Here is a 115343-nt window from a genome sequence, read left to right as displayed (position 1 = left end):
CTCTGTTGCCTCACCTATCGACTTCACCGTTCCGATCGCTGGAATGTTTTATCCCGGCTTTCGCATTTTCGTTGCACTCGTGGCGGTGCTGGTGCTCGTCGGGTTGTGGATATTCCTTCAAAAGACTCAATACGGCCTGTGGACCCGCGCAGTTAAATTCAGCCCGTCAATCGCGAGCGCATTTGGGGTTCCTACAGATCGGGTCATCGCTCTCACATTCGGAATAGGAGCGGGGCTTGCCGCGCTCGGAGGTGTGCTTGCATCGCCGATCGTCAACGTTCGACCTGACATGGGTCTGGACGTGCTTATTACAGTCTTCATCATTGTCATCGTTGGTGGACTTGGCAATCTGCTCGGTTCCGTTGTCGCGGCAGTACTAATGACGACCAGCGAGGGACTTGCCGGTATTTTCACGAGCCCGACTAACGCGCGGATGATCTCGCTTATCGCACTTACCCTTATCGTACTTCGCTGGCCTGATGGCATCGGAGCCAAAGGAGATAAACGATGAGCCGCCCCTTGTTGATCCTCAACGGACTGATCTGCCTCGCCGGAATCGTACTGGCCATATTGCCTCCCGAGTCAGCGTACCTGCAGCTCTATCTTTGCGACCTCGCGTTGTTCGGTTTGCTCGCTGTGTCTTTCGACGTGACCTTTGGCTTTGGAGGGATGCTTAATCTCGGGCAGGCGATGTTCTTTGGTCTCGCCGCCTATGTTATTGGCTGGCTTCTTCTATGGAACGGAGTCGATCTGGTCTATGCGGTCCCCGCAGCTATTCTGGCCGCGACTTTGTTTGCTACAGTCGTTGGCTTTGTGGCTGTGCGCGGAAGCAATCATAGCCTCCTCATTCTCACGTTGATCTTTGTGACGGTGAGCTACACGTGGGCCCAGAACCAGCGAGATCTCACGGGCGGTGACGACGGCTTGGTCTTGGCCGGTGCATCGTTTCGATTGTTCGGTCACGATATTCTGGCAATCGGCCGTTATCGTCTTTCCATGCTTTCGTTTTCGTTCGCATTTGCTCTCACGCTATATTTGATGTGGTCTCCATTCGGTCGAGTTCTGCGAGCCATCAAGGAAAATACGCTGCGCGCAGATTTTCTTGGCTACGATACCGTCCTGGTTCGCGTGGCTGCTTTCAGTCTTGGTGGGTTTATCTCCGGAACTGCCGGCGTCATCTACGCCATCAGTTTTCAGCATGTGCACACGGGCCAGCTGCATTGGACGATTTCCGCTAGCGCTCTTGTCTGGGCATTTTTTGGCGGTCTGGGAACTTTGGCCGGACCGATCCTGGGGGTTCTGATTATCAGGCCTTTTGAAGATCTAACGGCGATGTGGGTGGGGCATCCGAAATTCTTCACCGGTCTGCTTCTTGTCGTGATGGTTTTGGTGAATCGCTTCGGTGTTCTCGGGCTGATGTTGTCGGGAGCGGATCGCTTCCTCGCGGGTCTCGGCGGAAAAGGTCGGGGACGTTGAACATGCTTCTTGAAACGAAAAATGTATCAGTGACCTTCGGTGGAGTGCGCGCAGTCGATTCGGTTAATTTCAGTGTTTCGAATGGTGAAGTGCGTGCTCTGATTGGCCCCAACGGTGCTGGAAAAACAACCTTCTTCAATATTCTGTCGGGGAGATTTTCACCATCCGCGGGTTCGATTGTGTTCGATGGTGTCGACATTACTGGAATGCCGCCGCGGAAAATCGTGCGCCTGGGTTTGGTCCGAACCTTTCAAATCAGTTCGATCTTTCCAGGGTTGACTGTATTCGAGAACGTTTGGGCGGCATGTAACACATCCCATAGTTTGTTCGAGACGATTCTTTCGCCGGCGACCCGGCGTTCAATTTCGATGAAAGTAGACGAGATCCTGGAGACCTTGCAGATTCAGTCTCTGGCGGGGCGCACAGCAAGCGAGTTGTCATATGGCGACCAGCGGGTGGCTGAAATTGCAATCGCGCTGGGCTTGCGACCCAAGCTTCTTCTTCTGGACGAGCCAACAGCAGGTATGAGCCCAACCGAAACGGGACGAGTCGTCGATCTGATCAACAAGCTTCGAGACGATCTTACGATTGTGATCGTCGAGCACGATATGGAGTTGATCATGAATCTGGCCGACAGGATTTCGGTCTTTGAACGAGGTCGCCTCCTTGTTGAAGGTTCGCCTGCGGAGATCAAGGCGAACGAGGAAGTCAGAAACATCTATCTTGGAACAGTGACATGCTGACGGTCGGTGGTCTGAATGCCTGGTATGGCAAGAGTCAGGTCGTCAATAACGTTGCGTTTGAAGTCGGGCGCGGGAAAACGCTAGGGCTGCTTGGGCGGAACGGAGTTGGGAAGACGACGACCATTCGTGCGTTGATGGGACTGGTGGATCGCGCCGGGCGAATTACCCTTAATGGCAGACAATTGGATAATTTGCCTGTCTATAAAATCGCCCGATCAGGCTTGGCTTATGTTCCTCAAGGCCGGCACCTTTTCCCGCATCTTACGGTGGAAGAGAACCTGCGCCTCGCATGGCACGGTGCAAAATTCGACAACGACGTTTTGGAACGAGGAATTGGACACTTTCCTCCTCTCTCGGAGCTGTTGAATCGTCTTGCTGGAAACTTGAGTGGCGGTGAGCAGCAGATGGTCGCTATTGGGCGCGCCCTTCTCAATCAACCTACGGCAATCTTGATGGATGAGCCGACCGAAGGATTGTCTCCGCTTTTCCAGGAGAAGGTCGGAGCAGTGATTGAGAACATTAAGGCATCCAACATTGCTATAGTTCTTGTAGAGCAGAATTTAAATCTCGCGCTGAATACGTGTGACGAAGTTTGCTTCATCGAAAGAGGCAGTGTCGTCCATAAGTGTTCGGCTGCTGACGCTAAATCACCAGCGCTTCTCGAGACATTTCTCGGAGTGGGTGGGTCACTGCGGAAATAAACAGTCAACCAAGATAAAGGGAGTTCAGAATGTCAAACTACTTTCGTAGGTCGTCGATAAATCGCCGAGAGATCCTGAAGCTCGCGGCAGCGGGTGCTGCTAGCTCGATGGCGGCTCCCTATATTGCGAATGCTCAGGCTAGTGTAATTCGCATCGGTCATCAGCAGGATATGACCGGCTTCCTGTCATTTTACGGTTTTGCGTTCGACAAGGGTGCGCGCGGTGCAATCGAGCGGATAAATGCTCAAGGCGGAATTGCTGGTCGCAAGCTTGAGTACATTCTCGAGGACACGGAATCGGATGTTGCCAATGGCATTCGTAAGTTTCGTAAGCTCGTTGAGAGTGACAAGTCTGACTTCGTACTCGGTGCAACTCACAGCGGCACAAATTTGGCTACAAACCCAATTGCCAAGGAATTGAAAACGATCGTTTTTCCTCAAGGCGAAGCGAGCGCCACCACGGATTCAAAAGGCAATCGGTACGTTTTTAGGATCCGGGCACATTCTGCCATTCAGGGCAGGGCGGCCGTAACCTACGCGGTTCAGAATTTGGGTAAGAAGTGGACGTTCATTGTGACCGATTACGCTTACGGTCACTCGTTCTACGACGAGCTTGCACCCATGGTTAAAGCCGCAGGTGGTACGGTGGTTGAGAAAATTGCCGTGCCGGTCCAGTCGCAGGATATGATGCCGTTCCTCGCGCGTGTATCACGCGACACGGACGTGGTTTTTTCCGTCTTTACGAGCTCAGATGGCGTCCGTTTCCTGCGGCAGGGCCACGAAATCGGTCTATCAAAGCGGGTCGCGAGACTTGGGCCTTGGGGGATGATCGACGGGATGTCGATGAAGGGCATCGAAGCCGCGGTCGAGAACGCATACTTCCTTTCTCATGGACCTCGTTGGTTGGACCAGGTGCCAACTGAAAGTCGGGGCTTCATCGCTGAAGCCCGGAAGATAATGGGCATCGGCGACGATGGGGCAGTATTGGGCGTCAGTGATCGCATCATGGCGACATCCTACTATTTGGCACCCTGGCACGCGATCCATTTGCTGAAACATGCAATTGAGAAATCTAACTGGGAGTCCAAGCAAGACAATCCAAAACTGATCCAGGCGATGGAGGGTTTTTCGGGTAAGGTCAGCTTGGATTTTCCGATGAGCGACTTTGTAACTCGCGGGGAAGATCATCAGTCCTTCCAGACGCTATGGATCGAACAGGCGAAGAGCGGAAAGCTCAACGTGGTCGCTAGCGTGAACAAAGATCAGCTTTTGTATCCGCCCAAGATAGACGTCAGAAAAGAGAGCTTCTGATTCAGTCGACGTCTGTGCTTGTCATCGAAATCCAAGGAGCTTGATAGTGTACCTTATTTACTGCGTCGACCGCCCAAATAGCGAGCAGCTACGGGCGAAAATACGTCCAGACCACCTCGCCTATCTAAAGGGATTCGAAGAGAAGATTGCCATCGGCGGTCCGACCCTCGGAGAGGAGAAAAATCCGACCGGTACTGTTCTTATAATGAATTTCAACGATCAAAAGAGTGTGGACGATTTTTTGGCAAACGAGCCTTATCACAAATGTGGGCTTTTTGAATCCATGATCGTTCGGCCTTGGCGAGGTGTAACAGGAGCATGGATACCACGCTCGCCAGTCTGACAATTTAGGAATCTCAGCCCTGCCAAGATCAGTCTACGTTTGATCAGAAGGTTGGCGGAGAGGCGGAGTCGTCGGGCAATTCTGCCGGCAAAAAAGTTGTTTTTTTGCCTATTCCCGGATCGCCAAAGCAGGATTTTTACAATCCTGAAAATTCGTCGCTGCACGATGCAATCGCATTTCGTCGCTTTTGCATCGTGAGAGCCATCATCCCAAAGCCACTAATGCAGAGTCCACTCATGTCCCCGAACGTTGTACTGAAAGATCCGTCTTTGTTGCGCGACGCATGTTATGTGGGTGGGGAGTGGGTTGCGGCGGACGGCGCCGGCACCATCAAGGTGGACAATCCGTCGACCGGTGAACTTGTCGGTACCGTTCCCAACATGGGGGCGKCYGAGACGCGGCGCGCGATCGAGCAGGCCAATGCGGCGCTGCCGGCATGGCGCGCCAGGATCGCCAAGGAGCGTTCGGCGATCCTGCGCAAATGGTTCGANGAGACGCGGCGCGCGATCGAGCAGGCCAATGCGGCGCTGCCGGCATGGCGCGCCAGGATCGCCAAGGAGCGTTCGGCGATCCTGCGCAAATGGTTCGAACTGATCATGGCCAACCAGGAGGATCTTGCCGCGCTGATGACGGCGGAGCAGGGCAAGCCGCTGACCGARAGCCGKGGCGAGATCGCCTATGCGGCGAGTTTCATCGAGTGGTTTGCCGAAGAGGGCAAGCGCATCTACGGCGACACCATACCGCCGTTCAGCGCCGACCGGCGCATCGTCGTGATCAAGCAGCCGATCGGTGTCTGCGCCGCCATCACGCCGTGGAATTTCCCCGCCGCGATGATTACCCGCAAGGCRGGWCCGGCGCTGGTCGCGGGTTGCACCATGGTGGTGAAGCCCGCAAGCCAGACGCCGCTGTCGGCGCTGGCGCTGGCGGTGCTCGGCGAGCGCGCCGGYCTGCCGAAAGGCGTGTTCTCGGTGGTGACTGGATCTGCATCGGCCATCGGCGGCGAGATGACGTCGAACCCGATCGTGCGCAAGCTGACTTTCACCGGCTCGACCGAGATCGGCAAGAAGCTGATGGAGCAGTGCGCCGGCACTGTGAAGCGCACCTCGATGGAACTGGGCGGCAACGCGCCATTCATCGTGTTCGACGACGCTGACCTGGATGCGGCTGTGAAGGGCGCGATCGCCTCGAAGTATCGCAACGCCGGGCAAACCTGTGTCTGCGCCAACCGCGTGTTCGCGCATGAAAAGATCTACGATGCCTTCGTCGAAAAGCTCGGCAAGGCGGTGCGCGATTTGAAAGTGGGCGACGGTTTCGAAAATGGCGTTACCGTCGGCCCGCTGATCAACATGGCGGCGATCGAGAAGGTGGAAGAACACGTCGCCGATGCCACCAGGAAGGGTGCCAAGGTTATCGTCGGCGGCAAGCGCCACGCCAAGGGCGGTACCTTCTATGAACCGACCATTCTCACCGGCACCACGCCGGACATGATCATCTTCCGCGAGGAGACSTTCGGCCCGGTGGCGCCGGTGTTCCGGTTCAAGACCGAGAACGAGGTGATCAAGCTCGCCAACGACACCGAGTTCGGTCTCGCCGCCTACTTCTATGGCCGCGACATCGGCCGGATCTGGCGCGTCGCCGAGGCGCTCGAATACGGCATGGTCGGCGTCAACGAGGGCATCATCTCCACCGAGGTCGCGCCGTTCGGCGGGGTCAAGGAAAGCGGCAACGGTCGCGAGGGCTCCAAATACGGCATCGAGGATTATCTCGAGGTNGGGCATCATCTCCACCGAGGTCGCGCCGTTCGGCGGGGTCAAGGAAAGCGGCAACGGTCGCGAGGGCTCCAAATACGGCATCGAGGATTATCTCGAGGTTAAATACCTCTGCATGGGCGGCATATAGGCACTGAAAACTCGAATGCATTGCGTTGATCGCATCGTTCACGCGACGATCTCAAGCCAGGATGCATCCCAGGTTCCCGGTCAGTTGCTACAAAGTAGGCTGCGTTTAAAACATCGCGGAATCTTGCATGAAAGACTGAGTGACGTATGCTGCATGACGCTCGCAAGGGCTATCGGCGCGTTCACATCCTGTTGGTTCGTGATGGCTGGGTGGTCAATGCCAAGCGGGTCTACCGTCTCTATCGCGAGTTAGGCCTGCAATTACGCACCAAAACGCCGAAGCGTCGGGTCAAGGCCAAGCTGCGCGAAGGCCGAACCGAAGCGCGACAGGTCAACGAGATCTGGGCGATGGACTTCGTTCACGACCAGCTCGCAACAGATCGTAAGATCCGCGTGCTGACGATCGTCGACACCTTCAGCGCTGGTCCAGTTCGAGATCGATCAACCGCTTGTCGAACTTAGCCGGAGGATCGGACGACCGCCGCCGAACAGGTGGGGAAACGATTGCGCTTGGCCGTGACCAATCTGCGGGGGCGCATCCATGAACTCAGTATCGCCCGCGGCATGACCGAAGCTCAATCCCTTTATCTCGCAGGAAATTTCTCAATCCCTGCTAGCCAACCTTCGCGGCTATTCCAATTGTTGAAGGGGCCGCACTGGACGTTGCTGGTTCATCAGCTCTGTGAGTATGTCACCGCGCCACGCACGGGATTGCATGTCCATGGTCTAGGCGATCGGGACGATGTCATCGACATAGGAGGACATGTTCGCGACGCTTACGGTTTGTCGCCGGGCGACTGCGTGTTGATTCGGCCTGACGGATATGTGAGCGCAATCCCTCGACGCGGCGCAAGCCCCACAGCCCAACGCTTGGCTGGACCGCCATTTAACGTAGTTGGAGCCCTCGAAATAAATGAGCGTCAATGCTTTGTTTGGCACTGATGCCAGGCGCGCTGCCGCATCTGAATCGGAACGGCGGCGGCCTCGCCTGTTCAGGCGCTCTCGTCGCGGCGACCTGTCTTCCGCGCTGGCGTGACATCGCGGTGTGACGATGAACGCGCACCGGCGTCATCGGAATTGGGTTGCCCGCCGCGACGCTCAGCATTCGGCAACACGAAAAGGCCGGACGATCGGATCAGTTCCGAAGCGCTCGCGAGACGAGGGCCGAGATCGGTTTCGAAATAGTTGGCGTCGGCCCGGTATCGCGGGACGCCGCAGGCGATGGCCACACACAGTCCATCCGCCGTTCGGCCCAAGGGAGCCGCCGCGGCCACGAGGTTCGGCCGCCAGTCGCCGTAGGATACGCAAAACCCTTCCTGGCGGCATCGCGCCACGCCGGCATTCACTTTGGCTGAATAGGCTGCGAATTCTTCTGGATAAAGACTTTTGAGTTCATCGATCTTGATCGCAAACTCGGCATCGCGTTGCATGGATAGCAGCGACCATCCCAAGGCTGACCTGTGGAGCGGTCCGGTTTGGCCGATGTCTGGAACGTGTGGCCAGCCCGGAGGATTCCCTGCCGTCTCGATATGTACGAAGAGGTCGCCGGACATGACGCCCAGCGAGCAATTGCCGGAACACATTTGTGCCAGTTCCCGCATCGGATGCAGGACCTCGTGACGCCATGGCATCGCCGACAGCACTGGATAGTTGAGCGCCAGCAATCGCGGGGCCAGGCGAAACGCGTCTTTGTCGTCGCGACGCAGGTAGCCGAGGTGCATGAGAGTTTTGCACAACCGGGAGACGGTTGGCCGGTTGAGGTTGAGACGCCGTGCGATCTCGGAATTGCTCAGCGAAAGGTCGCTTGAGTTGAAGCACCGTAGAATTTCGATGCCGCGGATCAGCGTGGACGAAAGCGATGGGTCAATGGAAGCGCCAAGCTCGGAAAGATTCTCACCGCCCGAGAGGCGTTGCGCACCGCTCTTTCCCGTCTTCATCGGATTTTCCTGTCGTCCTCTTGTTCGCGTGACTCGGTGGGCCACACCATATCGCCGCACCCGGCACACTGCTTGTAGATAAATTCATTGCCGGCCGCCAACTGGCTGTATTTGCCGACAACGACGTCCGCGGTCCAAGCCCGCAGGACCGCCGCAACTTCAAAAATGGCTCGTTCGAGCGGTGGGAATTCAAGGCACCGCCCTCAACCAAGCTGATGTCGCGACTTCTGTGTGGTGGTCATTCCGCCGAGCCCGATCGAGATGGCTTGTGAGGGATGGAGTTGCGGAGCCAACGCGTTGGATTCTCAACCGAAGACCACTGACATACCCTAGTGTTCGATTATATGAAACGAAAATCAATATCCTTATAATATTTGTTGATACGCTGGATATTTGTTGATAGTGGACAGATACGCGGACGGGAAAATCCGGCGCACGGGAGCGAAATTGCCAGCGGTCCAGCTGCCTGGATTCGTTCCTCCTTCGGCAATGGCCGAGCGTGTGGAGGCGCAAGGGATGGGTGCAAGTCCAGAGTTCACGACGGCTGTTGACGTGGAACGGCGCGGAGCTGTTCTGTTGCTCACGCTCAATGGACCATCAAGCCGCAACGCGATCGGACCTTCCGTCTATCCGCAAATTCAGGCGCAAATCATTTCAGCCGCCTCAGATCCCTTCATTCGGGTCGTGGTTTTAAGCGGCGCTGGTGGCTTCTTCTCCTCGGGTGGCAACGTTCGCGCGCTGCAAGATAGCGCAAAAGGCACGCTGGCCGATGCCACGATCAATACCGACAAACTGAATGCGATGGTGAAAGCCATCCTCGAAAGTTCTGTGCCGGTAATTGCGGCCGTCGAAGGGGGCGCAGCCGGGGCCGCCGTCTCCGCCGTTCTTGCTTGTGACATGATCGTTGCTTCTCGAAACGCCAGGTTCACGGTTGCGCACGTTCGCGTGGGCCTCAGTCCTGACGGCGGGGTGACGCATTTCCTGCGTTCGAGTCTGCCACGCCAAATGGTCATGCAGGCGTGTCTGCTCGGCGAGCCGTTGTCTGCAGAAAAACTCGCCGCCGCGGGAATCGTCAATGTGTTGGCGTCCGATGGCGATGCGCTGCGCGAGGCTCTCGCGCTCGCTGAAAAAATCGCCAGCGGGCCACCGCAAGCTATCGGCAACATCAAGCAACTCGTCAACGCCGCTGCCGAATCCGACATCGCAACCCATCTGGATCGAGAGGCGCGCGCCATCAACTTGGCACGCTTCGGTCAGGAAGCGGCCGAAGGGCTATCGGCCTTTCTTGCAAAACGACGTCCGGATTTTGGCCAGGCGCAGCGAAATGGCGAGATGCAAGAAAAGGTCGACCCATAATCTAAGAGGGGATCTGCTCGCGCGAACTCATGCATCGCGGGCAAATAACAAATCATAAAGGGAGGAAGCCACGATGATCACACGTCGGACTCTACTGGGTAGCATGGCGGTAGCGGCCTCATTTGGCCCTGCATTTGCAGCTTCGTCGGGTGAAGAATGGCCGGTTCGTCCGGTGAAGATGATCTCGCCTTATGGTCCCGGTGGGGCAAATGACATTTCCTTGCGCATTCTCACCGATCAATTCGAACAACGGGCGGGAAAGAAGTTTTTCGTCGAGAACAAGCCCGGTGCGGGCACCAGGATCGCCAATGAGACCGTGGCTCGAGCTCAGCCCGACGGTTACACGTTCCTCTATGCCGCCGCGCCGTATGCGACGGCCGAGACACTGTTTGGCAAACTCAGTTACGATCCACACAAGGATTTGCACCCGGTCGCGATGGCGGTTCTTGCGCCGATCTTCCTGATCGTCAATGCAAAAGGGCCCTACAAAACCCTTAGCGACTTCATCGCGTACGGAAAATCAAAGACGGAGGGTTTGACCTTCGCATCTCCTGGAGCCGGTTCGCAACCGCATCTCGCGGCGGAACTCCTGTTCAAGGTGGCGGGCGTCAAAGGCATCAACATCCAGTTCCGGGGTGACGCGACGGCTTACACCGAACTTCTGGCAGGGCGTGTCGATGCCACGCTCACCGCGATCAGCGCGGCGCTCCCGCACATCAAAAACGGCACCTTGCGCGTGCTCGGATGCGCATCGGCGAAGCGCAGCGCCATTTATCCGGATGCACCGACGCTGCTCGAGCAAGGACAGGATGTCGTCGCAGGCGGCTGGTACGGATTTCTTTCGCCGGCGGCTACCCCGGCTGCAATCATCGACAAGATGCAGACCGAAATCAGCCACGCGCTTTCGGAAGACAGCGTGAAGAAGAAGCTGATCGTTCAGGGGCTCGAGGCTCACTACTTACCCGGCATCGAGTTTGGCAAGTTCATCGACGGTGAGAGCGCAAAATGGGGAAACATCATTCGCGAGGCCGGTCTCGATCAGCATTGATCGCGCTCACTTTGCGACATCCGATCGCAGGCTAGTCCACAAACATCCCGTACGCGTGAACGGAGGACACTCATTGAGCGATCACCAGCAGACCGTACTCAGGGGAATTAGACGCCTCCCCTACAAGAAGGACTTCTATGCTGGCGTCCTGACGGCTTCCCTTGGCCTCGCCATTGCGCTCAAAGGAATGACCTACGGCTTCGGAACGCTGATGCGTGTGGGGTCGGGATTCCTACCCTGTATCATCGGCATCGCGCTGGTCTTTGTGGGTATTGCGATTGTTCTGGGGGCGCTTGCTACGGCGCCTGGCGAGGATGAGAGCATTCTTCCCGAACAGAAGGAATGGCTGGCGTGGGGATGCATTCTAGCGTCTCCGATCATGTTCATTTTCTTTGGAAACTGGTTCGGTCTGGCGCCGGCGAGTTTTGCCTGTGTGTTCGTCGCGGCGATGGGTGATCGCGAAGCCACTTTGAAATCCGCGATCGGTCTCGCCGCGACGATTACGGCAGTCGGCGTTGTGTTGTTTTGGTATCTGCTTCAGATCCCGATGCCGCTTGCCATGTGGAGGGGCTCTTGATCGCAACCGCCCTCGCAGATCTTTGGCATGGCTTCGGCGTCGCGCTTGAGCCCCAGAACATTGTCTGGTGCTTCCTCGGCGTGCTCATCGGCAACATGGTTGGCGTTCTGCCGGGCATGGGGCCGCTTGCGACCATCTCGATCCTCCTGCCTCTGACTTTCGGAATGAAGCCGGTCGGCGCGATTCTGATGCTCGCCGGCGTGATGTACGGCGCGCAGTATGGCGGCGCCATATGCTCGATTTTACTGAATCTGCCATGCCACCCACCTCACGCCGTGACATGTCTCGACGGGTTTCCGATGACGAAGGCGGGGCGCGGCGGGGCTGCGCTCGGTGCGACCATGATTGCCTCCTTTTTCGGAGCATCCTGGGGCATTACCGAGATGATTTTCCTGGCGCCGGTTCTTGTGAAGGTGGCGCTCGAATTCGGTCCGGCCGAAATCTGCTCGCTGATGCTGCTCGGCCTGCTGGCGGGCTCGACGCTGGCGCGCGGTTCTCCGCTCAAGGGCGTCGCGATGACCCTTCTCGGCCTGATGCTCGGCATTGTCGGGACCGACGTCCAAACGGGAGCGGAGCGGTTCACGTTCGGCTTCACCCATCTCTATGATGGCATCGAGATCATCGCGCTCGCGCTGGGCCTGTTCGGCATCGGCGAGTTCATGAACAGCGTCAACCAGCTTTCGGTCGGCAACACGCAATATGCGAAGGTCTCCCTCAAGGACATGCGTCCTTCGCGGGAGGAGATGCGGCGTACGATAGCGCCGATGTTTCGCGGAACGCTGATAGGAAGCCTTTGCTCGCTGATTCCCGGTACGGGTCCGACGATCGCATCCTTCGTCGCTTATGCGACGGAAAAGAAAGTGTCGAAGACTCCCGAGAAATTTGGCACCGGCATGATCGAGGGGGTTGTCGCCCCCGAAGCGTCCACCCATTCGTCCGTGCAAGGCGATTTCATCCCAACAATGAGTCTGGGAATACCCGGTGACGCCGTCATGGCGCTCCTGCTCGGTGCGCTGATGATTCAGGGTATCGTTCCAGGACCGCAACTCATCAACGAGCATCCTGATATCTTCTGGGGGTTGATCGCCAGTTTCTGGATAGGGAACATCATGCTGGTCATCCTCAACGTGCCGCTGATCGGCATATGGGTGAAGATCCTGCTGGTGCCCTACAAGTATCTCTATCCAAGCGCGATATTCTTTATCTGCATCGGCGTTTATGCGGCCAACAACGACATGTTTCAGGTGGGCGAGACGGTGTTGATTGGCCTGTTGGGTTTCATTCTGTTGCGTCTTGGCTTTCATCCGGCGCCCGTTTTGCTCGGCTTCGTGCTCGGACCGCGCTTCGAGGAAAATTTTCGCCACGCCATGCTGCTGTCAAGGGGCGATCTCGCCGTTTTCGTGGAGCGCCCCATCTCGGCGGCTTTTCTCGGGCTCTGCGTTCTACTCATCGGCTTGCAGATATACGCGCGACTCCGGCCCAAGCCTTCGCGCATCGTGGGTGAGCCCAAGGCAGCATAACGCTATCAATACGGTGAAAGAAAAATCCCAATGAGTGGACCGCTGGCAGGATTAAAGGTTCTGGATATCGCAACCATTATTGCTGCGCCCTTTGCCGCAACGTTGTTGGCAGACTACGGCGCCGACGTTCTGAAACTCGAGATGCCAGGTTGCGGCGATGGCGTACGTTCGTTTCCGCCCCACAAGGAAGGGAAATCGTTGTGGTGGAAAACGGTAAATCGAAACAAGAAGCTTGCGACGCTCGACCTGAGAACCCCCGAGGGTGTTGCGCTGTTCAAGAAGATGCTGCCGCGCTTTGACGTTCTCGTCGAAAACTTTCGTCCGGGGACGCTCGATCGTTGGGGACTGTCGAAAGACGTTCTTTGGTCGATTCAGCCGAGACTGGTCATTCTTCGCGCAACCGGCTTCGGACAAGACGGCCCCTATCGCGATCGTCCGGGATTTGCTCGTATTTTCGAGGCGATGGGTGGGTTGACATACATCACGGGAGAGCCAGACGGACAGCCAATGCATCCCGGTTATCCAATTGGCGACGCTATCGGCGGATTGTTCGGAGCAATCGGGATATTGGCGGCGCTCTGGAAGCGGGCGCGCGATCCTGACGCCCCGGGGGAGGAAATCGACCTTGCGTTGACGGAAGCCACCTTTCGCCTCCTCGAAGTTCTGCCGATCGAATTCGATCAGCTCGGGTTCGTGCGCAAGCGAGTGGGAAACGCCAACGGCTACTCCGCGCCTGCGGCCGTCTACAAGACCAAGGATGACCACTGGATTACTCTGGCGGGCTCGACCAACGCGCTCTATGCGGCAAATTGTCGGGCCATCGGGAGGATCGATCTCATCACCGATCCCAGGTTCGTCGACAATGCCAGCCGTGTCGCGCATTCCCGTGAACTGAATGGCATATTTTCGGAGTGGTGCGCAGAGCATACCTTGAGCGAAGCGTTGGAAAGATTCGCCGAAACCGGCGGAACAATCGCACCCATATATTCCATCGACCAGATCGCTGTTGATCCTCAAGTGCAGGCTCGCAACATGATCACGCGTGTCCCCGATCAGGATTTCGGGTCGGTCGCGATGGTGAACGCCGTTCCGCGCTTTGCCGGCGATCCGGCGCATATGCGCTGCGCTGCTGGCGCGGTGGGACAAGATAATCTGGAAGTCTACCAGTCTTGGGTTGGACTTTCAGACGACGAAGTTGAGCAGCTCAAGAGCAAAAAGGTCATTTGATCCTTTCCTTTTTTACTATTTTCCGATCGAGCCGATTTCACCAAGGCCGCGTGACTTCCAAGGAGGACAAGCATGAAAAGCATTTCTTGGGCGACCGGTATTGTCGCCATTGCCCTATCGATCACGACTGCCCACGCGCAGAAGCGATACGACACCGGCGCTTCGGATGCCGAGATCAAGGTCGGACAGACCGTGCCCTTGAGCGGACCGGCATCGGCTTACGCAACGATTGGCAAGGCCCAGGCAGCCTACATGAAGATGGTCAACGATCAGGGCGGCGTGAATGGACGAAAGATCAATCTGATCCAGTATGACGATGCCTACAGCCCGCCGAAAACCGTCGAGCAGGTCCGCAGGCTAGTTGAAAGTGACGAGGTCCTGCTCACATTCCAGATCATCGGCACGGCACCAAATGCAGCGGTACAAAAGTATCTCAACGTCAAAAAGGTCCCGCAGCTTTTCGCGGCCACCGGAGCAACGAGATTCACTGATCCTAAGAATTTCCCATGGACCATGGGGTTCAACCCGAACTATTTCGTCGAGGGACGCATCTACGGCCAGTATATCCTTAAAGCGCATCCCAACGCCAAAATCGGAGTTCTCTATCAGAATGATGACCTCGGCCGGGATTATCTCAACGGCCTGAAAGCGGGTTTGGGTGACAACGCATCCAAAATGATCGTCGGCGAAGCATCCTACGAGATTTCCGATCCCACTATCGACTCGCCGCTGCTGAGACTCAAGGATGCCGGCGCAGACCTGCTGTTCAGTGCTTCGACCCCGAAGCAGGCGGCTCAGGCTATCAAGAAAATCGCCGAGATCGGCTGGAAGCCGATTCACATCATTGATATTAATGCCACATCGGTGAGCGCGGTGCTGAAGCCGGCAGGCCTTGAGAACTCGAAAGGCATCATCAGCGTCGGCTACGTCAAGGATCCGCTCGATCCGATCTGGAAGGATGATGAGGGTAATAAGCGCTATCTGGCCTTTATGGATAAATACTATCCCCAAGGCGACAGGTACTCCAACCTCAACGTCTACGGCTACATCACGGCGCAGCTCCTGGTTCATGTCCTCAAGCAATGCGGCGACGACCTGACCCGGAAGAATGTGATGGCGCAGGCCAGCCATCTTACGCATGTCGATCTCGACATGTTGCTGCCGGGCATTTCCGTCACGACGACGCCGACCGACTATCGTGTCAACAAGCAGTTTCAGATGGTGCAGTTTGACGGTCAACGATGGGGAAAGATCGGAACGATCATCACCGATAGCGGCGGAGAATGATGTGCTTGGTCCCCGTACGATAAGCTGCTTGCTGCCGTCCATAAAAACAACGCCGAACGCCGCGGGGACGTGTCATACGTGGGCGTCGACGTAGAGAGACAGTTTCAACAGCATTGGAGGCAGTATCAGCGCGATAGTCTTCGCTTTGAGGTCCGCGACGCTCGCGGCTTGACGACCGAGAAGGCTATCTCGCTGGCGATCAGCATTTTCACAATCCAGTTTATGAAGCCTGGGGACAAAATGCCGTTTCTGAAGCGACTCTATGAGTCGATGGCCGACGGCGGCGCTCTTCTGATCGCGGAGAAGTCACTCGCATCGAGTGCATGGCTCCAAGATGCTCTGACCTTTCCTTACTACGATGCCAAACTAAGGAACGGGTTCAGATCGAAGCAGATACTCGACAAGGAACGGAGCCTGCGCGGCCAGATGACACTATGGGAACGTGCCAAGTTAGAAGAAAATCTTCAAAGCGCGGGTTTCGCTGAGGTCCAGTGTGTCTGGGGTCACTTCCCGTTCTTCTGCTACCTTGCAGTCAAGCGGTAACAGGAGGCCGGTCATGCGGCTCCGACAGGCTTGCAGAGGAGGCAAAACAGTCGTTGGATAGCAGCTATGTCGGAGCGACCTAACCTTAAAGTCGTTGTCGATAACAAAGCGCGCGAGCGTAAAATCTCGCGGCCGGATGAACCATCACATAACGATCTGTTACAGATCATTCTAGGGTTCGCGATCAGCCTGCCGCTTTGGGGGTTGATCGGGTGGATCATCTGGATGTGGCGGACTGGGCAAGTGTAGTTGAGGGCACCGCCAACCATAGGCATGCTAGCTAAACAGGTGTCGCTGTTAGCTTAAGTGTCTGCCTGTATTCCAAGGCCTCTGGAACCTCATCGAACTGAAGTAACTCGCCTGCCAAGTCGCCGAGATGTTGTTTCGCTTCGACAGGTGACGTGCGAAAAAACTCGCGTCTCCGATTCACAGCGTTAACCCGCGTGGAGGCCAGTCGCTCGTGCATGGCCGTTTCGATGCCAACAGCATCGTTTGAGAAGAAAAGAGCATGAACGTCAAAGTTGAATGGCACGGAAGCATCGCTTAGCTCGCGGATTCGATCCATCGGATCGAGTCGTCTGGTCATCCCTACCTTAACCATCTCGTTGCCGAAGGATCCGATGTTAGAGATCACGTAGACATAGCCCGCGCGGGTATTGGCTGCTCGCATATCCATCGTTTCGATGGCATGATCCACCTCGGCGATCTGGTTGCGGAGTCTGTTGATTCCATCCTGATCCCCATTGGACATGAGCGCTTCGAGTGCATTCGAATAGTGTTGCTTCTCTTTCTCAAGCTTGGCTTTTTCACGCTCGATCTCTAGCTGAGCTTTCCGCTCCTCTCGCAAGCGCTCTCGCTCTCGTCGCTCGTCTTCCTTTTCCTCCGACCGCTTTTGAAGGAAATCAGCCGTTAACTCGACTTCTTTGACTCTCAAATCAAAATAGGTAGGCGAGATTCGGATTTCCATTGTCGTTCCGAGCCGCTGAATGGTCTCGGCAACCTTCTGCAGCCGAGCGAGCGCACTATCCAGCTTATACGGCTTAAGACCACGAACGATGTTATCGACTTCCGCATTGAATGCGCGCAGCATCAGTTTAGAAACCTGACCCACCATTCTCCGCCCTTCGGTCTCCGATCCATTTACCTGCCAATTTGTAGCAGAAAGGATGGCCCCGCCATCCTTCTTCACCATGGCTTTGATTGATTCGTTTATTTGCCTTAGAGCATCTTGATAGGCGACCGCGTCAGTTAACGGATGTCGGTACTCGTAAACGCCCACCTCTTGTAGAATTGCAATCTCGCGCGTCTCAACAATGGTCTTGCGGGCATCGTCGGCTTGCTGTTTCAGCATCAGCCGGGACGCATCGATGTCGGCTTTCTCTCTCGCGATCCGACCCTCGAGACCATTGATCTCTTGTTGAAGCTCATTCCTCCGCGCTTCTAAGTCAAATACTGATAAAGCTCCGACATCTGCTAGCTGTTGTCGCGCCCGGTCGTATTGGCCCTGAATTTCCTTGGCATCCGCGAGAAGGCTTTGTCCGATGTCGCCAAGTCGTTCGCATTTCCTCACCGCGTCATCGCGTGCGGCCGTCAGCTGTTCTATCTCCGTCAACAAGCCACGCGCGAATCTGCGTGTCCCCAACCACGGAACTGACCGGCGTGACGACAAATCGCGGGACACTTCTGCAGACATTTTCCCTGACCTTTTTCAGCACCTCAATCTTAGGTCGAAATTCAAAGAAGATGTGCTCCAAACAGAATGCAAGTCTAGCGGCTCCGCTAACGCTCCGTTTAGTAGTGCCGACGGAGTCAGGTATCGAGCTACTGATGGGTTATCCGCCGGTCCTGCGTTTCCATCCGGCGCTGCCATATCCCAGCAAGCCCGAGCGTTACCCGGTGCTGGTGGGTCGCATGGATGACGTGGTGGGGAGTCTCGTTACCCAATTACCCGATGCGGGAGATCGGGCGTCCCATGGATACCGAGGCCATCAAACGACACGCGTTTGAGAACCAAGGTATCGTGGTTGCCAAGGTCGATGATCCCCGGCTCTCGTGGGTGGATAGGGAAGAACTCAAGCGAATTGGGTCGAGGCTGTACGGTGAGAAACGATCCTAAGGCGGAGATTCAAACTAGCTTCAAATGCTTCTTGATCGTCGTGACCTTCGGTCATCATGAGGGCCGTATGGTTCGGTATGAAGATAACCTCCGCCAAAACTCATAGTGATCCCAATGTCACCCACGTTCTGCGTACCGCACCCTCTCGATGGGATCGGCAGATCGTCGCGGATTTGATAGCTGAGATGCAGGAGCGACTTTCGGAAAACCTCGATTCCGTCCCAGCCATGCGCAGCGCTCTAGCTGTGGCGGGTTACCGTGCGCTTCGAGGTCGGATAGAGAATGCCGTCAAGGACAAGCAAGGTACCGACGCATTGCGATCGATGGTGCACGCGATGCGGAGCTTTGCCCTTGGTAGCCCGGGACTCGCGGCTGCGTCGTTCCGCAACCCAGTTCTGGATAGTCAAGAATGGGCAACGGCGGGGAAGGATCTAGCGGATACCGTTTTTAAGGTGTTCGAGGGCGTTGGGATTACCGGATATCATGCAAAGCACGCAGTCCGCATCTTGAGAAGTTTGGTCCGTGGTTTTGTGTTAAATGAAATGGTCTCCGCGGCGGCGCATCCACTCGAATTTCAGAAAAGCTACAACTGCGCTGTTGAAATGTTTATCGCTGGCTTGCCAACCCTGACGCAGACACATTTCGAGGCTGAAGCGTACGATACTCAAGATACGCTAAGGCGGGCCTATTTGGTCTAGTGATGTGCCAGGGTGGCGGGAAGACGCGATGCGCCGCCCGAGGCGGCGCATCGTTGTGCTTGTTTACTGGTTGTGGAGCAACCAGCGATCTTCGTCTTCGTCTCGCAGTTTCCCTCCGAGGATGGCGGAAACCGCAGCGATGAAGGCACCGATGATGAGGCTTAGCGCCCCTAAAAGAGCTGTGGTTGCAGCGGCTTTTCTGGCCTTTTCGGCTGCTTCCTGCGCCTTGACTTTCGCGTTCTGAGCCTTAGCCCATGTGTCATCGACTCGTTTCTGAGCGTCGGCTTGGGAGAGCCCAGTCCGAGCCGCGATGAGCGTGGCCAAGTAGGATTTATCATCCGCAGACATTTCGCCGTTCGCGATGCTTGTCGTCAATATGCGAGTTGCTTGTCCAACAGCAGCCGCATCGCCCTCGGCGCCGGGCGCGTTAATACGAGCCGGATCTGACGAACGGAAGAGCGAATCGACGATGTAACCGTTTGGGGCTGCATTGCTGGCGGTTTCCGTGCCGGCTTTGACCGCGCCTCCCATTGCGCTCGAAGCGGCTTGAAGTCCCGAGCCCAGCAGGCCGGAAGCGGTTGAGCCGAGCACAGTAACAACAACGAGGGTAGCAACCGACCAGGCCAAGAGGCCGTGGGCACTGTCACGAAACACGACTTCGTCGCTATGAAGCGAAGACCAACGTTTTCGGAGTCGGCCGGTGATGTAGCCGCCCATGCATGACGATAGCCACTGTACGACTACGAGCCAGATCGCTGCGGAGACCACGACGGTGGCGGCGGATGCGCTCTGAGAAGGCCAGGGTGAGACCATCGTAAGACCCAAGCCGGACCCGAGTAACATCAGCACCACAGTTGCAACGGCGGCTACGACGCCGCCTGCGAAGATTGAAGCCCAACTCACTGGCGAGGCTGGTAACGGTGCGCCGGCGGCAACGACAATATCTGTCTGCGTGACCATGATTCTATCTCCCTAGTGCCAGAAGAGCGCGAGCAAGATGATGATGGGGATCGGCACCCCAAGAAGCCATAACAAAATACCCCGACCCATTGCGGTTCTCCTCTTCGTGGCTGCTGCTTACTTGTCAGCGCATTTTAATGACGGAGAGGCCGCAAAGTTCCTTGGCAATCAGCCCGCCCAAGTGGCGGGTTTTTCTCTGGGAATGGGAATCTTGGCCCTAGGGAAGGTTTTGGGAAGCACATTAAAACATCCGGCGGCCCCCGGAAGCAGAGACGACGCCCAATTCGAGTTGCTGATTTCCGTGACGAGTAGACCGTCATTTCAATCCATGAGGTTCTTAAGGATATCGCGGACCTGAGCAGACGTTTTTGGATCGTCTAGAAGCCAAACGAACTGAAGGGCGCGGACCGTCTTCAGGCGACCCAAGTTTTCAGGCGGCCGCTGTTATCGCTAGGAGTGGCACGTCCAATGTGTAGACGAAGCCGGTTGGCGCATAGCTCAAAGGCATCGGGCTCGGTCATCAGCGCTAGCTGATGACCTTTATGCTCACATTGCTTGCGATTCGAATCCTGAGCTACGACATTGACAGCAGAGTCACGATCCAATCGGTCTGGCCGGGTTGGACCGTGTAGAGAGCGGAGTTGGGAAGATTGAGCTGTAGCATCGGATTGTCCTAGCCCAATCCCTTGACCTTGAATGTTAGCTGGCAGGCTACTCGGTTGAGGTTTGGATCGAAGTCGGTTGGTATCGGCTCGCCGGTGACGATGATCTCGTTCGTAGCATTTTGCATCTGCTCTGAACTCTTGCGAATCCGCTCCGACTTCACACGCAACTGCGCTACTTCCTTCTCGAGTTTAGCAATACGCTCGGCGCGAGCGGCGTTCTGGTCGCCCATGGTATGGTCATTGGGATCGACCGGATTCTGGGCGTAGTACTCCTTGGTCTCCCGTAAGAATTTTTCCTTTTCGCCAAGCAGGTCACGCGGCGCGCCGTCGCGAGATGCATCGAGCCGTCTAAGCATCTCGCCGAACTGACCGACATTCGGTATTTGCTCGTTGATAAGGCGCTTAGCGGTCTCAATCACCGCCGCGTCGGGACACATCTTCGATGTATCCCGTGCCGATGATTGACGCTGGTACCCCCGATTATCCCATTCTTGCTGGTTGCGCTGTGCCTTTTCCTTACGCTGATCGGTCGTCGGCCCCGGCTCGTTGGCGCGGTCGAATTTGTCGAGAAGCTTGTTGGAGACCAGCGTCAGCCCCACGACGACGAGAACGAGGCAGGCCCCGTTAATAACCAGCGACTGTAACTGTTTCTTTTGAGCGGATGGTTGGGTCACATTGCCTTCCTCCTGCTCGGTCATTTCCAGCGCCCCTTTCTGCTGTTGACAAGGATCGCACCCATGACGATCAGGACGAGAAGCGCGCCGATCGCGTTTACGTTGTGGTCGTACCAGCGATAGCCCAACAAATAGAGGCCGGTTGCGACACCGACCATAAGCACCGCGAAGGTGCCCCAAATGTAATTCGACATTAAAACCCCCATTGGACCTCCGCCCGGCAGGAGGCCGGACGGACCGGCCGATCCTATTGAGCCGGATGCCAAAGTAACTGGTCTAAACGAAATTATTGTCTGTTTAAAGCGGTGGGTTTGTAGCCGACGAGGTCATTCGCTACGCCTATGGACTACCGTCAAGTCTTCGCAGCCAACCTGCGCCGAATCCGGCACGAGAAGGGCTACTCACAGGAAGACCTCGCCTATGAGGCTGAGGTCAACCGGACCTATATGAGCAAGGTGGAGAAGGGCGATACCTGGGTTGGATTGGAGATCATGGTGAAGTTAGGCAGGGCTCTTGGTGTCGAGCCCGCAGCCTTCCTGCAACCGCCGCCGAAGCGTACCCGCAAGCGTCAGAGCTGAACGTCAGCGAAAATCCACTATCCGGCCAGAGTGGTCGACGGCTCGCACAGGGCGCCGAGTGGCTGATTCGGTGGCCAGTAGGGTGTTTCGGACGCTATCGGAATTGGCCCAGACCACGGAATGGTCCCGCCAGAAGCTGTCGGAATCCCGGACCTGAATTCTGACCTCCGGCCCCGGTCCAGATGATCGCAGGGTGTCCCGGACCAAGATCCTTAGGATATCCACCCAAAGGGACATCAAGCCCTCCACGCCCTTCCGAAGAGACGGACAGGGTTTGGCCCTGTCCGTCGGGTCGGGGTCAGGCCGCTTTCTTCTTTGGGATGGGTCTCGCCTTGCTGGCCTGCGTGAACAGCTCGTCGAGCTCGCCGGCACGAACGGCTTCGATCAGTGTGTTAATGACCGTCGGCAGCTTGTCCTTCGACGGCACCGCGATACCTGCTTTGCCCTTCTCGAATTCGATGGGCTTGGAGCCGAACTTCACAGACATCACGATCTGACCGGACGGGTCGGTTTTCCACCACGGCCTAACCCGTTGCTTCCGAACGACTGCCTGCTTCTGGCCATCGACCTCGGCGGTTCGCTGGACCGTTCGGACGTAGCCGGGGTCGGCGAGCAGGAGCTTCTGCTCCTCTAGCTTCTCGATGAACTTGGCCCGTCGCATATTGACCGGATCACCGGCCGTCTTGGGTACTGCGGTAAAGGAAAGGGACTTCAAAACTGGCATTGGGTTTCTCCGTTGTTGGATCAAACCCAGCTCGTTCTAACATCGCTTATGCGCTTGTAACTGGTTATCGGAACGGAAAATGGATTGAGTTGCCGATGGGCGATGGAGGCTTTAGCGTCGTACCACCAACCAGATGCCGGCGGGATTAATGACTTTGGACGCAGATCTTATTCGAAGGGCACTTTCCAGCAGGTGAATGGGCCTGCGCTAAGTCGGCTCTCGCTACCGGTTTGAACACTCATAATTTGTATTCGACGTTTTGGCAGAATTGGATGCCCATTAAAAAAAACAAGCTTGAAAAGCCAAACGAACGAGAAGAAACGATCGGAAATTTTACGACGTTTCGCCGAGCGCTCCACGCTCGAGGCGTACTGATTTCCGGACTGCGGGTTGCTCGCTCAATGCTAGTTCCCGCTGCAATTCCGGATATCGTCAAGAAGGCGGCTGAAAATCGCATTTACAGAAATGTGGTTGTCAGAGACCCATTCCCTCGAAGTATCCAACGCTTGAAATTAAAGCGGCCTCTACCGATTGCAAATGATCGGGTCGAAGCTGCCTGGGCAGCGAGCGTCTTGTCGCTCTTTGAAGCTGAGATAACCATTTTTGTCGACTTGCGAGATCGCTATTATAGCGCCATTGCGATCAACGATTATGACGCCGCCACCGCGGCGCTTGATAGAATAGAGAAAGAACTCGGATTTTCACTCTGGCTCATCTCAGCGCGAATAGCTCTCCTTCAAATGCAAGGAGGCACGGCTGCACAGAAGCGATACCTTCACGAACTACTGAGCGCAAAGAACATCAGCGGTTTTACCGGCTATCTAACATATCTATTTGGCTTTACAGCCGATGATAATGTTTCCCTCGCTGAAGTTACAAGGGAATGACTTTCCCCGTAAAACCTCTTTACGAGCTGCTCCCGCTCCCAGGCGTTGCCGAGCTGCGAATGATAGAACGGCGTTTCCAGTCCCTGTTCGCTAAGATGCTTTTGCAGCGCCTCTCCAATCTTACGGGTTGGCACAAAAATCATTACTTTACCCCTGCCCGGCATTCGAACACGGCAGAGTTGAGCGATCACCCCAGGGCGTTCGTCGACTGGCACGCTCCATCGAAGAAGCGCGATGTTGGGACGATCGACCCCACGCACGAATACTTGGGCATCGGGAATCCCGAGCGACTTTAAGATGCGCTCTTGCATCTCCTGTCCTGCGGTTGCTGTGAACGCCAAAACAGGCGGCGAACCTAGGGCCTCGCGAACTTCTTTGAGACGGCCATACTCAGGCCGGAAATCCCGTCCCCATTGGTCAACGCAATGAGCCTCGTCTATCACCAGAAACGCGGGACGGACCGACCGCAGTTGTTCCTGCTCGTGGGCGCTCCGAACAAAGAACCGCTCAGGCGCAACGTAGAGTAACTTGAAAGAATTGCTCGCCAGCAATCGATAGCGAAGGCGCTTCTCATCTGAGCCGATATCGCTGTTGATGAAGCTGGATGGGATTTTGCGCCTCAATAATGAGGAGACCTGCTCGCCCATGAGCGCTTTTAGCGGGGAGACGACCACGCTAACCCCTCGCTGCAGCACCGCTGGCAACTGAAAGCATAGCGTCTTACCAAAGCCAGTAGGGCTGACGACCAGCAGGGAACGACCGCTCAGAGCCGCTTGGACGACCGGCAACTGCCCATCCCGAAAGCGTACCAAGTCAAAGACCCGAGCGCAGGTCCAAAGTTTTTGCTTTGCTCAGACACCGAATTCTGGCGATCGAGCCAGAGAGCCAGTCTTACTGCCCAACGTTCGAGAGCACGGCGAGCAAGTCCCGCGGAGAGTTTGGGATGATGTGCCGCATGACAGCCGTCGCATAGGGCTATCAAATTAGATGGCTCATCGCCACCGCCGGCAGAGCGTGGGAGAAGGTGATGAATATCGATTTCGTCAGGATTACACGGTTTCTTGCATTCGAGGCACCTGAACCCATCACGTCGAAGAATGCTCTTTCTAGTTCCGCGCCAATTTTCTTCGGCTGTGCTCGCCACGATGATCTCGCTCATATAAAAATAGCCGAATCTCAAGCCGCCCTCTGCAATGGCAACCGAGCGCCTGGTCGGATGCCTATTCGCATCAGGATTGGACTAGCGAACCGTTCGGGAAAAGGTCGGGCAGAGATACGGTCTTGCGACGGTTTGGCGCATGATCGAAGCAGCGCGGGCTGAATGGTTTATCGCGAATCATTTGTCACTATACAGGTCGGCAATGTGTGCGCCGGACGAATACGGGGTTGAAAATGGACGATGTAAGGAACTGCCCGAAATGCAATTCCGAGCACACCTATCAGGACCGGGACCTGTGGATTTGCCCGGAATGCGCTCATGAATGGAGTGTCGAAGGCGGTGGAGCAGACACGGAATCCTCGCAGGAGACGAGCGTGCGCGATGCCAATGGCAACGTGCTTGCGGATGGAGACAGCGTCATCGTGATCAAGGACCTCAAGGTCAAGGGAGCATCGTCGGTTATCAAGGGAGGCACCAAAGTCAGGAACATCCGTCTTACGGACGCGATCGACGGACACAATATTGCCTGCAAGATCGACGGCATCGGTGCGATCAATCTAAAATCAGAATTCGTTAAGAAGGCCTAAGTCAGTACAGCGAACCGCAAATGCATGGCGTGCCGGTGACGGCTGCAGTGCATAGCCAACGCGGCCCCAACAGCAATAAAGAATGTCTTTTTCATCACGCATCAACTTCTTCTACATTGCCGCCATCAACACGACGGCGATGGTCGCGAAATCATCCGCCGGGGCTCGCAATACGCGGTGAGCTATGCGGACGAGTCCGGTGAGTAGAAGTCGTGACGGACAGGGGCAGGAGGATCCGAACCTTTCGTCCACGGTCAGTTTTTCCAACCAATGACGATCCCGTTCTCCAAGTAGACTCGATTCAAGAATCTATTCTTGCCGGTCTGGCCGTACTTCCACGTTTCCTTTACTTTGTTTCGAATGACCTCTCGCCCCACTTCAACCGGACTCCCCCAGGAATCTAACAGTTGCGGCTCTGACATTCCTTGCCACACCTTCCCTGCTAGGATCTCTTCAGCCACCTCCTGACCATACTTTCCGATAAGCTCTTCTCTTCGGCGAGTGAGAGCTTGTTTGCGACTGAGGTTACGCAGCGCTTTGAAGCCGAGCCAAGCTGCGCTAATTGCCAGCAGCATAGCAATTAGACCACCTCCTTGGCTCTGTGATCTGGCAGGCTCGCTTTTTGATGGCAGGTCGCTCACACTAGCAGGCGCTCTTGGAGCGTCATCCTGCCGAGTGATTGTCGCGCCGGGATTCTTGACGTCCGTGGATGCTGAAGTTGCCGGAGCGGGTTGCTGGGTCGCTTCGACTACCGACAAAGACCATGCGCTTAACTCTGAAGCCCGTCGCCGCGTCATCTCTGAAACACATGAGAACAAGATCACCGACGTATTGCCACACGTCCTGTCTCTCTGATTCAGCCAGAGCTTTTGGCTATCGCGCAACGCTGAGCTATCCTTTGCAACACGCAGAGCGCGTTGGTAGGCCTGCCCCATGCGAAAGTCGTACCCAGCGAGCTCGTCATCGCTGCAAATCGCCCTCTCAATTGAGGTTGCGGCATTTCGACAATCGAAGCTCGGTATGACAGGCGACTGCTGTTGATCGAGCGGTGATCCTGGAGCGATTGGCAACGGAGTAGGTGTGTATCCCTCGAGACAGTTAACTCTCTCGTTAACGTCAGCAATGGATAGACAGCCCGAAACATTTCGATTCTGAGCTTGAATAGGGCTTACGGTTAGTGGCAGCAACGCAAGCCCCAATGCGAGTGTTGATCTTATAACGTTGTAAAGACGCATGTTCGATACCGTTAGCGCCGACTTCCACGCCGGCTAATTCATGATCCAAAAATAAAAACTTCGCATATTCTATATCCGAACAACAAGTGAGTTGCTCGGCCAAGCGCAGCAGTGACCCATATTTTATCACCGCAATGCACGCGAAGCACGCCTTCGCAAGCTGAAGAAAAGGAGGTTGTTGGGTGTGACTTCCATAGACCTTCCGCCCCGTAGGATTTCGACTGACTGAATATGGCGCTGCATCCTGATAAATGGATCAGAAGCCAACCGCGTCACATGGAAAGCCAGCTAAGCCTCTCTCAGAGGGGGTACGTCGAAGCTAGTCTCGGTTATTTTGTCAAAACTCGCCATCCGATTTGAAATCGGCTGATATCTTGATGCAACGCCTCACCCGGACGAGTGAAGTTCAATCTGACGGTTATTTATACCGTTGACCTTTGTCTCTCAGAGAGCTGTTATTTCCAGTAGGAAACGGCTGAGGAACAATCATGAAAACAATCGCATTCGTTATCGGACTGTGCATTCTGTCATCGCAGAGTCACGCCGAGACTATCAAACCAGCCGCCGCGTCATCTCACGTCGGGCAAACAGTAGTGGTCGAGGGTGTGGTTGATGAGGTTCATACTTCAAACCGTGGAAATATATTCATCAACATGGGTGGACATTATCCGAACCAAGCGTTCACCGGGTTCATCCGCTCACAGTACGTGAGCCAGTTTCCGAAAGTTCACGCGCTTCAAGGGGAGATCGTTGCAATTAGCGGTGCCATACAACTCTATAAGGGCACGCCAGAAATCATTTTAGAGTCGACGTCGCAGCTGACGGTCAAATGACCGATTGCTGATTGTGGTTCGTCGCGTTCGGCGAAACTGATGATAGAATATCTATTCTATAACGAGTTCACATAAGCGGTTGGATCGATAAGGTATTTCTGAGGCCTCGCCAGTTGCCGCCTTAGAACTCATTATAGTTCTGCATATTTGTGTGGTTTTTATAATCTCTCTTCGGGTTTCCGGTTGCCCTGTTCGATCTCTCATGACTGATTACAAATCTGCCTCCTGACGACCCGCTAAATTGGTCAGGAGGCAAACATGGCATTGAGTAAGCAGGCGAAGCACCTGTCCAGGACACACATTCAAATCGTCCTGGGTTATCTGGGACATACACGCTTACCGCTAAGAAATCGGGTGATATTTCTTCTGTCGGTCAAGGCAGGATTGAGAGCTCGGGAAATCGCACTTCTGACGTGGAGCATGTTCTGAATCCAGATGGACAGGTCGATAAGTGCATCCACCTTGAAGACAGTGCGAGTAAGGGTCGATCGGGCCGTATAATTCCGATTTCTGCCGAACTTCGGGAATCCCTCATCGCATTGCAAAAGACTCGTCCGCAAGATCACAACGCGCGCGTCATTTACACGGAGCGCCAAGATCGCACGACTCCGCAAGTGATCGTAAATTTATTTTCCCGCTGGTATGAGGACTGTTGCTTCAGTGGTTGCTCCAGCCACAGCGGCCGGAGAACTTTTATAACCAATGCTGCAAGGAAGATCTCTTCGGTGGGCGGCTCGCTAAGGGATGTTCAGATGCTCGCTGGTCACAGCAGCCTACGTGTCACGCAGGGTTATATCGACGGTGAGCAGGACGCCCAGAGGAAGATCGTAGACCTCATTTAAACTTTAACATAAACCAGCGTTTATGTTTTTACGGACTGTCATCAACCAAGCACCTCTCCCCAGCGTCTGACCAACCTTCTAATTCTTCCGCACCTCAGGGAAGTGAATACCCCGGATGCGGAACAATCACGTAACCGCTGATGCGTCCGGGATGCTAGTGCAGTATTTTCAGCCTCACTGACTTGATAGCCAGCTTGCGACCTTTTCGACGTGCGGAATATCATTCTGGGGCGTAAGCTTCGCGTCTCAACCCATCGCAATGCCGCGTTGGCGTGATGTCTCGCCGTCCGATTGTCGTCGAGGCTGGAGAAGAACATGATCATAGACTCTTCGGATCGCGTGTCTCGCTTCAACTGGCTTAAGCGCTTTCCCATTCCACGCAACTTTAACGTCACGCCGGAATCGCGCATCCAGCGTGGGCGCACATGGCCTGCTCCTGCCAGTGCAACGCGAACGAAGGCATTCGACATCTATCGCTACGATCCCGATTCTGGCGATAATCCTCGCCTCGACAGGTTTCATGTCGACCTCGATGATTGTGGGCCGATGGTTCTCGATGCGCTGATCTGGATTAAGAACAAGGTCGATTCGACGCTCGCCTTCCGCCGGTCGTGCCGCGAAGGCGTGTGCGGCTCTTGCTCCATGACGATGGATGGCACCAATTGGCTGGCCTGCACGCGGTTCATTTCCGACATGTCAACACCGGCGACGGTTTACCCGCTCGCCAATATGAGGGTCATCAAGGACCTCGTACCGGACCAGACCCATGTCTTCGCGCAGTACGCGGCAATCCAACCATGGCTTCAGTCAAAGACGCCCGAACCGAAGAAGGAGCGGCTTCAATCTGTCGAGGAGCGCGGTCGAATCGACGGCTATTACGAATGTATCCTCTGCTTCTGTTGCACCTCGGGATGTCCGAGCCACTGGTGGAACGGCGATCGGTTCCTCGGTCCCGCTGTGCTGCTTCAGGCGTGGCGCTGGCTGACCGACAGCCGCGACGAGGCAAAGCAAGAACGGCTCGACGATCTTGAGGACCCGTTCCGGCTGTATCGATGCCACACCATTCTCAATTGCACGCGGACCTGTCCGAAGGGACTGAATCCCGGCAAGGCCATCGCAGAGATCAAGAAGGCGATGATTGAACGCGAGGGCTGACCATGGACATCGAACCGACAGCTCCTGCGGCCAAGACCCCACGTCTACGTCCGCTGTCGCCCAACATCCACAACTACCGGCCGCAACTCACGTCGGTCCTCTCGATCGCCAATCGCATCACCGGTGTCGTCCTGAGCGTCGGCGCCGTCGGCCTGGTTATCTGGTTGAGTGCCGCTGCCGCCGGGCCTGAGCCCTATGTCACTGTCCAGCAAGCAATCGGATCGTGGATCGGCCGTCTCGTGATGTTGGGATTCACTTTCGCGTTCTTCCTGCATCTGTGCGGCGGCATTCGTCATCTCGTCTGGGATACGGTCCACGGCTTCGAACTTCGCTCGATCTATATCTCGGGATGGTCGGTGGTGGCGGCAAGCGTGGTGCTCACCGCGGCGGCCTGGGCGGCCGGTCTCTCCATCGGCGGGTGGCTCTGATGAATCGCCCTTCCTTCCGCTCTCCGCTCGGACGCGCCATCGGGCTTGGGTCGGCGAAAAGCGGCTCGCGACACTGGCTGGTGCAACGGGTAACGGCGATCGCACTGGTGCCGCTGACGCTGTGGTTCGTCGCGTCGATGATTGCCCATGCCGGTAGCGACTACCCGGTCATCATCGCCTGGCTGAGGACGCCGCTCGCCGCCGGCGGCATGATCCTGTTGCTGATCGCTCTGTTTCATCACACCGCGCTCGGCTTGCAGGTTGTGATCGAGGATTATGTTCACTCGGGCATCAGGTTTGCGGCGGTGATCGCGATTCAGCTTTGCTGCTACGGCCTCGCGGTGGTCGGGATCATCGCCACCCTGCGCATCGCGTTGAGCAGTTGAGTGGGCCGAAGGAGATCACATTATTCCACCTGCGGACTCTCGGCGGGATAGATGATCCTGCCCTCGCCGCATACGATGACTCCAGGCGTCAGACTTGCATCGTCGACATGCGCCGTCCCAAGGATGTGCATCACACGCTCCCCTTCGCTGAGCAGGTAATCGGTGATGATGCGCCGGTGGCAGCGCCACCACACGACCTCGGCGCACATGATCGCGCACCGGTGCTGGGCACCCAGCACCCGCAGTTGGGCAATGCCTGCGGCGAAGGGCTTCGTCAAGGCATAGTCGGCGTAGTTGCGAAAGCCGCGTACCCGCCAATAGGCGTTTGGAGACGGTTGGTCGCCACGCGCCTTTCCGCGAAGCCCACCAAGTTCCGCGATATGCTCGTAGCCGATCTGCCAAGGCGCCAGCGTATTGGGGAGACTGTCTCCATTGAACTGCGGATTGGTACGAGATCGCGGCATGGATCTTACGTCGACAACGAAATCGACGCGGGACTCCCGGAGCAGATCGACGAATTCGGCGATCGTCCTGGTGGAATGGCCGATGGTGAAGAATGTGTTCGTGTGGGCTCCAGAGGAACATTAAATACCGGCGAACGCGGCTACATTGTGCAGAGTTATGGTCAAACAGCCCTGTTTCAAGCAGGGCTTTCGACGCATGATGGATGTGAAGAGTCTGTTTGAGATGTTTCGATGATCCGCAGAACAAACTACCGCGCGGAATGTTTATGAAGAACAAATTTCACATTTGTGATCATGTGAGCTGGAATTCGGAGGCTGGACGGATCAGTGGCACGATCCTCCGCGTCCATACGCGCAATTTCGATGTTAACGGCTACAAGCACCATGCAAGCGCCGACGTGCCGCAATACGAGATCAAGAGCAGCAAGACCGAACATATCGCCTTTCACAAGCGTTCGGCGCTCACTAGGCTTCGCGACTGACGTTTCCGCCAGGCGTGATCGATGACAGAAAAGCGATCGCCCTATGTCGAACCCTTCCCAGTCCCCCTTGCCCGAACCGCTCCGCGCGACGCTCAGCGACGCCGATGATCGTATTTGTCTCAATCACTGGATGCCGCCGCAACAGGGAATTTTCCCCCGCATTCGGATCGGCCAGCGCTGGTTCAATACGCTGTGGGCACTGCCGATCGGAGCCGCTGCGCTGCTCTGTCTGATCGCGTTGGCGCAAAGCCTGCGCGAGCTACCGAGTGTGATGGCATTCATTCAAAACCATCCCGGCATCGCACAATCAGCACCGTCTGTGGACTCCGGCTTCCCTTGGTGGCTGCAACTCCAGCATTTCCTGAACATGTTCTTCATGCTGTTCATTATGCGGGCCGGCCTGCAGATCCTAGCCGATCATCCGCGACTCTACTGGAGCCGTGATTGTACGCCGGGGAGCGACTGGTTCCGCTTCCAGGTTCCGGTGCCGACGGGCCGGATCTGGACCGCCAAAGATGATTCCGTCACGTTGCCGACCTGGCTCGGTATTCCCGGACTTCGCCACACCCTTGGACTGGCGCGCTGGTGGCATTTCTCGGTCAACCTGCTGTGGCTGATCAATGGCGTCGCGTTTTACGTGCTGTTGTTTTCGACCGACCAATGGCGCCGACTGGTGCCCTTGAGCTGGGAGGTATTTCCGGCCGCACTCTCGACCGCAATCCAGTATGCCTCGCTGAACTTTCCGGTCGATGAAGGCTGGACCCGCTATAACGGCCTCCAGCAACTCAGCTACTTCATCACCGTCTTCGTTGCAGCGCCCGTCTCGATCTTCACCGGCCTGATGCAGAGCCCGGCGATCTCCAATGGACTCGGATGGTTTGGCCGTCTGTTCAACCGCCAGGCGATGCGCTCGGTCCACTTCATCTCGTTCGCTTGGTTCGTCGGCTTTATCCTGGCGCATGGCGCCATGGTGTTCGTCACCGGCATCCGTCAGAACACCAATCATATGTTCGCGGGCATCAACGACAACTCGTGGACCGGATTCCCGTTCTTCCTGCTGGCGATGGCCATCCTGGTCACGACGTGGCTCATTGTCTCGCCCCTTACCATCCGCTACGCACGTCTCGTGCAGCGCACCGGCGCGTTCATGATCGGCTGGCTCATGGGATTGGCTGAGGGCTGGGACCCGCGCTCCCAACTCACCAAAAAGGACATTTCGCCGTATTTCTGGCCGAACGGCACGATGCCGGACTCAAAAGAATTCGATGATCTCGTGGCGGAGAATTTCGCCAGCTACCGGCTGCGGGTTAGCGGTCTGGTGGAGACGACCCGCGAGTTTTCGCTGGATGACCTCAAAGCCATGACCAAGCAGGAGCAGATCACCACGCATTTCTGCATCCAGGGGTGGTCAGGGGTTGCCGAATGGGGTGGCGTTCCGATGCGGGACATCATCGACCTGGTGAAGCCTACGGCCGAAGCTCGTTATGCCGTGTTCTATTCGCTGGCCGACGGCGCCGACGGCGGGCGCTACTACGACGTTCACAACATCAAGAATATGCGCCACGACCTGACGATCCTCGCCTACGAGATGAACGGCAAGCCGGTCAGCGTCCTGCATGGTGCGCCGCTCCGGCTGCGCTGCGAGAATGAGCTCGGCTTCAAGATGGTCAAATGGGTCGTGGCGATCGAATTTGTCGCCGACTTCGCCGATCTCGGCGCCGGTCAAGGCGGCTACAACGAGGACCACGAATTCTACGGCTACCGGATGCCGATTTGATCGTTCGTGGGAGCGAAGATCGCGGCAACGCCGTTCCGCGACAAGACCGATGCAGGAGTTGAAATGATGATCGTCAAAAATATATTGCCGCGGGCGCTCGAACGTCTGGCCGTGATCGAGGCGGAAGCGCCAGTGAGGGAGGCGGCCGCGCTGATGTCCAAGCCCCATACCGATCTTGTCATTGTGTGTGACCACGGCGACATGGTGGGCGTTCTGTCGAAGACCGACATCGTGGGCGAGATCGGTCGCTGCATGGGTGCCGGCTGCACGGCGAGAGTGGACAGCATCATGACCCGCGACGTCACCTATTGCCGGCCCCACGAGATATTACTCCACGTCTGGGCGGTGATGCGGCAACGCGGTCTGCAGCGTATACCGATCCTCGACGAAGCACGCAGGCCGCTCGGTATCATCTATGCGCGGGAAGCCTTGCAAGCGCTGCTGTCCGAATCGGAAGGCAACGAAGAACTACTTCATGACTACATATCCGGGGTCGGGTATCGGTGAGTTGGGCGGACAGTTGCCGCATTGCCTGTGGATCGATGCGCGCCCGCGTCCATGCAACAAATCGAAAGGAGCCGCGATGCCCCGCGAAAATTCAGATGCCTCCAACCAGGCGATCCAGCGTCAACAGGCGCTTTCGAGATGGGATAACGAAGGCGGCGCCGCCGGTCCCGTCGGGGGCTTTGCGGACGACAAAGAAACTCCGGACATGAGCAATGCAGATATTGTCGCACTGCGCGTCCGGGTCATTGCGTTGGAGAATTTGTTGATTTCGCTGCTCGCCACCGCATCGGACCAGCAACTCGAACTGGCGCGCGAAATGGCCGGTTATATATCGCCGAGGCCAGGCTTTACCCATCATCCGCTAACCATACATGCCGCTGCCCACATGATTGACCTTATTGAGCGCTCGTCCCGTTTCCGATGATTGCGAAAGCGTCGTGCTCATCCGACGGACCGCACCTACGCGCCAAACGTGAGATTCCGGCCGCGCCATATCGTTGTTCGACCATTTGATTGCTCGGTGCCGTCGCCTCGTGTGTTATAGGCAACTTGTCGCGATCCAAGCCGAAGATCACGCACAGCAACTCGAACTCCTCTACGGTTACTCCTTGTCTTCGTCGGTGATGATCGTTCCGATCTTTTCCCAGCGTTCGCCATCGAATCGCACCATCTGAAACTGTTTATTGACGCGATAACCGGTCGGTTTCGTCGTGACGGAAATTCCCGGCAGCAGCATGTCGGAGCTCTGGTTCGATCGGGTTAGCAGGATCTGGGCCGATGGTCTCCGGTGTCAGAAATCTAAAATTTTTTACGCCGTGCAAAAGGTTCGATGAACGATGACCTATAAATACCTCATATCTCAGTATTGGCGCGAATGTCGTAGCGCCCCGTTTAACCTTCTGATGTGTGAGGCGACGGCAATCGGTGGGCTGAGACACTGGCTGGATGGCAATCCAGAAAACTAAAACGACCAAAGCAGGCAACGGTCGCTATGAGAAAGCCTGTAAGAGACGGGAATACCTTTAGACCGTCATGGAAATCGGATGATCGTCGGATCGGTACCGAGAGTACAGCGCAGAACAGCAGAGAGTAATGGGTCAATTCGCACTGCCTGACCCACCCCCTAGACGGTTTCTCTGATCCGATGTTTCCGAGGCACTATACGCACGCCGCGGGATACACTTAGCCGGTAAAGGGCTAAGTGTATCCAAATCACTGCCGCACAATGGATGAGATCATCGATTGAAATAAAACCAGGAGATGCCGAAGGCCTCACCCGAGCGAAGCGAGGGTGAGTTGGCAGACGCCGAAATACTTCGATTGAAACTACGCCAATGGATTTTACTGAGTAAAATGCCCGCGCCATTCGACGAGGGCATTTCCGACGGCGACTATCCAATCAGCCATAAGCACCGTGTTCTTCGAGAAGTTTCGTAACATCCATCAGCTGATAGGCAGTTGATGCTCCATGCAACTCGTTGAAGTCGATGCCGTTGGACATAGCCTTAAAGGCAGGATGAGCATTGATGAAGCAGGCCAGAGCAAACGCGGCCACCGAGAGGTCGGCCTTGTGCGTGGACGTATTGTACACATAGAGCAAGGCACTTTGAACCGCTCGATGAGTGTCGTCGTCGATCTCGCGGCCATGCACGATTTCGGCAGTTAGTCCCTTGCTGATGTTCATGCCGAGTGTGTCCCAGGGCGTGGACGAGTCCTTGACGTCCCACGGCATGGAGTCGCGAGTCTCTCGGAGCATCAGGGTCCAAAAGAACTCGTGCTCAGCTCGCCCGGTGGCCGGGCGTGGGCCCGGGACAGCGACGAATCGGCGTTCGAAAAAGGGGTACGTCGTCTCTGCCGCACGAAGGGAGATGCCCATGGATGGATTCTCCTCAACGGAACAGTAGTGTTGAGGTTTGCGCTTCAGGACACCAGATACTGACTGACTTTCGCTCATATGAATCTCCTAATTTGATCGCGCCATCGGGGATCGATGACATGATCTCGAACTAGGAGGCGCGCGAATGCATGTACATATCCGCAGTTGGTCCGTTGGATCTCGTTGGATCAAGTCGGACAGAATATTTTTATCGGCTGCGGTTTGGCTTCGGCTCGCTACTCAAGTTTGCCGCATGCCTCGGTCACGACCGCGGTCCATCTCTCGAGCGCGACTGCGTTCTGATCGTAGGTGAATACCTCTCTGACGTCGTGGGATTTGATGTTCAGGATGAATTCAGCATCGTCACCCGGTTCGCGAATGTGGCATGAGAAATGGGCGTTGAGCCCCGGCACCTTTACGGCGGTATAAGTATCAACCCAACGCGCGTCCGGTTCGCTTTTAGCCTTGTAGACACCACCACCGGCCGTTGAGAAGTCAGTTCTCTTGCTGTCGCGGCAGCGGCGGGAGACAGCTGCAAACGGCGCGATGACTTCGTTTGCACGATCCGGCGTCCAACTAAGCACGCCGCAGTATTTTCTTATCCGATATCCTCGAAGCCACATTTCCCTAAGGACTTCGATTTGTCCTTGGACGAGCCCATGCCTGCCCCGGTTGTGGAAGAGCGCGATTAGCTCTTCTTCCCCCTTCGATTTGAGGTCAAAGGGCTTTGGCTCACTGAATTCGGACATGAACTCTCTCAGGCATCGACGCGATGCAAGAGTAGTACGATTTATGAGGACCGTTTGACTAGTAGGGTTTCCGCCACAGCAGGCGTGGTGGCATATCGTTACGAGCGCGTGAGGCCAAACTGTTCAAGATTGGCGCGAAGCGTCCTTCGACCGGAGCGCGAGCTTCCAGATTTATAGCCCGCGGCGTGATAGGCGGAGGTCATCAACCGGGCCAGCGAAGCTGCGGTCATAGGACCACCGCGCTGCGAAGTGACCAGAGGCTGAAGGTCATCTGAGTACCCGGTGCCAAGCGTACGTTCGAAGTGATCGGCAAGGGCGGACCGCAGCCGTGCCGACCTCAGCGGGAGGGTCCGATCCCCTCGGCTGGTAGTCACGCGAAGCGTTTCGCGAACATTGCCCTGTCCATCGTATACATCCCGGATGCAAACTCTAGAAATTTCCGAGGCCCGCATGCCGATTTCGTGAGACAGAAGCAGCGCCATTTGGAGGCGTGACCTTGATCCATCCATTTGTTGAGCAACGTTTAAGAGGCGCTTGAGTTGCCCAGGATCGAGTATCGCAGCCAAGCCGCCTGAACCTTTTGGCCTACCTCTTAATCGCTTACCCATGCGAACTGCTATAAACAGCTCGCAAACCGAGTACAGGATTAGGAATCTCGATTTATTTCAGTCCAGATAAATCCAATTCCATCCAGGAATTTTTGAGGGATGGAGTGAGGTATGTATATTCGCCGCCAACAAAATTCCTGAGAAATTTCCGATTGTTGGTGTGATTACCTGGCGGAGAGAGCGGGATTCGAACCCGCGATACGGTTTCCCGTATACACACTTTCCAGGCGTGCGCCTTCAACCACTCGGCCACCTCTCCACGGCGCCTGTCATGAAGGTGCGCGGCGGGTTTTGCAAGAGGGGGCGTCGTCATTCGGTGATTTTCCGCAACTTGATGGAAAGGCTGGATTTTTCCAGTCCTCCAGGCGTTGCGGGAATTGCGGGCGGCAGGGCGCGGATCGGGGCTGTGACCGGCTGCGGCCGGCCAAATGCCCGCCGAAGCGTCCGGAAACGTCGGCTCATGCCACAGCGCGTCCCAAGGCGCGCGTCCCAAGGCAGGCCCGGCGACACCACACCTTTATATAAGAGGCTAGATCAGGCGCGCTTTCCCGCGCGGAGCGCACGGTGGGTTCGCGGCGACAACGCGCCTAGTGGAGCGAGCTGGTCGCGGCGCGGAGCTGGCGGAAGATCATCTCGCTCGGTTTGCGGCCGCTGATCGAGGTCCAGCCGAACCGGCTTGGCGGCTTCTCGCTCGCGCCGTGGGCCTTTTCCAGCTCCTCAACGAAACTGGCGAACCAGTGCTGGATATTGCCGGCACGCAGCTTCTCCATCATCGCTTCCCAGCGCATCCGCCGCTCCGGCGCCGGCATCGCCAGCGCAGTGGCGAGGGTGCGGGCCATACCGTCGATGTCGTGCGGATTGACCTGCAGCGCGGTGTCGAGCTCCTTCGCAGCACCGGCGAATTTCGACAGCACCAGCACGCCTGGATCGATCGGATTTTGGGCTGCGACATATTCCTTGGCGACGAGGTTCATGCCGTCGTGCAGCGGCGTCACGACGCCGACCTGCGCCGAGCGGTAGAAGCCTGCCAGCACGGTCTGGCTGAAGCCTTTGCTGAGATAGCGGATCGGGGTCCAGTCGACTTCGCCGTGGCGGCCGTTCACCTCGGTGACAAGACGCGACAGGTCGTCCTGCAGATTGCCATAGGCTTCGATGTTCTCGCGCGATGGCGTTGCGATCTGCAACAGCGACACCGAGCGTTTCAGTGACGGGCGCATCTCGAACAGCCGATCGAAGGCGCGGATGCGGTTGACGAGGCCCTTGGAGTAGTCGACGCGATCGACGCCGATCGCAAGGCGCTCGCCGTGCAGGCTCTTGCGCAGGCGCGAGACATCCGGATGCGCGGCGGCGCGCACCGCATGCGCGACGAAACCGTCGACGTCGATGCCGATCGGGAATGCCGCGAGCCGCGACATGCCGTAGCGCGACGTGACGAGACCGTTCTCGACATGCAGGCCGAGATCGGAGCGCAGATAGTCGGAGAAGTGTTCGCAATCCTCATCGGTCTGGAAGCCGATCAGATTGTAGGCGAGCATCGCCTCGATCAGCTCGCGATGATGGGGAACGCCGGAGATGACATTGCGGCTTGGCCACGGTGTGTGAAGGAAAAATCCGAGCGGATTCGTGACTCCGAGTTCGCGCATCTCGGCGCCAAGCGCGAGGAAGTGGTAATCCTGAACCCAGAACGCGGTGGTCGGCTTGCGAAAGCGCATCAGCGCCCGCGCCATGAACGCATTTACTTCGCGATAGGATTCGTAGTCGTCCTGCGTCGCGCGGATCAAATCGGTGCGGGAGTGCAGCGCCGGCCACAGCGCGGAATTGGCGAAACCTTCGTAATAGCCGCCGTAATGCGCGGCCGGCAGATCGAGCATCGCCAGCGCGCCGGTGCCGAGCGATTGAATTTCAGCAAAGGAATCCTTGAATGCGCCATCGCGCACACGGCCGCTCGAACCCACCCAGATGGTGCCGGACTTCTCAACTACCGGTAACAACGCGGCCGCAAGTCCTCCCGTCATCGGTTCGTTGGGCTTTGCGCGAGCCACACGATTTGAAACGACAACAAGGTCCACAGGGCCCTCCCTTTAGTTCTGCCACCACAAAACTAAACGCCTGTTCATCCAATATGGTTCCACGACACTATTTACGCGAAATCAAGACAAAATTCGCAGCAGGTTCCATTAAAACTAGGTTCCAATTTTTACGTCGTTGATTTCGTTGTTCTTTGCAGATGAAATTTTCTTAATCTCAACTGCGCCAGTAACGATCCTCCCAGCTCCGCGACAATTTCATGCCGGTAAGGATCAATCCTGCCATCGAATAGGTCTGCGGAAAATTTCCGAACAAGGCGCCGGTGCGTGGGTCGACATCTTCGGACAGCAGGCCGTAACGATTGCGATGCGCGAGCGCGTCGATGAACAGTTCGCGCGCTTCCTCGCGCCGTCCTTGCGCCCACCAGGCGTCGATCAGCCAGAAGCGGCAGATCATGAACGCGGTCACCGGCATTCCGAAATCGTCTTCGGCGGCGTAGCGCATCATGTGTTTCTCGCGCAGCAGTTCGCGCTCCATCGCGGCGACTGTTTTCACGAAACGCGGATCGTCGACTTCGCAGACGCCGAGTTCCGGCAGCAGCAACACGCTGGCATCCAGATCGGTCGAACCGAACGCGGCGGTGAAGGCTTCGCGTTCGGGATTCCATGCCTTGGCCATCAGTTCCTGATGGATCGGATCGGCGATCGAATTCCAGTAGGCGGCGCGATCGCCGAGACCGAGCCGCGTCGCGATCGAGGCGAGGCGGTTGATGCCGGCCCAGCACATCGCCGCCGAATGGGTGTGGATGCGCTGGCGCCCGCGATATTCCCAGATGCCGGCGTCGGGCCGCAGCGCCACAGCGGCGGCTTTCTCGCCGAGATCCTCGAGCAGCCTGAACAGCTTCTCGCCGCCTGGGCGCGGCAGACGGCGGTCGAAGAACAGCGGCAGCGCCGCGAGGATGATGCTGCCATAGGTGTCGTGCTGGATCTGGTCTGCGGCCGCGTTGCCGATCCGCACCGGACCGTCGCCGCGATAGCCTTTGAGGTCGCTGGCGATCCATTCATCAAGCGACAGGTTCGGCACCACACTGTAGACCGGCTTCAGCACGCCCTCGACGTTGGCGGCGAGCGATAGCGTGTAGCCGATGAAATCTTCCATCGTTTGCGTTGCGCCGACACGATTCAGTGCCTTGACCACGAAATAGGCGTCGCGCAGCCAGCAGAAGCGATAATCCCAGTTGCGGCCCGAGCCGGGTGCTTCGGGAATCGAGGTGGTGTGCGCGGCGATGATGCCGCCGGTCTCCTCGAAGTTCGACAGCTTCAGCGTGATTGCGGCGCGGATGATCGCTTCCTGGAAATCGTAGGAGATGTAGAGCCGGCGCACCCAGTCGGACCAGTAGTGCCGTGTCTGCTCGGCAAAGGTGTGGGCGGTGGTTGCGAGATCGCCTGAGAAGCCCTCGTCGCTGCCGAACACCATGTGCATCGGCCGCGTCAGCACGAACGGTGTTTCGTTTTCGATCATCGCCAGCGGCGCGTCGGTGGTGACACGCATCACCGACCGATCCTCATAGAAGCGGATATGATTGCTGCCGATCGAATACTGCTGCGCCGGCTTGCCGTAGGAGTGGGTCGGGCGCACGCGAATGGTGATGCGCGGCAGGCCCGCGACCGGCTCGATCACGCGGAACAGTTGCGGCGGGCGAAACATGCGGCCGAATTGCCGAAAGCGTGGCGCGAAATCGGTGATGCGCACCGCGTTGCCGCGTCCATCGGAGAGCACGGTGGATACGATGGCGCTGTTGCGCTCGTATTCCGATTCGTAATGCGTCATGCCGTCGAGCACGACGTCACTGAAACCCTTCTCTTCGTCGCCCGCAAGCAAGCGCGAGAACACCGGATCGGCGTCGAAACGCGGAAAGCACCACCACACCAGCCGGGCCGTGGGATCGACGAGAGCCGCGGTGCGGCAGTTGCCGATCACCGCGAGATCGAGACCGTGGTCAATGGGGGCGGTGCTCATGAAACATGGGTCCTGGTGTCGTCGAGAAGATGTGTCAGCCACGCCCGCACGTCGTCGGGCGCGTCGAAATGGCCGTCGACGCCGTGCGCCTTGCGTCCGACCGAGAACGACAGGCCGTCCATTCCCGGCATGATCTCGAACACGCTTTCGTCGGTGACGTCGTCGCCGAGAAAAACCGGGCGCCGCCCCAGGAACGGCGCGTGTTTCATCAGTTCGATCACGCCGGTGGCCTTGGTGAAACCGGCGTGCTTGATCTCGCAGACGAACTTGCCGGGCAGCACTTCGACTGGAGCATCCGGCAGGTCGGCGCGGATCGCCGAGACGGCTTCGTAGATCGTGCGTTCGAATTGCGGCGCGCGGCGATAATGCAGCGCCAGCGAATAGCCCTTGTCCTCGAGCAGGATACCGGGGCTGAGCTGCGCGATCGCCGCGAAACGGCGTTTCAGATCCTTGTCCATCGGCGGCGCGTGAACCGCGACCGCTTCGCTCACAGCGGCCAGCCGCATTTCCGCGCCGTGACCGCCGACGCTGGGCAGACGCATCGGAGCGAAGATCGAATCGATGTCGCCGAGTGAGCGGCCCGAGACCAGCGCCAGCGCGCCTCCGGTACGTTCATGCAGGCCTTGCAGCGCACGCATCAGCCCGGGCGGAACCACCACCGCGTCGGGTGTCGGCGCCATATCGAGCAGCGTGCCGTCGATGTCGAGCAACAGCGCACAGCGCGCGAGTTTGGGGCCGAGTGCAAGCGGCACCGGCACGGCGTCGTCGCCGCGCTCGGGTTGTGAGGGCACCTTGCCAATCGCGTCTGTCATCATCTCCTACTCCATCGCGGCCAGCGGCCGCGCAATCGTTTCAAGCGGTTTGCATTCGGCAGGGACGCAGAATTTCCACGCAACGCCTGCCGCAATGATCATCAGCATCGCGCCGAGGCAATAGCCGGCGAACACACTGTTGCGTGAGCCGGTATCGATCAGCGCGCCGAACAGGGTCGGTCCAGCGACGCCGCCGATGCCGGTGCCGATGGCATAGAACAGCGCGATGGCCAGCGCGCGGACCTCGAGCGGAAAGGTTTCGCTCACGGTCAGATAGGCCGCGCTGGCGGCAGGGGACGCAAAGAAGAAAATCACCATCCATGCAATCGTCTGCGACTGCGCGCTGAGCGCGCCGATCGAAAACAGATAACCGGATAGCGCCAGCAGCAGTCCCGACACGCCGTAGGTCGCAGCGATCATGATGCGGCGGCCGATGGTGTCGAACAGTCTACCGAGCAGAAGCGGCCCGAGGAAATTTCCTGCCGCGAACGGAAGAATGTACCAGCCGATATGATCCGCAGCGATGCCGAAGAAATCGGTCAACACCAAGGCATAAGTGAAGAAGATCGCGTTATAGAAAAATGCCTGCGCAGTCATCAGCGTGAGACCGACCAGGGTGCGGCGGCGATAGCTGTGCAGTAACGTTCGCGCGACTTCGCCGAGCGGTGTGTGGGTCCGCATCCGAAGCGTGATCGTCGGCAACGCGGCGCGCGGTGCGTCATGCGGCACCGAGCGCTCGATCTCCTCGACGATGCGCCGTGCCTCGTCGGGATGGCCGTGGATCATCAGCCAGCGCGGGCTTTCGGGAATCCACAGCCGCATCACGAACACCACGAGGCCGAGCACGGCACCGACCAGAAAGGAGAGCCGCCAGCCGAGTTCGGGATCGATCCATGTCGGATCGAGCAGCACGATGGCGCAGATCGCACCGAGCACCGCGCCGATCCAGAAGCTGCCGTTGATCACGAGATCGGTCCAGCCGCGATAATGCGCCGGCACCAGTTCCTGGATCGTCGAATTGATCGCGGTGTATTCGCCGCCGATGCCGGCGCCGGTGAGAAAACGAAACAGCGCATAACTGCCGATGCTCCATGACAATGCGGTGGCGGCGGTCGCCAGCAGATAGAGCGTCAGCGTGATGAAGAACAGTTTCCGCCGTCCGATCCTGTCGGTGAGCCAACCGAAGCCGAGAGCGCCGAGCACCGCGCCGGCGAGATAGGCGCTATTGGCGACGCCGATATCGAGGTTGGAGAATTGCAGCGTCGGTGAGTTCTTCAGCGCGCCGGACAGCGCGCCCGCCAGCGTCACTTCAAGCCCGTCGAGAATCCAGGTGATGCCGAGCGCGAGAACGACGCGGGTATGGAAGCGCCCCCACGGGAGCGCATCCAGACGTGCCGGAATATCGGTCGTGATTACTGCGGTCGGGGTGGCAACAGTCAAAATTCCCCCGCGGGACTTCGCGTATCCGGATTGAGAACAAGCAACATCGCCATTCCATCGCTGGAACGGGACGCTTCTCGCTTACGGAGTGCCGGGATTTGTGATCCCGCACCCCAAGACAACGGCCAGTAGGGAATAAGGTTCCCGTTGGGTTCCATGGCGGGAGGGTGTGGAAGGGGTGACAAGTAACTATCTGGAATAGCTGGTGAAATGGCACCTTCCTCTGGATGTCATCACCGGGCTTGTCCCGGGCGCGATGCAGCGTGCAACGCTGCTTCGCAGAAACGGGACTGTTACTCATTTACAGTCTGGAGCGGCCCCGGATCAGCAGCGCATCGCTCCGCGCTGCGCAGCATCCGGGCACGAGTGCCTCACGCCGCCTTGGCGGTGGGCGGGGCGAGGTCCTTGTAGTCCGGCGACAGCCGCAGCTTCGGCTCGGTCATGGTCTGCAGTTTCTCCAGCGTCATGCCGGGGATCATCTCGACGACATGAAGTCCGTCCGGCTTGACGTCGATCACCGCGTAATTGGTGTAGATGCGCTTGACCACGCCCGGCGCAGTCAGCGGATAGGTGCATTGCTTCTTGATGCGCGGCTCGCCCTTCTTGGAAACATGCTCCATCAGCACCCGGATTTCCTTGGCGCCGACCGCAAGGTCCATCGCGCCGCCGACGCCCGGTGGAAACTGCGCGTCCTCGGTGGTCCAGTTGGCGAGATCGCCGTTTTCGGCGACTTCGAACGCGCCGAGCAGACTAACGTCGAGGTGGCCGCCGCGAATCATCAGGAAGGCGTCGGCGTGATGGACGTAACAGCCCCCGGTGACCAGCGTGGTCAGGTTCTTGCCGGCGTCGATCAGTTCTTCGTCTTCCTCGCCCGCTTTCGGCGCGCCGCCGAGGCCGAGCACGCCGTTCTCGCTGTGGAAGATCACCTCGCGGTCGCGCGGCACATAGCCCGCGGTCAGCGTCGGAATGCCGATGCCGAGATTGACGTAAGCGCCTTCGGGAAGATCCTGCGCGGCGCGCCACGCCATCTGCTCACGGGTCAACGGGGTCATGCGGCCGCTCCTGCTTTTTTTGTTGGGACCACGACGAAGCGGTCGACGAAAATGCCCGGCGTCATCACGCCTTCGGGATCGAGCGCGCCGAGTTCGACGACCTCCTCGACCTCGACCACGGTAAGGTCGGCGGCCATCGCCGAGATCGGGTTGAAGTTGCGCGCCGACTTTCGATAGATGAGATTGCCCCAGCGGTCGGCTTGCGCCGCCTTGACCAGCGCGATGTCGCCCTTCAGGGGCTTTTCGAACACGTGCAGCTTGCCGTCGATCATGCGCTGCTCCTTGCCCTCGGCAAGCTTGGTGCCCGCCGACACCGGCGAGAAGAAGCCGCCGAGACCGGCCGCCGCGCAGCGCATCCGCTCGCTGATCGTGCCCTGCGGCACCAATTCCAGTTCGAGGGTCTTGGCGCGATAGGCCTTGAGGAAGGCGCTGTAGTCGCCCGAGCGCGGATAGGAGCAGATTACCTTGCGCACCCGCCCCGAATTGATTAGCCGCGCCAGCCCATAATCGCCGTTGCCGGAATTGTTGGCGACGATGGTCAATTCCTTCGCGCCCTGGTCGTGAAGGGCGTCGAGCAGGTTGTCGGCGACGCCGACGGCGCCGAAGCCGGGGACCAGTACGGTTGCGCCATCGCGCACCCCGGCCACGGCATCGGCCGTTGTTTTTACACGCTTGTCGATCACGTCGGGAATCCTCGCGCTTCGTTCTGTTTTTGGGCCGTGCAGCCTGCGCGAAGCTTAAGCAGAAAGGCGCATCCGATCAAACGGTTCGGCCCCTCGAATCGAACGCAGCAGCTATTCATTTCGCAATTGCGAAAGCGGCTCGGCGAACACGCGCAAGGCTGACGCCGATACCTTCATCCCCTTCGCCGGTTTCACGCGCAGATGATCGCGGGATGACAGGTGCGACGAAAATCGTTGTTGCAAAGTTTGGAACGCAGGCCGTTAATTAGAACAATTAAAAAATGCCCTCAGGAGGTTAAGCGTGCCCACAGTCAAGCTGACGGTAAACGGCAAGGCCATTTCCGCCGATGCCGAAGATCGGACACTTCTCGTCCATTTGCTCCGCGATCATCTCGGACTGACCGGAACCCACGTCGGCTGCGACACCAGCCAGTGCGGCGCCTGCACCGTGCACATCGACGGCCGCGCCGTGAAATCCTGCACCGTGCTGGTCGGCCAGGCCAACGGCACCAACGTCACCACCATCGAAGGCATCGCCAAGGGCGATCAGCTTCATCCGATGCAGGAGGCATTCCGCGACAATCACGGGCTGCAATGCGGCTATTGCACGCCGGGCATGATCATGTCGGCGATCGATATGGTGCAGCGTCACAGCGGAAATCTCGACGAGGCGACCGTCCGTCAGGAGCTGGAAGGCAACATCTGCCGCTGCACCGGCTACCACAACATCGTCAAATCGGTGCTCGATGCCGCCGGTCGCATGAAGGTATCAGCCGCCGCGGAATGACGCGGAGGCTTCTTGATTTCGTTTTTTCAGCACCGCTGTCTTTCGATGGAAAACGGCGGTCCAAAAATGCTCCGGCAGGGAGACCATAATTATGGGCGTTGAGGGTATTGGCGCGCGTGTCGTGCGCAAGGAAGACAAGCGTTTCATCACCGGCAAGGGCCGCTACGTCGACGACGTGAAAATTCACGGAGCGACCCACGCCCACTTCGTGCGCAGCCCGCACGCTCACGCGAAAATCAAGAAGATCGACGTGTCGGCGGCGCTAAAAATGCCGGGCGTGGTCGATGTGCTGACCGGCCAGCAGATCGTCGATGACAAGATCGGCAATCTGATCTGCGGCTGGATGATCCACTCCAAGGACGGCTCGCCGATGAAAATGGGTGCATGGCCGGCGATGGCGCCGGAGACCGTGCGCTTCGTCGGGCAGGGCGTCGCGGTGGTGATCGCCGAAACCAAAAATCAGGCGCGCGACGCCGCCGAAGCGGTCGAGGTGACTTACGAGGAGCTTCCCGCCGCCGCCAGCATCGACGCGGCGATTGCCTCCGGAGCGCCGCAACTGCATCCCGAAGCGCCGGGCAACGTGATCTACGACTGGACCATCGGCGAGGAAGCCGCGACCAACGACGCTTTCAAAAACGCCGCGAACGTCGTCGCCATGGACATCGTCAACAACCGGCTGGTGCCGAACGCGATGGAGCCGCGCGCGGCGCTGGCGGAATACGATTCCGCCGAAGAGCACTTCACGCTCTACACCACGTCGCAGAATCCGCATGTCGCGCGTCTCGTGCTGTCGGCGTTCTACAACGTCGCGCCCGAGAACAAGCTGCGGGTGATCGCGCCGGACGTCGGCGGCGGTTTCGGCTCGAAGATCTTCATCTATCCGGAAGAAATGGTGGCGCTGTGGGCCTCCAAGCGCACCGGCCGCCCGGTCAAGTGGACCTGCGACCGCACCGAGGCGTTTCTCACCGACGCCCACGGCCGCGATCACGTCACCAAGGCCGAACTCGCCTTCGACAAGGACAACAAGATCACCGGCCTGCGGGTGAAGACCTACGCCAATCTCGGCGCCTACATGTCGCTGTTCTCGTCGTCGGTGCCGACCTATCTCTACGCGACGCTGCTGTCGGGCCAGTACAACATTCCGAACATCTTTGCCGAGGTCATCAGCGTCTACACCAACACCACGCCGGTCGATGCCTATCGCGGCGCGGGCCGTCCCGAAGCGAGCTTCGTGATCGAACGGCTGATGGAAACCGCGGCGCGGCAGCTCAAGGTCGATCCGGCCGACCTGCGGCGCAAGAACTTCATCACCCAGTTTCCGCACCAGACGCCGGTGATCATGGCTTACGACATCGGCGACTTTAATGCCTCGCTGGATTCGGCGCTCAAGGCCATCGACTACGCCGGTTTCCCGGCGCGCAAGGAGAAGGCGAAGAAGGAGGGCAAGCTGCGCGGCATCGGCTTCTCCTGCTACATCGAGGCTTGCGGTATCGCGCCGTCCAAAGCGGTCGGCAGTCTGGGCGCCGGCGTCGGCCTGTGGGAATCCGCCGAGGTGCGGGTCAATCCGGTCGGCACCATCGAGATCCTGACCGGCTCGCACAGCCACGGTCAGGGCCACGAGACGACCTTCGCGCAGGTGGTGGCGGATCGTCTCGGAATTCCAATTTCGCAAATCTCGATCGTCCATGGCGACACCGACAAGGTGCAGTTCGGCATGGGCACCTACGGCTCGCGCTCCGGCGCGGTCGGATTGTCGGCCATCGTCAAGGCGATGGAGAAGGTCGAGGCCAAGGCGAAGAAGATCGTCGCCCATCAGCTCGAGGCGTCGGAGAACGACATCGTCATCGAGAACGGCGAGTTCAAGGTGACCGGCACCGACAAGTCGATCGCATTGCCGATGGTCGCGCTCGCCGCCTACACCGCGCACAACCTGCCGGACGGGATGGAGCCCGGCCTCAAGGAGGGCGCATTCTACGATCCGACCAACTTCACCTTCCCCGCAGGCTCATACATCTGCGAGGTCGAGGTCGATCCCGGCACCGGCAAGACCACGTTCGTGAACTTCGTCGCGGCCGACGACTTCGGCCGGCTGATCAACCCGATGGTGGTCGAAGGCCAGGTTCATGGCGGTCTGACGCAGGGCATCGGTCAGGCACTGCTCGAACACGCGGTCTACGACGAGAGCGGCCAGCTTCTGACCGCGTCGTACATGGATTATGCCATGCCGCGCGCCGAGGACGTGCCATCCTACAAGCTGTCGCACACCACGACGCTGTGTCCGGGCAATCCGCTCGGCATCAAGGGTTGCGGTGAAGCCGGCGCGATCGGCGCGGCGGCGGCGGTGATCAACGCGATCACCGATGCCATTGGCAACAACAAGCTGGCGATGCCGGCCTCGCCCGACCGGGTGTGGCACGCGATTCATCAACAGCAGGCAGCCGAGTAACAGGAAGGACGAGGAGAGCGATCATGTATCAGACAACCTATCACCGTCCTTCCAGCGTCGATGACGCCGTGGCCCTGTTCAAGAAGGGTTCGGATTCGAAATATCTCGCCGGTGGTCACACGCTGCTGCCGGTGATGAAGCAGCGGCTGGCGGCGCCGTCGGACGTCATCGACCTCGCGAAGATTCCCGCGCTGGTCGGCATCTCGGTCACGGCGGACGCGGTGGTCATCAAGGCGGCGACGACCTACTACGACATCATGACCAATGCCGATGTGAAGAAGGCGATCCCCGCGCTGGTTTATCTCACGTCGGTGCTGGGCGATCCGCAGGTCCGCCATCGCGGCACCATCGGCGGCTCGATCGCCAACAACGATCCGGCGGCGGATTATCCCGCCGCATTGGTCGCGCTGAATGCGACGGTGAAAACCAACAAGCGCAGCATCGCGGCCGATGATTTCTTCAAGGGCCTGTTCACCACGGCGCTGGAAGACGGCGAGATCATCACCGAGGTCTCGTTCCCGATTCCGGCGAAAGCGGCCTATTCGAAAATGCGCCATCCGGCGTCGCGCTTCGCCCTGACCGGCGTGTTCGTCGCCAAAACCAAATCGGGCGACGTGCGCGTCGCCGCGACCGGCGCGTCGTCGAACGGCGTGATGCGCGTGCCCGATATCGAGAAGGCGCTGAAGGCGAACTGGTCGGCGGGCGCAGTTGACAGTGTCACCATCTCGCCGAACGGCATGATGGCGGACATTCACGGCTCGGCGGATTACCGCGCCAATCTCGTCAAGGTGATGGCGCAGCGCGCCGTGGCCGAGGCGGGTTAGGTCCGGCGGACGCGAGCCAGGCATAAGTTATTGTTCACTGACGTCATGGCCGGGCTTGTCCCGGCCATCTCGTTTAGGAGGGCACGGTGCCTCCCTGATCGGGGGCATCGGGACATAGGCGAGCGAAAGCGACGCCGTTCTTCGAACGGCTATGCCCGGTGACGACATCGACAGGAAGCTACCTTCCCCTGCGCAACAAAAAGGCCGCCCGATGTGGGCGGCCTTTCCATTTGATGCGTGAGACCGTTACTCGACGATCTGCACCACGCGGCGGGTGCGCGGATCGACCAGCACGGTGCGATCGTTGACGACCGTGTAACGATAGCCCTGTACGCCATACTCTTCCGGCACGTCGTAATAGGTGACGCCGTCTTCCGGCAGCACGACCCCGACTGCTACGTCGTTGCTGTAGCGATAGGACGGACGGCGCTGCTCGACGACATAGGTCTTGAAGCGCGGCCGCTGGTCGATGCCCAGAACACCGGCCACGCCGCCAACCACGCCACCCACGGCGCCGCCGACAACAGCGCCGACCGGGCCCGCCGCGCGTTCGCCGTCGCGCGCGCCTTGCTCGATGCCGCCAGGAACGCCCTGCGCGGAAGCAACTGCGGGGATCAGCGCGGTAGCGCCGATCAGCATCAAACCGGTTATCACTCGTTTCATCTCATCCACTCCTGCATTGGTGCATTGTCGGGAGCACAAGTCAGCGGCGGCCGGATAGTTCCGAACAGGCGGAAATGCCTGATTTATCGCGAAAAGAGCCAGTAAATGGTGGCACTTTCGCCCAACTTGCCTTAAAGCAGCGCCATCCAGTTCATGATTTGAACAAAAGAGCGCGGCTTCTCCAGGATAGCCCGCGCGTTCGACCTGTTCGTCATTCGACTTTTCCTATCGTTCGCTCCGCGAACCCGTTCGGCGGCGACCGCCACACAAGGCCTGACATCCCGTGACCTTTCCGACCACACGTCCGCCGCTCGCCCGCGCTCTGGCCGAGCGCAACTACAACGATCCGACGCCGGTGCAGATGGCCGTGCTGGCCGATGACGCAGCACCACGCGATCTGCTGGTGTCGGCGCAGACCGGCTCCGGCAAGACCGTCGCTTACGGCCTTGCGATGGCCAACAACCTGCTCGGCGATGCCGACCGGTTGCCGAAGGCAGCCGAACCGCTGGCGCTGATCGTCGCGCCGACCCGCGAGCTCGCCTTGCAGGTCCATCGCGAGTTGAGCTGGCTTTATCAATATGCCGGAGCGCGCGTGGTGTCGTGCGTCGGCGGCATGGACCCGCGGCGCGAGCAACGCGAACTCGCCGAGGGCGCGCATATCGTGGTCGGCACGCCGGGGCGGCTGTGCGACCATCTGCGGCGCGGACGTCTCGACGTTTCGGCGTTGCAGGCCGTGGTGCTCGACGAAGCCGACGAGATGCTCGACATGGGCTTTCGCGAGGACATGGAGTTCATCCTCAAAACCACGCCGGAGACGCGCCGCACGCTGCTGTTCTCCGCCACCCTGCCGCGCGGCATCATCGCGCTGGCGAAGAACTACCAGAACAACGCCTTTCGCGTCGAAGTCACCGACGGCGAAGGCGGCCACGCCGATATCGACTATCGCGCGATCCGCATCGCCGCGCAGGATGTCGAACATGCCGTCGTCAACGTGCTGCGCTATGTCGAATCGCCCAGCGCGATCGTGTTCTGCAACACCCGCAGCGCGGTGAACCATCTGCAAACCGCGTTGCTCGAGCGCGGCTTCTCCGTTGTGGCGCTGTCCGGCGAACTGACCCAGAACGAGCGCACCCAGGCGCTGCAATCCTTGCGCGACGGACGCGCGCGGGTTTGCGTCGCGACCGACGTCGCCGCACGCGGCATCGATCTGCCGTCGCTCGGCCTCGTGATCCACGCCGACCTGCCGAACGATCCTGAAGTGTTGCAGCATCGTTCCGGCCGCACCGGCCGCGCCGGCAAGAAGGGCATTAGCGTTTTATTGGTGTCGCCGGCCCGCCGCCGCCGCGCCGAATTGCTGCTCAACATGGCGGGCATCGACGCCGAATGGAGTGCGCCGCCGACCGTCGAGGAAATCCGCAAGCTCGACCAGCAGCGCATGATGCAGGACACGCTGTTCACCGAGCCATCGACCGAGGACGATCTGGTGCTGGCGCGGCTGCTGATTGCCGAACGCTCTCCCGAAGACATCGCATCGGCGCTGGCCCGGCTCTATCGCGCACGTCTGCCGTCGCCGGAGGATGTCTCCGATCCCGGACACGGCGGAAAATCGCGGGACGATCGCGGGCCTCGCAAGGACGGGCGCGGCGAACGCGACGATCGCGGTCCGAAAGAGAAGCCGGCACGCGCCGGCGCGATGGAGGACGGCATCTGGTTTCGTGCCGCGATCGGGCGGCAGAAGAATGCCGAGGCCCGCTGGCTGCTTCCGATGATCTGCCGCCGCGGCGGCATCGGCAAACAGGATGTCGGCGCGATCCGCATTTTCGATGCCCACACCGAATTCCAGATTTCGGCGCAGGCGCTCGAACGCTTTACCGACAAGGTCAAGCGCCCGGACAAGGAAGACAACATCCGCATCGAGCCGCTGCGCGGTGCGCCGCAGGACGCCGACCGCACCGAGCGCAAGCATTTGCGGGCGCGGAAGTTCGACAAGGACAAGAAGGCGCCGTTCGAACGCAACGACGATTCCCCCGCCGCCCGGCGCGACAAGCCGAAATATTCTCCGCTCGATCCGCCGCACCAGCGTCCGGAGTATCCGGGCAAGCCGGACCATGCGGGCAAGGAAAAATTCGACAAACCGAAGTTCGATAAACCGGAATTCGGCAAGTCGAAATTCGGGAAAGCGAAATTTGATAAGCCGAAATTTGAAAAATCGAAATTCGGTGGATCTGAGTCCGGCAAGTCCAAATTCGGCAAATCCGAATCCGCCAGATCGGAGTCCGGTAAGCCCAAATTTGACAAGCCGAAATTTGACAAACCAAAGTTCGACAAGCCGTTTGGCGGGAAGAAACCCAAGCGCAAGAAGCTTCACGGTTAACGCATGCCGCGAGGTCATGCGGTGCGAATGACGCCCGCATCCGCAGCGCATGATGCGGCGCGCGGACCGTCTCGAATCGTTTGAATTCGCGCTCCCGTCATGGTCAACTGCCGGTGACGGGGCGAAATGACGGGACCGGGTTTGTCGAACACAGACGAACAGAAACGGTTGCGCGTGGTGATCGTCGGCGCGGGGTTCGGCGGCCTCACCGCGGCCCAGACTTTGTCGAACAAGGCGCTTGCGAAATCGTCGTTCGACGTGACGCTGATCGACCGCCACAACTATCATCTGTTTCAGCCATTGCTTTATCAGGTCGCGACGGCAGCGCTGTCGCCTGCGGATATCGCCGCGCCGGTTCGCGGCATTCTCGGCCGGCAGCCGAACATCACCGTGATGCTGGGATCGGTTTCCGGCGTCGATACCGCGCATCGCGAGGTGATCGTGGACGGCCGCCGGATCGGCTACGACAGGCTGATTCTCGCAACCGGCGCGCAGCATGCCTATTTTGGCCATGACGATTGGGAGCCTTTTGCGCCCGGCCTGAAAACCATCGACGACGCGACCGCGCTGCGCGCGCGCATTCTGCTGGCGTTCGAACGCGCCGAGATGGAGCCGGATCCGGCCAAGCGGCAGGCGCTTCTGAATTTCGTGATCGTCGGCGGCGGACCGACCGGCGTCGAGATGGCGGGAGCTATCGCCGAACTCGCCAAGCGTGCGCTCGCCTGGGACTTCAAGACGATCGATCCGCGCGCCGCGCGGATCATCCTGCTTGAAGCGGGACCGCGACTGCTGACGCCATTCGATCCGTCATTGTCTGAGAAAGCGCTGCGCGCGCTGCAAAAGCTCGGCGTCGAGGTTCGTCTCGGCGCGACGGTCACGGACTGCAACGCGAAGGGCGTCGCGATCGGAAGCGGGTTCATCGAGACGCACACCGTTATCTGGGCGGCGGGCGTCGGCGCCTCTCCGGCGGGGCGGTGGCTCGATGCGCCGGTCGATCGCGCCGGCCGCGTACTGGTCGAACCCGATCTGTCCGTTCCCGGGCATCCGGATATTTTCGTGCTGGGCGATACCGCGTCTCTCGCCGGCGACAACGGCAAGCCGCTGCCCGGCGTCGCGCCGGTGGCGAAGCAGCAGGGCGCGTATGTTGCGCGGCTGCTGATCGCGCGCGCCGGCGGAAAGAGCGGTATCGGTCCGTTTCACTATCGCGATTTCGGTTCGCTCGCGACCATCGGCCGCAAACTCGCGATCATCGAGCGCGGCCGGTTTCGCATGTCAGGCTTTTTCGCCTGGCTGTTGTGGTGCGTGGCGCACATCTATTTCCTGATCGGATTCCGCAACCGGCTGGTTGTCGCGCTGACCTGGCTGTGGAGCTACATCACGTATCAGCGCGGCACCCGGCTGATTACCGGCGAAGCGGGGCGGTCGGACATGACTTCGAATGATCGCGCGGCCGGGAGCTAGCCTGCGGCCTGCGCCTTCCTGATCCAGACCTTGTTGTCGTGGAACGCCGCGCCGCCATGCGGCGCCACAGCATGTGCGCCGGTGAGCTGATTGATGCCGAGGCCGCCGATATGCGCCTTGTTGGGATGAATCGATTCCGCGATCAGCACGCCGAGGCGGACGCCGTTGAACAGCTTCGCGGTCAGCGTGGTTTCGCCGCGGGTGTTGCCAAGCGTCACCGCATCGCCGTCATGAATGTCGAGCCGTGCGGCATCGTCGGGATGGATCATCACGGACGGCGCGCCCTCGCGCGCCTGCGAGCCGGGGGTTTCGTTGAACGTGGTGTTGAGAAATCCGCGCGACGGGCTGGTGGCGAGCCGGAACGGATGTTCGGCGTCGGCATTCTCGATCACGTTCCAATGGTCCGGCAATGACGGCATGTTCTGCCAGTCGCCCATTAGCGTGTTGATCGGCACCTTGACGGTGCCCCACGTCGCCTTGAAATGGAATTTGCCGTCGTCGTGGGCGAAGCCGTCGAGATAATGCGAGGTGCGGAAATCCGGTTGCAGGTCGCGCCAGATGTCGGCCTCCAGCCCCTCGATGCCGCCATGGCCGCTGGCGTTCAGCGTTTCGTCGATGATCTCGCGCGCCGTCATGTCGAAGGCGCGATGGCGCGCACCGACCCGCACCGCCAGCGCTTGCAGCACTTCGTGGTTCGAGCGGCACTCGCCGGGCGGCTCGATCAGCTTGGCGCCGACCGAAATGTGCTGATGGCCGCCGCCGTAATAAAGGTCGTCGTGCTCCATGAACATCGTTGCCGGCAGCACGATGTCGGCCATCTGCGCGGTTTCGGTCATGAATTGCTCGTGGACCGCGACGAACAGATCCTCGCGCGCAAAACCCTCGTGCACCAGCTTCTGCTCGGGTGCGACGGTGTACGGGTTGGTGTTCTGGATCAGCATCGCCTTCACCGGCGGGCCGTGATAGAGCGCCTCGGCATCGCCGGTCAGGATGCGGCCGATCTTCGATTGATCGAGCGCGCGGGTTGACGGGTCGATGTGGTCGCGGCCCTCGATCAATGTCTTGTCGAAATTCCAGATCGCGCCGTTGTTGAAGAACGCGCCGCCGCCTTCATACTGCCAGGCGCCGGTGACGGCGGGGATGCACAGCGCGGCGTGCATCTGCGCGGCGCCGTTGCGGCTGCGGGTGAAGCCGTAGCCGAGCCGGAAGAACGAGCGCGGCGTCACGCCGACCGCGTGAGCGAACGCCTCGATCTCGGACACCGGCACTCCGCAGATCGCCGACGCCCATTCCGGCGTCCGCGTCGCGAGATGCGCTTCGAGTTCGTCCGGGCAGTCGGTGTATTTGTCGAGATAGGCGCGATCGGCGAAGCCGTCGCGGAACAGCACGTGCATCACGCCGCAGGCGAAGGCGCCGTCGGTGCCCGGCCGCAGGATGATCTTGATGTCGGCCTGCTTCATGGTGTCGTTGTCGTAGACATCGACCGCCGCGATCCGTGCGCCGCGTTCCTTGCGCGCCTTGGTGGCGTGCGTCATCACGTTGACCTGGGTGTTCACCGGATTGGTGCCCCAGATCACGATCAGATCCGACTGGGCCATTTCGCGCGGATCGACGCCGGCGACCTTGCCGGTGCCGGCGGCGTATCCGACCCAGGCGATGGTCGCGCAGATGGTGCTGTAAAAGCGCGAGTATTTTTTGACATGCGACAGGCGGTTGATGCCGTCGCGCATCACCAGGCCCATGGTGCCGGCATAATAATACGGCCACACCGATTGCGCGCCGAAATCGCGCTCGGCGTCGTCGAAGCGGTCGGCGATCTCGTCCATCGCCTCGTCCCACGAGATGCGCGCGAACGGGCCGGAGCCTTTCGGCCCGATGCGGCGCAGCGGATGGATCACCCGGTCGGGATGATGAATCCGCTCGGCGTAGCGCGCGACCTTGGCGCAGACCACGCCGGCCGTGTAGGTCTGCTGCTTCGAGCCACGGACGCGGCCGATTCTCTCGTTTTCAATGACTTCGATATCGAGCGCGCAGGCCGAAGGGCAGTCGTGCGGGCAGGTCGAGTGCCGAAGATCGATCTTGAGAGGGCGGTTCATGGCGGGAAGATAGCATAGGAGGGCTGCGGCGATAGGCCCCTTTCATCGCCCAGTTCCGTACACAAATCGATGATTGGCTTCGGAAAATCCGATATGTGGCGGAACGTCCGTCAGTGCCCGGTGTTTGAGAGTCACGAGAAATTGGAGATCGGAATATGAACAACACATGGAAACTTCTTTGCGCGGCGGGTGCGCTGGCTTTTGTGATGCCGTTGTCGACAGCGCCGGCGGCGGCACAGAAGTCCGTGCCCACCATTGGCGGCGGCGGTGGCGGTGGTCCCAAGCAGTTCACGGGCGGCGGCATGAGCCGTGGCGGTGGGGCTCCAGTCGGGCGCGCCGGCGGCGGTGGATTCGCTGGCCGAGGCGGGATGCGGCCGGTGCCGACCATTCCGTCGGGTGGCGGCCGGTGGGCCGGCGGCGGTGGCCGCGGCTGGCATGGCGGCCATCATCATCGTCGCGGTGGCGGATGGTGGGGGCCGGGCGTTGGCTTCGGCGCGGGCTATGCCCTCGGCAGCGCCTATGGCAGCTATCCCTACAACAACTATTACTATGACGACGACAGCTACGGCTATTCGCCGGGCTATGTTGAATCCGATGGCGTTTCAGCCGCGGACGTCGCCTACTGCCAGCAGCGCTTCAAATCCTACAACGTCCGGACCGGGACCTATCTCGGTTATGACGGCCTGCGGCATGCCTGTCCGTAACGGCTGACCTGATCGCGACAATCGAGGGCGCTGCATGATCGCAGCGCCCTTTTTGCTGGGCGGGCGCTGTCGTCTTGAACTTTCCGGGGTGAGGCGTAGACATGCCCGCCGCAGGATATTGCCGCGCACCGCGCGGCTCAGGAACGAGGAGACAACCGCCCGATGTCCATCCGTATCGTCGACGTCCGCGAGATTACCAAGCCGATCTCGTCTCCGATCCGTAACGCCTATATCGACTTCACCAAGATGACCACCAGCCTCGTCGCCGTCGTCACCGACGTGAAGCGCGACGGCAAGACCGTGGTCGGCTACGGCTTCAATTCCAACGGACGTTACGGGCAGGGCGGTCTGATCCGCGAGCGGTTCGCGCCGCGCATCCTCGAAGCCGAGGCGAAAACGTTGCTCGACGACACCGGCGACAATCTCGATCCCGACCGGGTGTGGGCGGCGATGATGTCCAACGAAAAACCCGGCGGCCACGGCGAACGCTCGGTCGCGGTCGGCACCATCGACATGGCGGTGTGGGACGCGGTGGCCAAGATCGCAGGCAAGCCGCTGTTCCGTCTGCTTGCCGAGCGCCACAATCGCAAAGCCGATCCGCGCGTGTTCGTCTATGCGGCCGGCGGTTACTATTATCCGGGCAAGGACAATTCTGCGTTGCGCGCCGAGATGCGCGGCTATCTCGATCGCGGCTACAGCGTGGTGAAAATGAAAATCGGCGGTGCGCCGATTGAGGAAGATCGCCAGCGCATTGAGGCGGTGCTCAAGGAGATCGGCAATCAGGCGCAACTCGCGGTCGATGCCAACGGACGGTTCGATTTGGAGACCGCGATCGCCTACGCCAAGATGCTGCGCGACTATCCGCTGTTCTGGTACGAGGAAGCGGGAGATCCGCTGGATTATGCGTTGCAGGCGGCGCTGGCGGAATTCTATCCGGGGCCGATGGCGACCGGCGAAAACCTGTTCAGCCATCAGGATGCGCGCAACCTCATCAAGTACGGCGGGATGCGGCCGGATCGCGACTGGCTGCAGTTCGACTGCGCGCTGTCCTATGGCCTGTGCGAATATCAGCGCACGCTGAAAGTGCTGGAGACCCACGGCTGGTCGCCGTCGCGCTGCGTTCCTCACGGCGGGCACCAGATGTCGCTGAACATCGCCGCCGGTCTCGGCCTCGGCGGCAACGAGAGCTATCCCGACCTGTTTCAGCCTTATGGCGGTTTCCCGGACGGCGTGCGCGTCGAAAAGGGCATCATCACTATGCCCGACCTGCCGGGCATCGGCTTCGAGGGCAAATCCGATCTTTACAAGGAAATGAAGGCGCTGGCGGCGTAGTCGGGCGCGCCTTGGAGCCGAACGCGGCAGCAGATTAAAACCCTTCTAATCTGGGGCGGATCAAGCGTCATTGACTTGATTCCCATGGCGTCGTCAGTCCAGTTGATGCCGCATGGGATGGGCGATATGAGCGATGACGCCACGACAGAACCGCCGCACTGGCCGCTCGGCATAGCCGATCGCGGCTTTCGCGGCCTGATCGGCACCATTGTCGTCGAGGCGGACCACAACGGCGTGCCTGCGGCGGAAATCGAGCGCCGTCTGCTTGAGCTTGGCTTCGTCGAAGGCGCTGCGGTCGAGGTTCTGCATGAGGGGCCGCTCGGGCGCGACCCGATCGCGGTGCGGGTCAACAACACGACCATCGCGTTGCGCCGCCGCGAGGCGATGGCCATTCTCGTGACCTGATTGGATCAATGACATGACGATTGCGACGGAGCCGAGGGCATGGCGTTTTGCCCTGGTCGGCACGCCCAATAGCGGCAAGACCGCGCTGTTCAACGCGTTGACCGGCAGCCGGCAGAAGGTCGCGAATTACCCCGGCGTCACCGTCGAGCGCAGGGCCGGACGATTTCAGACCGCGTCGGGTCATCGCGTCGATCTGGTCGATCTGCCCGGCACCTATTCGTTGCGCGGCCGCAGCCCCGACGAGGAGATCGCCCGCGATGTCGTGCTCGGCCGGCTCAAGGACGAGACGCCGCCGGACCTGCTGCTGTGCGTCGCCGATGCCACCAATCTGCGCGTCGCCTTCCGGCTGGTGCTCGAACTGAAGCGCGCCGGACGGCCGATGCTGCTCGTCCTCAACATGATCGACATCGCGCGCCGCCGCGGCATCGAGATCGATCTCGACAAGCTGTCCGCCGAACTCGGCATTCCGGTGGTGACTGCGACCGCCGTGCGCCGCAACGGCATCGACGATCTGCTGCGCCGGCTCGACGAGGTCGCGGCCGGTCACGCCGGGAAATTCACCGACAGCACATGGACGACGCCGAGCGCTTCCGACCTGAGATCGGCGCAGCGCGAGGCCGATCGCATCATCAAGTCCGCGATCAGCGACGCGGCGCGTCCCGATACGCTGACCCGCCGCATCGATGCGGTGCTGCTGCATCCGGTGGCGGGACTGCTGATTCTGCTGGCGGTTCTGTTCGTCATGTTCCAGGCGGTGTTTGCCTGGGCGCAGCCGGCGATGGAATTGATCTCCGGCTCGTTCGATGCGCTCGGCGCTTATGTCCACGGCCTGCTGCCGGACGGCCTGCTGCAGAGCTTCATCCAGAACGGCGTGATTTCCGGCGTCGGCAGCGTGGTCGTGTTCCTGCCGCAGATCATGATCCTGTTCCTGTTCATCCTGCTGCTCGAAGACCTCGGTTACATGGCGCGCGCCGCGTTCCTGATGGATCGCATCATGGGCGGCGCCGGGCTGCACGGCCGCGCTTTCATTCCGCTGCTGTCGAGTTTTGCCTGTGCGATCCCTGGAATCATGGCGACGCGGGTGATCGACAACAAGCGCGATCGCCTGACGACGATTCTGGTGGCGCCGCTGATGACCTGCTCGGCGCGGATTCCGGTCTACACGCTGCTGATCTCGGCGTTCATTCCCGACCAGAAGGTTTACGGCATCATCGGGCTGCAGGGGCTGGTGATGTTCGGGCTTTACGCCGTCGGCATTTTCAGCGCGCTCGCGGTGTCGTTCGTCGCCAATCGGTTCTTCTGGCGCGAAACCGCGACGCCACCCTTCATGCTCGAACTGCCGGACTACAAGCTGCCGCGCCTGCGCAGCGTGGTGATCGCGCTCTATACCCGCGTCAAGGCGTTTCTCTATCGCGCCGGCACCACGATTTTTTCCATGATGGTGCTGATCTGGTTTCTGGCGTCGTTCCCGCAGGCCCCCGCCGGCGCCACGTTGCCCGCGATCGACTACAGCCTCGCCGCGATGATCGGTCGCTGGATCGAGCCGGTGCTCGCGCCGGTCGGCTTCAACTGGCAGATCAGCGTCGCGCTGATTCCGGGCATGGCGGCGCGCGAGGTGGCGGTGGCCTCGCTCGGCACCGTGTATGCGATTGCCGGCGGCGGCGATGCCGCCACCGAGATCGGCCAGAAGCTCGCCGCCGAATGGAGCCTCGCCACCGCGCTGGCGCTGATCGCGTGGTACATCTTCGCGCCGCAGTGCGCCGCGACGCTGGCGGTGATCCGGCGGGAGACCGGCGGCTGGCGCTGGATGTTCGTGACCTTCTTCTACATGCTGACGCTGGCGTATCTGGCGGCCTTCATCACCTATCGCGCGGCGGTGGCGCTCGGCTGGGGGTGAACCTTTTGACCGCGTGATGCGTCCTATGGAAACATGTCCATGAAGGTGCGGAGGGCGTCATGACGGTACGGCACGGGTGCAGGCGAATGATCGCGGGCGTTGCGATGCTGCTGGCGTTGGCCGCGATCGCGCAGGCCGAGCCTGCGGCCGATCCGCTCGGCCGTTTGCTGACCTCGAAGTCCGACAGCCTGTGCTATCGCCGCGACTATGACGCCGCCCATCTTGCGAGCCATCCGGGCCAGTTGACCGAGCGCATCGTGCTGTCGTTCAGGCAGGACGCGGTGCGCATCGAGCTACGTCAGAAAAGTCGCAAGCCGCGCTATATCGTGGCGAGTTGCGCATGGGCCGAGCATGCCGGTCGCGACGTTCAGGGCAAGCGCCTGATCGCGGCGTTCAGGAACGACAGCGGGTTCGATTGCATCGTGATGGTGTCGCCGTCGTCCGCCGAGGAGGGCGGCTATGCGTTGCTCGATCCCGCGCCCGACGGCCGGATGCTGAAACTGTTCATCGACGAGGCAGCCACGGTACGCGACAGCCTCGACAAGAATGCGCCCACCTTCATGCTCAATCTCGGCCGCGAGGATCGTGTGTTTCAGCTCACCCGCACCAGCGGCGGGGTGTGCAAGCCGATGGAAGATGCGCTCGAGGGGCCGTGAGGGCAGCGTTCATATGCGATGCGTCATTGCCGGGCATAGCCATTCGAAAAGCGACGTCTCTTGCCTGCGATGTCCTGTCAATCCATCATGACTTAAACCGCACCCCTGCGAGGTCCGCCATGCCAACCCGCGCCCGTGTCGATGAATTCATTGCCGCCGTCGAAAGCGGCGACCATGCCGGCGCCATCGAGCGCTATTACACCGAAGACGCCTCGATGCAGGAGAACACCGCGCCGCCGCGCACCGGCCGCGACAAGCTGGTGGCGCATGAGCGTGCGATTCTGGCGCGGATGAAAGAGGTGCACTCCAGGGCGATGGCGTCGGTGGTCGAGGGCGATCACGTGATGATCCACTGGATTTTCGACCTGATCGCGCACGACGGCACCGTGCATCATGTCGATGAAATCGCCATGCAGGAATGGCGCGGCGACCGGGTGTTCCGTGAGCGGTTCTTCTACGATCCGGGGAAGGCAAAGAGCTGAGCCGTGCCAGCCTCGGGATCACCGGCACAAGGCCGGTGATGACAACGGAGAAGCCTTCGGGGTTCAGGTCGTCATGGCCGGGCATGGCCGTTCGAAGAACGGCGTCGCTCCTGCTCACCAATGTCCCGGCCATCCCGCTTCATGGGCGCAATGCATCACGCAGCGGGGCATCGCATCAGTCGATGTCGCTCCGCGCCCGCAACGGAGCCATGCCGCCGTTCCATTCCGCTGTCTATTGACGCCGCTGCGCGCATCGGTCCCAATGCCGCCCGCGCGAGGCCGGACGTGACAACAAGAGCGTCGCGCGCGGGAGTTCGCCGGGAATGACATCGCCACCTGCGACGGCCACGGCCGACGAGACCTCGATCAAGTATTCCGGCTGGCCGGTGGTCGGCGTCTGTTTCCTGATCGCGACCTTCGCGTGGAGCGCGGGCTTCTACGGCCAGGGCGTCTACCTCGCGGAACTGCAGCGCGTTCACGGCTGGCAGGCGTCGCAGATCTCCACCGCGGCGACCTGCTATTACCTCTTCAGCTCGATCCTCGTCGTGTTCGTCAGCGAAGCGATGCGCAAGTTCGGGCCGCGATTGTGCCTGAGCATCGGGGTCTGCGCGCTGGCGGCCGGCACGGCCTCGATGGCATGGATCACCTCGCCGGTGCAGCTCTATGCAGCCTATGCGGTGATCGCATTCGGCTGGGCGGGCACCAGTCTCGCCGCGATCAACAATGTGCTCGGCCTGTGGTTCGACAAGCGGCGCGGCATGGCGATCAGCCTTGCGCTGAATGGCGCAAGCTGCGGCGGGGTGATCGGCGTGCCTCTGATGGTGGGCGGAATAGGCGCATTCGGATTTGCCAGCACGGTGATGACGGCGGCGGCGCTGATTCTGGCGCTGACGCTCCCGGCGATCGCGCTGTGGGTCGGCCACCCGCCGCGCGGTGCGCGGCCGCCGATCGACGCGTTCGATCCCGCGCCGGCGCGGCTGGCTCAATCGTCGGGCACGATCCGCCGCGCCGCGTTCCGCAACCTGTCGTTCTGGACCATCACCGTGCCGTTCGCGCTGGTGCTGGTGGCGCAGGTCGGTTTCATCGTTCACCAGATTTCGTTTCTGAATCCGATCATCGGCCGCGAGCATGCCGGCATCGCGGTATCGGTGATGTCGCTGATGGCGGTGATCGGGCGGCTGATCTTCGGCGCGGTGATCGACCAGCTCAATCAGCGCAAGGCGTCGGCGGCGTCGTTCGCCAGTCAGGCGCTGGCGCTGGTGATCATGGTCAACACCACCGACGAATATGCGCTGTTCGCGGCCAGCGCGCTGTTCGGCTTCTCGGTCGGCAATAACATCACGCTGCCGTCGCTGATCATCCAGCGCGAATTCGACGCGTTGTCGTTCGGCGTGCTGGTCAGCCTCGTCACCGCGATCTGCCAGTTCACCTATGCGTTCGGCCCCGGCCTCGTCGGCCTGCTGCGCGATGCGTTCGGCAGCTACACCGTGCCGTTTTATGTCTGCGTGGTGCTCGAACTTGCCGCTGCCCTTGTCGTGCTCAGCGGCGCGCGCGGGCGGCCATAGCGTTTTCGAGCGAAGTGGGGACCGGTTCGCGTCAAGAAAACGCGTCAAAGTAAAACAGCGACATAATCAGCTGTCGCGATCTCGCAGCAGTGCCTCGACATCAAGACGCTTGGTGAACATCGCCAGCGTCCCATCCGCGCTGCGCGGCCATTCGCTCTCCGGCCGGTCGCGATAAAGCTCGACGCCGTTGTCGTCGGGATCGCGCAGATAGAGCGCTTCGCTGACGCCGTGGTCGCTGGCGCCGTCGAGCGCAATGCCCACCGCCAGCACGCGATGCAGCGCATCGGCCAGCGCCGCGCGGGTCGGATAAAGAATCGCGGTGTGAAACAGCCCGGTGGTGCCGGGCGGCGGCGGCTTGCCGCCCTTGCTCTCCCAGGTGTTGAGCCCGATGTGGTGGTGATAGCCGCCCGCCGAAATGAACGCCGCCTGGTCGCCCATCCGCTGCATGATCTGGAAGCCGAGCACGCCGTGATAGAACGACAATGCGCGCTCGATATCCGACACCTTCAGATGGACATGGCCGATCCGCGTCCCGGCGGCGATGGGTTCGGCCGTGGGGCGCGCGGTGCGCGGGTGGGTCTCGGCGGGCATGGGGACTCCGATTCAGGCCGGATGGCTGATCGTCATCTATACCGGAAATCGCCTCACGCAAGCTCGGATGTTTCGCCTTCGGGCAGGTCGAACTCGAACGTGTTCAGCGTCATCGACACCAGCGTGTAGTAGCCGAGCAGCCCGATCAGCTCGATCACGCCCCGCTTGCCGAGCATCTCGATCGCCTTGTCGTACAGCGGCTTGGGCACGACCTGGTTTTCGTGCAGCGCCTCGCTGAACTCGTAGACCAGCTGCGCCTTCGGATCGTCGAAATCCGGCACGTGGCGGTCGCGGATCGCGTCGATGATCGCGGGATCGAGTCCGGCATCGAGCGCCATTGTCTTGTGCGCGTACCATTCGTAATGCGCGGTCCAGTGCCGCGCGGTGACGAGGATCGCAAGCTCGGACAGGCGCGCGCCGAGCGTCGTGTCGTAGCGCAGGAACTGGCCGAGCCGCTGGGTGTGGCGCGCCATCTCGGGACTGTGAATCCACGCGCGCAGCGGCGGCGTGACGCGGCCGCGCTTGCCGGCGGCACATTCGTCGAAGATCGCCTGCTGGTCGGCGTTCATTTCGCCAGGCGGAAGAAAGATCGGGCGCATGGGTTTCCTCGGTTGTTTGAAACGTCGATTAAAGCGTTTTCGAGCGAAGTGGATACCGGTTCGCGTGAAGAAAACGCGTCAAGACAAGATCTCTAGCCGCGCAAACGTGATCTTATCCGGTTCACGGCGGCATGCCATCGACGGATATTGAAATCCGCCAAGCCGCCGTTACAGTCGCGGCAAATGGCAACGGAGGCGGCGTGTGGCGCTGCGCCGAAACGATCGAGGATAATGCAGATGGCAGATCTGGAAAAATTCCGCGCCGAGACGCGCGCATGGCTGGCGGCGAATTGTCCGCCGGAAATGCGCCAGCCGATGGTGAATGACGAGGACACGTTCTGGGGCGGCCGCAATGCCAAATTTGCATCCGAGCCGCAGCGCGTCTGGTTCGAGCGGATGCGCGATAAAGGCTGGACCGTGCCGCACTGGCCGAAGGAATACGGCGGCGGCGGCCTCGATGCCGATGAAACAAAAATCCTGCGCGCGGAAATGGCGGCGATCTCGGCACGGCTGCCGCTGGTGTCGTTCGGCATTTCGATGCTCGGCCCGGCGCTGCTGAAATACGGCACTGACGAACAGAAGCGCGAGCATCTGCCGAAGATCACCGCCGGTCTGATCCGCTGGTGTCAGGGCTATTCGGAGCCGAACGCGGGTTCGGACCTCGCCTCGCTGCAAACGCGCGCCGAAAGCGACGGCGACGATTTCATCATCAACGGCCAGAAGATCTGGACGTCCTATGCGAATTTCGCCGACTGGATATTCTGTCTGGTGCGCACCGACGCCACCGCAAAGAAGCACGACGGCATCAGCTTCATCCTGTTCGACATGGCGTCGAAAGGCGTCTCGACCAAGCCGATCCTGCTGATTTCCGGCAAGTCGCCGTTCTGCGAAACCTTCTTCGACAATGTGCGGGTGCCGAAGTCGCATGTGCTGGGCACGGTCAATCGCGGCTGGGATGTCGCGAAGTATCTGCTGCAGCACGAGCGCGCGATGATTTCCGGCATGGGCGAACGCGGCGGCAACCGTCCGCTCGGTCAGGTGGCGGCGGATTCAATCGGCGCCGACGAGCAGGGCCGTCTGGAAGATCCGATGCTGCGCGGCCAGATCGCATCGTTCGAGATCGACGAGGCGGCGCTGCGCTGTGCCGCTGAGCGCGCCGTCGATCTGGCGAAATCCGGGCAGGGCCATCCGGCCTATTCGTCGGCGTTGAAATATTACGGCACCGAACTGAACAAGCGCCGCCACGAACTGCTGATGTCGGCCGGCGGCATCGACGCGCTGGAATGGGAAAGCCCACGCTCGAAGGAGGGCGCGGCGCCGCGCGCGTGGTTGCGCACCAAGGCCAACTCAATCGAGGGCGGCACCAGCGAGGTGATGCTCGGCATCGTCGCCAAGCGGATTCTCGATCTGCCGGGAGCGTAGCGGTGTTCAATCAACCCGCGTTGTCATGGCCGGATTTATTCCGGCCATCCACGTCTTAGCGATATCGCACCAGGAAAGACGTGGATGCCCGGGACAAGCCCGGGCATGACGAAATAGCCAGTTCATCCGCAAGTCGCGACACAACGACAAAACAGATTTCAGGATCACTCATATGGCCCTCGTCCTCAATGAAGAACAATCGATGCTGCGCGACAGCGCGCGCGGCCTGATCGGCGACAAGGCGCCGGTCAGCCATCTGCGCCAGTTGCGCGACACGAAAGACGCCACTGGCTTTTCGCGCGAATTGTGGACCGCGTTTGCCGAGATGGGGCTGTCCGGCCTGCTGGTGCCGGAAGAATTCGGCGGCAGCGGGCTCGGCTGCGTCGAGGCCGGCGTGGTGATGGAGGAAATCGGCCGCACGCTGATGCCGTCGCCGTTTCTCTCGACCGCTGTATTGGCGGCAACCGCGCTGTCGCGTGGCGGCAGCGCCGCTCAGAAGTCCGAGTATCTCGGCCGCATCGCCAACGGCAGCCTGATCGCCTCGCTCGCGGTCGATGAAGGCGCGAAGCATCGTCCATTGCAGACCGCGATGCAGGCGACGCGTTCGGGCAACGGCTTCAAGTTGAAGGGCGCCAAGGCGATGGTGGTCGACGGCCACGTCTCGGATCTCTTGATCGTCGCCGCGCGCAGCGCCGGAAAAGCAGGGGAGCGCGACGGCCTGACGCTGTTTCTGGTCGATCCGAAAGCCAAAGGCGTTGCGGTCGAGCGTACCGCGATGGTCGATGCCCACAACGCGGCGCGCATCGAGTTCGATGTCGATGTCGATGCCGACAGTGTGCTCGGCGAGGTCGATCAGGGCGGTGCGCTGCTGGACGGTATTCTCAATGTCGGCCGCGCCGCGGTGGCGTCCGAAATGGTCGGCGCGGGCGAAGAGGCATTCGCGCGCACGGTGGCGTATCTCAAGGAGCGCAAGCAGTTCGGCAAACTGATCGGCGAATTCCAGGCGTTGCAGCATCGCGCCGCGCATCTGTATTGCGAGCTTGAAGTCACCCGCGCCGCGGTGATGAAGGCGCTGCAGTTGCTCGATACTGATTTCGAGCACGCCGCTGCGGCGGTCGCCGTCGCCAAGGCCAAGGCGGGATCGACCGCGACGCTCGCGGTTCAGGAAGCGGTGCAGATGCACGGCGGCATGGGCATGACCGACCAGTTCGACATCGGCTTTTTCATGAAGCGCGCGCGGGTCTGTCAGGAACTGTTCGGCGACACCAATTTCCACGCCGACCAGCTGGCGCGGCTGAAGAACTATTGAGCGTCGGTGTGTCCCGGATGCTGCGCAGCGCGCAAGTGGTGCGCTGCTGATCCGGGACCGTTGAGAATTCAATGCGTGGAACGGCCCCGGATCAGCGGAGCGGCGTGAAGAACGTCGCACCGCGTCCGGGGCACGCTCACCTCACACTCATTGTCGTCACCGGGCATAGCCGTTCGAAGAACGGCGTCGCTTCGCTCGCCTATGTCCCGGTGACCCGGATCCGGTGGGCACAGTGCTCTCCTAAGCGAGATGGCCGGGACAAGCCCGGCCATGACAATCTTGCGAACGTAGTGACGGCTGGAAAACGCCCTACCTGATCGGCGGGGCGTACTGGATGCCGCCGCCGCTCCACAAATGATTCAACCCGCGCGGAATCTTGAGCGGCGACCCGACGCCGACATTGCGGTCGTAGACCTCGCCGTAATTGCCGACATGGCGGATGATGCGCGCCGCCCAGTCGCGGGTCAGCCCGAGTTCTTCGCCGAACGCGCCGTCGGTGCCGACCAGCCGCATCACGTCCGGCTTCTTGGATTTCAGCGCCTCGTCGATGTTCTTCGAGGTGATGCCGAGTTCCTCGGCGTTGAGCATGGCGTAGACGGTCCACTTCACGATCAGCAGCCAGTCGTCGTCGCGCTGGCGGACCACCGGCGCCAGCGGCTCCTTGGAGATCACGTCGGGCAGGATGACATGGTCGGCGGGGTGGCCGAGTTTCAGCCGCAGTGCATAAAGCTGCGAGACGTCGGCGGTCAGCGTGTCGCACTGGTCGCTTTCATAGGCTTTCAGCACCTCGTTGAGGTTGCCGAATTTGACTTCCTCGAATTTGATGTTGTTGGCGCGAAAGTAGTCGGCAAGGTTGAGCTGCGTGGTGGTGCTGTTCTGGACGCAGACCTTGCTGCCGCTGAGCGCCAGCGCGGACTCGAGGTTGCGCGCGCGCGGCACCATGAAGCCCTGGCCGTCATAATACGACACCGCGGCGAAGTTCAGCCCGTAGTCGGTCTCGCGCGACATGCTCCAGGTCGAGTTGCGCGACAGGATGTCGATCTTGCGACTCTGCAACTCCTTGAAACGCTCGTTGGCGTCGAGCGGCACGAACTTCACCTTGGTGGGATCGTCGAAGATCGCGGAGGCGACCGCGCGGCAGATGTCGACGTCGAAGCCGGACCATTTGCCCTGCGCGTCAGGATTGGAGAAGCCGGGCAGGCCGGTGTTGACGCCGCACAGCACGGCGTCGCGCCGCAGGGTGCGTTTCAGCGTCCGGGTATCGTAGCGCTCATAGGTGATGGCGATTGCTGCGACGATCAGGGCGAGGATCGAGCCGAGCAGCAGTCCCGACCGGAAGGTGCGTGGAATACGTTTGAACATGATGTGTCTCGCTCGAAAAGTCCGTGATGCGGAGCGCGGTGCGGGAGCGGAAGTGTCGTAATCAGATTTGCGGCTTCTGCCGCACGATCACCTTGGTGCCGACAGGAATGCGGTGATAGAGATCGGCGACATCGGCATTGACGAGGCGGAAGCATCCCGACGACACGGCGCTGCCGATGGTCTGCGGCTGGTTGGTGCCGTGAATGCGGTAAACCGTGGTGCCGAGATAAAGTGCTGCGGCGCCCATCGGGTTGCCGGGGCCGCCGGCCATGAAGCGGGGCAGATAGGGCTGGCGTGCGATCATTTCCGGCGGCGGCGTCCAGTCCGGCCACTCGGCCTTGCGCGTGATCGTCATCAGGCCCTGCCACTGGAAGCCTTCGCGGCCGACGCCGATGCCGTAACGCAAGGCGCGGCCGCCGCCCTGAACGACATAGAGGAAGCGTTCCGAGGTGCTGATGATGATGGTGCCCGGCGCTTCCGTGGTGCGGTAGTAGACCATGGTGCGCTGGAATTCGGGCGGCAGCTGTTCTTCGGCTTCGCTCGGCACGTAGCCGGGCTGATCGCCGAGCTGGGTGTTGTCGCGTTGCGCGAATGCGGTCGGCGACGCCATCGCCGCGGCTGCCAGAACCGCGATCAAACCGAGAAGCCGAAATCGCGCCATGTGGACCCCCTGCGAGTGTGTCCGGTATCAAACATTACCATCGCCGGGCTGGCAAGTCATGCGGGCGGGGGCGGGGCATGTTTCAAATAGGGCGATTCAAAATTTAAGCGTCGGTTGCGGCGGTCTGGACTCCCTCTCCCCGTAAACGGAGAGGAGAAGATTTCTCATCGTGAATTTGGAACGGACTGCTCTTCATCCCTCCCCCCTTGTGGGGAGGGTGGCGCATCGAGAGCGAAGCGAGCGATGTGTCGGGTGGGGGATCGAAGCGAACGTTTGGCGCAAGGCTGACCCCCACCCCGGCCTCGCTTCGCTCAGCCGACCCTCCCAACAAGGGGGAGGGATGGCATCACGTTTTTGGCGTCGCTGGTGCGCCACACTCATTCAATGCGGCGCGATCCACAGCCGCAGGAGGAATGACACCAGTGTGACGGCGCCGACACCGAGCGCCCACAGCGCCACGAACCAGATCAGCCGCTTCGTCAGCGGCGTCTGCGGCGGCTCGCGCGGTGCCATCAGTGACAGCCCATCAGTGATAGCCGGTATTGGGATCGACCTTGCCGCGAAACACCCAGTAGGCCCATGCGGTGTAGGCGAGAATGATCGGGACCAGAATGGCGACGCCGACGATCATGAAATAGAGGCTGCCGTCCGGCGCCGCGGCCTGCCAGATGGTGACGCTCTGCGGCACGATATGCGGCCACATGCTGACGCCGAGCCCGGCATAGGACAGCAGGAACAGCGCGAGCGACAGGAAGAACGGCTGATAGTCGCGCTTGTTGGCGATGGCGCGCATTAACAGCAGCGTCACGGCGGCGACCGCGATCGGAATCGGTGCGGTGAACAGGATGTTCGGCCATTCGAACCAGCGCCGCCAGTAATCGCCCTCGAGGAACGGCGTCGCGATGCTGACCGCGCCGATCGCAACGAGCGTGGCGATCATCAGCCACAGGCTGAGACGATAGGCGTGATCGCGCAAGGCGCCGGTGGTTTTCATCACCAGCCAGGTTGCGCCGAGCAGGCCGTAGCCTGCGACCAGCGCCAGCCCGGTCAGGATGCTGAACGGCGTCAGCCAGTCCCACCAGCCGCCGGCGTAATGCCGTCCCTCGACATGCACGCCTTGCAGGATCGCGCCGAGCGCGATGCCCTGCGCCAGCGTCGCGACCAGCGAGCCGGCGGCGAAGGCGAGGTCCCAGTGGTTGCGTTCGCGATGCGCGCGCCAGCGAAATTCAAAGGCGACGCCGCGAAACACCAGCCCGATCAGCATGGCGATGATCGGCGTGTAGAGCGCCGGCATCAGGATCGCGTAGGCCAGCGGAAACGCCGCCATCAAGCCGCCGCCGCCGAGCACCAGCCAGGTCTCGTTGCCGTCCCACACCGGCGCGACGGAATTCATCATGACGTCGCGGTCGCGCTTGTCGGGAAACAGCGGAAACAACATGCCGAGCCCGAGATCGAAGCCGTCCATCACGACATACATGAACACGGCGAAGGCGATGATGAAGGCCCAGATCGTCGCGATGTCGAACAGATGATCCATGAGTCACCCGTGTCCGTGTGCGCCGCCGGCCGGCGTGATGCCGGACGCGCGCGCCGGCATGTCGGCGCGTGGGCCTTCCTCGCCGTGGTGCGGCGGGTGCGCCATCAGGCGAAGGATATAGAATACGCCCATACCGAACACGATGAAGTAGACGATGACGAAGGCGAGCAGCGACGTCGCCACGGCGGGGGCTGCGAGCGGCGACGCCGAGTCGGCGGTGCGCAACATGCCGTAGACCGTCCACGGCTGCCGTCCGGCCTCGGTCGTGACCCAGCCCGCCAGCACGGCGATGAAGCCCGCCGGTCCCATCGCCAGCGCGAAGCGATGCAGCCACGGCCAGTGATAGAGCTGGCCGCGCCAGCGCGCGAACAGGCTCAGGAGGCCGATGCCGAGCATCAGGAAGCCCAATCCAACCATGATGCGGAACGACCAGAACACCAGCGGCACGTTGGGCCAGTCGGCGCGCTTGATGGTGTCGAGGCCCGCGAGCGGCGCATCGAGCGAATGTTTCAGGATCAGCGACGACGCCTTCGGGATCTCGATCGAATATTTCACTTCGCCGGCGTTCTGGTCGGGCCAGCCGAACAGGATCAGCGGCGCGCCGTCGGGATGACTCTGGAAGTGGCCTTCCATCGCCATCACCTTGGCCGGCTGATATTCGAGGGTGTTGAGGCCGTGCTGGTCCCCGGCGAAAATCTGGATCGGCGCGACCAGCGCCGCCATCCACATCGCCATCGAGAACATCACGCGCGGTCCCTCGGCGCGCGCATCGCGCAGCAGGTGCCATGCGCCGACCGCGCCGACCACGAATGCGGTGGTGAGATAGGCGGCGAGCACCATGTGGACGAGGCGATAGGGGAACGATGGATTGAAGATCACCGCCCACCAGTCGGCGGCGACGAACTGCCCCGCCGAATTGACGGCGTGGCCGGCCGGTGTCTGCATCCACGAATTCGCCGACAGGATCCAGAACGCCGAGAACAGCGTGCCGATCGCCACCATCAGCGTCGCGAGGAAATGCAGCCGTTTGCCGACGCGATCGAGTCCGAACAGCATGACGCCGAGGAAGCCCGCTTCGAGGAAAAACGCGGTCAGCACCTCATAGGCCATCAGAGGGCCGATCACCGGTCCGGTCTTGTCGGAGAATACCGACCAGTTTGTTCCGAACTGGTAGGACATCACGATGCCGGAGACGACGCCCATGCCGAAAGCGATGGCGAAGATCTTCAGCCAGTAATTGAACAGGTTGATGAAGACCTCGCGCCCGGTCCACAGCCACAAAGCTTCGAGAACCGCGAGATAACTGGCAAGGCCGATGGAAAAGGCGGGAAAGATGATGTGGAACGACATCGTGAACGCAAATTGCGCGCGAGCCAAATCAATGGCGCTGAAGCCGTCGAACATCGCGAACATCCCTCAGAGTGGCGTTCACGTCCCATATAGCACCGCATTCGTTGCGATCAAGCGCAGCGGATGCAAGCCTGCACTGAATGCCAGCGACATAAGCGCTCTTTCTTCCCGCAAGCGGGAGAGGGAGCACATCTAAAGCGAAGTTTGCCCTCATGGTGAGGGACTGGTGATGTTGCAGGGAGTTGCCGTTTCCCCTCCCCATCAAGGAGAAGATAAAGAGGAAGATCGCGCTCAGCGCAGGTGGAAGCTGAACGGCACCGGGAACATCATCGCCGATTGCGTCATTTCCGGCGGGAACGATGGCAGCGGTTGCGCGCGACGGATCGCGTCCATCGCTTCCCGGTCCAGCGACGGATGACCGGACGACCGCGACAGGCGCACGCCGGTGACGCTGCCGCTGCGCGTGACGGTGAACGTCACCATCGCCGTGCCTTCCTCATGCGCGGACCGGGCCGAGCTCGGGTATTGCTTGTAGCGCTGCAGATGCGCCGCCAGCCGCTGCCGGTATGACGGGAGCGCCGCGGCGGCCGCCGCCGCACCGGCGCGGGCTTCGCGTGCACGGTCGCGAATTTCCGCCTTCGGCGCTGCCGTGGTGCGCGGAGCCGGCTTTTCGGAAGGCTTCTTCGGCTTCTTCTTCTCGATCGGCTTCGGCTTTTCCTTCTCGGGCTCCGGCTTCTTCTCTTCTTTCGGCGGCGCGACGACTTCAGCCTTTTCCTGCGGCGGCGTCGGCGCGATCTGTTCCTCGATCGGCTTCGGCGGCTCGGGCTCCGGCTCGGGCGCCTCGGCCTGCTGCATTTCCGGTCCCGGCGCGAGATCGAGATTGGTGACTTCGGGCGCGGCGGCGGCCGGCGCAAGGTCGATCGAAATTGCTTCCAGCGGTGCGCCGGGCGGCGGCGAGTCCGGAATGGTATAAAGTGCCGCGGCGATCACGCCGGCATGCAGGCTGACCACCAGCGCTGCGGCGAGGCCCCAGCGCGTGACGTCGGCCTTGGTAACTCCGTCGCGAAGCGCGAGTGCGCTCATTTCGGTGCACCTGCTGGCGCTGCCGCCGGCGTGGCCGGTGCTTCGAGCCCCACCAGCGCAACCTTGAGATAGCCTGCGTTGCGCAGCAGGTTCATCACGTCCATCAGCTCGCCGTAGGGCACGACCTTGTCGGCCCGCACGAAAATACGTTCGTCTTTCTTGCCCTGGGTCACGGCGTCGAGGCGGCCCGCGAATGCGTCGCGCGACACGATGTCATCGCCGATGCCGACCGAAAGATCTGGCTTGACGGTGACGAAGATCGGCTTGTCGGGCCGCTGCTGCTGCTGGGCGGAGCTGGCGGGCAGATCGACGCCGAGATCGACGGTCGCAAGCGGCGCCGCCACCATGAAGATGATGAGCAGCACCAGGATCACGTCGATGAACGGCGTGACGTTGATCTCGTGGGCCTCGACCAGATCGTCGTCGGCGCCGGAGATGTTTCCGCCCAGTTTTGCGCCCATGATTTACTCCGCCGCGCGCGAGACGCCGCGCAGCGAGCGGCGGCTCTGTTCGCGGCTGATCAGCAGCATCACCTGCGCGGAGGCGTCGCCGAGCAGCGCGCGATAGCCCGCGATCATGCGGGTGAGATGGTTGTAGATCACCACCGCCGGGATCGCGGCGACGAGGCCCATCGCGGTTGCCAGCAGCGCTTCGGCGATGCCCGGCGCGACCACGGCGAGGTTGGTGGTGTGTGCCTGGGAAATGCCGATGAACGAATTCATGATGCCCCAGACCGTGCCGAACAGTCCGACGAACGGCGCGGTTGCGCCGATGGTGGCGAGCACGCCGGTGCCGCGCGCGATCCGCCGCGACATCGCCGCCTGAATCCGGTCGAGCCGCAGCGCAACGCGATCGGTGAAGCCGCCGTCGAACATGTTCGACAATTCCGCTTCGCGGGCGGCCGCCTGCACCAGCCGGGCAACGGCGTCCTTGCCCTTGCCGACATCATGGACAGCCTCGGCGAGCGCCGGATCGTTTTCGAGGACGCGGACGCGCTTCCTGGTTTTCCGGGTCTCGCTGCGCAGCTCGATCATTTTCGCGACGCAGATCGTCCAGGTCACCAGCGACGCAAAGGCGAGGCCGATCATCACCGCCTTCACGATGATGTCGGCATTCATGAACATGCCCCATGGCGACAGATCGTGCGGCAGCATCGCGTTGGGCGGCGGCAGTTGCGCCGGGGTCGCCGACGGAGCGGTGGCAACCGGAGCCGGTGTTGCAGCACTCGGCGTTGCGGTGTTCGGCGTTGTCGTATTGGGCGTCGCTGCGTTGGGTGCCATTGCGCCCGGAATTGTCGCCGCCGGTGCGGCCGGTGTCGCGGGCGCCGTGATGTTCGGCACCGCCGCAGCAGGCGTTGCGGCGGGCGCATTCGGCGCCATCTGCGCCAGCACCGGCGCGCTCCACAGCGCGATCCCTGCGATTGCCGCCACCATGCGGGCGCGGCCGCGCAGGGCCGGGAAGATGGTGTCGCGCTTCGGTGCTGGTGTTGTCATGGCCTTGATCCGATCAGATTATTCCGCAGGAGTTGTTTCGCCGACGAGCGGCGCTGGAAAAGTGCGTGCGGCGGGGCCGGCATGGATCAGCTTGCGCTGCCGCCGCTGGCGCAGCCACAGGATGATACCAGTTACGCCGAGAATTGCGGGCATCAATCCGGTGACGAAAACGACGAGACGCCAGACCTCGCCGGCATGGCTGCCTTCATGCAGCCAGCGGATCCAGAAGCCGATGTGGTCGCCGGTCAGCGGCTGAACGGTGGAGACCGCGCCGGTCTTGTCGTTGACGATCAGCGAGACGACTTCGCCGCCTTCGCGCACCTGGATGCGCCAGCCGTTCGACTGCCTGGTCGGATAGCTGATGGCGGCGACCTCGACATTCGGGCGCGCCTTGACGATGGCGTAGATATCGGCGGCGCTGCGCTCCGGCGTGACCGGCGTGCGGCCGCGCTGTTGCGGCGTGGTCTCGGCGACCGACGACAGCAGCGCACGGCCCTGCTGTGGCCAGGCGAGATAGATGCCGGTCAGCGACAGGAACGCGAGCGGAAAGCAGATCCAGAACCCGGCCATGTGATGCAGGTTCGACGAGGTCGAAGGCTTGCGCCGCCACGCGAAGGCGCGCGCCCACTGGTTATGACGCGGCCACCACAGATAAAGCCCGCTGAGCGAGAGAACGAGCATCGCTGCGCCGGTCCAGCCGACGATGCTGCGGCCATAGTCCGGAATGGTCAGGTTCTCGTGGAAGACATGCATGAAGCCGAAGAACGACTCGCGGAAGTTCGTCACCTTGATCACATGCGCATCGGCGCGATCGACCTGCACGGTGAGAAACGCCGGACGCTCGCCGCGCGCGGCGGGACCGCGCACCGACACTGCGACAGGCACGCGGGTATCTTCGGGAAAACGAATCGCGGTGGGTTGGAATTTGTCGCCGGCCGCCTTGGTCGCGTTGGCGACGGCGGCCGCGACGTCGATATCGGCCGAGGACGCCACCGCGCCGCGCGGCGTATTCATCATCTCGCCGATGTCCTCGTGATAGACGAGGATCGCGCCCGACAGCGCCACCGGCACCAGCAGCACGAACAATCCGATGCCGAGCCACAGATGAATGTTGCGCCACAGGCGATGGGCCCATCCGCGACGGAAAAACATGGATGCCTGCGGCGGTGAGGTGCTTGCTGTCATTTCATTCGGTTGGATTGTCGAACTGGCTCAAAGTTTTTGACTTTGGAGCGATTCTAAATTGCGCGGCTGCGTAGCCTGATGTTGCCGTTCTTCTAGTCGCAGTGGGCGTAAGGCCGCAATTCGGAATCCAGCAAATAGCGCAACATTGAAGAGGTTCTAATTTCAGGCCCTTGCCCTGACCTTACCGATTTTTCACAACGGCGCCGCGAAATCGCCACGCACATGAATGCGTGCGCGGAAATATGAACCTGAATTCAAGGGGCGCTGATTATGCGGCGGGGCAAATCTCACAAGAAGACCAGAAATGCGAAGCTGAAGGGCATCACCCCGGAGAGCCAGACCACGACGCCGGCACCATCGTTTGTGCGCGCGTCGATCCGCAGGCCGGGCCCGGCGATGATCAGCCTCGCTTCGGTGATGCTGGCGACCTCCGCGATGGCGCAGGATGTCGGCGGCGCGCTGCCGACCATCGACGTGCAGGACACCGCCGGCGGCGGCTACCAGACCACCGATTCGCAGCTCACCCGCATTCCGACGCCGCTGCGCGACACGCCGCAGACCGTCAACGTCGTTCCGCAGCAGGTGATTCAGGAACAGCGCATCACCAGCATGGAAGATGCGCTGCGCACCGTGCCCGGCATCACCTTCAATGCCGGTGAAGGCGGCCAGCAGGGCGACAGCCCGAACATCCGCGGCTTCGCCGCGCGCGGCGACATCTTCCGCGACGGCGTCCGCGATCCGGGCTGGTACACCCGCGATTTGTTCAGCAGCGATCGCGTCGAGGTTTACAAAGGACCGTCGGCGTTCGCATTCGGGCGCGGCTCGACCGGCGGAGCGATCAACATCGTGTCGAAGCTGCCGACTGCCGTGCCTTATCTCGAAGGCACCATCACCGGCACCAGTGCAGGCGGCTATCGCGCCGAAGTCGACGCCAGCGGCAAGAAGGACAATGTCTGGGGCCGCATCGCCGCGCTGTATCAGGACGTGCCGACGCCGGATCGCGACAACGTTTACACCAAGCGCTGGGGCGTTGCGCCGTCGCTGCGGATCGATCTCAATCCCGATACGCGCGTCTCGCTGAATTACATCTATCAGGGCGAGGAGAGCATTCCCGATTACGGTCGGCCGTATCTGCCTGGGCCGTCCTACAGCAAGACCGACGGGTCTCAGATCAGTGCAGGTTACTACGGCAATGGTCGGCCGACGCTGCCGATCCCGGTGCCGCGCAACAACTGGTACGGCGTGGTCGCGGGGCCGCTCGCCGATATCGTGAAGACCGAAGCTCACACCCTGACCGGCAAGTTCGAGCACGACTTCAGCAACGATCTGAAGTTCAGCAACACCACGCGCTATGTCAGCGTCGATCGCTTCACGCGCACGACGGCACCGCGCAGTCTCTTCCAGGCCGATAATGCCACGGCCGTCACGCCCGGCTATTCGCCCCAGTTGATGACCATCGGTCGCCAGCATTTCCAGGTCGAAACCGATAACTCGCTGCTGGTCAATCAGACCGATCTGGCGGGCAAATTCTACACCGGCTCCTGGCTGCATACAGTCTCGGTCGGCCTGGAATTCGCGCAGGAGACGCGCGGTCAGCAGCGCGGGAACGGGATGACCGCGTCAAACCTCTGCGATCCGACCAAACCGTTGTGCCGCACCAGCGCGTACTATCCCGTCGACACCAATTTCGGCGGTGTCTTCAACGGATGGAATGCGCCGAACGCAACCAAGTCCACCACCGCTGCGGCCTATGCCTTCGATCAGATCAAGATCAACGAGTACTTTGAACTGCTCGGCTCGGTCCGGTTCGATAATTTCGATACCAAATACACCGACTTCGCCTTGCCGATCGCGACCCGCGTGCAGGGCCGCACCGACAATATGACAAGCTGGCGCGTCGGCGGCGTGTTCCATCCGACCAAGAATTCCAGCATCTACGCGGCCTACGGCGTGTCGTTCAATCCGTCGGCGGAGTTTGGCACGCTCACCGATACCGCGACCAGCACCGCCAATCCGCTGTTGGCGCCCGAAAAGAACCGCACCATCGAGGTCGGCGCCAAGGCCGATTTCCTCAACAACAGGCTGAGCGTGACCGGCGCCATCTTCCGGATCGAGAAAACCAACCTGCGCGTGCCGGACGATCCGGCGGCGCAGACGGTGCTGGTGCTCGACGGTCTGGCCCGTGTTGATGGCGTCGAGTTGGGCGTCGCCGGAAGTCTGACTGATCGATGGTCGGTGTTCGCCGGTTACAGCTATCTCGACTCGGAGATCGTCAGGACGACCAATTTTGCCGAGCTCGGGCGTGAGCTGCCGAGCACACCGCGCAACAACTTCACGCTGTGGTCGACCTACGCGTTTGATCCGCAATGGACTATCGGCGGCGGCGCGATCTATCAGAGCGATGCCTTCGTCAACACCACCAACACCTCCTACGTGCCATCGTTCTGGCGGTTCGATGCGATGCTGGCCTACAAGGTCACGCCGAATTCGACCCTGCAGCTCAACGTCTACAATATCGGCGACGAGCTGTATTACGCCCAGTACTACGGCGGTCACGCGGTGCCGGCATCGGGCCGTTACGCTTCGCTGTCGTACCGGATCCGGTTCGAGCCGCCGCCGGCCGTCAAGTACGACAAGTAAGGTTATCGGCCCATTCGGGGTTTTGACGGTTCGCAACGTCTGATACGACAGCGTTGCGGACCGCAACTGTTTTGGAGATACCGCCATGATGCTGCACATCCCCAACGTGCTCACCCCCGAGCAGGTCGCGCGCTGCAAGGATGTGATGGTGAAGGCGGCGTGGGTGGACGGCAACATCACCGCCGGGCATCAGGCCGGCAAGGTCAAGAAGAACCTGCAATTGCCGGAAGACTCCGCCGAGGCGCGCGAGCTCGGCGACATGGTGCGCGGCGCTGTGATGCGGCACCCGATGTTCATGTCGGCGGTGCTGCCGCTGCAGGTCTATCCGCCGATGTTCAACCGCTACGACGGCGGCATGACCTTCGGCTCGCACATCGACAATTCGATCCGGACCCATCCGCATCAGCCGGTGCGCATCCGCACCGACGTCTCCTCGACGCTCTTCATCTCCGCGCCGGAGGATTACGACGGCGGCGAACTGGTGGTGGAGGACACGTACGGCAGCCATGCGGTCAAGTTGCCGGCGGGCGATCTGGTGATCTATCCGGCGACCAGCCTGCATCATGTGACGCCGATCACCCGCGGCTCGCGCATCGCGTCGTTCTTCTGGACCCAGAGCATGATCCGCGACGTCAGCCATCGCACGATGCTGTTCGACCTCGACATGGCGATCATCGGCCTGACCCAGGACGTGCCCAACCATCCCTCGCTGCCGGCACTGACGGGGCACTATCACAACCTCCTGCGCCAATGGGCCGAGGTGTAGGCGGCGCGCGACGGAGCCGATATCTGATCGCGCTGATGCAATCTGTTGTTCATTGACCTGGCGACACGCTTAATCGTCATCACCGGCCTTGTGCCGGTGATCCCGATGGCGAGCTTGGTACGTCCCCAAGCGGGATCGCCGGGACATAGGCGAGCGGAAGCGACGCCGTTCCTCGAACGGCTATGCCCGGCCATGACGACGAGAGCGGAGCGCGGGTCTCTCGTCGGCGCGAACCACGTTAAATAATTGAAACATCGTCTGATTTCCCACTGCGCCAGCATCCGGCGCGTTGTCATTGACTCGTGTCAAAACTCCTGCATTATAATTCCTGTTGACTAAAGGCGTAATGCACTCGACTGCATTATTTTTCAAAGACGCCTGCCAGGGGGAAACGTCGTGCTGGATCAGGTGTCGCCGCTGTTCGCATTGCCGAGCGTGTCCGCGCAGCGGATGCCTGACGGCGCCATCATTCTGAAATCCCGTGTTCCGCTGCAGGGCGCCGATCGCTGTATCGGTGACTGGCTGGAAAAATGGGCACGGCAAACGCCCGACGTGATTTTTCTCGCCGAACGCGCCAGCGTGGACGCGCCGTGGACCACGGTGACCTACGGCGAGGCGCTGCGCAAAGTGCGCGGCGCGGCGGCGTGGATTCTCGCGCAGGATTTGAGCGCGCAGCGTCCGCTCGCGATTCTCTCCGACAACAGCATCGACCATGCCCTGTTTTCGCTGGCGGCGATGCATGCCGGCGTGCCGGCGGCGTCGATCTCGCCGGCCTATTCACTGATGTCGAAGGATTTCGACAAGCTGAAAAGCATGATCGCGCTGATCGAGCCCGGCGCGATCTATGTCGCCAGCACAACGCAATTCGCCGCAGCGCTCGCGGCGATCGCGCCGCTGCACACGGCGGTGATCGTCACCGGCGAAGTGCGCAGCGCCGATGCGTTGCCGTTCCGCGTGGTGGCGGCGGCGCGGCCGGGCGAGGCGGTCGATACGGCGTTCGCCGCGATCACGCCCGACACGATCGCGAAATTTCTTTTCACATCAGGCTCGACCGGCACGCCGAAGGCGGTGATCAACACCCACAAGATGCTGACCGCGAGTCAGGCGGCGAAGGCGCAGGTCTGGCCGTTTCTCGAGCGCGACAAGCCGGTGATCCTCGACTGGCTGCCGTGGAGCCACACCTTCGGCGCCAACCACAATTTCAATCTGGTGCTGCGTAACGGCGGCACGCTTTATATCGACGGCGGCAAGCCCGCGCCCGGCCTGTTCGCCACCTCGCTCGCCAATCTGCGCAGCGTGGTGCCGTCGATCTATTTCAATGTGCCGCGCGGCTTCGACATGCTGATCGCGGCGTTGCGCGAAGATAGTGCTCTGCGCCAGCGGTTTTTCACCGATGTGAAAGTAGTGTTCTACGCCGGCGCGGCATTGCCGCAGAATCTGTGGGACGCGCTGGAGGAGCTGTCGATCGAGACGGTGGGTCGCGCAATTCCGATGGTGTCGGCATGGGGCTCGACCGAGACCGCGCCGCTCGCCACCGATTGCCATTTCCAGGCGCAGCGCTCCGGGAATATCGGCGTGCCGGTGCCGGGCACCGAACTGAAGCTGGTGCCGAACGGCGACAAGCTCGAAGTGCGGGTGCGCGGGCCCAACGTCACGCCCGGTTACTGGAAAGCGCCGGAGCAGACCGCGAACGCGTTCGATTCCGACGGCTTCTACATGATCGGCGATGCGATGGCGTTCGCCGATCCGGACCGTCCCGAACTCGGCCTGTTTTTCGATGGCCGCGTCAGCGAGGATTTCAAGCTCACCTCCGGCACCTGGGTCAGCGTCGGCACGCTGCGCGTCGCCGGCATCGCAGCGCTCGCGCCGCTGGCACAGGACATCGTCGTCACCGGCCATGACGCCGACGAGGTTCGCTTTCTGGTGTTTCCCAATGTTGCCGCCTGCCGCGCGCTGGCGAAACTGCCGGACGATGCTGGCCTCGCGGAGGTGCTGGGTCACGACGCGGTGCGCGCCGCGGTGGCGCGCGGGCTTTCGCAACTCAAGGAGGCAAGCGGCGGCGCGTCGTCGGCGCATGCCACGCGAGCGTTATTGATGACGGAACCGCCGTCGGTCGACGACGGCGAGATCACCGACAAGGGTTACATCAACCAGCGCGCGGTTTTGTCGCGCCGCGACAGCGAAACGGCGCGGCTCAACGCGGGTGCACCACGCGACTGGATCGGCTGTGGGCGATGACCACGGCACGTCTTAAGTCGGAGCCGCAGCGGCGTCCGTGGGCCGTATTCGCCTTGCAAACGGAAAGGCCCGCGAACTATGGTGCGCGGGAATAACGAAACAAACGGCAGAAACGCCAAGGAGAGGGACACGCCGATGACCGATCACGACAAGATGCTGAAACTCAGCCGCCGCACGCTTTTGACCGGTGCTGCGGGTGCCGCAACCCTTGCGGTGGCGCCGCAGTTGCGCGCGCCCGCGATCGCGCAGAAGGCGCCGCTCAAGGTCGGCCTGATGCTGCCTTACACCGGCACCTACGCCAAGCTCGGCAAGTACATCGACGACGGCTTCCGTCTCTATGTCGAGCAGAAAGGCGGCAAGCTCGGCGGCCGCGAGATCGTGTTCGTGCAGGTCGATGACGAGTCGAAGCCTGAAGCCGCCACCGACAACATGAACCGCTTGGTCGGCCGCGAGAAAGCCGACGTCGTGGTCGGCACCGTGCACTCGGGCGTCGCGATGGCGATGGTCAAGGTCGCGCGTGACACCAAGACGCTGATGATCATTCCGAACGCCGGCGCCAACGACGCCACCGGCCCGCTGTGCGCGCCGAACATCTTCCGCACCTCGTTCTCGAACTGGCAGACCACCTATCCGATGGGCAAGGTGATGTTCGACGCCGGCATCAAGAAGGTCGCGACCATCACCTGGCGCTACACCGCCGGTGCGGAAATGGTCAGTGCGTTCGCCGAGAACTACAAGAAGCTCGGCGGCAACGTGGTCGAGGATCTGACGCTGCCGTTCCCCGAGGTCGAATTCCAGGCGCTGATCACCCGCATCGCGACGCTGAAGCCGGATGCGGTGTTCTCGTTCTTCGCCGGCGGCGGCGCGGTGAAGTTCGTCAAGGACTACGCGGCGTCCGGTCTCAACAAGAGCATTCCTCTCTATGGCGCAGGCTTCCTGACCGACGGCACCATTCCGGCGCAGGGCGAAGCCGCCAACGGCATCAAGACCACGCTGCATTATGCCGACAATCTCGACCATCCGGCCAACGTCGCCTTCCTCAAGGCGTTCAAGGACAAGACCGGCAATGTCGGCGACATCTATGCGGTGCAGGGTTATGACGCCGGCGCGTTGCTCGACATCGGCCTCTCTGCGGTCGGCGGCGACGCCGCGGCGCGCGACAAGATGATCGCGGCGATGGGGGCTGCCAAGATCGACAGCCCGCGCGGCCCGCTCAGCTTCAACAAGGCGCACAACCCGATCCAGAACATCTATCTCCGCGAGGTCCGTAACGGCCGCAACGAGATGATTTCGATCGCGCAGGCCAACGTCGACGATCCGGCGCGCGGCTGCAAGATTTCGTAAGCGGCGTGTGCGGCGTCACGATTGAATGCCGTCATGGCCGGGCTTGTCCCGGCCATCCCGCTTAGGAAGGCACGGTGCCCGCCCTATCGGGATGGCCGGAATAAATCCCGGCCATGACATCTTTCTCCACGTCGCCCCCGCGAAGGCGGGGGCCCATAACCACCGAGCTTACTGGTTTGCATCGTATGTCCGTTACTCCGATCGCGAGACGTTTCCGGCATCGGGAGTCTGGGTCCCCGCTTTCGCGGGGACGACATCGCGGGTGCGGTAGCTGCGTCTCCAGTCGGATGCGTTAGATGGACCTCATCACATTCGGCGTTCAGGTTCTGAATGCGGTCCAGTACGGCATGGTCCTGTTTCTGGTCGCCAGCGGCCTGACGCTGGTGTTCGGCATTCTCGGCGTCATCAATCTTGCTCACGGCGCGTTCTATATGCTCGGCGCCTATCTCGCGTACTGGATCGCCGCTTACACCGGCAATTTCTGGATCGCGATGGTCGGCGGCCTCATCATTGCTTTCGTGGTCGGGCTCGGACTCGAGAACGTGTTCATCCGCCGGCTCTACGGCCGCGATCATCTGGCGCAGGTGTTGCTGTCCTTCGGCTTCATTCTGGTGATCGACGAGGTGCGCCAGCTGCTGTTCGGCAAGGACGTTCATTCGGTTGCGCCGCCGCCAAGCCTCAGCGGTTCGATCCAGCTCACCGACAATCTGTCCTATTCGGTTTATCGCCTCGCCATCTGCGTGTTCTGCCTCGCGGTGGCGGCAGTGATCTTCTACGTTATCCAGCGCACCAAGATCGGCATGATCGTGCGCGCCGGCGCCGAGAACCGCGAGATGACCCGCGCGCTCGGCATCAAGTTCGATGTGGTGAACCGCTATGTGTTCGCGGTCGGCATCGCGCTCGCGGCCCTCGGCGGCATCGTGGTATCGCCGGTGTCTACCGTGTTTCCCGGCATGGGTGACAGCATGCTGATCCTGTCGTTCGTCGTCGTCGTTCTCGGCGGCATCGGCTCGGTGGCGGGAGCCGCGATCGGCGCGCTGCTGATCGGATTCACCGATACGTTCGGCAAGGTGTTCTTTCCCAGCGTATCGAGTGTGCTGATCTATGTGCTGATGGCCGCGGTGCTGTTGTGGCGGCCGAACGGCATCCTCGGCCGGCGGGATGTTTGAGATGAGCGGATCGTCGAACATGGCGTCGCGGCTGGTGCCCGCCTTGCTCCTCGCCGCCGCGCTGGCGCTCCCGTTCGTCGCGCCGACTTATTATGTGCAGTTCGCCAGCAAGGCGATGATCATGGGCATCCTTGCGATGGCGCTCAACCTCGCCGTCGGGCAGGGCGGCCTCGTCAGCCTGTGCCATGCCGCGTTCTTCGGCCTTGCCGGTTATGTCCTCGCGCTGGTCGCGGGGCGTTACGATCCGCCGTCGCTGCTGACGACGTTGCCGCTGGCGGTGGCGGCATCCGCCTTCGCCGCGCTGGTGATCGGCGCGCTCGCGCTGCGCACCCGTGGCGTCTACTTCATCATGGTGACGCTCGCCTTCGGCGAGATGATGTTCTACTTCTTCCACGACATCCAGTTCGCCGGCGGCTCCGACGGCGCGTTCGTCTATTTCAAGCCGGTGCTCGATATCGCGGGCGTGCAACTGCTCGATCTCGACAAGCCGCTGGTGTTTTATTTTGTCGTGCTCGTGCTTTTGATCGGCACCATCGCGCTGCTCACCATGCTGGTGCGCTCGCCGTTCGGTCATGCGCTCTCTGCGGCGCGCGATAACGAACGCCGCGCCTTGTCGCTCGGCTTTCCGGTGTTTCGCGTGAGGCTTATCGCCTTCGCGATCTCCGGCGCGCTTGCGGGACTGGCCGGTTACTTCGCCGCCGCGCAATTCGGCTTCGTCGCGCCGCAGATGCTCGGCTGGCATGTCTCGGCAACGGCGCTGGTGATGGTGTTGATCGGCGGACTGCGCTCGGTGACAGGTCCGCTGGTCGGCGCGCTGGTGCTGATCGGGGTTGAGGAAATTCTCAAAGCCACGACCGAATACTGGAAACTCGCCGAAGGCCTGATCGTCATTGCCATCGTGCTCGCGCTGCCGAATGGCGTGCGCCAGCTGATGCCGCTGGTGTTCGGATCGTCTGACGATGACGCGCCCGCGCCTGCAAAGAACAAAGTGGTGAAGCCCGCGGCGGGAGCGAGCCATGGTTGAGGTCGCTCTGCGCGCAGAAGGGCTGCAAAAACATTTCGGTGGCGTCAGCGCCGTATCTGATGTGTCGCTCGATGTTCACGCGGGCGAGATTCATGCCGTCATCGGTCCCAACGGCGCCGGCAAGTCGACCTTGATCGATCTTCTGTCCGGCGACCTCTCGGTCAGTGCCGGAGAAATCATCCTCGACGGCCAGGATATCACCCGCCTGCCGCCGGATCGCCGCGCGCGTGCCGGTGTCGGGCGCTCGTATCAGAAGACCACGATTTTTTCACAATTCCATTGTTACGAAAATGTAAGGCTGGCGGCCCAGGCGCACGCCGCTCGGCCCCTGAAAATGTTCGGCAATGTGCGTTCCGACGCCGACGTTAACCGGCGCACTGCCGAGGCTCTCGAGAAGGCCGGTCTCACCGAACGCGCGGATGTGATTGCCAACCATCTTAGTCACGGCGAACAACGTCAGCTCGAAATCGCGATGGTGCTGGCAACCGCGCCGCGCATCATTCTGCTCGACGAACCGCTCGCCGGCATGGGCCAGTCCGAAGCGCGCCGCATCGTCGACCTCATCGCATCGCTCAAGGCGGGTCATGCCGTTCTCGTGGTCGAGCACGACATGGATGCGGTGTTCGAACTGGCCGACCGTCTCACCGTGATGGCTGACGGACAAGTGATTGCAAGCGGATTGCCGCAGGAGGTGCGCATGCATCCGGCGGTGCGCACCGCCTATCTCGGCGACCATGGAGACGCCGCGTGACCGCGCTTCTCACAGTCGAGCGGCTCGAGGCGTTCTACGGCGCGAGTCAGGTGCTGCACGGCATCGATCTTACTGTCGCGCGCGGCGAACAGCTTGCGCTGCTTGGCCGCAACGGCATGGGCAAGACCACGCTGCTGCGCTCATTGATGGGACTTGTCGCGGATTGCCGTGGCCATGTGACATTCGCCGATCGCAACATCGCAGGTGCCGCGCCCGAAGATATCGCACGCGCCGGCGTCGCGCTGGTGCCGGAAGGACGTGGCATTTTCGGGTCGCTATCGGTGGTCGAAAATCTGGTGATGGCGGCGCGGCCGGGTCGCGACGGCCGTGCGCGCTGGACGCTCGATCGCATCTATGAACTGTTTCCGCGCCTCCATGCACGCCGCACCAACGGCGGTCATCAGTTGTCAGGCGGTGAGCAGCAGATGCTGACGGTCGGCCGCGCGCTGATGACCAATCCTGACTTGATCCTGATCGACGAGGCGACCGAAGGTCTCGCGCCGCTGGTGGCGCAGGATATCTGGCGCACGCTCGACATCATTCGCAGCGAAGGCGTCGCCACCATCGTGGTCGACAAGGATTTCAGAAGCCTGTCGAAGATCGCCGATCGCGCGGTGCTGCTGTCGAAAGGCACCGTGGTGTTCGACGGCAAGCCGGCGGAGTTGTCAGCGAATCCGGAGTTGCTTGAAAAGCATCTGGGGGTCTGACGATGGATATGAGTTGTCATGGCCGGGCTTGACCCGGCCATCCACGTTTTAGTTGTAAAACGTAAGGCGTGGATGCCCGGCACAGGGCCGGGCCATGACGGGGAAAATTAAGTTGCGCAAACTTGCGTCGTCAGAACCGCCTCTGCGCCAACGACTTTCAACATCGAATCGCAGGCCGTGCGGATGTGTGGTGTGAATGGTTCAGGCCATTCGATCACCAGTTGTCCGATCAGATCGTCGAGACCGTCCTCGTCGATGGCATCATAGAACACCGGCTCCGCCGCGCGGGCGATGAAGCTGTGCAGCAAATGCGCCGCCTCGTAATCGTAGACGATGTCGCCGGGGACCACGCCCTGCCGCCGCATCATGAAACGGCGGAAGCCTGTCAGCTTCGCGCGGCCACCCGGCAGAGCCATGAACGACAGCACCAGCGTGTCATGCTCGATCAGCGGGCCGTCCTGCATCCGGTCGAGCATCGGCAGCGCGCCCGCGCGCGCGACGTCGTCCATGGTGCGGAAGGCATCGCAGGCGTCTTCGGGGTGGAGCGTATTGCGGATCGCAATGATTCCGCGCGCGTCCCGTCCACGCGCGTGCAGCACGTCGCTCAGCGAGGTCGTCGTCATCGCGCGCGGGCGGCGCGGATGGGAGCGTCGCCGGCTTCGGCGAGAACCGGCTGGACCGTATCGATCAGCCGGGCGGCCGCTTCCTCGACGGTCAGCCCTGCGGTATCGACCTGCGCGGCCGCGCGCGCATAAAGCGGCTCGCGGCTGAGCAGGATCGTGCGCAACTCGTGCATGTCGGAGCGATCGCTTTCCATTGGCCTCATGTCGCCCTGCTTGCGCACGCGCGCCATGTGTTCTTCGGGTTTGGCGCGCAGCCAGACCGTGTAGAATGACGATAGCAGCAAGTCGAACGTCACCGGTTCGGACACGATACTGCCGCCGGTCGCGAGAACCATCGGCTCCTTGCTGGCCATCACCTGTGTCAGCGCGGTCTGCTCCATGCGGCGGAAACCTTCTTGGCCGTAGAGCGCCATGATCTCGGCGACCGAGATGCCGTTCAGCCGTTCGATCTCCTTGTTCAATTCGACGAAGGTCCAGCCGATCTTCTGTGCCAGAAATTTGCCCAGCGTTGATTTGCCCGCGCCGCGCAATCCGATCAGGGCGACGCCGGCGAACGCGGGATGCTCGTGCGAGGTCGAAGCGGACAGCACATCCTTGGCCTGCGCGATCTGGTGCGGCGTCGCCTTGCGCATCAGGTCGCGGATCACCAGCCAGTCAGGCGCGATGTCGGCGGTCGGAATCAGATCCTCGATATGGGCGCCGAGCGCCACAGCCACCCGGCGCAGCAGCACGATCGAGACGTTGCCTTTGCCGCTTTCGAGTTGGGCGATGTAGCGCTCCGAAATCCCCGAGACCCGCGCCAGCACCTTGCGCGACATCCCGCGCAACCCGCGCATGGTTCGCACCCGCTGGCCAAGCTGATCGAGAAATTCGTCTTCAGGCTCTGGCTGTTCGGTCATGCGCGATGGAGGTCCAGTTTTGGGCCGCTGCGGTAACCTGAAACATAATGCCGGAAAGGATTGACAGCAAGTTCAGGCGGTGACTTTATATGAATTATAATTCTAAAAAGACTATGGGAGGGACATCGTGCGGCTCGACGATGACGGAGGATGTTTCGCTCAAGGGCGGAAACCATGAGCGATTCACCGAACCACTACAATGCCGTGACCTATCTGCTCGACCGCAATGTGGATCAGGGGCGCGGTGCCAAGGTTGTTTTCAAGGATCCGGTTTCCGAAATCACTTACGGCGAATTGCAGACGCAAACCCGCCGCCTCGCTAATCTCCTGAAGCGGCTTGGGATCCATCGCGAAGAGCGCATCGCGATGATGATGCTCGACACGATTGATTTTCCGGTCGTGTTCCTCGGTGCAATCCGCGCCGGTGTCGTTCCGGTGCCGCTCAACACGCTGCTGACCACTGAACAATATGCTTATGTGCTGGCGGATTGCCGCGCACGGGTGCTGTTCGTCTCCGCGGCGTTGCTGCCGGTAGTGAAGGACGTGCTCGGCCGGATGCCGGATTTGCAGCATGTCGTGGTGTCGGGCGGCGATGCGCAAGGCCATTTGAAATTCAGCGATGAGTTGGCAAAGGAATCCGATCAGTCCGAGACCGCAGCGACCCATCCGGACGAACCGGCATTCTGGCTTTATTCGTCGGGCTCGACCGGGATGCCGAAGGGCGTGCGCCATCTGCACTCCAATCTCGAGGCGACAGCAGAGACGTACGCCAAACAGGTGCTCGGCATTCGCGAGGATGATGTCGGTCTGTCGGCGGCGAAGCTGTTCTTCGCCTACGGTCTCGGCAACGCGCTGACCTTCCCGATGTCGGTGGGCGCGACCACGATTCTCAATCCCGAACGGCCGACGCCCGCGGTGATGTTCGATCTCATCGCCAGGCATGATCCCAGCATCTTCTTCGGTGTACCGACGCTGTTCGCCGCAATGCTCAACGATGAGACATACAAGAGCCAGCCGCGCACGAAGCGTTTGCGCGTGTGCACGTCGGCCGGCGAGGCGTTGCCGGAACTGGTCGGCCAAAGCTGGAAAGACCGGTTCGGTGTCGACATTCTCGATGGTGTCGGCTCGACCGAACTGCTGCACATCTTTCTTTCCAACGCGCCGGGTGACATCAAGTACGGCACGTCGGGAAAGCCGGTGCCGGGTTATGACGTGCGCCTCGTCAACGAAAACGGCGCGGACGTGCCCGATGGCGAAGTCGGCGAGCTGATCGTCAATGCACCGTCGGCGGGTGAGGGCTACTGGAACCAGCGCAGCAAGAGTCGTCAGACATTCGAGGGCGGTTGGACCCGCACCGGTGACAAATACACCCGCGATGCCGAAGGTCGTTATACCTACTGCGGCCGCTCGGACGACATGTTCAAGGTGTCGGGCATCTGGGTGTCGCCGTTCGAAGTCGAAAGCGCGTTGATTGCACATCCGGCTGTGCTGGAGGCGGCAGTCGTGCCCGCGGCGGACAGTGAGGGCTTGCTGAAGCCGAAAGCATATCTGGTGCTGAGGGCGGGCACCGATATGGCGAACCTCGATGGCGCGCTGAAGGAACACGTCAAGCAGAAGATCGGACCGTGGAAATATCCGCGCTGGATCGAGGTTGTCGAAGCATTGCCGAAAACGGCGACGGGAAAAATCCAGCGCTTCAAGCTGCGCGATGCGACGAGTGCATAATGCTGCAACTGACATTCAGCAACCGCGCGTAGGGATCGAACACATGTCCATTCTCCAGTCCTCCGGCACACTTTCCATCGACTCCAGCGGTCTCGAATACCGCATGATCGGGCCAACGCCGGATCAGGCGCCGACCATCGTGATGCTGCATGAAGGTCTCGGCTGTGTGGGCCTGTGGGGCGATTTCCCCGACAAGCTGCAGGCGGCGACCGGCGCCGGCGTGTTCGTCTATTCACGTGCCGGATATGGCACGTCGTCGAAGGCCGAACTGCCGCGGCCGGTCAGCTACATGCATGACGAGGCACTCGACGTGTTGCCGAAGATTCTAGATGCGATCGGCTTTCGTCGTGGATTGTTGCTCGGCCATTCCGACGGCGCGTCAATCGCGACCATCTATGCCGGCGGCGTGCAGGATCATCGCGTGCGCGGACTGGTGCTGATCGCGCCGCATTTCGTGGTCGAGGACATCTCGGTAAAATCGGTTGCCGAGATCGGGCAGGCCTACGCCACGACCGACCTGAAAGCGAAACTCGCGCGCTGGCACAGCGATGTCGACAACGCGTTCCGTGGCTGGAACGATGCGTGGCTCGATCCGGCGTTCCGTGATTGGGACATCATCGAGTCGCTTGCCTATCTGCGGGTGCCGGTCGCCATCATCCAGGATGAGGACGATCACTACGGCACGGTGCGGCAGATCGAGATCGCCGAGGAAGAGTGCTACTGCCCGGTCGATGTGTCGCTCATCGCGGGCGCGGGTCATTCGCCGCATCGCGATGCGCCGGATGCGACGCTGAAAGCGGCAGCGGATTTCGCCAACAGGTTGCTGGCGACCCACGGCGAAGGCCTGCTAAGCCGCGCTGCTTGATATGCAATAAAATGCATCTTTTCATCGTAATCACTGGACTTTGCCAATTTCATGCATTATTTTGCAGGAAATTATCCAGCTAGCTGAATTCAGGGTGCCATGGCTGCCGAAGATCGCAAACTTGCCAATCAGGCGACCTACATCGATTTCCAGACCGATGCGTCGCGGTATCGGCACTGGAAGCTCGATGTCGCAGGTGACGTCGCGACATTGACCATGGATGTCGATGAAGATGGCGGCCTGTTCGAAGGCTACCAACTCAAGCTCAATTCCTACGACCTCGGCGTCGATATTGAACTGGCCGATGCCGTCCAGCGGCTGCGTTTCGAGCATCCCGAAATAAAGGTGGTGCTGCTGCGCTCCGGCAAGAACCGGGTGTTCTGCGCCGGCGCCAACATTCGCATGCTTGCGGGCTCGACCCACGCGCACAAGGTCAATTTCTGCAAATTCACCAACGAGACCCGCAACGGCATCGAGGATTCCAGCGAGAACTCCGGCCAGCGTTTCATCTGCGTCGTCAACGGCACGGCGGCCGGCGGCGGCTACGAACTCGCGCTTGCGGCCGATCACATCATCATGGCCGACGACGGCGCGGCGGCGGTGGCATTGCCGGAAGTGCCGCTGCTCGCGGTGCTGCCGGGCACCGGCGGTCTCACGCGCGTGGTCGACAAGCGCAAGGTGCGCCGCGATCATGCCGATTATTTCTGCACCATCGAGGAAGGCATCAAGGGCAAGCGCGCGGTGCAGTGGCGCTTGGTCGACGAGATCGTTTCCAATTCGAAGCTGGAGAACCGCGTCGCGGATCGCGCGAAGGAATTCGCGGCCGCGTCAAAGCGCGTAGGTGAAGGCACCGGCATCGAACTGACGCCATTGCAGCGTGAATTCCACGACAATGAAATTCGCTATGGCTTCGTGAGCGTCGATATCAATCGCGAGGGCCGGATTGCGACCATCTCGATCCAGGCACCGGAGACAGAGTCGCCGGCTGATGCCGCAGGCGCTGTGGTGCAAGGCGCGAATTTCTGGCCGCTGCAAGTGGCGCGCGAACTCGACGACGCGATTCTTCATCTGCGGATCAACGAACTCGAAATCGCGATGCTGGTGTTCAAGTCGCACGGCGAGCGGGCGCGGGTGATGGCCTATGATGCGTTTCTCGAAGCCAACAAGGCGCACTGGCTGGTCAATGAAATCCGTCACTACTGGAAGCGCGTGCTCAAGCGTGTCGACGTCACCTCGCGCACCATCGTGTCGCTGGTCGAGCCGGGATCGTGCTTCGTCGGTATGCTGGCTGAACTCGTGCTGGCCGCGGACCGTTCCTACATGCTGATCGGCGAAAAGCAGGGCGAGAACCGCGAGCCCGCCGCGATCGTGCTGACCGAATCCAATTTCGGTCCGTATCCGATGAGCCACGGGCTGACGCGGCTGCAGTCGCGCTTTCAGGCCGATCCGTCGGATAACGATGCGGCGAAGGCAAAGATCGGCGAGGCGCTCGACGCTGAAGCGGCGGAAGAACTTGGGCTCGTGACGTTCGCGCTTGATGACATCGATTGGGACGATGAGATCCGCGTGTTCTTCGAAGAGCGCGCGAGCTTCTCACCGGACAGCCTGACCGGCATGGAAGCGAACCTTCGTTTCGTCGGTCCCGAAACCATGGAATCGAAAATCTTCTCCCGTCTCACCGCCTGGCAGAACTGGATCTTCCAGCGCCCGAATGCTGTCGGTGAAGAGGGGGCCTTGCTTCGCTATGGCACCGGCGTCAAGGCGCAGTTCGATATGAGGCGAGTCTGATTCTCGTCATGCCAGCCTGAGGCCGGCCGCCATTACGCAAAGATCGAGTGCACATCAGGGAGCACGCCATGAACGTCATGAATGTCGACTACACCACCAAGATTCCCAACAACGTGAATCTCGCGGAAGACCGTCAGGTGCTCAAAGCTCTTGAGGGTTGGCATCCGGGCTATCTCGACTGGTGGAACGACATGGGACCCGAAGGCTTTCAGGAGTCGCTGGTCTATCTGCGCACCGCCATCAGCGTCGATCCGAAGGGCTGGGCGAAATTCGACTATGTGCGGATGCCGGAATATCGCTGGGGTGTTTTGCTGGCGCCGCAGGATGAGCAGCGGCTGGTGAACTTCGGCCAGCACAAGGGCGAGAAGGCATGGCAGGAAGTGCCCGGCGAATACCGCGCGATGCTGCGCCGCCTTGTCGTCATTCAGGGCGACACCGAACCGGCTTCGGTCGAGCAGCAGCGCCATCTCGGCAAGACCGCACCGTCGCTCTATGACATGCGCAACCTGTTTCAGGTCAACGTCGAGGAAGGCCGTCATCTGTGGGCGATGGTCTACTTGCTGCAGAAGTATTTCGGCCGCGACGGCCGCGAGGAGGCCGACGATCTGCTGCGCCGCCGCTCGGGCGACGAGGATGCGCCGCGCATGCTCGGCGCGTTCAACGAGGCGACGCCGGACTGGCTGTCGTTCTTCATGTTTACGTTCTTCACCGATCGTGACGGCAAGATGCAGCTTGAGAGCCTCGCGCAATCCGGTTTCGATCCGCTGTCCCGCACTTGCCGCTTCATGCTGACCGAGGAAGCGCACCACATGTTCGTCGGCGAGACCGGCGTCGGCCGCACCTTGCAGCGGACTTGCGAAGCGATGAAGGCGGCGGGTATTGAAGACCCTTACGAGGTCGAAAAGATTCGCGCACTCGGCGTGATCGACCTGCCGACCATGCAAAAGAAGATGAACCTGCATTACTCGCTGTCGCTCGATCTGTTCGGCTCGGAAGTTTCGACCAACGCCGCGAATTTCTATAATTCCGGCCTGAAGGGCCGTTTCCAGGAAACCAAGATCGACGACGACCACCGCCTGACGAACGACATCTACAAGGTGCTGAAAATGGTCGACGGCAAGATTACCCTCGTCGATGAGCCTGCATTGACGGCGCTCAACATGCGCCTGCGTGACGACTACACCCTCGATTGCGAGAAGGGTGTCGAGCGCTGGAACAAGATCATCGAAAAGGCCGGCGTCAAATTCCGGCTCGAACTGCCGCACACCGCGTTTCATCGCGATATCGGTGAGTTCAAGAACATCAACGCGACTCCGAAGGGCGTCATTCTCAATGATGCCGAGTGGGCAAAGGTCCGGAACGATTATCTGCCATCGCTGGAAGATGGCGACTTCATCACCTCGCTGATGACCCCGATCAATGAGCCGGGCAAGTTCGCCGGCTGGATCGCGCCACCGAAGGTCGGTATCGATAACAAGCCCGGCGATTTCGAGTATGTGAAGATCGCGGCATAGGACTCAAACTGTCATGGCCGGACTTGATCCGGCCATCCACGCCTCCTTGCCCGAAGGAAGGAGTGGATCACCGGGACAAATCCGGTGATGGCGATCCAAAATATATCTGGGTTTGTCGCATGACAGCAGCCGTCCTTAAGCAACACCTGATCGACCCCGAGATATGTATTCGCTGTAATACCTGCGAAGAAACATGTCCCGTCGATGCGGTGACGCACGACGGCAACAACTATGTTGTCGACGCGACGATCTGCAATCACTGCATGGACTGTATCTCGCCTTGTCCGACCGGTTCGATCGACAACTGGCGCGTTGTCGCGAAACCGTACTCCCTTGAGGAGCAGTTTTCCTGGAGCGATCTTCCACCTCAGGAAGAAATCGTTGCGGAGTCCGGTGGCGATACCACGGTCGAAGCACTGGAAGACGATGTCTCCAGACTTCTCGAAGAAGCCCGCAAGGGCCTCGGCGGCAAGCCGGTCGCTCCTCATTCCGCGAGCAAGCCGACGGTCAATCTCTACAACAGCAACAAGACTGCAACCGCCACCGTCACGGGAAATTTCCGCCTGACGGATGCGGCCGCGGATTCGGATGTGCGCCATATCATTCTTGATTTCGGCGACCAGCGGTTTCCGATTCTCGAAGGCCAGAGCATCGGCATCGTCGCGCCGGGCATGGGCGCCGACGGCAAGCCGCATCTTCCGCGGCTCTATTCTGTTGCGAGTTCACGCGACGGCGAGAAGCCGAACACCAACAACCTTGCGTTGACCGTGAAGCGCGAGGACAACGGCGTCTGCTCGAACTATCTCTGCGACTTGCCGCGCGGCGCCAGGCTTCAGGTGACGGGTCCGTTCGGTGCAACGTTCCTGATGCCGGACGATCCTGCCGCCAACATCATCATGATCTGCACCGGTACTGGCTCGGCGCCGTTTCGCGGTTTCACCGAGCGCCGCCGCCGTGCGATGCCCGATGCGCCGGGTCGGCTGTTGCTGTTCTTCGGTGCGCGCCGCCCGGAGGAGCTGCCGTATTTCGGGCCGTTGCAGAAGGTGCCCGAAAAGCTGCTCGGGAAGTATTTCTGCTATTCGCGCGTGCCGGGCGAACCGCGCGTGTATGTCCAGGACCGGATACGCGCCGAAGCCGCGCAGATCGCGTCGCTGCTCAACGACACCCGGACCCACGTCTATATCTGCGGCCTGAAAGGCATGGAGAGCGGCGTCGATGAAGCGTTCGCCGATACTTGCCGTGGCGCCTCGATCAACTGGGCCTCGATGAAAGCGACGATGCGCGAAAGCGGGCGCTACCACGTCGAGACGTATTGAGATCTGGCGTACGTCGCCAATCTCAATCTGTCAGAGGCGGGCCTCACTCCCGTCTCCATTGAACTTCTCGCGAGAAGCTCACGGCCGGATTAAATCCGGCCGTGACATTCAATGATTGTAAGCGGAACTACTCGCCGGCCACCGGCAGGCTGAGGTTCGCGTAGACAATGCCGCCGTCCACCGCGATGGAATTGCCGACCACATAGTCGCCGGCGCGGGACGCAAGATAGATCGCAATTCCCGCCATGTCTTCCGGGGTGCCGATACGCTTCGACGGGATCGCCTTCGCCACCGTGTCGCCGTGGTCGCGCGCCGCCGTGTTCATGTCAGACTCGAACGCGCCGGGGCAGATCGCAGTGACGTTGATGTTGTCCTTAATCAGCTTCGCCGCCATGCGCCGCGTCAGATGGATCACCGCGGCCTTGCTCGCCTGATAGGAATAGGTCTCAAGCGGATTGACGGACATGCCGTCGATGGAGGCGATGTTGATGACCTTGCCGGGCTTTTCCTTCGTTGCCGCGGCGCGCAGCGGCTTGGCCAGCGCCTTGGTGAGAAAGAACAGCGACTTGACGTTGAGGTTCATCACCTTGTCCCAGCCGTTCTCCGGGAATTCGTCGAACGCGGCACCCCATGCGGCGCCGGCATTGTTGACCAGAATGTCGAGCTTCGGCTCGCGCTTCATGATCTCCGACGCCAGCTTTTCGCAACCGGCCACGGTCGAAATGTCGATCGGGATCGCGATACACTCGCCGTCATAGGCGGCGGTCAATTCCTTGGCTGTGGCTTCGCAGGGACCGGCCTTGCGCGCGGTGATGTAAACCTTGGCTGCGCCCTGCGCGAGAAACCCGCCGGCGATCATCTTGCCGATGCCGCGTGAGCCGCCGGTGACGAGCGCGACGCGACCTTTCAGCGAAAACAGATCCTTGAACATAGTCCCTCCAATCAGTTGGCCGCATTTGGCCTTCGACGCTGGAGCGAGTCAAGAAAAGGCGATCTGCCGGACCGACAGATCAGACATATGATATACTCGAGACGATATGCCGTTTTAAACGGCAGCCTCAAGCGACATTGATGCGGCGCAGGCGATTCCACATCGCAGTCGCGGCGCCGGAGGTGAGCACCGGCAGAAATCGTTCGCTTTGGTAATTGCCGTTCAGCGAGATGCGCGGCAGCGCGGTGAGGTGGCCGGCATGATCCGTGAAAATCATTCCCGGCCGCGTGGTGACAGCGGTGGCGAAGCCGAGCGACCGCGTGGTCTCGAATTCCCGGGCCGTAGCCGAGGCTTTGTCGCCGTAAGGATAGGCGAAGTGTTGCACCGGCCGCTGCAATGCCGCTTCGATCCGGTCGCGGCTGAGCGCTATCTCCTGCCGCGCGATATCGTCGCGGGCATGGGCCAGATTGCAATGGCTGACGGTGTGAGCGCCGATGGTCACCAGCGGGTCCTCGGCGAACGGCCTGAGTTCGTCCCATGACATGCAAAGGTCGCGACTGATCGTCGCGTCATCGATGCCCGATTGCGCGCAAAGTTTGCCGACCTCGTCCTGCACGTGGCTATCGGTCGGCAGGCGCCGCAGCCAGTCGTGAATCCGGTTAAACGCGATTTGCTTGGCGTCGGCCGTCGTTGCGTCGAGGCGAACCTGGTTGCCGTCGAGCGTCAGTTCGAGAACGTCACGCGCGGCGACCGCCATTTCCAGCGCGACCCACCACAGCCGTCCTGTGCCTTGCGCGAAGTCGCTTGCGACATAGACCGTGAGCGGTGCATCGAATTCGCGCATCACCGGCAGCGCATGGTCGCGGTTGTCGCGATAGCCGTCGTCGAAGGTGAAACAGGCGAAGCGGCGGGTAAAATCTCCCTTGATCATCCGGCGGTGGACGTCGTCCATGGTTACGATGTCGATCCGCTGTTCGCGGAGGTGCTCAAGTGTCGTACGCAAAAAATCGGGCGTGATTTCGAGGTGGCGGTTGGGCTGGAATGCGTCGCCGGTCGGTGGGCGGACACGATGCAGCATGAAGATCATGCCGACGCCGCCAAGGGCCGGGCGTAGAATGTGGTGCGCACCGGTGACGTAAAGTGCATCCAGTCCGGCGCGTATCACCGCGTTGCGCAGTCGTTTCATCGAGAAGCCCGGCCATGGCCTGTGAAACGGTTTTTTTGACAGAAACGGCTGAACAAACGGTTATTCGCGACGGGCCTGCAAAAGCTGGAATATCCGCTGTCATTTCTAAATTGACACTCAGGGAAGGGTTTGTTTTCTCTGTCCCGACACGCAAAGGTTCAGAATGAGCGATTTTTGGAGTTGGGTCCGTAAATGGTGGCCGGGAGTCATTCCGCTGGCCATTCTCTGGGCCGCTGCTGTCTGGACCAGTACCTTGCCGGTGGAGAATGATCTCGCCGGCCGCGCCGTCGCGGCGCTTAAGGATACCGTTCTGGACAAGACCCACATCGAGGTCGCGGGCCGGGATGTCCTGTTTGCAGCGGATGCCTTTTCCGAGCAAGGCCGGCGCAGCGCGGTGTCGCAGGTTGAGGCGGTCGAGGGTGTCCGTCTTGTCCGCGACCAGACACGTCTGATCCCGGAGGCCAAGCCGTTCGTCTGGTCGGCCGAGCGCGATGTCATCAGGATCACTTTGGGCGGCAGCGCGCCACTGCCGGCGATCAAGGCGCGGCTTCTGGAAGCCGCGCGCAACTCCGCGAGCGGCACCGAGATCGCCGACAAGATGATCCTGTCCCGCGGAGCGCCGCCCCGTTTCGATGCCGTCGCCCTCCTGCTGATCGACCTGGTTGCCAGGCTCAAGGATGGCAAGATCACGTTATCCGATACCAAGGTCAGCCTGTCGGGCACGGCACGTGAACTGGGCGGCCGTGAGGCCATCGCAGCGGCGCTGCGGAATTTGCCGGAAGGTTACTCGGTCGCGGAAAACGCAATCACGGCGCCGCCCTATGTCTTCCAGGCCAACAAGGATCCGGTGACGGCAACGCTCACCTTGTCAGGCTACGTTCCTGATAACACCATTCACGCGGCCATCGTTGCAGCAGCGACACGCAAGTTCTTCAGCGACAAGATCGTCGACAATCTCAAGGCCAGCGTTGGTGCGCCGAAGGGTTTCGCAGACGCGGCGATCGCTGCGCTGGGTGATCTGTCGCGCCTGTCAACGGGTGCCCTCATGATCTCCGACCGCGAGGTGAAACTCTCCGGGGATGCGCTCTATGCGCGAGCCGCTGAACAGGTTCGCGCCAGTCTCGCGACCGCGCTGCCGCAAAACTGGAAACCGCACGCGGAGATTTCGGTCAAGCCCGGCTCAAGCCCGGTGGATCCTACCGTTTGTCAGCAGTTGTTCTTCGAACTGTTGGGCAAGGGCAAAATCAGGTTCGAATCCGGCCATGCGACCATCGATCCGGACTCCAAGGGGCTTCTGGATCGGCTGATCGAAGCGGCGATGCGTTGCCCGGCCGCCGACATTGAAGTCGCGGGACACACTGACAGTGACGGCGATGCGGCCGGTAACCTGGCTCTCTCGGAAAAGCGCGCTCAGGCCGTCGCGGAGTATCTCATCAAGGCCGGCTTGCCTGCGAGCCGCGTGACCGCTGTCGGCTACGGCAGCACGCAGCCGGTCGCGGCCAATGATACCGACGAAGGCAAAGCCAGAAACCGCCGCATCGATTTCGTGGTGAAGTGATGATGTATCTTGCGACATTCAATTGGGGCTGGTTGCTGGGAGCAGCGCTGCTCGGGCTCGCCATGGGCTGGATCGCGGTGGTGCATCGCGGCAAGGGGCTTTCGCGTACAGCACTCCAGCGTACCGGCGTGATCCTGATGGTGCTGATCGTGGTGTCGCTGTCGCGGCTCTTGCCTGGCCGTCCGGGCTACTGGCTCGATCTTGGGCTGTTCATGCTGACGGCCTATCTGGCTGGCTGCTTCGTCGGCTCGTGGCTGCGGCATCAGGTTGTGTCCCGGCCGACGCCGCCAGCTTGACGCGCCCGGCATGGCGAGGTTGTCCGGGCGGCGCGGCTTTCCGTCACAATCCCGTTGACGTCGCGGCAGCGGCTTCAAATCATCAAGCCAAGTCACCGAAAACGCTGGAATTTAAGGTTCGTGCTCTCGCCGTCGACCGGCGGGTCTGCTAGGAAACCTAGCCGCAACTGGCTGAACTCGAGGATGGAATGCCAGAATCGCTACGCAGGGCCATCGCGGTGCTGCGCGACAGTCAGATCCTGCACAAGCTCGGCGTCGCGACCAGCGTCACGATCATCGCGGTTGCCTGTTACATCCTCTACCACATGCTTCAGGATATCGATCTCGACGACCTGCTGGAGGCGTTGCGTGGGACCGATATGCGGACCGTTCTGCTCGCGGGTCTCTGCGTCGCGGCGGGCTATTTCACACTGACATTCTACGATCTGTTCGCGCTCCGTGCGATCGGCCGACCTGATGTGCCGTACCGCATCGCCGCGTTCGCCGGATTTACCAGCTATTCGATTGGACACAATGTCGGCGCCAGCGTCTTTACCGGCGGCGCAGTGCGTTACCGGGTGTATTCCGCTTGGGGACTGACCGGCATCGACGTCGCAAAAGTGTGCTTTCTGGCGGGCCTCACCTTCTGGCTTGGCAATGCCGCTGTGCTCGGTCTCGGTGTTGCCTATCACCCGGAGGCGGCCTCATCGATCGACCAGCTTCCGGCGTGGCTTAACAGGCTCGCTGCCCTGGGCGTCATCTGCCTGCTGGTGGCCTATGTGGTCTGGGTCTGGGCCGGTCCGCGCCGGGTCGGTCGTGGTAACTGGACCGTCGGTCTGCCCGGAGGTCCGCTGACGCTGCTGCAGATCCTGATCGGAATTGTCGACCTCGGTTTTTGCGCGCTGGCGATGTACATTCTGGTGCCGGACGAACCGCATGTCGGCTTCGTCATTGTTGCGGTTATCTTCGTATCCGCGACGCTGCTGGGGTTTGCCAGTCATTCGCCCGGCGGTCTCGGCGTATTCGACGCGGCGATGCTGGTCGGGCTTTTCCAGTTCGACAAGGAAGAACTGTTGGCGGGAATGCTGCTGTTTCGCATCCTGTATTATCTTGTGCCGTTCGTAATCTCGGTCATTCTGTTGACGCTTCGGGAGATCATTCTCAGCGTCCGGGCCCGCGGCGCGCCGGTTACGCTGCACGAGGGGTCGAAGCCGGAATCGCCCTGACCTCGGCGAGCACGCGCTTTCATCGGGCCTCAGGCAGGAGATAGACGGTCTCATGGTCATCAATGCTCCCTCGTCGCATGAGGCTCCAGCGCCGTTGTCGGACCGGTTGCGGCGTTCAGGCCTTGTATTGCTGGCGGCGGCCGTTTCGCTGCTGTCGCTCGTGATTCTCGGCGACGTTGCGCCAGCGCGCGCCTTGCTGGTCTTCCTGTGCATCGCGGTCGCGGCTCTGGTGCCGCTGCAACTGAGCCGCGCTGCGGCCACGCGGGATGGCGAAACGAATTTGAGATCGGTGGAAGGCGCGGCGGTCCGGTCGATTGTCGCCGGCATGCCCGATCCGGCGGTGCTGCTCGATCGTGTCGGCCGTGTGCTTCATATCAATCCGGCGGCCGCGCAACTTGCGCCCGCCCTGCGGCGCAACGAGCTTGCGCTGTTCGCCCTGCGCTCGCCCGAGATTATCGCAGCCCTGCGCGAGGCGATCGCAACCAGCCAAAGCCAGCGCGCGACCTTCGTCGATCGCGGGCCGGTCGAACGCTGGATGGAGTTGATTGTCACGCCGGTTGCGGTGCCGACAGAGTTTGGCGGCGCCGACAACTGTTTCCTGATGACCTTTCATGACCAGACGCCGTTGCGTCGTGTCGAGGAAATGCGCGTCGACTTCGTCGCCAATGCCAGCCATGAACTGCGCACGCCGCTGGCGGCACTGTCCGGCTTCATCGATACCTTGCAGGGCCCGGCGCGCGACGACGCCAAGGCGCGCGAGCGCTTTCTCGGCATCATGCATGCGCAGGCATCGCGGATGGCGCGGTTGATCGACGATCTGTTGTCGCTGTCGCGGGTCGAACTGAGTGCTCACGTTCGTCCGAGTACGCAGATCGATGTCGTTCCGCTTCTGCGCCAGGTCGTGGACGGGTTGGAGCCGCTGGCGGGTGAGCGGCAGGTGACGATCGAAACCGATCTTCCTGCGTCTCCGGTGATCATCGCCGGAGACAGTGAAGAGTTGCTGCGCCTGTTCGAAAACCTCGTGGAGAACGGGCTCAAATACGGGGCATCAGGCGGGCGGGTGATTGTGTCGCTGACCAGCGCCGCGAACGCTGAGGGCGCGCCCGAAGTCCGGTTCTCGGTGCGCGACTTTGGTCCGGGCATCGCGCCCGAGCATTTGCCGCGCCTGACGGAGCGGTTCTATCGCGTCGATGTCGGCGACAGCCGTGCACAAGGCGGCACCGGTCTGGGCCTCGCGCTGGTGAAGCATATCGCCAACCGGCACGGCGGACGTTTGATCATCGAAAGCGTTGCCGGCAAGGGCGCGACCTTCACCGCCTGTTTTCCCCAGCCGAAGGCGATTGTGGAAGGCTGAAAGCGAAGTATTTTCAGTCTCTTATTCGTGTCATCTGACTGTCACTAAACTCTCATAAAAGCAGCATCGACCGCACCTAAACGGGCGGCGTGAGCGCGATCGGGCGTCATCCAGCGCTTCGCTCACCAGATGGAGACAGCCATGAATTTCCTCAAAGCAGCCGTCGTTGCCGGCCTGGTCGCCGCATCGACTTCGGCGTTTGCCGCCGATATCACCGGCGCGGGCGCCACCTTTCCTTTCCCGATCTATTCGAAGTGGGCGGACGCCTACAAAAAAGAGACCGGTAACGGCCTGAACTATCAGTCGATCGGCTCGGGCGCCGGCATCAAGCAGATCCTGGCCAAGACCGTGACGTTCGGTGCGACCGACGCGCCGCTCAAGTCCGACAAGCTGGACAAGGAAGGTCTGGCGCAGTGGCCGATGGTGATGGGTGCGATCGTGCCGGTTGTGAATCTCGACGGCATCAAGCCGGGCGAACTGGTGTTCTCCGGTCAGGTCCTCGGCGACATCTATCTTGGCAAGATCACCAAGTGGGACGATCCGGCCATCGCCAAGCTCAATCCGAACGTGAAGCTGCCGTCGACCGCGATCACGGTGGTCCGCCGCTCGGACGGTTCGGGTACCACCTTTAATTTCACCGACTATCTTTCCAAGGCCAACGCCGAGTGGAAGACCAAGGTTGGTTCCGGCACAGCGGTTGAATGGCCGGTCGGCGTCGGCGCCAAGGGCAACGAAGGCATTGCCGGCAACATCGGTCAGACCAAGAACTCGATCGGTTATGTCGAGTACGCCTATGCCAAGCAGAACAAGCTGACCTATACCGCGCTGGTCAACAAGGCTGGCAAGACCGTGCAGCCGACCATCGCTGCGTTCCAGGCGGCTGCGTCCAACGCCGACTGGTCGAAGGCTCCAGGCTACTACGTGATCCTCACCGACCAGCCGGGTGAAACCTCGTGGCCGATCACCGCTGCGACCTTCATCCTGATGTACAAGGAGCCGACCGATAAGGCGGCTTCGGCGGAAGCGGTGAAGTTCTTCAAATGGGCGTTCGAGAAGGGCGGCAAGATGGCCGAAGAACTCGACTACATCCCGATGCCCGACTCGGTCGTGAAACTGATCGAGAAGACCTGGTCGTCCGAGATCAAGAGCTGATGAGACAGCGCCGGAGGAAGAAAATTCTTCCTCCGGCGTTTCTTTTGGCGGGTATTCCCCGCCGGTTTTCGAGTGGCCGAATATCGGTTCGGGATATATCGTAAGGGGTGTGGCGTGGCAGATCTGGCCGTTCAGGGGACTTCATTGGAAGCTGCGGGACCTTACGATCGGGCGCGCGCACTGAGCGCCTTCAAGTTCGGCGACAAGGCTTTCTATTGGACCACGCGGATTGCCGCGCTCTCGGTTCTGCTGATCCTCGGCGGCATCATTCTCTCCCTGATCGCCGGTGCATGGCCGGCAATGAAGGAATACGGCTTCGCATTCCTGTGGACCGCGCGATGGGCGCCTTCGGCCGATCCTCCGGTTCTCGGCGCACTTGGGCCGGTTTACGGCACGCTGGTGACCTCGGTGATTGCGATGGTGATCGCAATCCCGGTTGGTCTCGGCATCGCGATCTTTCTGACCGAACTGTGCCCGCAATGGCTGCGCCGTCCGATTGGGATCGCGATCGAACTGCTCGCCGGCATTCCCTCGATCATCTACGGCATGTGGGGCTTCTTCGTCCTCGGGCCGTTCCTCGCCAATACTTTCCAGCCGGCGATGATCAATCTGTTCGAGGGCGTGCCGGTGCTTGGCTCGATTTTCGGCGGGCCGCCATCCTATCTCAGCCTTTTCAACGCATCGCTGGTGCTGGCGATCATGGTGCTGCCGTTCATCACCGCGATCTCGCGCGATGTCTTCGCCACCGTTCCGCCGGTTCTGAAGGAAGCGGCTTATGGCGTTGGCTGCACCACCTGGGAAGTCGTGCGTAACGTCGTCATCCCCTATACCCGCGTCGGCGTGATCGGCGGCATCATGCTGGCGCTCGGCCGCGCGCTCGGCGAGACCATGGCGGTGACCTTCATCATCGGCAATTCATTCCGGATCTCGCCGTCGATCTTCGCACCCGGCACCACGATCTCTGCGGCGATCGCCAGCGAATTCGCCGAAAGCGACGGTCTGCACCAGTCGGGCCTGATGCTGCTTGGATTGTTGCTGTTCGTCCTGACCTTCTTCGTGCTTGCCGCCGCCCGGCTGATGCTGATGCGGCTGCAGAGCAAGGCGGGGAGCTAAAATCATGAATCCGGTTTATGCCTCCCGCCGCCGTACCGACATCGTGATCCGTATCCTCTGCGTGGGCGCGGCGGCCTTCGGCGTCGCCTGGCTGGCTTTGATCCTGTTCACGCTGTTCTACAACGGCCTTGCGGGTCTGAGCCTTCAGATTTTCACCGAGATGACGCCACCACCCGGCGCCAACGAAGGCGGTTTGCTCAATGCCATCTTCGGCTCGGTGGTGATGACGGTGATCGGCGTCGGCATTGGCGCGCCGCTCGGCCTGTTTGCGGGAACGTACCTTGCCGAATACGGTCGACACGACAAGCTCACCTCGGTGGTGCGCTTCATCAACGACATTCTGCTGAGTGCGCCGTCGATCATCATCGGCCTGTTTATCTATGGCGCGGTCGTGGTGCCGATGGGCGGGTTTTCCGCGCTGGCCGGTGCGCTGGCGCTGGCCGTGATCGTGATTCCTGTCGTGGTGCGAACCACCGAGGACATGCTGCTGCTGGTGCCAAATCCGTTGCGCGAAGCGGCGTCGGCGCTCGGCCTGCCGCGCTCGCTGGTGATCCGGCGGATCGCCTATCGCGCTGCGCGCTCCGGCCTCATCACCGGCGTATTGCTCGGCACCGCGCGTGTCGCCGGTGAAACCGCGCCGCTATTGTTCACCGCGTTGAGCAACCAGTTCTTCTCGTTCGATCTGACCAAGACGATGGCCAACCTGCCGGTCACCATCAATAATTTCGTCCAGAGCCCCTACACCTACTGGAAGGAATTGGCATGGACCGGCGCGTTGCTGATCACCCTCACCGTGCTTGCACTCAATATCGGCGCGCGCCTGCTCAGTGCCGAGAGGACTTCAAAATGACCGAACTGTCTTCATCCCCGACGCTGTCTCATGCGCCGGTCATGCCGCTGGCAAAAAAGCCAGCCGGTCCGGCCAAGATCAGCGCCCGTAACCTGAATTTCTATTACGGCCAGCATCACGCCCTGAAAAACATCAATCTGGCGCTCGAAACCAACCGGGTCACCGCGTTCATCGGACCGTCGGGTTGCGGCAAATCGACGTTGCTGCGGATTTTCAATCGGATGTACGATCTGTATCCGGGCCAGCGCGCCGAGGGTCAGGTCATGCTCGACAAGACCAACATTCTCGATCCGAAACTCGATCTGAACCTGCTTCGTGCGCGGGTTGGTATGGTGTTCCAGAAGCCGACGCCCTTCCCGATGACGATCTACGAGAACATCGCCTTCGGCGTGCGGCTCTACGAAAAGATATCGAAGTCGGAGATGGACGACCGCGTCGAGAAGGCGCTGCGCGGTGGCGCGCTGTGGAATGAGGTCAAGGACAAGCTCAATGCCAGCGGCCTCAGCCTGTCCGGCGGGCAGCAGCAGCGCCTGTGCATCGCGCGCACCGTCGCAGTGCGTCCCGAGGTCATTTTGTTCGACGAGCCGTGCTCGGCGCTTGATCCGATCTCGACGGCCAAGATCGAGGAACTCATCAGCGAACTGAAAGAGGACTACACGATCGCGATCGTCACTCACAACATGCAGCAGGCGGCGCGTTGCTCGGATTACACCGCCTTCATGTATCTCGGCGAACTGATCGAGTTCGACGAAACCAACAAGATCTTTACTTCGCCGGCCGACCGCCGAACCCAGGATTATATCACCGGCCGTTTCGGCTGACGCGAAAGACGCGGGGAGATCAGGATCATGGCCACCGAACATACCGCCAAGGCATTCGACGACGATTTGCAGGAACTGACGCGGCTAGTCGCCGAAATGGGTGGCCTTGCTGAACGTCAGATCGTGGAATCGGTGGATTCGCTGATCCGCCGCGATGTGGCGCTGAGCAAGCGCGTCGCCGCGGCCGACATCGAGATCGACAAGTTGCAACATCTGATCGAAGAGCGCGGCGTTCTCACCATCGCGCGGCGTCAGCCGATGGCGGTGGACCTGCGGGAGATCGTCGGTGCGCTGCGGGTTGCCACCGACCTGGAGCGGATCGGCGATCTGTCGAAGAACATCGCCAAGCGCGTGGCCTCGCTCGACAGCGACTTCCACCCGCTCAAGCTGATCCGCGGTCTGGAGCACATGACCCAGCTCGTGCAGTCGCAGGTGAAATCGGTTCTCGACGCCTATGCTGCGCACGATTTGCCTGCGGCGATGGTGGTGTGGAAGGGCGACGAGGAAGTCGATGCGATCTGCACCTCGCTGTTCCGCGAGCTTCTGACTTATATGATGGAAGACCCGCGGAACATCGGCCTCTGTATTCACCTGATGTTCTGCGCCAAGAACATTGAGCGGATCGGAGACCACGCAACCAACATCGCCGAGACGGTGTTCTACATGATCGAAGGTCAGCCGATCGTCGATCCGCGCCCGAAAGGCGACATGACAACTTTTGCCAACCCTTCGTCGGTTGGCTGAATCGGGAATATCATATGAGCGCACGGATTCTGGTCGTCGAAGATGAGGAGGCGTTGACGACGCTGCTTCGCTACAATCTCGATGCCGAAGGTTATGATGTCGAGACGGTGGCTCGCGGGGACGATGCCGATACGCGATTGAAGGAGCGGCTTCCGGACCTGATCGTGCTGGACTGGATGCTGCCCGGTCTGTCGGGAATCGAACTGTGTCGCCGCCTGCGTGCACGCCCCGAAACCCAGCAGCTTCCGATTATCATGCTGACAGCGCGCGGCGAGGAAAGTGAGCGGGTTCGCGGCCTCGCCACTGGCGCCGACGATTACATCGTCAAGCCGTTTTCGGTGCCGGAACTGCTGGCACGCGTGAAAGGTTTGTTGCGGCGCGCCAGCCCGGAGCGGCTGGCCACCGTCCTGATTTATGGTGACATCGAACTCGATCGCGACAAGCGCCGCGTTGCGCGCTCGGGTCGCCCGATCGATCTCGGCCCGACCGAGTATCGCCTGCTCGAGTTTTTCCTCGAGCATCCGGGCCGGGTGTTCAGCCGCGAACAATTGCTCGACGGCGTCTGGGGCCGCGATATCTACATCGACGAGCGGACGGTGGATGTGCATATCGGCCGTCTGCGCAAGTTGCTCAATCTCGGCCGGGAGCAGGATCCGATCCGCACTGTTCGCGGCGCCGGCTATGCGCTCGACGACCGCTTCGCCAAGGCGGGATGATCTGCCGGGCATCCGCACACATGAAAACGCCCCGTCCGATGACGGGGCGTTTTCATGTCAGACATCGTTTCGCAGATTATTTGCTTGGTCCGGGCCGGCGGTCGCGCCGGCGATCACTGGCCGGCTGATAGGCGACGCGCGAATGATGCGCACAATACGGCAGGCTCGACAGCGACTTGCCGCCGCAGAAAAAGAAATCCGAGCTGCCCGGATCGCCGATCGGCCAGTGACAGGTGTCCTCGGTCAATTCCAGCAGCGTGCGCCGCTGGCTCATCGGCACCACGTTATCAAAGGCAACCGGATCTGGTTCCGCCTCGATCTCGAAAGCATGGGCGAGGGCGGTGTTGCCGCGCGACATCGGGCGGCTGATCCGCATCATGTGCTGGGCGGGGCGAACCTTGCGCTGCCGCGGGGCCGCCGAGGACGGGCTCTTGGCCCGGCCGGACAGGCCCAGCCGGTGAACCTTGCCGATAACCGCATTGCGGGTGATGTTGCCAAGCTCGGCCGCGATCTGGCTGGCCGACAAACCGGCCTCCCAGAGCTTCTTCAATTGTTCGACGCGATCGTCGGTCCAACTCATTACCGTCATCGCACTCTTCCTTTTCTATCGCGCCAGCCTCCGGAGAAGCGGCGTCGCGATTTCAGGGTGCCGAAAATCCCTGCCGGCAGAATCCCTTAGCCCTCGCCGGCCGCATACAAAGCGGCCGGGCGTTTACGCCAGACACAGGACCGTTGAAGATCAGAACTGCCGCACGAGATATCGTACTTAACGGTTCAAACGCTACAATATGGCGTAACTCACGCGCAAGAGTCCGACTCAGCGCGTCCACATGTTCCCGGCTGAAAGCAAGCAAATTCGCCTGCTGTGCGACTTCGGCAACACCATCCCGATCGCCTCTACCAGGCTGACGGCAGGTCGACGCGAGGGAGACGAAGGGATCGAAATCGGCCGTGTGGAGCAGGCCCAAGCTGCTGTCACCGTGGCAGAAATCGTCCGATCCTGTGTTGACAGCAAGAGGGACGCCAATAGAATGACCTGCACGTGCCGCCTTTTCGGGCGGCACGTTTTGTTTCCGGGGCAGGCATTTCAGGCCGATGGCGCAGATGCGCTCTCACATTGCCGATCCCGCCAGCTCAATCAGGTTGCCATGACCAACACCAGCGCTGCGCATCTCATGCCCGTTTTCGCCCGGGCCGATCTCTCATTCGAGAAAGGCGAGGGTGTCTGGCTGACGGCGACCAACGGCAAGCGCTATCTCGATTTTACCAGCGGCGTTGCGGTCAATGCGCTCGGCCATGCTCATCCGCACCTCGTGGCGGCGCTGCAGGAGCAGGCGACCAGGCTCTGGCACATGTCGAACCTGTTCGGCAGCCCGGATGGCGAACGCCTCGCTGCGCGGCTGTGCGAAGCGAGCTTCGCGGACAAGGTGTTCTTCGCCAATTCCGGCGCGGAAGCGATGGAATGTGCGATCAAGGTGACGCGCAAGTATCAGGCTGCCAAGGGGCACCCGGAGCGTTATCGCATCATCACCTTCGAGGGCGCGTTCCACGGCCGCACGCTGGCGACGCTCGCCGCTGGTGGTCAGGAGAAGTATCTCGAAGGTTTCGGCCCTCGGGTTGAGGGTTTCGATCAGGTCCCGCTCGGCGATCTTGAAGCGACGAAAAAGGCGATTGGCCCGCACACGGCAGGCATCCTGATCGAGCCGCTGCAGGGTGAGGGCGGTGTGCGGTCCCCGACCAATGCATTCCTCAAGGCGCTGCGTGAACTGTGCGACGACAACAAGTTGCTGCTGGTGTTCGACGAGGTGCAGTCCGGAATGGGCCGCACCGGCGAACTGTTCGCTTATCAGCGCACCGGCGTTGCGCCGGATGTGATGGCGCTCGCCAAGGCTTTGGGCGGTGGATTTCCGATGGGCGCGTGCCTTGCCACCAACGAGGCTGCGTCCGGCATGACCGCAGGCACGCATGGCTCGACGTTCGGCGGCAATCCGCTCGCGGTCTCTGCCGCGAACGCGGTGCTCGACGTGATGCTGGCGCCGGGATTTTTCGATCACGTGAAACGTGCATCGCTGCTGTTGAAGCAGAAGCTGGCGTCGATCGTCGATCGCCACCCTGGTGTCCTGAGCGAAGTCCGGGGCGAAGGCCTGCTGATCGGTCTCAAGGCAGTGGTGCCCGCGAACGATCTCGTGCTGGCGCTGCGCGATGAGAATTTGCTGACCGTCGGCGCCGGCGAGAACGTCGTGCGTCTGCTGCCGCCGCTGATCGTCTCCGAGGCGGAGATCGAGGATGCGGTCGGCCGGATCGAGAACGCGTGCGCGAAGTTGTCGGCCGGTCTGCCGAAGCGGGAAGCGGTGTGATGTCGAAAACACCGCGCCATTTCCTCGACCTGTCCTCAGTTCCGACCAGTGAGTTGCGCGCAATCCTCGATGCGGCATCCGGGATCAAGAAGGTACTGAAGAGCGGCAAGTGGAGTGCCTCCCTTGCCAACAAAACGCTCGCGATGATTTTCGAGAAACCGTCGACGCGGACACGCGTGTCGTTCGATGTCGGTATGCGCCAGCTTGGCGGCGAGGCGATCATGCTGACCGGTGCCGAGATGCAGCTCGGCCGTGGCGAGACCATCGCGGATACCGCGCGCGTGCTGTCGCGCTATGTCGACGCCATCATGATCCGTATTCTCAGTCATGACTCGCTGATGGAGCTTGCCAATCATGCAACCGTGCCGGTCATCAACGGGCTGACGCGGCGTTCGCATCCCTGCCAGGTCATGGCGGACGTGATGACGTTCGAGGAGCATCGCGGCCCGATCAAGGGGCGCGCGGTGGCATGGGTTGGCGACGACAACAATGTGCTGGCGTCCTGGGCTCATGCGGCGGAGCGTTTCGGCTTCAGCCTGCGTGTCGCGACACCGCCGGAACTGGCGCCGAACAAGCTGCTGAAGGATTGGATCAAGACGAGCAATGCGCCGGTGACCATCGGCACCAATCCGCAAGAGGCGGTGAAGGGCGTGGATTGCGTCGTCACCGATACCTGGGTGTCGATGGGCGACAAGGAGGGCGAGCATCGCCACAACTTGCTCAAGCCCTATCAGGTCAATGCCAAGCTGATGTCGCTCGCCAATCCCGAAGCCATCTTCATGCACTGCCTGCCCGCCCATCGTGGCGACGAGGTCGCCGACGAGGTGATCGACGGACCGCAGTCGGTGGTGTTCGACGAGGCTGAAAATCGGCTGCATGCGCAGAAGGGCGTGCTGGCCTGGTGTTTCGGCGAAGTGGCCTGATAGCCCACTCTCGGCACCAGCCCTTGATCCGGGCGCGTTCCGTTCCTAGATCGTGGGCTTCCCGGACTGATAATCGGTCGACGACGGAGAATACTGCCGATGGCGGATCAAGCTGCTGTTCGCGCCCCTTCGGCAATCCCTGTCGATGATGCGGTTCTTCCCTTCGAGGTCAGCGCGCTCGATGTGCGCGGACGCCTGACCAAAATGGGTCCGGCGCTCGACGAAATCCTGACCAAGCACGATTATCCCGCGCCCGTCGGCAAGCTGCTCGGCGAGGCCATCGTGTTGACCACGCTGCTCGGCTCGTCACTGAAATTCGAGGGACGTTTCATCCTGCAAACCCAGACCGACGGCCCGGTGTCGCTCTTGGTGGTCGACTTTGCGGCTCCCGACCGGCTGCGTGCCTATGCCCGCTTCGATGCGGCGCGGATCGAACCGGACATGGATTCGGCGGCGCTGCTCGGTCGCGGCCATCTCGCGATGACCGTGGATCAGGGGCCGGATATGAGCCGTTATCAGGGGCTGGTCGCGCTCGAGGGCGGCAACCTCGAAGACGCGGCGCACGAATATTTTCTGCGCTCCGAGCAGATTCCGACCAAGGTGCGTCTCGCCGTCGGCGAGGAGTTTCGCGGCGGTGACGGGCCGAAGCACCGCTGGCGCGGCGGCGGCATGCTGATGCAATTCCTGCCCAAAGCGCCCGAACGCGCGCGGCAGGCCGATCTGCATCCCGGTGATGCGCCGGAAGGCAGCGAACCGCATACCGTGGCCGAGGACGACGCCTGGACCGAAAGCCAGTCGCTGTTCGCGACCATCGAGGATATCGAGCTGATCGATCCTGATCTGTCCGGCGAGCGGCTGCTGTTCCGTCTGTTTCATGAGCGCGGCGTGCGCGTGTTTCCGATGCAGCCGATGCGGGCGCAGTGTTCGTGCTCGCGCGAAGCCGTCGCCGGAATGCTGGCGAGTTTCGAGCAGAAGGATCGCGCCGACATGGTCGAGAACGGCAAGGTGCAGGTGACCTGCGAGTTCTGCAGTTCGTCTTACGAGTTCACACCGGAAGAAGCGGGCGTCTGACGGCGCGTATAGCGTTTTCGAGCGAAGTGGATACCGGTTCGCGTGAAGAAAACGCGTCAAAATAACGACTCTAATTGAGGGTGCGTCGTGCGTCCGGGCTGTCGAGCGAGAACAGCGGGATGTCGATCTCGAACGCCTCGCCGTCCTCGGTCACCATCTGGTAGCGGCCGGTCATGAAGCCCGACGAGGTCGGCAGCGGGACGCCGCTGGTGTACTCGAACTGTTCGCCCGGCCCGAGGATCGGCTGTTCGCCGACCACACCCTCGCCGCGGACCTCCTGGCTGCGCCCCGAACCGTCGGTAATGACCCAGTGCCGTGTCTTGAGCTGCACGGTTTCCGGCCCCTTGTTGACGATAGCCACGGTGTAGGCCCAGAAGAACTGCTGTTTATCGACCGAGGACCGTTCCGGCAGGAAGCTCGGTTCGACGACGACTTCGATCTGGCGGGTGGTGGCACGGTACATCGGACAGCTCGGAACCTTGATATCAACGCAACGGCAAGATAGCGGAAACGTCGGCGATTGCCCAATCCTCCCGGTTGTCCTCCCTTCTGGCATGGAGTTGTACGGGTTCCGCCGACCGAAAGCCCGGAACGTCGATCACAAAATCGCGCAATTTGCCGGGCCTAAGGAAGTCTCGTAAACTCTCGACCTGTCCAAGCGACGCCGATTGTAAATGTCATTGACTGCCCAAGCGCCGGAACGGGTTGCCGCCTCGGCCGACACGAGGACGGTTGCGCTGCCTGTTGCGTCGGGCGAGCGCGAACTGCGGCTCGACCTGTTTCGCGGTCTGGCGCTGTGGCTGATTTTCATCGACCATCTGCCGCCCAACATTCTGACCTGGTTCACGATCCGCAATTACGGCTTCAGCGACGCCACCGAGATTTTCATTTTCATCTCGGGCTATACGGCTGCTTTCGTCTATAGCCGGGCGATGCTTGAGCGAGGCACCCTCGTTGCGAGTGCGAGAATTTTCAAGCGCGTCTGGCAGATTTATGTGGCGCACGTTTTTCTCTTCACGATCTATCTCGCGGAGATTTCCTACGTCGCCACCAGCTTCGAGAACCCGCTTTACGCGGAAGAAATGGGAATTCTCGATTTTCTCAAGCAGCCGGACGTCACCATCGTGCAGGCGCTGCTGCTCAAGTTTCGCCCCGTCAATATGGACGTGCTTCCGCTTTATATCGTGCTGATGATTTTCCTGCCGTTGATCCTGTGGTCGATGTTGCGCAAGGCAGATCTCACCCTCGCGTTGTCCGCGATGTTGTATGCGCTGACATGGGAGTTCGGCTTCTCGCTCCCGGCCTATCCCAACGGCTCATGGATATTCAATCCATTCGCCTGGCAGCTCCTGTTCGTGTTCGGCGCCTGGTGCGCGATCGGCGGCGCCCGCAAGATGGCCCGCATCCTGTCGTCGCGCATCACGTTGTGGCTGTGCATCGCGTATCTGGCGTTCGCGTTCTTCGTCACGCTGACGTGGCATATCCCGCGGCTCGGTGTCTGGGTGCCGTATTGGCTCGCGAACTGGATGTATCCGATCAACAAGCCCGATCTCGACGTCCTGCGCTTCCTGCATTTCGTTGCCCTGGCTGCGGTGACCGTTCGTTTCCTGCCGAAGGACTGGCCGGGATTGCGGTCACCCTGGTTGCGTCCGCTGATCCTGTGCGGCCAGCACTCACTGGAGATTTTCTGCATCGGGGTGTTTCTCGCCTTCGCGGGGCATTTCGTTCTGGCCGAATTGTTGGGCGGAGCGTGGATGCATTTTGCCGTCAGTATGGCCGGAATTATCATCATGTCGGCGGCTGCATGGGTGTTTTCGTGGTACAAGGCTGAGACGGGTAAGAAAACGGCGGCGGCCGGCTATTCCGATGCCGACCTCGCGGGAGGTGGATCATGAGGGCGGTGCTTGGCGCACTGGTTCTCGCGGGCTTGCTGGTGACAGCGCCGGCGCATGGTGAGGACGCGGAGACCTGCGCGGTGCCGGCCTATTTGCTGACGACGGAATCCTTGCTGACCAAGACTGCCGATGCCGTCAAGGCGCGGCAGCCGCTGAACATCCTGGTGGTCGGGAGCCGGTCGTCGTCGCTGAGCGGGCCGGACGGCGCCAGCGCCTCTTATCCGGAACGGCTCGCCGTCGCCCTGCGCGAAAAGCTGCCCAACATCACCGTTAACGTGACGACTGATATTCGCCCCAAGCAGTCCACCGCCGAGGTCAGTCAAATCCTTCAAGAACTGGGGGAGAAAATCAAGCCGACGCTGGTCGTGTGGCAGACCGGGACTGTGGATGCCATTCGTTCTGTCGATACCGACGATTTCCGGACCGCGCTCGATGACGGGCTCGGCGCGTTACAGAAGTCAGGCGCCGACGTGATTCTGATGAACCTGCAATACAGCCCGCGGATGGAAACGATGCTGTCCGCGTCGCCCTATATCGATACGATGCGTGTGGTTGCGCAGGAATGGAATGTCCCGCTGTTCGATCGCTTCAATATCATGCGGCATTGGAGCGAGGCCGGCGATTTCGATCTGTTCGGCGCGGCTCACGGTCTTGGTATGGCAAAACGCGTTCACGATTGTATCGGTCGCGCACTCTCGAAACTTGTGATCGAAGCAGCGCACATCAATCCAGCGGAGCTTGGGATTCAGCGCTGATGACGTTCGAGTTGAGTTTAAGATATATCGCGGCGCTGTGTGTTGCCGGTTTCACCTTAGCTGCCGGGCCGGTCTCGTCACCGGCTCTCGCCCAGGAGAAGCTCGACCCCGGGCCGGCGAACGCGCCCCTGTCAGCGCAGGCGAAGGGCGTTGCCACCAAGGCGATCGAAGCCGCGCAGGGCGCCGCCAAAACGGCCGGCGACATTCTCGTGCGCACGCCATGCCTTCGCCCCAAAGGCAATGCGGCCGGTGGATCGTTGCCGCGTGTCGCGGGCAGGATTGCGCACGGCGAACCGGTCAAGATCGTGGCGCTGGGATCGTCGTCAACCGAGGGTTACGGCGTGACATCGCCGAGCTACACCTACCCGAACCGGCTCGCAGAGCAGTTGCGCCGCAAATATCCCACAGCACACATCACCGTGGTGAATCTGGGCAAGGGCGGTCAGGAAGTCCCTGATATGGTGGCGCGGCTCGACACAGTGCTGGCCGAAAATCCCGATCTGGTGATCTGGCAATTCGGCACCAACATGGTCGTGAGGCGCCACGAGACCGGCAACGTTGCCGCAGTCGTTGAGGATGGCGTGTCGCGCATGCAGGCCGCCGGAGCCGATGTCGTGCTGGTCGATCCGCAGTACGTGCCTGCGGTCAACGCCAACAAGGAAGGCGCCAGCAGGATGGTGAAGCTGATCAGCGACGTCGCCAGGCTCAAGCGCATTTCCGTGTTCCCGCGCTTTGAAGTGATGCGGCAATGGCACGAAGACGACAAGATGCCGTTCGAGAGCTTCGTCATCAAGGACGGGCTCCACATGAACGACTGGGGTTACGCCTGCTTCGCCCAGTTGCTCGGCGATACCATCATCCGGTCGGTCGGCGAGGTCCGGGCCGGCGTTGCGGTGCCGAGCAATGTGATGACATTCCGGCCGATGTGAGTGCTTCAGGCTCGAACCCCCATCCTGAGGAGCGGCCACGTAGCCAAGTTTACGCAGGCTACGCCTGCTATGGCCGCGTCTCGAAGGATGAGATTGTCGAGATATATTCACCTCATGGTTCGAGACGCGCCGCTTTGCGGCGCTCCTCACCATGAGGTTGGACAGGACGCTTACGCCTTGTCCAGCGCCGCCGTCAGATCCTCGATCAGGTCGTCGGGATGTTCGAGGCCGGTCGAGTAACGGATGAATCCCTCGCTGATGCCGAGTTCGGCGCGATCCTCGGGTGCAAGCCGCTGATGGGTTGTCGTCGCCGGATGGGTGACGATGGTTTTGGAATCGCCGAGGTTGTTCGAGATGCAGGCGAGCTTGAGCGCGTTGAGGGTGCGGAAGGCCGCTGCCTTGCCGCCCTTGACCTCGAAGCCGATCATCGTCGAGCCCGCGCGCATCTGCTTTTTCACCGTGGCGGCCTGCGGATGGTCGGCGCGGCCGGGATAGATCAGCCGCGAGATTTTCGGATGCTTCGCCAGCGTATCGGCGATCGCCGCGGCGCTCGTCGTCTGCGCTTTGACGCGAACGCCGAGCGTTTCTAGGCCTTTCAGGAGCACCCAGGCATTGAACGGCGAGATGGCCGGTCCGGTCTGGCGCAGAAATGTATGGATGTGTTCCTGGATGAAATCGTTCGACGACAGAATGACGCCGCCAAGACACCGGCCCTGTCCGTCGATGTGCTTGGTGGCGGAGTAGACCACGACGTCAGCGCCCAGCGTCAGTGGGCTCTGCCAGATCGGCGTCGCGAACACGTTGTCGACCACAAGGCGCGCACCTCCGGCATGGGCGATCTCGGCGATCGCGCCGATGTCGAGAACGTCGAGCGTCGGATTGGTCGGGCTTTCCAGGAAGCAGGTCCTGGTATTGGGCCGCATTGCTTTGCGCCACTGATCGAGATCGAGCCCATCGACCAGCGTGGACTCGATGCCGTAGCGCGGCAGCAGGGTTTCGACGACGTAGCGGCAGGAGCCGAACAGCGCCTTGGCGGCGACGACGTGATCGCCAGCCTTCAGCGGCGCGAGCATCGCGGTGGTGACCGCCGCCATGCCGGTGGCCGTGGCGCGGGCGGCCTCGGCGCCTTCGAGGTCGATCATGCGCTGCTCGAACATCGCGACCGTTGGATTGGAAAACCGTGAATAAAGAAACCCGGGATCCTCGCCCTTGAAGCGTGCTTCGCACTGCTCGGCGGAATCGTACACGAAGCCCTGGGTCAGGAAGAGCGACTCTGACGTCTCGCCATATTGCGAGCGCAGCGTGCCGGAATGAACCAGCCGGGTTTCGGGACGATAGGTGCGGGACGGGATTTTGACCTCAGACATGTGACCTCCACTGGAGCCGTCCGAAAACGGCCACAAAAAAACCGGCCTGGAAAAACATCCACAAGCCGGGATCACAC

General features: G+C 60.8%; 109 protein-coding genes, 1 tRNA gene, 4 pseudogenes and 1 riboswitch (2 of these 115 cut by a window edge). Of the genes and pseudogenes, 73 read left to right on the top strand and 41 right to left on the bottom strand.

Annotated features, from left to right (window positions below):
• The 10 genes and pseudogenes from ASC80_RS15100 to ASC80_RS15070 form a co-directional block, all read left to right on the top strand.
• Positions 1-511 carry the 3' portion of a branched-chain amino acid ABC transporter permease gene (locus ASC80_RS15100; protein ID WP_056298572.1) on the top strand. Its footprint begins 359 nt before the window's first position, so 511 of the gene's 870 nt are visible here — the last part of the coding sequence; its start codon lies beyond the left edge, outside the window; its stop codon occupies positions 509-511.
• The gene (locus tag ASC80_RS15095) at positions 508-1476 is read left to right on the top strand and encodes a branched-chain amino acid ABC transporter permease (protein WP_056298569.1); all 969 of its coding nucleotides are present in this window, start codon (positions 508-510) and stop codon (positions 1474-1476) included. Before ASC80_RS15100 ends, ASC80_RS15095 begins: the two co-directional genes overlap by 4 nt.
• Before the next feature lie 2 nt (positions 1477-1478).
• Positions 1479-2219, top strand: coding sequence for an ABC transporter ATP-binding protein (locus tag ASC80_RS15090; protein ID WP_056298566.1), 741 nt, complete (start codon positions 1479-1481; stop codon positions 2217-2219).
• A complete protein-coding gene (locus ASC80_RS15085; RefSeq protein ID WP_056298563.1) occupies positions 2213-2920 on the top strand; it encodes an ABC transporter ATP-binding protein in 708 nt (235 codons plus the stop codon). Before ASC80_RS15090 ends, ASC80_RS15085 begins: the two co-directional genes overlap by 7 nt.
• A 29-nt stretch (positions 2921-2949) precedes the next feature.
• A complete protein-coding gene (locus ASC80_RS15080; protein WP_082512588.1) occupies positions 2950-4230 on the top strand; it encodes an ABC transporter substrate-binding protein in 1281 nt (426 codons plus the stop codon).
• Positions 4231-4276: 46 nt separating this feature from the next.
• On the top strand, positions 4277-4573 hold the full coding sequence (locus tag ASC80_RS23190) for a YciI family protein (protein ID WP_162244605.1): 297 nt from the start codon (positions 4277-4279) through the stop codon (positions 4571-4573).
• Between the two features lie 236 nt (positions 4574-4809).
• Positions 4810-5063: pseudogene (locus ASC80_RS24440) on the top strand (aldehyde dehydrogenase family protein); the annotation flags it as partial.
• 1 nt (position 5064) lies between these two features.
• Positions 5065-6344 (top strand): annotated as a pseudogene (locus ASC80_RS15075) (NAD-dependent succinate-semialdehyde dehydrogenase); the annotation flags it as partial.
• A gap of 1 nt (position 6345) precedes the next feature.
• A partial coding sequence (locus ASC80_RS24035; protein ID WP_156464468.1) for an aldehyde dehydrogenase family protein occupies positions 6346-6472 on the top strand: 127 nt, incomplete at its 5' end.
• A gap of 161 nt (positions 6473-6633) precedes the next feature.
• A pseudogene (locus ASC80_RS15070) lies at positions 6634-6891 on the top strand (IS3 family transposase); the annotation flags it as partial.
• A gap of 572 nt (positions 6892-7463) precedes the next feature.
• On the opposite strand, the gene ASC80_RS15065 reads toward ASC80_RS15070, so the two are convergent.
• On the bottom strand, positions 7464-8408 hold the full coding sequence (locus ASC80_RS15065) for an IclR family transcriptional regulator (RefSeq protein WP_056298559.1): 945 nt from the start codon (positions 8406-8408) through the stop codon (positions 7464-7466).
• 489 nt (positions 8409-8897) lie between these two features.
• Between ASC80_RS15065 and ASC80_RS15060 the strand changes: the two genes are divergently transcribed.
• From ASC80_RS15060 to ASC80_RS15030, 7 genes are all read left to right on the top strand, one after another.
• Positions 8898-9764: an oxepin-CoA hydrolase, alternative type gene (locus ASC80_RS15060; protein ID WP_244487279.1), complete on the top strand. Its 867-nt coding sequence runs from the start codon at positions 8898-8900 to the stop codon at positions 9762-9764.
• A gap of 73 nt (positions 9765-9837) precedes the next feature.
• Positions 9838-10812: a Bug family tripartite tricarboxylate transporter substrate binding protein gene (locus tag ASC80_RS15055; protein ID WP_056298558.1), complete on the top strand. Its 975-nt coding sequence runs from the start codon at positions 9838-9840 to the stop codon at positions 10810-10812.
• A 73-nt stretch (positions 10813-10885) separates the two neighbouring features.
• Positions 10886-11389, top strand: a complete 504-nt coding sequence (locus tag ASC80_RS15050) for a tripartite tricarboxylate transporter TctB family protein (RefSeq protein WP_244487278.1) — start codon at positions 10886-10888, stop codon at positions 11387-11389.
• Positions 11386-12909: a tripartite tricarboxylate transporter permease gene (locus tag ASC80_RS15045; protein WP_056299043.1), complete on the top strand. Its 1524-nt coding sequence runs from the start codon at positions 11386-11388 to the stop codon at positions 12907-12909. The genes ASC80_RS15050 and ASC80_RS15045 overlap by 4 nt, the downstream gene beginning before the upstream one ends.
• 30 nt (positions 12910-12939) lie before the next feature.
• Positions 12940-14136, top strand: coding sequence for a CaiB/BaiF CoA transferase family protein (locus ASC80_RS15040; protein ID WP_056298557.1), 1197 nt, complete (start codon positions 12940-12942; stop codon positions 14134-14136).
• A 72-nt stretch (positions 14137-14208) separates the two neighbouring features.
• A complete protein-coding gene (locus ASC80_RS15035; RefSeq protein WP_056298555.1) occupies positions 14209-15423 on the top strand; it encodes an ABC transporter substrate-binding protein in 1215 nt (404 codons plus the stop codon).
• 78 nt (positions 15424-15501) lie between these two features.
• Positions 15502-15966, top strand: a complete 465-nt coding sequence (locus ASC80_RS15030; RefSeq protein ID WP_056298552.1) for a class I SAM-dependent methyltransferase — start codon at positions 15502-15504, stop codon at positions 15964-15966.
• A 280-nt stretch (positions 15967-16246) separates the two neighbouring features.
• Here ASC80_RS15030 and ASC80_RS15025 read toward each other — a convergent pair whose 3' ends face one another.
• Positions 16247-17659, bottom strand: a complete 1413-nt coding sequence (locus ASC80_RS15025) for an SNIPE associated domain-containing protein (protein ID WP_082512584.1) — start codon at positions 17657-17659, stop codon at positions 16247-16249.
• A 500-nt stretch (positions 17660-18159) separates the two neighbouring features.
• On the opposite strand from ASC80_RS15025, the gene ASC80_RS15015 reads away from it, so the two are divergent.
• Positions 18160-18780 carry a TetR-like C-terminal domain-containing protein gene (locus ASC80_RS15015; RefSeq protein WP_162244603.1) on the top strand — a complete coding sequence of 207 codons (621 nt, stop codon included), beginning with the start codon at positions 18160-18162 and terminating at the stop codon, positions 18778-18780.
• 63 nt (positions 18781-18843) lie between these two features.
• Here the strand turns inward: ASC80_RS15015 and ASC80_RS15010 are convergent, their stop codons facing one another.
• The 3 genes from ASC80_RS15010 to ASC80_RS23790 all read right to left on the bottom strand — a co-directional run bounded on the left by ASC80_RS15010 (position 18844) and on the right by ASC80_RS23790 (position 21273).
• Entirely contained in the window at positions 18844-19743 is a 900-nt protein-coding gene (locus ASC80_RS15010) for a hypothetical protein (RefSeq protein WP_502690974.1), read from the bottom strand.
• A 670-nt stretch (positions 19744-20413) separates the two neighbouring features.
• Positions 20414-21103, bottom strand: a complete 690-nt coding sequence (locus ASC80_RS15000) for a hypothetical protein (RefSeq protein ID WP_056298540.1) — start codon at positions 21101-21103, stop codon at positions 20414-20416.
• Positions 21100-21273, bottom strand: coding sequence for a hypothetical protein (locus ASC80_RS23790; protein WP_156464404.1), 174 nt, complete (start codon positions 21271-21273; stop codon positions 21100-21102). Before ASC80_RS23790 ends, ASC80_RS15000 begins: the two co-directional genes overlap by 4 nt.
• Positions 21274-21420: 147 nt before the next feature.
• Here ASC80_RS23790 and ASC80_RS14995 point away from each other — a divergent pair, with 147 nt between their 5' ends.
• Positions 21421-21657 carry a helix-turn-helix domain-containing protein gene (locus ASC80_RS14995; protein ID WP_056298536.1) on the top strand — a complete coding sequence of 79 codons (237 nt, stop codon included), beginning with the start codon at positions 21421-21423 and terminating at the stop codon, positions 21655-21657.
• A gap of 298 nt (positions 21658-21955) precedes the next feature.
• Here the strand turns inward: ASC80_RS14995 and ASC80_RS14990 are convergent, their stop codons facing one another.
• Positions 21956-22381 carry a DUF6641 family protein gene (locus ASC80_RS14990; RefSeq protein ID WP_056298533.1) on the bottom strand — a complete coding sequence of 142 codons (426 nt, stop codon included), beginning with the start codon at positions 22379-22381 and terminating at the stop codon, positions 21956-21958.
• A gap of 272 nt (positions 22382-22653) precedes the next feature.
• Between ASC80_RS14990 and ASC80_RS23785 the strand changes: the two genes are divergently transcribed.
• Positions 22654-23268 carry a hypothetical protein gene (locus ASC80_RS23785; RefSeq protein WP_156464403.1) on the top strand — a complete coding sequence of 205 codons (615 nt, stop codon included), beginning with the start codon at positions 22654-22656 and terminating at the stop codon, positions 23266-23268.
• Here the strand turns inward: ASC80_RS23785 and ASC80_RS23185 are convergent.
• Both ASC80_RS23185 and ASC80_RS24435 read right to left on the bottom strand, forming a co-directional pair.
• Positions 23199-24056, bottom strand: a complete 858-nt coding sequence (locus tag ASC80_RS23185; protein ID WP_244487277.1) for a DEAD/DEAH box helicase — start codon at positions 24054-24056, stop codon at positions 23199-23201. The two genes, ASC80_RS23785 and ASC80_RS23185, sit on opposite strands and share 70 nt — an antisense overlap.
• Positions 24032-24427: an HNH endonuclease gene (locus tag ASC80_RS24435; RefSeq protein ID WP_244487294.1), complete on the bottom strand. Its 396-nt coding sequence runs from the start codon at positions 24425-24427 to the stop codon at positions 24032-24034. Before ASC80_RS24435 ends, ASC80_RS23185 begins: the two co-directional genes overlap by 25 nt.
• A gap of 233 nt (positions 24428-24660) precedes the next feature.
• Between ASC80_RS24435 and ASC80_RS14975 the strand changes: the two genes are divergently transcribed.
• Positions 24661-25014: a zinc ribbon domain-containing protein YjdM gene (locus ASC80_RS14975; RefSeq protein WP_056298526.1), complete on the top strand. Its 354-nt coding sequence runs from the start codon at positions 24661-24663 to the stop codon at positions 25012-25014.
• Positions 25015-25268: 254 nt separating this feature from the next.
• Here ASC80_RS14975 and ASC80_RS24790 read toward each other — a convergent pair whose 3' ends face one another.
• Complete coding sequence (locus ASC80_RS24790) at positions 25269-26249, bottom strand: lysozyme inhibitor LprI family protein (RefSeq protein WP_082512583.1); 981 nt, start codon at positions 26247-26249, stop codon at positions 25269-25271.
• 488 nt (positions 26250-26737) lie between these two features.
• Between ASC80_RS24790 and ASC80_RS14965 the strand changes: the two genes are divergently transcribed.
• From ASC80_RS14965 to sdhD, 5 genes are all read left to right on the top strand, one after another.
• The gene (locus ASC80_RS14965) at positions 26738-27082 is read left to right on the top strand and encodes a hypothetical protein (protein ID WP_056298522.1); all 345 of its coding nucleotides are present in this window, start codon (positions 26738-26740) and stop codon (positions 27080-27082) included.
• A 413-nt stretch (positions 27083-27495) separates the two neighbouring features.
• Positions 27496-27924, top strand: a complete 429-nt coding sequence (locus tag ASC80_RS14960; protein ID WP_244487276.1) for a tyrosine-type recombinase/integrase — start codon at positions 27496-27498, stop codon at positions 27922-27924.
• 315 nt (positions 27925-28239) lie between these two features.
• Positions 28240-29079 (top strand): succinate dehydrogenase iron-sulfur subunit, encoded by an 840-nt coding sequence (locus ASC80_RS14955; protein ID WP_056298519.1) that lies wholly within the window; start codon positions 28240-28242, stop codon positions 29077-29079.
• Between the two features lie 2 nt (positions 29080-29081).
• Positions 29082-29507: a succinate dehydrogenase, cytochrome b556 subunit gene (gene sdhC, locus ASC80_RS14950; RefSeq protein ID WP_056298516.1), complete on the top strand. Its 426-nt coding sequence runs from the start codon at positions 29082-29084 to the stop codon at positions 29505-29507.
• Positions 29507-29893 (top strand): succinate dehydrogenase, hydrophobic membrane anchor protein, encoded by a 387-nt coding sequence (gene sdhD / locus ASC80_RS14945; protein WP_056298514.1) that lies wholly within the window; start codon positions 29507-29509, stop codon positions 29891-29893. The genes sdhC and sdhD overlap by 1 nt, the downstream gene beginning before the upstream one ends.
• Positions 29894-29913: 20 nt before the next feature.
• Here the strand turns inward: sdhD and ASC80_RS14940 are convergent, their stop codons facing one another.
• Entirely contained in the window at positions 29914-30441 is a 528-nt protein-coding gene (locus ASC80_RS14940) for a DUF488 domain-containing protein (RefSeq protein WP_056298512.1), read from the bottom strand.
• Positions 30442-30623: 182 nt separating this feature from the next.
• Between ASC80_RS14940 and ASC80_RS14935 the strand changes: the two genes are divergently transcribed.
• From ASC80_RS14935 to ASC80_RS14920, 4 genes are all read left to right on the top strand, one after another.
• Entirely contained in the window at positions 30624-30839 is a 216-nt protein-coding gene (locus ASC80_RS14935; RefSeq protein WP_056299038.1) for a hypervirulence associated TUDOR domain-containing protein, read from the top strand.
• 67 nt (positions 30840-30906) lie between these two features.
• A complete protein-coding gene (locus tag ASC80_RS14930; protein ID WP_244487275.1) occupies positions 30907-32616 on the top strand; it encodes a molybdopterin-dependent oxidoreductase in 1710 nt (569 codons plus the stop codon).
• Between the two features lie 6 nt (positions 32617-32622).
• Positions 32623-33123 (top strand): CBS domain-containing protein, encoded by a 501-nt coding sequence (locus ASC80_RS14925; RefSeq protein ID WP_244487274.1) that lies wholly within the window; start codon positions 32623-32625, stop codon positions 33121-33123.
• Between the two features lie 76 nt (positions 33124-33199).
• Positions 33200-33547 (top strand): hypothetical protein, encoded by a 348-nt coding sequence (locus tag ASC80_RS14920; RefSeq protein ID WP_056299032.1) that lies wholly within the window; start codon positions 33200-33202, stop codon positions 33545-33547.
• Positions 33548-33724: 177 nt separating this feature from the next.
• On the opposite strand, the pseudogene ASC80_RS23780 reads toward ASC80_RS14920, so the two are convergent.
• The 11 genes and pseudogenes from ASC80_RS23780 to ASC80_RS14875 all read right to left on the bottom strand — a co-directional run.
• Positions 33725-33862: pseudogene (locus ASC80_RS23780) on the bottom strand (ABC transporter substrate-binding protein); the annotation flags it as partial.
• A 660-nt stretch (positions 33863-34522) separates the two neighbouring features.
• On the bottom strand, positions 34523-35077 hold the full coding sequence (locus ASC80_RS14915) for a hypothetical protein (protein WP_156464402.1): 555 nt from the start codon (positions 35075-35077) through the stop codon (positions 34523-34525).
• Between the two features lie 158 nt (positions 35078-35235).
• Positions 35236-35748, bottom strand: coding sequence for a hypothetical protein (locus tag ASC80_RS14910; protein WP_056298504.1), 513 nt, complete (start codon positions 35746-35748; stop codon positions 35236-35238).
• Positions 35749-35846: 98 nt separating this feature from the next.
• Positions 35847-36356 carry a tyrosine-type recombinase/integrase gene (locus ASC80_RS24785; RefSeq protein ID WP_082512582.1) on the bottom strand — a complete coding sequence of 170 codons (510 nt, stop codon included), beginning with the start codon at positions 36354-36356 and terminating at the stop codon, positions 35847-35849.
• Positions 36357-36525: 169 nt separating this feature from the next.
• Positions 36526-36615 (bottom strand) — tRNA-Ser (locus tag ASC80_RS14905).
• Positions 36616-36943: 328 nt separating this feature from the next.
• Entirely contained in the window at positions 36944-38425 is a 1482-nt protein-coding gene (locus ASC80_RS14900) for an alpha,alpha-trehalose-phosphate synthase (UDP-forming) (RefSeq protein ID WP_056298502.1), read from the bottom strand.
• 175 nt (positions 38426-38600) lie between these two features.
• Complete coding sequence (locus ASC80_RS14895) at positions 38601-40403, bottom strand: glycoside hydrolase family 15 protein (protein ID WP_056298499.1); 1803 nt, start codon at positions 40401-40403, stop codon at positions 38601-38603.
• Positions 40400-41215, bottom strand: a complete 816-nt coding sequence (otsB, locus tag ASC80_RS14890; protein WP_156464401.1) for a trehalose-phosphatase — start codon at positions 41213-41215, stop codon at positions 40400-40402. Before otsB ends, ASC80_RS14895 begins: the two co-directional genes overlap by 4 nt.
• A gap of 6 nt (positions 41216-41221) precedes the next feature.
• Positions 41222-42655: an MFS transporter gene (locus ASC80_RS14885; RefSeq protein WP_244487273.1), complete on the bottom strand. Its 1434-nt coding sequence runs from the start codon at positions 42653-42655 to the stop codon at positions 41222-41224.
• A gap of 371 nt (positions 42656-43026) precedes the next feature.
• Positions 43027-43707 carry a 3-oxoacid CoA-transferase subunit B gene (locus tag ASC80_RS14880; RefSeq protein ID WP_056298490.1) on the bottom strand — a complete coding sequence of 227 codons (681 nt, stop codon included), beginning with the start codon at positions 43705-43707 and terminating at the stop codon, positions 43027-43029.
• Positions 43704-44387, bottom strand: coding sequence for a 3-oxoacid CoA-transferase subunit A (locus ASC80_RS14875; RefSeq protein WP_200941209.1), 684 nt, complete (start codon positions 44385-44387; stop codon positions 43704-43706). Before ASC80_RS14875 ends, ASC80_RS14880 begins: the two co-directional genes overlap by 4 nt.
• Positions 44388-44691: 304 nt before the next feature.
• On the opposite strand from ASC80_RS14875, the gene ASC80_RS14870 reads away from it, so the two are divergent.
• The 3 genes from ASC80_RS14870 (at position 44692) to ASC80_RS14860 (ending at position 48447) form a co-directional block, all read left to right on the top strand.
• Positions 44692-45177 (top strand): (2Fe-2S)-binding protein, encoded by a 486-nt coding sequence (locus ASC80_RS14870; protein ID WP_056298484.1) that lies wholly within the window; start codon positions 44692-44694, stop codon positions 45175-45177.
• 91 nt (positions 45178-45268) lie between these two features.
• On the top strand, positions 45269-47623 hold the full coding sequence (locus ASC80_RS14865) for a xanthine dehydrogenase family protein molybdopterin-binding subunit (protein ID WP_056298481.1): 2355 nt from the start codon (positions 45269-45271) through the stop codon (positions 47621-47623).
• A gap of 23 nt (positions 47624-47646) precedes the next feature.
• Entirely contained in the window at positions 47647-48447 is an 801-nt protein-coding gene (locus ASC80_RS14860; RefSeq protein WP_056298479.1) for an FAD binding domain-containing protein, read from the top strand.
• Positions 48448-48693: 246 nt separating this feature from the next.
• Here ASC80_RS14860 and ASC80_RS14855 read toward each other — a convergent pair whose 3' ends face one another.
• Positions 48694-49110, bottom strand: a complete 417-nt coding sequence (locus ASC80_RS14855; RefSeq protein WP_056298475.1) for a DUF1236 domain-containing protein — start codon at positions 49108-49110, stop codon at positions 48694-48696.
• A 283-nt stretch (positions 49111-49393) separates the two neighbouring features.
• Between ASC80_RS14855 and ASC80_RS14850 the strand changes: the two genes are divergently transcribed.
• Together ASC80_RS14850 and ASC80_RS14845 are read left to right on the top strand one after the other, a co-directional pair.
• Positions 49394-51484, top strand: coding sequence for a DEAD/DEAH box helicase (locus tag ASC80_RS14850; RefSeq protein ID WP_200941196.1), 2091 nt, complete (start codon positions 49394-49396; stop codon positions 51482-51484).
• Positions 51485-51610: 126 nt separating this feature from the next.
• Positions 51611-52945, top strand: a complete 1335-nt coding sequence (locus ASC80_RS14845) for an NAD(P)/FAD-dependent oxidoreductase (protein WP_056298474.1) — start codon at positions 51611-51613, stop codon at positions 52943-52945.
• Here the strand turns inward: ASC80_RS14845 and ASC80_RS14840 are convergent.
• Positions 52942-55041, bottom strand: coding sequence for a molybdopterin-dependent oxidoreductase (locus ASC80_RS14840; protein ID WP_056298471.1), 2100 nt, complete (start codon positions 55039-55041; stop codon positions 52942-52944). The two genes, ASC80_RS14845 and ASC80_RS14840, sit on opposite strands and share 4 nt — an antisense overlap.
• 155 nt (positions 55042-55196) lie before the next feature.
• On the opposite strand from ASC80_RS14840, the gene ASC80_RS14835 reads away from it, so the two are divergent.
• The 7 genes from ASC80_RS14835 (at position 55197) to ASC80_RS14805 (ending at position 62082) form a co-directional block, all read left to right on the top strand.
• The gene (locus tag ASC80_RS14835; protein WP_056298469.1) at positions 55197-55745 is read left to right on the top strand and encodes a BA14K family protein; all 549 of its coding nucleotides are present in this window, start codon (positions 55197-55199) and stop codon (positions 55743-55745) included.
• Positions 55746-55907: 162 nt separating this feature from the next.
• Positions 55908-57077 carry a mandelate racemase/muconate lactonizing enzyme family protein gene (locus ASC80_RS14830; protein ID WP_056298466.1) on the top strand — a complete coding sequence of 390 codons (1170 nt, stop codon included), beginning with the start codon at positions 55908-55910 and terminating at the stop codon, positions 57075-57077.
• A gap of 126 nt (positions 57078-57203) precedes the next feature.
• Positions 57204-57482, top strand: coding sequence for a FeoA family protein (locus tag ASC80_RS14825; RefSeq protein WP_056299029.1), 279 nt, complete (start codon positions 57204-57206; stop codon positions 57480-57482).
• Between the two features lie 13 nt (positions 57483-57495).
• Positions 57496-59379: a ferrous iron transporter B gene (gene feoB / locus ASC80_RS14820; RefSeq protein WP_056298463.1), complete on the top strand. Its 1884-nt coding sequence runs from the start codon at positions 57496-57498 to the stop codon at positions 59377-59379.
• Positions 59380-59438: 59 nt separating this feature from the next.
• Positions 59439-60035 (top strand): hypothetical protein, encoded by a 597-nt coding sequence (locus tag ASC80_RS14815; protein ID WP_156464400.1) that lies wholly within the window; start codon positions 59439-59441, stop codon positions 60033-60035.
• A 119-nt stretch (positions 60036-60154) separates the two neighbouring features.
• Positions 60155-60517, top strand: a complete 363-nt coding sequence (locus tag ASC80_RS14810) for a nuclear transport factor 2 family protein (RefSeq protein WP_056298457.1) — start codon at positions 60155-60157, stop codon at positions 60515-60517.
• A 323-nt stretch (positions 60518-60840) separates the two neighbouring features.
• Entirely contained in the window at positions 60841-62082 is a 1242-nt protein-coding gene (locus ASC80_RS14805; protein ID WP_056298454.1) for an MFS transporter, read from the top strand.
• A 66-nt stretch (positions 62083-62148) separates the two neighbouring features.
• On the opposite strand, the gene ASC80_RS14800 is transcribed toward ASC80_RS14805, so the two are convergent.
• On the bottom strand, positions 62149-62673 hold the full coding sequence (locus ASC80_RS14800; RefSeq protein ID WP_056298451.1) for a VOC family protein: 525 nt from the start codon (positions 62671-62673) through the stop codon (positions 62149-62151).
• Positions 62674-62726: 53 nt separating this feature from the next.
• Positions 62727-63272 (bottom strand): carboxymuconolactone decarboxylase family protein, encoded by a 546-nt coding sequence (locus ASC80_RS14795; protein WP_056298448.1) that lies wholly within the window; start codon positions 63270-63272, stop codon positions 62727-62729.
• Between the two features lie 237 nt (positions 63273-63509).
• On the opposite strand from ASC80_RS14795, the gene ASC80_RS14790 reads away from it, so the two are divergent.
• Entirely contained in the window at positions 63510-64694 is a 1185-nt protein-coding gene (locus ASC80_RS14790; RefSeq protein ID WP_056299026.1) for an acyl-CoA dehydrogenase family protein, read from the top strand.
• Between the two features lie 172 nt (positions 64695-64866).
• Complete coding sequence (locus tag ASC80_RS14785) at positions 64867-66003, top strand: acyl-CoA dehydrogenase family protein (RefSeq protein ID WP_056298444.1); 1137 nt, start codon at positions 64867-64869, stop codon at positions 66001-66003.
• A 309-nt stretch (positions 66004-66312) separates the two neighbouring features.
• Here ASC80_RS14785 and ASC80_RS14780 read toward each other — a convergent pair whose 3' ends face one another.
• The 9 genes from ASC80_RS14780 to ASC80_RS14745 all read right to left on the bottom strand — a co-directional run bounded on the left by ASC80_RS14780 (position 66313) and on the right by ASC80_RS14745 (position 74674).
• Positions 66313-67365 (bottom strand): amino acid ABC transporter substrate-binding protein, encoded by a 1053-nt coding sequence (locus ASC80_RS14780; protein WP_056298442.1) that lies wholly within the window; start codon positions 67363-67365, stop codon positions 66313-66315.
• Between the two features lie 61 nt (positions 67366-67426).
• Positions 67427-68026, bottom strand: coding sequence for a L,D-transpeptidase (locus tag ASC80_RS14775; protein WP_056298439.1), 600 nt, complete (start codon positions 68024-68026; stop codon positions 67427-67429).
• A gap of 381 nt (positions 68027-68407) precedes the next feature.
• The gene (locus ASC80_RS23775; protein ID WP_156464399.1) at positions 68408-68542 is read right to left on the bottom strand and encodes a DUF2474 domain-containing protein; all 135 of its coding nucleotides are present in this window, start codon (positions 68540-68542) and stop codon (positions 68408-68410) included.
• A 10-nt stretch (positions 68543-68552) separates the two neighbouring features.
• Positions 68553-69563 (bottom strand): cytochrome d ubiquinol oxidase subunit II, encoded by a 1011-nt coding sequence (cydB, locus tag ASC80_RS14770; protein WP_056298437.1) that lies wholly within the window; start codon positions 69561-69563, stop codon positions 68553-68555.
• Between the two features lie 3 nt (positions 69564-69566).
• Positions 69567-70967, bottom strand: coding sequence for a cytochrome ubiquinol oxidase subunit I (locus ASC80_RS14765; RefSeq protein ID WP_056299023.1), 1401 nt, complete (start codon positions 70965-70967; stop codon positions 69567-69569).
• A gap of 237 nt (positions 70968-71204) precedes the next feature.
• Positions 71205-71996: an energy transducer TonB family protein gene (locus ASC80_RS14760; protein ID WP_056298434.1), complete on the bottom strand. Its 792-nt coding sequence runs from the start codon at positions 71994-71996 to the stop codon at positions 71205-71207.
• A complete protein-coding gene (gene exbD, locus ASC80_RS14755) occupies positions 71993-72457 on the bottom strand; it encodes a TonB system transport protein ExbD (protein WP_056298432.1) in 465 nt (154 codons plus the stop codon). The genes ASC80_RS14760 and exbD overlap by 4 nt, the downstream gene beginning before the upstream one ends.
• A 3-nt stretch (positions 72458-72460) precedes the next feature.
• Positions 72461-73276: a tonB-system energizer ExbB gene (exbB, locus tag ASC80_RS14750; protein WP_056299022.1), complete on the bottom strand. Its 816-nt coding sequence runs from the start codon at positions 73274-73276 to the stop codon at positions 72461-72463.
• 231 nt (positions 73277-73507) lie between these two features.
• Complete coding sequence (locus ASC80_RS14745) at positions 73508-74674, bottom strand: PepSY-associated TM helix domain-containing protein (RefSeq protein WP_056298428.1); 1167 nt, start codon at positions 74672-74674, stop codon at positions 73508-73510.
• 270 nt (positions 74675-74944) lie between these two features.
• Here ASC80_RS14745 and ASC80_RS14740 point away from each other — a divergent pair, with 270 nt between their 5' ends.
• The 8 genes from ASC80_RS14740 to ASC80_RS14705 all read left to right on the top strand — a co-directional run bounded on the left by ASC80_RS14740 (position 74945) and on the right by ASC80_RS14705 (position 85313).
• The gene (locus tag ASC80_RS14740; RefSeq protein ID WP_056298425.1) at positions 74945-77314 is read left to right on the top strand and encodes a TonB-dependent receptor; all 2370 of its coding nucleotides are present in this window, start codon (positions 74945-74947) and stop codon (positions 77312-77314) included.
• An 85-nt stretch (positions 77315-77399) separates the two neighbouring features.
• Entirely contained in the window at positions 77400-78080 is a 681-nt protein-coding gene (locus ASC80_RS14735; protein ID WP_056298423.1) for a Fe2+-dependent dioxygenase, read from the top strand.
• Positions 78081-78530: 450 nt separating this feature from the next.
• Positions 78531-80318 (top strand): feruloyl-CoA synthase, encoded by a 1788-nt coding sequence (locus ASC80_RS14730; RefSeq protein WP_082512623.1) that lies wholly within the window; start codon positions 78531-78533, stop codon positions 80316-80318.
• Between the two features lie 135 nt (positions 80319-80453).
• A complete protein-coding gene (locus ASC80_RS14725) occupies positions 80454-81662 on the top strand; it encodes an ABC transporter substrate-binding protein (protein WP_056299020.1) in 1209 nt (402 codons plus the stop codon).
• Positions 81663-81958: 296 nt separating this feature from the next.
• Positions 81959-82831 carry a branched-chain amino acid ABC transporter permease gene (locus ASC80_RS14720; protein ID WP_056298418.1) on the top strand — a complete coding sequence of 291 codons (873 nt, stop codon included), beginning with the start codon at positions 81959-81961 and terminating at the stop codon, positions 82829-82831.
• 1 nt (position 82832) lies between these two features.
• Complete coding sequence (locus ASC80_RS14715; protein ID WP_056298415.1) at positions 82833-83855, top strand: branched-chain amino acid ABC transporter permease; 1023 nt, start codon at positions 82833-82835, stop codon at positions 83853-83855.
• Positions 83848-84606 (top strand): ABC transporter ATP-binding protein, encoded by a 759-nt coding sequence (locus ASC80_RS14710; RefSeq protein WP_056298413.1) that lies wholly within the window; start codon positions 83848-83850, stop codon positions 84604-84606. Before ASC80_RS14715 ends, ASC80_RS14710 begins: the two co-directional genes overlap by 8 nt.
• Positions 84603-85313, top strand: a complete 711-nt coding sequence (locus ASC80_RS14705) for an ABC transporter ATP-binding protein (RefSeq protein WP_056298410.1) — start codon at positions 84603-84605, stop codon at positions 85311-85313. The genes ASC80_RS14710 and ASC80_RS14705 overlap by 4 nt, the downstream gene beginning before the upstream one ends.
• Positions 85314-85420: 107 nt before the next feature.
• On the opposite strand, the gene ASC80_RS14700 is transcribed toward ASC80_RS14705, so the two are convergent.
• Positions 85421-85936, bottom strand: a complete 516-nt coding sequence (locus ASC80_RS14700) for a hypothetical protein (RefSeq protein WP_056298409.1) — start codon at positions 85934-85936, stop codon at positions 85421-85423.
• A complete protein-coding gene (locus tag ASC80_RS14695; RefSeq protein ID WP_056298404.1) occupies positions 85933-86835 on the bottom strand; it encodes a helix-turn-helix transcriptional regulator in 903 nt (300 codons plus the stop codon). Before ASC80_RS14695 ends, ASC80_RS14700 begins: the two co-directional genes overlap by 4 nt.
• A gap of 174 nt (positions 86836-87009) precedes the next feature.
• Here ASC80_RS14695 and ASC80_RS14690 point away from each other — a divergent pair, with 174 nt between their 5' ends.
• The 5 genes from ASC80_RS14690 to boxA all read left to right on the top strand — a co-directional run bounded on the left by ASC80_RS14690 (position 87010) and on the right by boxA (position 94043).
• The gene (locus tag ASC80_RS14690) at positions 87010-88560 is read left to right on the top strand and encodes a benzoate-CoA ligase family protein (RefSeq protein WP_056298402.1); all 1551 of its coding nucleotides are present in this window, start codon (positions 87010-87012) and stop codon (positions 88558-88560) included.
• 43 nt (positions 88561-88603) lie between these two features.
• Complete coding sequence (locus ASC80_RS14685; RefSeq protein ID WP_056298400.1) at positions 88604-89425, top strand: alpha/beta fold hydrolase; 822 nt, start codon at positions 88604-88606, stop codon at positions 89423-89425.
• A gap of 99 nt (positions 89426-89524) precedes the next feature.
• The gene (gene boxC / locus ASC80_RS14680) at positions 89525-91213 is read left to right on the top strand and encodes a 2,3-epoxybenzoyl-CoA dihydrolase (RefSeq protein WP_056298397.1); all 1689 of its coding nucleotides are present in this window, start codon (positions 89525-89527) and stop codon (positions 91211-91213) included.
• Positions 91214-91281: 68 nt separating this feature from the next.
• The gene (gene boxB, locus ASC80_RS14675) at positions 91282-92727 is read left to right on the top strand and encodes a benzoyl-CoA 2,3-epoxidase subunit BoxB (protein WP_056298394.1); all 1446 of its coding nucleotides are present in this window, start codon (positions 91282-91284) and stop codon (positions 92725-92727) included.
• Positions 92728-92846: 119 nt separating this feature from the next.
• The gene (boxA, locus tag ASC80_RS14670) at positions 92847-94043 is read left to right on the top strand and encodes a benzoyl-CoA 2,3-epoxidase subunit BoxA (protein ID WP_056298391.1); all 1197 of its coding nucleotides are present in this window, start codon (positions 92847-92849) and stop codon (positions 94041-94043) included.
• 127 nt (positions 94044-94170) lie between these two features.
• On the opposite strand, the gene ASC80_RS14665 is transcribed toward boxA, so the two are convergent.
• Together ASC80_RS14665 and ASC80_RS14660 are read right to left on the bottom strand one after the other, a co-directional pair.
• Entirely contained in the window at positions 94171-94974 is an 804-nt protein-coding gene (locus tag ASC80_RS14665) for an SDR family NAD(P)-dependent oxidoreductase (protein ID WP_056298388.1), read from the bottom strand.
• Positions 94975-95101: 127 nt separating this feature from the next.
• Positions 95102-96160 carry a polysaccharide deacetylase family protein gene (locus ASC80_RS14660; RefSeq protein ID WP_056298385.1) on the bottom strand — a complete coding sequence of 353 codons (1059 nt, stop codon included), beginning with the start codon at positions 96158-96160 and terminating at the stop codon, positions 95102-95104.
• Between the two features lie 163 nt (positions 96161-96323).
• On the opposite strand from ASC80_RS14660, the gene ASC80_RS14655 reads away from it, so the two are divergent.
• The 10 genes from ASC80_RS14655 to phoB all read left to right on the top strand — a co-directional run bounded on the left by ASC80_RS14655 (position 96324) and on the right by phoB (position 105969).
• Positions 96324-97718, top strand: a complete 1395-nt coding sequence (locus ASC80_RS14655; RefSeq protein WP_056298381.1) for an OmpA family protein — start codon at positions 96324-96326, stop codon at positions 97716-97718.
• On the top strand, positions 97718-98014 hold the full coding sequence (locus tag ASC80_RS14650) for a hypothetical protein (RefSeq protein WP_056298378.1): 297 nt from the start codon (positions 97718-97720) through the stop codon (positions 98012-98014). Before ASC80_RS14655 ends, ASC80_RS14650 begins: the two co-directional genes overlap by 1 nt.
• Positions 98015-98202: 188 nt before the next feature.
• Positions 98203-99219 (top strand): putative bifunctional lysylphosphatidylglycerol flippase/synthetase, encoded by a 1017-nt coding sequence (locus tag ASC80_RS14645; protein WP_056298373.1) that lies wholly within the window; start codon positions 98203-98205, stop codon positions 99217-99219.
• 52 nt (positions 99220-99271) lie between these two features.
• Entirely contained in the window at positions 99272-100573 is a 1302-nt protein-coding gene (locus ASC80_RS14640; RefSeq protein WP_056298370.1) for an ATP-binding protein, read from the top strand.
• 141 nt (positions 100574-100714) lie between these two features.
• Positions 100715-101725 (top strand): phosphate ABC transporter substrate-binding protein PstS, encoded by a 1011-nt coding sequence (gene pstS, locus ASC80_RS14635; RefSeq protein ID WP_056299017.1) that lies wholly within the window; start codon positions 100715-100717, stop codon positions 101723-101725.
• A gap of 114 nt (positions 101726-101839) precedes the next feature.
• Positions 101840-102838, top strand: a complete 999-nt coding sequence (gene pstC / locus ASC80_RS14630; RefSeq protein ID WP_156464397.1) for a phosphate ABC transporter permease subunit PstC — start codon at positions 101840-101842, stop codon at positions 102836-102838.
• 4 nt (positions 102839-102842) lie between these two features.
• Complete coding sequence (gene pstA, locus ASC80_RS14625; RefSeq protein ID WP_056298367.1) at positions 102843-103688, top strand: phosphate ABC transporter permease PstA; 846 nt, start codon at positions 102843-102845, stop codon at positions 103686-103688.
• Entirely contained in the window at positions 103685-104509 is an 825-nt protein-coding gene (gene pstB / locus ASC80_RS14620) for a phosphate ABC transporter ATP-binding protein PstB (protein ID WP_056298366.1), read from the top strand. The genes pstA and pstB overlap by 4 nt, the downstream gene beginning before the upstream one ends.
• Before the next feature lie 27 nt (positions 104510-104536).
• Positions 104537-105253: a phosphate signaling complex protein PhoU gene (gene phoU / locus ASC80_RS14615; protein WP_056298363.1), complete on the top strand. Its 717-nt coding sequence runs from the start codon at positions 104537-104539 to the stop codon at positions 105251-105253.
• A 14-nt stretch (positions 105254-105267) separates the two neighbouring features.
• Positions 105268-105969, top strand: coding sequence for a phosphate regulon transcriptional regulator PhoB (gene phoB / locus ASC80_RS14610; protein ID WP_056298361.1), 702 nt, complete (start codon positions 105268-105270; stop codon positions 105967-105969).
• Positions 105970-106045: 76 nt separating this feature from the next.
• On the opposite strand, the gene ASC80_RS14605 is transcribed toward phoB, so the two are convergent.
• Positions 106046-106558 carry a GcrA family cell cycle regulator gene (locus ASC80_RS14605; protein WP_056298358.1) on the bottom strand — a complete coding sequence of 171 codons (513 nt, stop codon included), beginning with the start codon at positions 106556-106558 and terminating at the stop codon, positions 106046-106048.
• A 559-nt stretch (positions 106559-107117) separates the two neighbouring features.
• Here ASC80_RS14605 and ASC80_RS14600 point away from each other — a divergent pair.
• From ASC80_RS14600 to ASC80_RS14590, 3 genes are all read left to right on the top strand, one after another.
• A complete protein-coding gene (locus ASC80_RS14600; RefSeq protein ID WP_056299012.1) occupies positions 107118-108326 on the top strand; it encodes an aspartate aminotransferase family protein in 1209 nt (402 codons plus the stop codon).
• Positions 108326-109249, top strand: a complete 924-nt coding sequence (argF, locus tag ASC80_RS14595) for an ornithine carbamoyltransferase (RefSeq protein WP_056299009.1) — start codon at positions 108326-108328, stop codon at positions 109247-109249. The genes ASC80_RS14600 and argF overlap by 1 nt, the downstream gene beginning before the upstream one ends.
• A 99-nt stretch (positions 109250-109348) precedes the next feature.
• Positions 109349-110320 carry an Hsp33 family molecular chaperone gene (locus ASC80_RS14590; RefSeq protein ID WP_056298357.1) on the top strand — a complete coding sequence of 324 codons (972 nt, stop codon included), beginning with the start codon at positions 109349-109351 and terminating at the stop codon, positions 110318-110320.
• A 70-nt stretch (positions 110321-110390) separates the two neighbouring features.
• On the opposite strand, the gene apaG is transcribed toward ASC80_RS14590, so the two are convergent.
• A complete protein-coding gene (gene apaG, locus ASC80_RS14585; protein ID WP_056298354.1) occupies positions 110391-110783 on the bottom strand; it encodes a Co2+/Mg2+ efflux facilitator ApaG/CorD in 393 nt (130 codons plus the stop codon).
• A 211-nt stretch (positions 110784-110994) separates the two neighbouring features.
• On the opposite strand from apaG, the gene ASC80_RS14580 reads away from it, so the two are divergent.
• From ASC80_RS14580 to ASC80_RS14570, 3 genes are read left to right on the top strand one after another with little or no spacing between them, the layout of a single operon-like run.
• Positions 110995-112215: an OpgC domain-containing protein gene (locus ASC80_RS14580; RefSeq protein WP_056298353.1), complete on the top strand. Its 1221-nt coding sequence runs from the start codon at positions 110995-110997 to the stop codon at positions 112213-112215.
• On the top strand, positions 112212-112970 hold the full coding sequence (locus ASC80_RS14575; protein ID WP_056298349.1) for an SGNH/GDSL hydrolase family protein: 759 nt from the start codon (positions 112212-112214) through the stop codon (positions 112968-112970). The genes ASC80_RS14580 and ASC80_RS14575 overlap by 4 nt, the downstream gene beginning before the upstream one ends.
• On the top strand, positions 112970-113899 hold the full coding sequence (locus ASC80_RS14570) for an SGNH/GDSL hydrolase family protein (RefSeq protein ID WP_082512581.1): 930 nt from the start codon (positions 112970-112972) through the stop codon (positions 113897-113899). The genes ASC80_RS14575 and ASC80_RS14570 overlap by 1 nt, the downstream gene beginning before the upstream one ends.
• 170 nt (positions 113900-114069) lie before the next feature.
• On the opposite strand, the gene ASC80_RS14565 is transcribed toward ASC80_RS14570, so the two are convergent.
• Positions 114070-115266: an O-succinylhomoserine sulfhydrylase gene (locus ASC80_RS14565; protein ID WP_056298347.1), complete on the bottom strand. Its 1197-nt coding sequence runs from the start codon at positions 115264-115266 to the stop codon at positions 114070-114072.
• 70 nt (positions 115267-115336) lie between these two features.
• Positions 115337-115343, bottom strand: a riboswitch (SAM riboswitch) (it continues 73 nt past the right edge of the window).

It is taken from the genome of Afipia sp. Root123D2, from assembly GCF_001425835.1.
Lineage (GTDB): Bacteria > Pseudomonadota > Alphaproteobacteria > Rhizobiales > Xanthobacteraceae > Afipia.
This window is presented reverse-complemented; position numbering and strand designations above follow the sequence as displayed.

Bases quoted from the DNA above. Each gene is read 5' to 3' on its own strand.
- ASC80_RS15095 (WP_056298569.1), top strand. From the start codon at position 508: ATGAGCCGCCCCTTGTTGATCCTCAACGGACTGATCTGCCTCGCCGGA.
- ASC80_RS15090 (WP_056298566.1), top strand. From the start codon at position 1,479: ATGCTTCTTGAAACGAAAAATGTATCAGTGACCTTCGGTGGAGTGCGC.
- ASC80_RS15085 (WP_056298563.1), top strand. From the start codon at position 2,213: ATGCTGACGGTCGGTGGTCTGAATGCCTGGTATGGCAAGAGTCAGGTC.
- ASC80_RS15080 (WP_082512588.1), top strand. From the start codon at position 2,950: ATGTCAAACTACTTTCGTAGGTCGTCGATAAATCGCCGAGAGATCCTG.
- ASC80_RS15065 (WP_056298559.1), bottom strand. From the start codon at position 8,408: ATGAAGACGGGAAAGAGCGGTGCGCAACGCCTCTCGGGCGGTGAGAAT.
- ASC80_RS15060 (WP_244487279.1), top strand. From the start codon at position 8,898: ATGGCCGAGCGTGTGGAGGCGCAAGGGATGGGTGCAAGTCCAGAGTTC.
- ASC80_RS15055 (WP_056298558.1), top strand. From the start codon at position 9,838: ATGATCACACGTCGGACTCTACTGGGTAGCATGGCGGTAGCGGCCTCA.
- ASC80_RS15040 (WP_056298557.1), top strand. From the start codon at position 12,940: ATGAGTGGACCGCTGGCAGGATTAAAGGTTCTGGATATCGCAACCATT.
- ASC80_RS15035 (WP_056298555.1), top strand. From the start codon at position 14,209: ATGAAAAGCATTTCTTGGGCGACCGGTATTGTCGCCATTGCCCTATCG.
- ASC80_RS15025 (WP_082512584.1), bottom strand. From the start codon at position 17,659: ATGTCTGCAGAAGTGTCCCGCGATTTGTCGTCACGCCGGTCAGTTCCG.
- ASC80_RS15015 (WP_162244603.1), top strand. From the start codon at position 18,160: ATGAAGATAACCTCCGCCAAAACTCATAGTGATCCCAATGTCACCCAC.
- ASC80_RS15000 (WP_056298540.1), bottom strand. From the start codon at position 21,103: ATGACCGAGCAGGAGGAAGGCAATGTGACCCAACCATCCGCTCAAAAG.
- ASC80_RS23790 (WP_156464404.1), bottom strand. From the start codon at position 21,273: ATGTCGAATTACATTTGGGGCACCTTCGCGGTGCTTATGGTCGGTGTC.
- ASC80_RS14995 (WP_056298536.1), top strand. From the start codon at position 21,421: ATGGACTACCGTCAAGTCTTCGCAGCCAACCTGCGCCGAATCCGGCAC.
- ASC80_RS14990 (WP_056298533.1), bottom strand. From the start codon at position 22,381: ATGCCAGTTTTGAAGTCCCTTTCCTTTACCGCAGTACCCAAGACGGCC.
- ASC80_RS23785 (WP_156464403.1), top strand. From the start codon at position 22,654: ATGCCCATTAAAAAAAACAAGCTTGAAAAGCCAAACGAACGAGAAGAA.
- ASC80_RS24435 (WP_244487294.1), bottom strand. From the start codon at position 24,427: ATGAGCGAGATCATCGTGGCGAGCACAGCCGAAGAAAATTGGCGCGGA.
- ASC80_RS14975 (WP_056298526.1), top strand. From the start codon at position 24,661: ATGGACGATGTAAGGAACTGCCCGAAATGCAATTCCGAGCACACCTAT.
- ASC80_RS24790 (WP_082512583.1), bottom strand. From the start codon at position 26,249: ATGCGTCTTTACAACGTTATAAGATCAACACTCGCATTGGGGCTTGCG.
- ASC80_RS14965 (WP_056298522.1), top strand. From the start codon at position 26,738: ATGAAAACAATCGCATTCGTTATCGGACTGTGCATTCTGTCATCGCAG.
- ASC80_RS14955 (WP_056298519.1), top strand. From the start codon at position 28,240: ATGATCATAGACTCTTCGGATCGCGTGTCTCGCTTCAACTGGCTTAAG.
- sdhC (WP_056298516.1), top strand. From the start codon at position 29,082: ATGGACATCGAACCGACAGCTCCTGCGGCCAAGACCCCACGTCTACGT.
- sdhD (WP_056298514.1), top strand. From the start codon at position 29,507: ATGAATCGCCCTTCCTTCCGCTCTCCGCTCGGACGCGCCATCGGGCTT.
- ASC80_RS14935 (WP_056299038.1), top strand. From the start codon at position 30,624: ATGAAGAACAAATTTCACATTTGTGATCATGTGAGCTGGAATTCGGAG.
- ASC80_RS14920 (WP_056299032.1), top strand. From the start codon at position 33,200: ATGCCCCGCGAAAATTCAGATGCCTCCAACCAGGCGATCCAGCGTCAA.
- ASC80_RS14915 (WP_156464402.1), bottom strand. From the start codon at position 35,077: ATGAGCGAAAGTCAGTCAGTATCTGGTGTCCTGAAGCGCAAACCTCAA.
- ASC80_RS14910 (WP_056298504.1), bottom strand. From the start codon at position 35,748: ATGTCCGAATTCAGTGAGCCAAAGCCCTTTGACCTCAAATCGAAGGGG.
- ASC80_RS24785 (WP_082512582.1), bottom strand. From the start codon at position 36,356: ATGGGTAAGCGATTAAGAGGTAGGCCAAAAGGTTCAGGCGGCTTGGCT.
- ASC80_RS14895 (WP_056298499.1), bottom strand. From the start codon at position 40,403: ATGAGCACCGCCCCCATTGACCACGGTCTCGATCTCGCGGTGATCGGC.
- otsB (WP_156464401.1), bottom strand. From the start codon at position 41,215: ATGACAGACGCGATTGGCAAGGTGCCCTCACAACCCGAGCGCGGCGAC.
- ASC80_RS14880 (WP_056298490.1), bottom strand. From the start codon at position 43,707: ATGACCCCGTTGACCCGTGAGCAGATGGCGTGGCGCGCCGCGCAGGAT.
- ASC80_RS14865 (WP_056298481.1), top strand. From the start codon at position 45,269: ATGGGCGTTGAGGGTATTGGCGCGCGTGTCGTGCGCAAGGAAGACAAG.
- ASC80_RS14860 (WP_056298479.1), top strand. From the start codon at position 47,647: ATGTATCAGACAACCTATCACCGTCCTTCCAGCGTCGATGACGCCGTG.
- ASC80_RS14855 (WP_056298475.1), bottom strand. From the start codon at position 49,110: ATGAAACGAGTGATAACCGGTTTGATGCTGATCGGCGCTACCGCGCTG.
- ASC80_RS14845 (WP_056298474.1), top strand. From the start codon at position 51,611: ATGACGGGACCGGGTTTGTCGAACACAGACGAACAGAAACGGTTGCGC.
- ASC80_RS14840 (WP_056298471.1), bottom strand. From the start codon at position 55,041: ATGAACCGCCCTCTCAAGATCGATCTTCGGCACTCGACCTGCCCGCAC.
- ASC80_RS14835 (WP_056298469.1), top strand. From the start codon at position 55,197: ATGAACAACACATGGAAACTTCTTTGCGCGGCGGGTGCGCTGGCTTTT.
- ASC80_RS14830 (WP_056298466.1), top strand. From the start codon at position 55,908: ATGTCCATCCGTATCGTCGACGTCCGCGAGATTACCAAGCCGATCTCG.
- ASC80_RS14825 (WP_056299029.1), top strand. From the start codon at position 57,204: ATGAGCGATGACGCCACGACAGAACCGCCGCACTGGCCGCTCGGCATA.
- feoB (WP_056298463.1), top strand. From the start codon at position 57,496: ATGACGATTGCGACGGAGCCGAGGGCATGGCGTTTTGCCCTGGTCGGC.
- ASC80_RS14815 (WP_156464400.1), top strand. From the start codon at position 59,439: ATGACGGTACGGCACGGGTGCAGGCGAATGATCGCGGGCGTTGCGATG.
- ASC80_RS14810 (WP_056298457.1), top strand. From the start codon at position 60,155: ATGCCAACCCGCGCCCGTGTCGATGAATTCATTGCCGCCGTCGAAAGC.
- ASC80_RS14805 (WP_056298454.1), top strand. From the start codon at position 60,841: ATGACATCGCCACCTGCGACGGCCACGGCCGACGAGACCTCGATCAAG.
- ASC80_RS14800 (WP_056298451.1), bottom strand. From the start codon at position 62,673: ATGCCCGCCGAGACCCACCCGCGCACCGCGCGCCCCACGGCCGAACCC.
- ASC80_RS14795 (WP_056298448.1), bottom strand. From the start codon at position 63,272: ATGCGCCCGATCTTTCTTCCGCCTGGCGAAATGAACGCCGACCAGCAG.
- ASC80_RS14790 (WP_056299026.1), top strand. From the start codon at position 63,510: ATGGCAGATCTGGAAAAATTCCGCGCCGAGACGCGCGCATGGCTGGCG.
- ASC80_RS14785 (WP_056298444.1), top strand. From the start codon at position 64,867: ATGGCCCTCGTCCTCAATGAAGAACAATCGATGCTGCGCGACAGCGCG.
- ASC80_RS14780 (WP_056298442.1), bottom strand. From the start codon at position 67,365: ATGTTCAAACGTATTCCACGCACCTTCCGGTCGGGACTGCTGCTCGGC.
- ASC80_RS14775 (WP_056298439.1), bottom strand. From the start codon at position 68,026: ATGGCGCGATTTCGGCTTCTCGGTTTGATCGCGGTTCTGGCAGCCGCG.
- cydB (WP_056298437.1), bottom strand. From the start codon at position 69,563: ATGGATCATCTGTTCGACATCGCGACGATCTGGGCCTTCATCATCGCC.
- ASC80_RS14765 (WP_056299023.1), bottom strand. From the start codon at position 70,967: ATGTTCGACGGCTTCAGCGCCATTGATTTGGCTCGCGCGCAATTTGCG.
- ASC80_RS14760 (WP_056298434.1), bottom strand. From the start codon at position 71,996: ATGAGCGCACTCGCGCTTCGCGACGGAGTTACCAAGGCCGACGTCACG.
- exbD (WP_056298432.1), bottom strand. From the start codon at position 72,457: ATGGGCGCAAAACTGGGCGGAAACATCTCCGGCGCCGACGACGATCTG.
- exbB (WP_056299022.1), bottom strand. From the start codon at position 73,276: ATGGCACCCAACGCAGCGACGCCCAATACGACAACGCCGAACACCGCA.
- ASC80_RS14745 (WP_056298428.1), bottom strand. From the start codon at position 74,674: ATGACAGCAAGCACCTCACCGCCGCAGGCATCCATGTTTTTCCGTCGC.
- ASC80_RS14740 (WP_056298425.1), top strand. From the start codon at position 74,945: ATGCGGCGGGGCAAATCTCACAAGAAGACCAGAAATGCGAAGCTGAAG.
- ASC80_RS14735 (WP_056298423.1), top strand. From the start codon at position 77,400: ATGATGCTGCACATCCCCAACGTGCTCACCCCCGAGCAGGTCGCGCGC.
- ASC80_RS14730 (WP_082512623.1), top strand. From the start codon at position 78,531: ATGCCTGACGGCGCCATCATTCTGAAATCCCGTGTTCCGCTGCAGGGC.
- ASC80_RS14725 (WP_056299020.1), top strand. From the start codon at position 80,454: ATGACCGATCACGACAAGATGCTGAAACTCAGCCGCCGCACGCTTTTG.
- ASC80_RS14720 (WP_056298418.1), top strand. From the start codon at position 81,959: ATGGACCTCATCACATTCGGCGTTCAGGTTCTGAATGCGGTCCAGTAC.
- ASC80_RS14715 (WP_056298415.1), top strand. From the start codon at position 82,833: ATGAGCGGATCGTCGAACATGGCGTCGCGGCTGGTGCCCGCCTTGCTC.
- ASC80_RS14710 (WP_056298413.1), top strand. From the start codon at position 83,848: ATGGTTGAGGTCGCTCTGCGCGCAGAAGGGCTGCAAAAACATTTCGGT.
- ASC80_RS14700 (WP_056298409.1), bottom strand. From the start codon at position 85,936: ATGACGACGACCTCGCTGAGCGACGTGCTGCACGCGCGTGGACGGGAC.
- ASC80_RS14695 (WP_056298404.1), bottom strand. From the start codon at position 86,835: ATGACCGAACAGCCAGAGCCTGAAGACGAATTTCTCGATCAGCTTGGC.
- ASC80_RS14690 (WP_056298402.1), top strand. From the start codon at position 87,010: ATGAGCGATTCACCGAACCACTACAATGCCGTGACCTATCTGCTCGAC.
- ASC80_RS14685 (WP_056298400.1), top strand. From the start codon at position 88,604: ATGTCCATTCTCCAGTCCTCCGGCACACTTTCCATCGACTCCAGCGGT.
- boxC (WP_056298397.1), top strand. From the start codon at position 89,525: ATGGCTGCCGAAGATCGCAAACTTGCCAATCAGGCGACCTACATCGAT.
- boxB (WP_056298394.1), top strand. From the start codon at position 91,282: ATGAACGTCATGAATGTCGACTACACCACCAAGATTCCCAACAACGTG.
- boxA (WP_056298391.1), top strand. From the start codon at position 92,847: ATGACAGCAGCCGTCCTTAAGCAACACCTGATCGACCCCGAGATATGT.
- ASC80_RS14665 (WP_056298388.1), bottom strand. From the start codon at position 94,974: ATGTTCAAGGATCTGTTTTCGCTGAAAGGTCGCGTCGCGCTCGTCACC.
- ASC80_RS14660 (WP_056298385.1), bottom strand. From the start codon at position 96,160: ATGAAACGACTGCGCAACGCGGTGATACGCGCCGGACTGGATGCACTT.
- ASC80_RS14655 (WP_056298381.1), top strand. From the start codon at position 96,324: ATGAGCGATTTTTGGAGTTGGGTCCGTAAATGGTGGCCGGGAGTCATT.
- ASC80_RS14650 (WP_056298378.1), top strand. From the start codon at position 97,718: ATGATGTATCTTGCGACATTCAATTGGGGCTGGTTGCTGGGAGCAGCG.
- ASC80_RS14645 (WP_056298373.1), top strand. From the start codon at position 98,203: ATGCCAGAATCGCTACGCAGGGCCATCGCGGTGCTGCGCGACAGTCAG.
- ASC80_RS14640 (WP_056298370.1), top strand. From the start codon at position 99,272: ATGGTCATCAATGCTCCCTCGTCGCATGAGGCTCCAGCGCCGTTGTCG.
- pstS (WP_056299017.1), top strand. From the start codon at position 100,715: ATGAATTTCCTCAAAGCAGCCGTCGTTGCCGGCCTGGTCGCCGCATCG.
- pstA (WP_056298367.1), top strand. From the start codon at position 102,843: ATGAATCCGGTTTATGCCTCCCGCCGCCGTACCGACATCGTGATCCGT.
- pstB (WP_056298366.1), top strand. From the start codon at position 103,685: ATGACCGAACTGTCTTCATCCCCGACGCTGTCTCATGCGCCGGTCATG.
- phoU (WP_056298363.1), top strand. From the start codon at position 104,537: ATGGCCACCGAACATACCGCCAAGGCATTCGACGACGATTTGCAGGAA.
- phoB (WP_056298361.1), top strand. From the start codon at position 105,268: ATGAGCGCACGGATTCTGGTCGTCGAAGATGAGGAGGCGTTGACGACG.
- ASC80_RS14605 (WP_056298358.1), bottom strand. From the start codon at position 106,558: ATGACGGTAATGAGTTGGACCGACGATCGCGTCGAACAATTGAAGAAG.
- ASC80_RS14600 (WP_056299012.1), top strand. From the start codon at position 107,118: ATGACCAACACCAGCGCTGCGCATCTCATGCCCGTTTTCGCCCGGGCC.
- argF (WP_056299009.1), top strand. From the start codon at position 108,326: ATGTCGAAAACACCGCGCCATTTCCTCGACCTGTCCTCAGTTCCGACC.
- ASC80_RS14590 (WP_056298357.1), top strand. From the start codon at position 109,349: ATGGCGGATCAAGCTGCTGTTCGCGCCCCTTCGGCAATCCCTGTCGAT.
- apaG (WP_056298354.1), bottom strand. From the start codon at position 110,783: ATGTACCGTGCCACCACCCGCCAGATCGAAGTCGTCGTCGAACCGAGC.
- ASC80_RS14580 (WP_056298353.1), top strand. From the start codon at position 110,995: ATGTCATTGACTGCCCAAGCGCCGGAACGGGTTGCCGCCTCGGCCGAC.
- ASC80_RS14575 (WP_056298349.1), top strand. From the start codon at position 112,212: ATGAGGGCGGTGCTTGGCGCACTGGTTCTCGCGGGCTTGCTGGTGACA.
- ASC80_RS14570 (WP_082512581.1), top strand. From the start codon at position 112,970: ATGACGTTCGAGTTGAGTTTAAGATATATCGCGGCGCTGTGTGTTGCC.
- ASC80_RS14565 (WP_056298347.1), bottom strand. From the start codon at position 115,266: ATGTCTGAGGTCAAAATCCCGTCCCGCACCTATCGTCCCGAAACCCGG.